The organism is Streptomyces johnsoniae, from assembly GCF_031845565.1.
Lineage (GTDB): Bacteria > Actinomycetota > Actinomycetes > Streptomycetales > Streptomycetaceae > Streptomyces > Streptomyces johnsoniae.
Genome location: NZ_JAVREV010000003.1, coordinates 334820 through 449658, shown reverse-complemented (window position 1 = coordinate 449658; position 114839 = coordinate 334820). Strand labels below are relative to the sequence as shown.

97 protein-coding genes and 1 pseudogene (2 of these 98 running past the window's edge) are annotated in these 114839 nt (G+C 73.4%); 38 read left to right on the top strand and 60 right to left on the bottom strand.

The window, feature by feature from the left end:
* The 12 genes from RM779_RS08125 to modA form a co-directional block, all read right to left on the bottom strand.
* Positions 1-4345 carry the 5' portion of an SDR family NAD(P)-dependent oxidoreductase gene (locus RM779_RS08125; RefSeq protein ID WP_311616985.1) on the bottom strand. The gene continues 5081 nt to the left of window position 1, outside the view, so 4345 of the gene's 9426 nt are visible here — the first part of the coding sequence; its start codon is at positions 4343-4345; its stop codon lies beyond the left edge, outside the window.
* Between the two features lie 314 nt (positions 4346-4659).
* A complete protein-coding gene (locus RM779_RS08120) occupies positions 4660-4854 on the bottom strand; it encodes a ferredoxin (protein ID WP_311616984.1) in 195 nt (64 codons plus the stop codon).
* On the bottom strand, positions 4851-6113 hold the full coding sequence (locus RM779_RS08115; RefSeq protein WP_311616983.1) for a cytochrome P450: 1263 nt from the start codon (positions 6111-6113) through the stop codon (positions 4851-4853). Before RM779_RS08115 ends, RM779_RS08120 begins: the two co-directional genes overlap by 4 nt.
* Positions 6114-6149: 36 nt before the next feature.
* Positions 6150-7709, bottom strand: coding sequence for a long-chain-fatty-acid--CoA ligase (locus tag RM779_RS08110; protein WP_311616982.1), 1560 nt, complete (start codon positions 7707-7709; stop codon positions 6150-6152).
* A complete protein-coding gene (locus RM779_RS08105; protein ID WP_311616981.1) occupies positions 7706-14044 on the bottom strand; it encodes a type I polyketide synthase in 6339 nt (2112 codons plus the stop codon). Before RM779_RS08105 ends, RM779_RS08110 begins: the two co-directional genes overlap by 4 nt.
* Positions 14045-14131: 87 nt before the next feature.
* Positions 14132-14668 carry an FcoT family thioesterase gene (locus RM779_RS08100; RefSeq protein WP_311616980.1) on the bottom strand — a complete coding sequence of 179 codons (537 nt, stop codon included), beginning with the start codon at positions 14666-14668 and terminating at the stop codon, positions 14132-14134.
* 42 nt (positions 14669-14710) lie between these two features.
* A complete protein-coding gene (gene scoE / locus RM779_RS08095; RefSeq protein WP_394813243.1) occupies positions 14711-15601 on the bottom strand; it encodes a (3R)-3-[(carboxymethyl)amino]fatty acid oxygenase/decarboxylase in 891 nt (296 codons plus the stop codon).
* Positions 15602-15927: 326 nt separating this feature from the next.
* Positions 15928-18795 carry a helix-turn-helix transcriptional regulator gene (locus RM779_RS08090; RefSeq protein WP_311616979.1) on the bottom strand — a complete coding sequence of 956 codons (2868 nt, stop codon included), beginning with the start codon at positions 18793-18795 and terminating at the stop codon, positions 15928-15930.
* Between the two features lie 717 nt (positions 18796-19512).
* Complete coding sequence (locus RM779_RS08085; protein WP_311616978.1) at positions 19513-19728, bottom strand: DUF5988 family protein; 216 nt, start codon at positions 19726-19728, stop codon at positions 19513-19515.
* Positions 19729-19913: 185 nt separating this feature from the next.
* On the bottom strand, positions 19914-22937 hold the full coding sequence (locus RM779_RS08080) for a helix-turn-helix transcriptional regulator (protein WP_311616977.1): 3024 nt from the start codon (positions 22935-22937) through the stop codon (positions 19914-19916).
* A 1030-nt stretch (positions 22938-23967) separates the two neighbouring features.
* On the bottom strand, positions 23968-25320 hold the full coding sequence (ccrA, locus tag RM779_RS08075) for a crotonyl-CoA carboxylase/reductase (protein ID WP_311616976.1): 1353 nt from the start codon (positions 25318-25320) through the stop codon (positions 23968-23970).
* Between the two features lie 141 nt (positions 25321-25461).
* Positions 25462-26253, bottom strand: a complete 792-nt coding sequence (modA, locus tag RM779_RS08070; protein WP_311616975.1) for a molybdate ABC transporter substrate-binding protein — start codon at positions 26251-26253, stop codon at positions 25462-25464.
* Between the two features lie 192 nt (positions 26254-26445).
* Here modA and RM779_RS08065 point away from each other — a divergent pair, with 192 nt between their 5' ends.
* The 5 genes from RM779_RS08065 (at position 26446) to RM779_RS08045 (ending at position 29740) form a co-directional block, all read left to right on the top strand.
* On the top strand, positions 26446-26976 hold the full coding sequence (locus tag RM779_RS08065; RefSeq protein WP_311616974.1) for an ArsR/SmtB family transcription factor: 531 nt from the start codon (positions 26446-26448) through the stop codon (positions 26974-26976).
* A gap of 26 nt (positions 26977-27002) precedes the next feature.
* Positions 27003-27824 (top strand): M23 family metallopeptidase, encoded by an 822-nt coding sequence (locus tag RM779_RS08060; RefSeq protein ID WP_311616973.1) that lies wholly within the window; start codon positions 27003-27005, stop codon positions 27822-27824.
* Positions 27825-27921: 97 nt separating this feature from the next.
* Positions 27922-28476: a SigE family RNA polymerase sigma factor gene (locus RM779_RS08055; RefSeq protein WP_311616972.1), complete on the top strand. Its 555-nt coding sequence runs from the start codon at positions 27922-27924 to the stop codon at positions 28474-28476.
* Entirely contained in the window at positions 28469-29062 is a 594-nt protein-coding gene (locus RM779_RS08050; protein WP_311616971.1) for a hypothetical protein, read from the top strand. The genes RM779_RS08055 and RM779_RS08050 overlap by 8 nt, the downstream gene beginning before the upstream one ends.
* Before the next feature lie 102 nt (positions 29063-29164).
* Entirely contained in the window at positions 29165-29740 is a 576-nt protein-coding gene (locus tag RM779_RS08045; RefSeq protein WP_311616970.1) for a hypothetical protein, read from the top strand.
* A 116-nt stretch (positions 29741-29856) separates the two neighbouring features.
* Here the strand turns inward: RM779_RS08045 and RM779_RS08040 are convergent, their stop codons facing one another.
* Genes RM779_RS08040 through RM779_RS08030 form a run of 3 tightly spaced genes read right to left on the bottom strand, consistent with a single transcriptional unit; the run spans position 29857 to position 34597 of the window.
* On the bottom strand, positions 29857-31083 hold the full coding sequence (locus RM779_RS08040) for an NAD(P)/FAD-dependent oxidoreductase (protein WP_311616969.1): 1227 nt from the start codon (positions 31081-31083) through the stop codon (positions 29857-29859).
* On the bottom strand, positions 31080-32477 hold the full coding sequence (locus tag RM779_RS08035; RefSeq protein WP_311616968.1) for an FAD-dependent oxidoreductase: 1398 nt from the start codon (positions 32475-32477) through the stop codon (positions 31080-31082). The genes RM779_RS08040 and RM779_RS08035 overlap by 4 nt, the downstream gene beginning before the upstream one ends.
* Complete coding sequence (locus RM779_RS08030) at positions 32474-34597, bottom strand: molybdopterin oxidoreductase family protein (protein WP_311616967.1); 2124 nt, start codon at positions 34595-34597, stop codon at positions 32474-32476. Before RM779_RS08030 ends, RM779_RS08035 begins: the two co-directional genes overlap by 4 nt.
* 360 nt (positions 34598-34957) lie before the next feature.
* Here RM779_RS08030 and RM779_RS08025 point away from each other — a divergent pair, with 360 nt between their 5' ends.
* A complete protein-coding gene (locus tag RM779_RS08025) occupies positions 34958-36340 on the top strand; it encodes an FAD-dependent oxidoreductase (RefSeq protein ID WP_311616966.1) in 1383 nt (460 codons plus the stop codon).
* 72 nt (positions 36341-36412) lie between these two features.
* On the opposite strand, the gene RM779_RS08020 is transcribed toward RM779_RS08025, so the two are convergent.
* From RM779_RS08020 to RM779_RS07940, 17 genes are all read right to left on the bottom strand, one after another.
* Complete coding sequence (locus RM779_RS08020) at positions 36413-36982, bottom strand: PPOX class F420-dependent oxidoreductase (protein WP_311616965.1); 570 nt, start codon at positions 36980-36982, stop codon at positions 36413-36415.
* Positions 36983-37043: 61 nt separating this feature from the next.
* Entirely contained in the window at positions 37044-37994 is a 951-nt protein-coding gene (locus tag RM779_RS08015; RefSeq protein WP_311616964.1) for a prenyltransferase, read from the bottom strand.
* 13 nt (positions 37995-38007) lie between these two features.
* On the bottom strand, positions 38008-39537 hold the full coding sequence (locus tag RM779_RS08010; protein WP_311616963.1) for a class I adenylate-forming enzyme family protein: 1530 nt from the start codon (positions 39535-39537) through the stop codon (positions 38008-38010).
* Positions 39534-40259 carry a 50S ribosomal protein L11 methyltransferase gene (locus RM779_RS08005; RefSeq protein WP_311616962.1) on the bottom strand — a complete coding sequence of 242 codons (726 nt, stop codon included), beginning with the start codon at positions 40257-40259 and terminating at the stop codon, positions 39534-39536. The genes RM779_RS08010 and RM779_RS08005 overlap by 4 nt, the downstream gene beginning before the upstream one ends.
* The gene (locus RM779_RS08000) at positions 40260-41762 is read right to left on the bottom strand and encodes a flavin-containing monooxygenase (RefSeq protein WP_311616961.1); all 1503 of its coding nucleotides are present in this window, start codon (positions 41760-41762) and stop codon (positions 40260-40262) included. It lies immediately after the preceding gene.
* Between the two features lie 27 nt (positions 41763-41789).
* On the bottom strand, positions 41790-42248 hold the full coding sequence (locus RM779_RS07995; RefSeq protein WP_311616960.1) for an SRPBCC family protein: 459 nt from the start codon (positions 42246-42248) through the stop codon (positions 41790-41792).
* A gap of 55 nt (positions 42249-42303) precedes the next feature.
* The gene (locus RM779_RS07990) at positions 42304-43089 is read right to left on the bottom strand and encodes a maleylpyruvate isomerase family mycothiol-dependent enzyme (protein ID WP_311616959.1); all 786 of its coding nucleotides are present in this window, start codon (positions 43087-43089) and stop codon (positions 42304-42306) included.
* Positions 43086-44159, bottom strand: a complete 1074-nt coding sequence (locus tag RM779_RS07985; RefSeq protein ID WP_311616958.1) for a PEP-utilizing enzyme — start codon at positions 44157-44159, stop codon at positions 43086-43088. Before RM779_RS07985 ends, RM779_RS07990 begins: the two co-directional genes overlap by 4 nt.
* Positions 44156-44782 carry a hypothetical protein gene (locus RM779_RS07980; RefSeq protein ID WP_311616957.1) on the bottom strand — a complete coding sequence of 209 codons (627 nt, stop codon included), beginning with the start codon at positions 44780-44782 and terminating at the stop codon, positions 44156-44158. The genes RM779_RS07985 and RM779_RS07980 overlap by 4 nt, the downstream gene beginning before the upstream one ends.
* 14 nt (positions 44783-44796) lie before the next feature.
* Complete coding sequence (locus tag RM779_RS07975; protein WP_311616956.1) at positions 44797-45072, bottom strand: acyl carrier protein; 276 nt, start codon at positions 45070-45072, stop codon at positions 44797-44799.
* Positions 45059-46567 (bottom strand): PEP-utilizing enzyme, encoded by a 1509-nt coding sequence (locus RM779_RS07970; protein WP_311616955.1) that lies wholly within the window; start codon positions 46565-46567, stop codon positions 45059-45061. Before RM779_RS07970 ends, RM779_RS07975 begins: the two co-directional genes overlap by 14 nt.
* Positions 46564-47550, bottom strand: a complete 987-nt coding sequence (locus tag RM779_RS07965) for an SDR family oxidoreductase (RefSeq protein WP_311616954.1) — start codon at positions 47548-47550, stop codon at positions 46564-46566. Before RM779_RS07965 ends, RM779_RS07970 begins: the two co-directional genes overlap by 4 nt.
* Complete coding sequence (locus tag RM779_RS07960; protein WP_311616953.1) at positions 47547-48665, bottom strand: SDR family oxidoreductase; 1119 nt, start codon at positions 48663-48665, stop codon at positions 47547-47549. The genes RM779_RS07965 and RM779_RS07960 overlap by 4 nt, the downstream gene beginning before the upstream one ends.
* Complete coding sequence (locus tag RM779_RS07955; RefSeq protein WP_311616952.1) at positions 48662-49873, bottom strand: acyl-CoA dehydrogenase family protein; 1212 nt, start codon at positions 49871-49873, stop codon at positions 48662-48664. The genes RM779_RS07960 and RM779_RS07955 overlap by 4 nt, the downstream gene beginning before the upstream one ends.
* 5 nt (positions 49874-49878) lie before the next feature.
* Positions 49879-51525: an AMP-binding protein gene (locus RM779_RS07950; RefSeq protein ID WP_311616951.1), complete on the bottom strand. Its 1647-nt coding sequence runs from the start codon at positions 51523-51525 to the stop codon at positions 49879-49881.
* A 114-nt stretch (positions 51526-51639) separates the two neighbouring features.
* Entirely contained in the window at positions 51640-52170 is a 531-nt protein-coding gene (locus tag RM779_RS07945) for an SRPBCC family protein (RefSeq protein ID WP_311616950.1), read from the bottom strand.
* A gap of 159 nt (positions 52171-52329) precedes the next feature.
* Positions 52330-53310, bottom strand: coding sequence for a ParB/RepB/Spo0J family partition protein (locus RM779_RS07940; RefSeq protein WP_311616949.1), 981 nt, complete (start codon positions 53308-53310; stop codon positions 52330-52332).
* 609 nt (positions 53311-53919) lie between these two features.
* Here RM779_RS07940 and RM779_RS07935 point away from each other — a divergent pair.
* Positions 53920-55908 carry a CocE/NonD family hydrolase gene (locus RM779_RS07935; RefSeq protein WP_311616948.1) on the top strand — a complete coding sequence of 663 codons (1989 nt, stop codon included), beginning with the start codon at positions 53920-53922 and terminating at the stop codon, positions 55906-55908.
* Between the two features lie 119 nt (positions 55909-56027).
* Here RM779_RS07935 and RM779_RS07930 read toward each other — a convergent pair whose 3' ends face one another.
* On the bottom strand, positions 56028-56441 hold the full coding sequence (locus tag RM779_RS07930; RefSeq protein ID WP_311616947.1) for a cold-shock protein: 414 nt from the start codon (positions 56439-56441) through the stop codon (positions 56028-56030).
* Positions 56442-56652: 211 nt separating this feature from the next.
* Between RM779_RS07930 and RM779_RS07925 the strand changes: the two genes are divergently transcribed.
* The gene (locus RM779_RS07925; RefSeq protein WP_311616946.1) at positions 56653-57042 is read left to right on the top strand and encodes a VOC family protein; all 390 of its coding nucleotides are present in this window, start codon (positions 56653-56655) and stop codon (positions 57040-57042) included.
* A 20-nt stretch (positions 57043-57062) separates the two neighbouring features.
* Here the strand turns inward: RM779_RS07925 and RM779_RS07920 are convergent, their stop codons facing one another.
* From RM779_RS07920 to hppD, 5 genes are all read right to left on the bottom strand, one after another.
* Positions 57063-57875 (bottom strand): alpha/beta fold hydrolase, encoded by an 813-nt coding sequence (locus tag RM779_RS07920; protein WP_311616945.1) that lies wholly within the window; start codon positions 57873-57875, stop codon positions 57063-57065.
* 100 nt (positions 57876-57975) lie between these two features.
* Complete coding sequence (locus tag RM779_RS07915; RefSeq protein WP_311616944.1) at positions 57976-58842, bottom strand: EamA family transporter; 867 nt, start codon at positions 58840-58842, stop codon at positions 57976-57978.
* A gap of 12 nt (positions 58843-58854) precedes the next feature.
* Positions 58855-59388 carry a MarR family winged helix-turn-helix transcriptional regulator gene (locus tag RM779_RS07910; RefSeq protein WP_311616943.1) on the bottom strand — a complete coding sequence of 178 codons (534 nt, stop codon included), beginning with the start codon at positions 59386-59388 and terminating at the stop codon, positions 58855-58857.
* A gap of 51 nt (positions 59389-59439) precedes the next feature.
* Positions 59440-60696 carry a fumarylacetoacetase gene (gene fahA / locus RM779_RS07905; protein ID WP_311616942.1) on the bottom strand — a complete coding sequence of 419 codons (1257 nt, stop codon included), beginning with the start codon at positions 60694-60696 and terminating at the stop codon, positions 59440-59442.
* 111 nt (positions 60697-60807) lie between these two features.
* Positions 60808-61935, bottom strand: coding sequence for a 4-hydroxyphenylpyruvate dioxygenase (gene hppD, locus RM779_RS07900; protein ID WP_394813247.1), 1128 nt, complete (start codon positions 61933-61935; stop codon positions 60808-60810).
* A gap of 319 nt (positions 61936-62254) precedes the next feature.
* Here hppD and RM779_RS07895 point away from each other — a divergent pair, with 319 nt between their 5' ends.
* The 3 genes from RM779_RS07895 to RM779_RS07885 all read left to right on the top strand — a co-directional run bounded on the left by RM779_RS07895 (position 62255) and on the right by RM779_RS07885 (position 64552).
* On the top strand, positions 62255-63193 hold the full coding sequence (locus RM779_RS07895; protein WP_311616941.1) for a S1 family peptidase: 939 nt from the start codon (positions 62255-62257) through the stop codon (positions 63191-63193).
* A 124-nt stretch (positions 63194-63317) separates the two neighbouring features.
* Entirely contained in the window at positions 63318-63557 is a 240-nt protein-coding gene (locus RM779_RS07890; RefSeq protein WP_077057938.1) for a hypothetical protein, read from the top strand.
* A gap of 71 nt (positions 63558-63628) precedes the next feature.
* Positions 63629-64552 carry an ADP-ribosylglycohydrolase family protein gene (locus RM779_RS07885; protein WP_311616940.1) on the top strand — a complete coding sequence of 308 codons (924 nt, stop codon included), beginning with the start codon at positions 63629-63631 and terminating at the stop codon, positions 64550-64552.
* On the opposite strand, the gene RM779_RS07880 is transcribed toward RM779_RS07885, so the two are convergent.
* Positions 64539-64919 carry a hypothetical protein gene (locus tag RM779_RS07880; RefSeq protein ID WP_311616939.1) on the bottom strand — a complete coding sequence of 127 codons (381 nt, stop codon included), beginning with the start codon at positions 64917-64919 and terminating at the stop codon, positions 64539-64541. The two genes, RM779_RS07885 and RM779_RS07880, sit on opposite strands and share 14 nt — an antisense overlap.
* 689 nt (positions 64920-65608) lie before the next feature.
* Between RM779_RS07880 and ligD the strand changes: the two genes are divergently transcribed.
* The 6 genes from ligD to RM779_RS07850 all read left to right on the top strand — a co-directional run bounded on the left by ligD (position 65609) and on the right by RM779_RS07850 (position 72728).
* Positions 65609-66616, top strand: a complete 1008-nt coding sequence (gene ligD / locus RM779_RS07875; RefSeq protein WP_311616938.1) for a non-homologous end-joining DNA ligase — start codon at positions 65609-65611, stop codon at positions 66614-66616.
* Positions 66617-66628: 12 nt separating this feature from the next.
* Entirely contained in the window at positions 66629-67258 is a 630-nt protein-coding gene (locus RM779_RS07870; protein WP_311616937.1) for a nucleoside/nucleotide kinase family protein, read from the top strand.
* A 71-nt stretch (positions 67259-67329) separates the two neighbouring features.
* The gene (locus RM779_RS07865; protein ID WP_311616936.1) at positions 67330-69216 is read left to right on the top strand and encodes a methylmalonyl-CoA mutase subunit beta; all 1887 of its coding nucleotides are present in this window, start codon (positions 67330-67332) and stop codon (positions 69214-69216) included.
* The gene (gene scpA, locus RM779_RS07860; protein WP_311616935.1) at positions 69216-71420 is read left to right on the top strand and encodes a methylmalonyl-CoA mutase; all 2205 of its coding nucleotides are present in this window, start codon (positions 69216-69218) and stop codon (positions 71418-71420) included. Before RM779_RS07865 ends, scpA begins: the two co-directional genes overlap by 1 nt.
* Positions 71421-71442: 22 nt before the next feature.
* Positions 71443-72444 (top strand): methylmalonyl Co-A mutase-associated GTPase MeaB, encoded by a 1002-nt coding sequence (gene meaB, locus RM779_RS07855; RefSeq protein WP_311616934.1) that lies wholly within the window; start codon positions 71443-71445, stop codon positions 72442-72444.
* A 53-nt stretch (positions 72445-72497) separates the two neighbouring features.
* Complete coding sequence (locus tag RM779_RS07850; protein ID WP_253194521.1) at positions 72498-72728, top strand: DUF6191 domain-containing protein; 231 nt, start codon at positions 72498-72500, stop codon at positions 72726-72728.
* A gap of 40 nt (positions 72729-72768) precedes the next feature.
* On the opposite strand, the gene RM779_RS07845 is transcribed toward RM779_RS07850, so the two are convergent.
* Both RM779_RS07845 and RM779_RS07840 read right to left on the bottom strand, forming a co-directional pair.
* Positions 72769-73446 (bottom strand): histidine phosphatase family protein, encoded by a 678-nt coding sequence (locus tag RM779_RS07845; protein ID WP_311616933.1) that lies wholly within the window; start codon positions 73444-73446, stop codon positions 72769-72771.
* A gap of 126 nt (positions 73447-73572) precedes the next feature.
* A complete protein-coding gene (locus tag RM779_RS07840; protein ID WP_311616932.1) occupies positions 73573-74205 on the bottom strand; it encodes an FMN-dependent NADH-azoreductase in 633 nt (210 codons plus the stop codon).
* A 140-nt stretch (positions 74206-74345) separates the two neighbouring features.
* On the opposite strand from RM779_RS07840, the gene RM779_RS07835 reads away from it, so the two are divergent.
* Entirely contained in the window at positions 74346-74957 is a 612-nt protein-coding gene (locus tag RM779_RS07835) for a TetR/AcrR family transcriptional regulator (protein ID WP_311616931.1), read from the top strand.
* A 125-nt stretch (positions 74958-75082) separates the two neighbouring features.
* A complete protein-coding gene (locus tag RM779_RS07830; protein ID WP_311616930.1) occupies positions 75083-75616 on the top strand; it encodes a hypothetical protein in 534 nt (177 codons plus the stop codon).
* Between the two features lie 311 nt (positions 75617-75927).
* On the opposite strand, the gene RM779_RS07825 is transcribed toward RM779_RS07830, so the two are convergent.
* Positions 75928-76806: a LysR family transcriptional regulator gene (locus tag RM779_RS07825; RefSeq protein ID WP_311616929.1), complete on the bottom strand. Its 879-nt coding sequence runs from the start codon at positions 76804-76806 to the stop codon at positions 75928-75930.
* 83 nt (positions 76807-76889) lie between these two features.
* On the opposite strand from RM779_RS07825, the gene RM779_RS07820 reads away from it, so the two are divergent.
* The gene (locus tag RM779_RS07820; protein ID WP_311616928.1) at positions 76890-77615 is read left to right on the top strand and encodes an SDR family oxidoreductase; all 726 of its coding nucleotides are present in this window, start codon (positions 76890-76892) and stop codon (positions 77613-77615) included.
* Positions 77616-77785: 170 nt separating this feature from the next.
* Positions 77786-77995, top strand: a pseudogene (locus RM779_RS07815) (TetR family transcriptional regulator); the annotation flags it as partial.
* A 162-nt stretch (positions 77996-78157) separates the two neighbouring features.
* On the opposite strand, the gene RM779_RS07810 reads toward RM779_RS07815, so the two are convergent.
* Both RM779_RS07810 and RM779_RS07805 read right to left on the bottom strand, forming a co-directional pair.
* On the bottom strand, positions 78158-78358 hold the full coding sequence (locus tag RM779_RS07810) for a DUF397 domain-containing protein (RefSeq protein WP_311616927.1): 201 nt from the start codon (positions 78356-78358) through the stop codon (positions 78158-78160).
* Positions 78342-79232: a helix-turn-helix domain-containing protein gene (locus RM779_RS07805; RefSeq protein WP_311616926.1), complete on the bottom strand. Its 891-nt coding sequence runs from the start codon at positions 79230-79232 to the stop codon at positions 78342-78344. Before RM779_RS07805 ends, RM779_RS07810 begins: the two co-directional genes overlap by 17 nt.
* 753 nt (positions 79233-79985) lie before the next feature.
* Between RM779_RS07805 and RM779_RS07800 the strand changes: the two genes are divergently transcribed.
* Complete coding sequence (locus RM779_RS07800) at positions 79986-80252, top strand: hypothetical protein (RefSeq protein ID WP_311616925.1); 267 nt, start codon at positions 79986-79988, stop codon at positions 80250-80252.
* A gap of 11 nt (positions 80253-80263) precedes the next feature.
* Here RM779_RS07800 and RM779_RS07795 read toward each other — a convergent pair whose 3' ends face one another.
* Positions 80264-82270 (bottom strand): glycoside hydrolase family 31 protein, encoded by a 2007-nt coding sequence (locus RM779_RS07795; protein ID WP_311616924.1) that lies wholly within the window; start codon positions 82268-82270, stop codon positions 80264-80266.
* A 406-nt stretch (positions 82271-82676) separates the two neighbouring features.
* Between RM779_RS07795 and RM779_RS07790 the strand changes: the two genes are divergently transcribed.
* Together RM779_RS07790 and RM779_RS07785 are read left to right on the top strand one after the other, a co-directional pair.
* The gene (locus RM779_RS07790) at positions 82677-82937 is read left to right on the top strand and encodes a DUF2795 domain-containing protein (RefSeq protein ID WP_311616923.1); all 261 of its coding nucleotides are present in this window, start codon (positions 82677-82679) and stop codon (positions 82935-82937) included.
* Complete coding sequence (locus RM779_RS07785) at positions 82934-83761, top strand: SDR family oxidoreductase (protein ID WP_311616922.1); 828 nt, start codon at positions 82934-82936, stop codon at positions 83759-83761. Before RM779_RS07790 ends, RM779_RS07785 begins: the two co-directional genes overlap by 4 nt.
* Before the next feature lie 47 nt (positions 83762-83808).
* Here the strand turns inward: RM779_RS07785 and RM779_RS07780 are convergent, their stop codons facing one another.
* From RM779_RS07780 to RM779_RS07745, 8 genes are all read right to left on the bottom strand, one after another.
* A complete protein-coding gene (locus tag RM779_RS07780) occupies positions 83809-85131 on the bottom strand; it encodes an MFS transporter (protein WP_311616921.1) in 1323 nt (440 codons plus the stop codon).
* Between the two features lie 179 nt (positions 85132-85310).
* Positions 85311-86486, bottom strand: coding sequence for a zinc-dependent alcohol dehydrogenase (locus RM779_RS07775; protein WP_311616920.1), 1176 nt, complete (start codon positions 86484-86486; stop codon positions 85311-85313).
* An 89-nt stretch (positions 86487-86575) separates the two neighbouring features.
* Entirely contained in the window at positions 86576-86932 is a 357-nt protein-coding gene (locus tag RM779_RS07770; protein WP_311616919.1) for a hypothetical protein, read from the bottom strand.
* Positions 86929-88680: an aa3-type cytochrome oxidase subunit I gene (gene ctaD / locus RM779_RS07765; RefSeq protein ID WP_311616918.1), complete on the bottom strand. Its 1752-nt coding sequence runs from the start codon at positions 88678-88680 to the stop codon at positions 86929-86931. The genes RM779_RS07770 and ctaD overlap by 4 nt, the downstream gene beginning before the upstream one ends.
* 92 nt (positions 88681-88772) lie before the next feature.
* Complete coding sequence (locus RM779_RS07760) at positions 88773-89231, bottom strand: SRPBCC family protein (protein WP_311616917.1); 459 nt, start codon at positions 89229-89231, stop codon at positions 88773-88775.
* Positions 89222-90724, bottom strand: a complete 1503-nt coding sequence (locus RM779_RS07755; protein WP_394813246.1) for a phytoene desaturase family protein — start codon at positions 90722-90724, stop codon at positions 89222-89224. The genes RM779_RS07760 and RM779_RS07755 overlap by 10 nt, the downstream gene beginning before the upstream one ends.
* Positions 90725-90789: 65 nt before the next feature.
* A complete protein-coding gene (locus RM779_RS07750) occupies positions 90790-91854 on the bottom strand; it encodes an NAD-dependent epimerase/dehydratase family protein (protein ID WP_311616999.1) in 1065 nt (354 codons plus the stop codon).
* On the bottom strand, positions 91851-92234 hold the full coding sequence (locus RM779_RS07745) for a DUF2267 domain-containing protein (protein WP_311616915.1): 384 nt from the start codon (positions 92232-92234) through the stop codon (positions 91851-91853). The genes RM779_RS07750 and RM779_RS07745 overlap by 4 nt, the downstream gene beginning before the upstream one ends.
* Positions 92235-92437: 203 nt before the next feature.
* Here RM779_RS07745 and RM779_RS07740 point away from each other — a divergent pair, with 203 nt between their 5' ends.
* Positions 92438-93289: a SigB/SigF/SigG family RNA polymerase sigma factor gene (locus RM779_RS07740; RefSeq protein WP_311616914.1), complete on the top strand. Its 852-nt coding sequence runs from the start codon at positions 92438-92440 to the stop codon at positions 93287-93289.
* 144 nt (positions 93290-93433) lie between these two features.
* On the opposite strand, the gene RM779_RS07735 is transcribed toward RM779_RS07740, so the two are convergent.
* From RM779_RS07735 to RM779_RS07720, 4 genes are all read right to left on the bottom strand, one after another.
* Positions 93434-94324 (bottom strand): SDR family oxidoreductase, encoded by an 891-nt coding sequence (locus RM779_RS07735; RefSeq protein ID WP_311616913.1) that lies wholly within the window; start codon positions 94322-94324, stop codon positions 93434-93436.
* Between the two features lie 63 nt (positions 94325-94387).
* Positions 94388-96190, bottom strand: a complete 1803-nt coding sequence (locus RM779_RS07730; RefSeq protein ID WP_311616912.1) for a thiamine pyrophosphate-requiring protein — start codon at positions 96188-96190, stop codon at positions 94388-94390.
* Between the two features lie 31 nt (positions 96191-96221).
* Entirely contained in the window at positions 96222-97184 is a 963-nt protein-coding gene (locus RM779_RS07725) for a TIGR03557 family F420-dependent LLM class oxidoreductase (protein WP_311616911.1), read from the bottom strand.
* A gap of 76 nt (positions 97185-97260) precedes the next feature.
* Positions 97261-98340 carry an NAD-dependent epimerase/dehydratase family protein gene (locus tag RM779_RS07720; protein ID WP_311616910.1) on the bottom strand — a complete coding sequence of 360 codons (1080 nt, stop codon included), beginning with the start codon at positions 98338-98340 and terminating at the stop codon, positions 97261-97263.
* Positions 98341-98518: 178 nt separating this feature from the next.
* On the opposite strand from RM779_RS07720, the gene RM779_RS07715 reads away from it, so the two are divergent.
* Genes RM779_RS07715 through RM779_RS07670 form a run of 10 tightly spaced genes read left to right on the top strand, consistent with a single transcriptional unit; the run spans position 98519 to position 109178 of the window.
* The gene (locus RM779_RS07715) at positions 98519-99463 is read left to right on the top strand and encodes an NAD-dependent epimerase/dehydratase family protein (protein WP_311616909.1); all 945 of its coding nucleotides are present in this window, start codon (positions 98519-98521) and stop codon (positions 99461-99463) included.
* A 36-nt stretch (positions 99464-99499) separates the two neighbouring features.
* On the top strand, positions 99500-101155 hold the full coding sequence (locus tag RM779_RS07710; RefSeq protein ID WP_311616908.1) for a carbamoyltransferase family protein: 1656 nt from the start codon (positions 99500-99502) through the stop codon (positions 101153-101155).
* Entirely contained in the window at positions 101152-102258 is a 1107-nt protein-coding gene (locus RM779_RS07705) for a glycosyltransferase family 2 protein (protein ID WP_311616907.1), read from the top strand. Before RM779_RS07710 ends, RM779_RS07705 begins: the two co-directional genes overlap by 4 nt.
* Entirely contained in the window at positions 102251-102889 is a 639-nt protein-coding gene (locus RM779_RS07700) for a D-glycero-alpha-D-manno-heptose-1,7-bisphosphate 7-phosphatase (RefSeq protein ID WP_311616906.1), read from the top strand. The genes RM779_RS07705 and RM779_RS07700 overlap by 8 nt, the downstream gene beginning before the upstream one ends.
* Positions 102886-103962 (top strand): glycosyltransferase family 9 protein, encoded by a 1077-nt coding sequence (locus RM779_RS07695; RefSeq protein ID WP_311616905.1) that lies wholly within the window; start codon positions 102886-102888, stop codon positions 103960-103962. The genes RM779_RS07700 and RM779_RS07695 overlap by 4 nt, the downstream gene beginning before the upstream one ends.
* Positions 103959-104924: a glycosyltransferase gene (locus RM779_RS07690; RefSeq protein WP_311616904.1), complete on the top strand. Its 966-nt coding sequence runs from the start codon at positions 103959-103961 to the stop codon at positions 104922-104924. The genes RM779_RS07695 and RM779_RS07690 overlap by 4 nt, the downstream gene beginning before the upstream one ends.
* Complete coding sequence (locus tag RM779_RS07685; protein ID WP_311616903.1) at positions 104924-106159, top strand: glycosyltransferase; 1236 nt, start codon at positions 104924-104926, stop codon at positions 106157-106159. Before RM779_RS07690 ends, RM779_RS07685 begins: the two co-directional genes overlap by 1 nt.
* A gap of 30 nt (positions 106160-106189) precedes the next feature.
* Positions 106190-106819 carry a D-sedoheptulose-7-phosphate isomerase gene (locus tag RM779_RS07680; protein WP_311616902.1) on the top strand — a complete coding sequence of 210 codons (630 nt, stop codon included), beginning with the start codon at positions 106190-106192 and terminating at the stop codon, positions 106817-106819.
* Complete coding sequence (rfaE2, locus tag RM779_RS07675) at positions 106816-108213, top strand: D-glycero-beta-D-manno-heptose 1-phosphate adenylyltransferase (RefSeq protein ID WP_311616901.1); 1398 nt, start codon at positions 106816-106818, stop codon at positions 108211-108213. Before RM779_RS07680 ends, rfaE2 begins: the two co-directional genes overlap by 4 nt.
* Positions 108210-109178, top strand: coding sequence for a glycosyltransferase family 9 protein (locus RM779_RS07670; RefSeq protein ID WP_394813242.1), 969 nt, complete (start codon positions 108210-108212; stop codon positions 109176-109178). The genes rfaE2 and RM779_RS07670 overlap by 4 nt, the downstream gene beginning before the upstream one ends.
* Here RM779_RS07670 and RM779_RS07665 read toward each other — a convergent pair.
* Positions 109166-110065: a glycosyltransferase family 2 protein gene (locus tag RM779_RS07665; RefSeq protein WP_311616899.1), complete on the bottom strand. Its 900-nt coding sequence runs from the start codon at positions 110063-110065 to the stop codon at positions 109166-109168. The genes RM779_RS07670 and RM779_RS07665 overlap by 13 nt on opposite strands.
* Complete coding sequence (locus RM779_RS07660; RefSeq protein ID WP_311616898.1) at positions 110052-110924, bottom strand: glycosyltransferase family 2 protein; 873 nt, start codon at positions 110922-110924, stop codon at positions 110052-110054. The genes RM779_RS07665 and RM779_RS07660 overlap by 14 nt, the downstream gene beginning before the upstream one ends.
* A gap of 101 nt (positions 110925-111025) precedes the next feature.
* Here RM779_RS07660 and RM779_RS07655 point away from each other — a divergent pair, with 101 nt between their 5' ends.
* The 3 genes from RM779_RS07655 to RM779_RS07645 all read left to right on the top strand — a co-directional run bounded on the left by RM779_RS07655 (position 111026) and on the right by RM779_RS07645 (position 114611).
* Positions 111026-111958 (top strand): polysaccharide pyruvyl transferase family protein, encoded by a 933-nt coding sequence (locus RM779_RS07655; protein WP_311616897.1) that lies wholly within the window; start codon positions 111026-111028, stop codon positions 111956-111958.
* Positions 111959-112007: 49 nt separating this feature from the next.
* Positions 112008-114116: a catalase gene (locus RM779_RS07650; protein WP_311616896.1), complete on the top strand. Its 2109-nt coding sequence runs from the start codon at positions 112008-112010 to the stop codon at positions 114114-114116.
* Between the two features lie 72 nt (positions 114117-114188).
* Positions 114189-114611: a CBS domain-containing protein gene (locus RM779_RS07645; RefSeq protein ID WP_311616895.1), complete on the top strand. Its 423-nt coding sequence runs from the start codon at positions 114189-114191 to the stop codon at positions 114609-114611.
* Positions 114612-114685: 74 nt separating this feature from the next.
* On the opposite strand, the gene RM779_RS07640 is transcribed toward RM779_RS07645, so the two are convergent.
* Positions 114686-114839, bottom strand: partial view of an NAD(P)/FAD-dependent oxidoreductase gene (locus RM779_RS07640; RefSeq protein WP_311616894.1) — the end only. The gene runs 1151 nt beyond the window's last position; only the last 154 of its 1305 coding nucleotides appear in the window; its start codon lies off the right edge, out of view — the gene reads right to left on this strand; the stop codon is at positions 114686-114688.

Below are 114839 nucleotides of genomic sequence, written 5' to 3'. Positions count from 1 at the left end.
CGGCGCGGCGCGGGCGGTCGCGCTCGGGCCAGGGCAGCGGCTCGACCAGCAGGGAGAGACCGCCACTCGACCAATCCACGTGCGGCGACGGCTGGTCCACGTGCAGCGTCCTGGGCAGTGTCCCCTCCCGCATGGCCATGACCATCTTGACCACACCACCGACACCCGCGGCCGCCTGGGCATGCCCGATGTTGGACTTCAGCGACCCCAGGTGGAGCGGGTCGTCGCCGTTCCGGCCCCGCCCATAGGTGGCCAGCAGCGCGGTCGCCTCGATCGGGTCGCCGAGCGTGGTGCCCGTTCCATGTGCCTCCACCGCGTCCACGTCGGCGCCGTCGAGCCCCGCAGCTGCCAGGGCCTGGCGAATGACGTGCTCCTGCGAGGAGCCATTGGGGGCCGTCAGCCCGTTGCTGGCCCCGTCCTGGTTGATCGCCGAGCCGCGCAGCACGGCGAGGACCCGATGTCCCGCGCGCCGTGCCTCGCTAAGGCGCTGCAGCACCAGGACGCCGACGCCCTCCCCCCAGCCGGTGCCGTCGGCGGCGGCGGCGAACGCCTTGCAGCGCCCGTCGGGAGACAGCCCGCGCTGGCGGCTGAACTCCAGAAACATGCCAGGATTCGGCATCACCGTGACACCGCCGGCCAGCGCCATTGAACAGTCGCCCTGCCGCAGAGCCTGGGCGGCCAGATGGATGGCGACGAGGGAGGAGGAGCAGGCTGTGTCGACAGTGATGGCCGGCCCGTTGAAGCCCAGGGTGTAAGAGACGCGGCCGGAGAGGACGCTGGCGGCGTTGCCGGTGAGCAGTTGCCCTTCGAGCCCTTCTGGGGCCTGGTGCAGCGGCGCCCCGTACTCCTGCGCCATGGCGCCGACGAAGACGCCCGTCGGAGTTCCCCGCAGGGCCGGGGGGGCGATGCCGGCGCGTTCGATCGCCTCCCAGGACGTCTCCAGCATCAGCCGCTGTTGCGGGTCCATGGTCTGAGCCTCGCGTGGCGAGATCCCGAAGAAGGGCGCGTCGAATTCGGCAACGCTGTCGAGGAAGCCGCCCTTCCTGGTGTAGGAGGAGCCGTGGTGCTCCGGGTCGGGGTCGTACAGCGCGTCCAGGTCCCAGCCGCGGTCGGTGGGGAAGTCGCCCACGGCGTCCCGGCCTTCGGCCACGAGCTGCCACAGATCTTCCGGGCCGGCGACGCCGCCGGGGAAGCGGCAGGCCATGCCGACGATGGCGATCGGCTCGTCGGCCGCGCCCACGTTCGCCGTCGGCAGGTCGCCGTCGGGGTCGCCCACCAGGTCCGTGCGCAGGCGTTCGGCCAGCTCAGCCGGGGTGGGGTGGGAGAAGAGGACCCCGGAGGGCAGCCGCAGGCCGGTGGCCGAGTTCAGCCGGTCGCGCAGTTCGACGGACATGTGCGAGTCGAAGCCGGCCTCCTTGAACGGGACGGTCCTGTCGACCCGTCCTGAGTCGGCGTGGCCGAGCACGGCGGCAGTGTGTCGGCGGACGAGGTCCGTCAGCAGTTCGCGCTGCTGCCCGGCGTTCCTGCCCGCGAGTCCTGGCACAGAAGCGGCGGCTGAACTCCGGGCGGTGTACTCGTCCGCGGCGTCGGTCTCCGCGGTCGGCTGCCGGAGCGGAGGCGGAGCGTAGGAGCCGGCACCTTCCAGCCAGTGACTCTCTCGCTGGAAAGGGTAGGTGGGCAGTTCGACACGGCGGCGGGCGTACCCTTCGAAGAGTCCGTCCCATGCCACGTGCGCCCCATGGGCCCACGCCTGGGCGAGGGAGGCGAGGAAGCGTTCGGGCACGCCGTCGTCGCGGCGCAGCGTGCCCAGGGCCCGGGCATCGACGCCCGTATCGGCGACCTCGGCGGTCTCCGCCACGCTGCCGACCAGCACGGGGTGCGGGCTGACCTCGACGAACAGGTCGTGTCCCCGCTCGATGAGGATACGGGTGGCGTCGGCGAACTCCACGGTGGAGCGAAGGTTGGTGTACCAATACTCCGCGTCCAGTTCCGGGCCTTGGAGCTCCTTGCCCGTCACCGTCGAGAGAAACGGAACCACGCACGGCCGGGGTCGCACCCCGGCCAGCGCCTGGAGCAGTTCCTCACGCACCGCCTCCACCAGAACCGAGTGCGAAGCGTAGTCCACCGGTATGCGCCGCACCCGCACTTCGCGCGCCGCGCACTCGGCGTCGAGCTCGTCCAGCGCCTCCAGTTCGCCCGACACCACCGTCGAGGACGGGCCGTTCACCGCGCCCACCGACAAGCGCCCCGCCCACCGGGCGGTCAGCTCCTCGGTCGCCTCCCGGGCCAGCGCGATGGATGCCATCCCGCCCCGGCCGGCCAGTCGCCGGTCGAGCACCTGCGAGCGCAGCGCCACCACCCGGGCGCCGTCCTCCAACGACAGCGCACCCGCCACGACGGCGGCTGCGATCTCGCCCTGCGAATGACCCACCACGGCCGACGGCACCACGCCGAACGACTCCCACAGCCGCGCCAGCGACACCATCACGGCCCACAACGCCGGCTGTACGGCGTCCGCCCGGCCCAGCAGCAGCGCGGGAGAGCCCAGCAGCTCGCGCAAGGACCAGTCCACATGCTCCGACAGCACCCGCTCGCACTCCGCCAGTGCCTCCCGGAACACGGGGAACTCCGCCGCCAGCGCCAGCCCCATGCCGACCCACTGCGACCCCTGACCGGGGAACACGAAGACCGGGCCCGCGTCGCCGCCCACGACCCCGGACACAACGCCGCCGGGCAGCTCTCCGGCGGCCAGCCCGGACAGTCCGGCCATCAGCTCCGCCCGCTCGCGCCCCACCACCACGGCGCGGTGCCGGAAGGCTGTGCGCGTGCCGGCCAGCGAAGCGCCCAGTTCTGGCAAGGGCACGCCGCCGTCGGCCAGGAACGCGGCCAGCTGCCCACTCTGCGCCGCAAGGGCCTCGCGCGAGGCACCCGACAGCGGCCAGGCCAGGACGCCCTGGTCCGTCGGCGCGGCGGCCGGCTCCTCGTTCCGTCCGGCGTCCGGTGCGAACTTCGCCAGGACGACGTGACAGTTGGTGCCGCCCAGACCGAACGAGGAAACGCCCGCGAGCGGCTGCTCGTCCTCCCCGGGCCAGGGGCCGCATTCCGTCCGGACCCGCAGATTGAGGGTGTCCAGGGGAATGCCGGGGTTGGGCTCGGCGTAGTTGAGGCTCGGCGGGAGTTCACCGCGGCTGAGGCTGAGAACGACCTTGAGGAGGGCGGCGATGCCGGCCGCGCTTTCCAGGTGGCCGATGTTCGTCTTCACGGAGCCGACGTACAGCGGGTCGCCGACTGGGCGGGCGGCGCCGAGGACGGCCCCGAGGGCCGCCGCCTCGATCGGGTCCCCCACCGGGGTCCCGGTGCCGTGGAGCTCCACGTACCGCACGTGGTCCGGACGGGTGCCGGCACGCTCATGGGCGAGGCGCAGCACCTCCTCCTGCGCCTCGCGGCGGGGGGCTGTCAGGTTGTCGCCGCCGCCATCGTTGTTGACGGCACTGCCGCGGATCACACAATGCACCGGGTCGCCGTCCGCCAGGGCGATGGACAGCGGCTTGAGAACGAGCACGGCGCCGCCCTCGCCACGGACGTAGCCGTCGGCCCTGGAGTCGAAGGTGCGACAGCGCCCGCTGGGGGACATCGCGCCCATGGCGGCCGAGGTGGCGACGGAACCCTCACCGAGGATCAGGTTAACGCCGCCGACGAGGGCCGCGGTGGCCTCGCCACGGCGCAGGCTCTCGCAGGCCAGGTGCACGGCCACCAGGGAGGAGGACTGGCCGGAGTCGACGGTGAGGCTGGGTCCGTTCAGGCCGAGCAGATAGGAGACCCGGTTGGCCAGCATGGTGCGGCGGGTGCCGGCGAAGCTGTGCGGGCCGAGATTGTTGGCGCCGCTGAGGACGGCCAGTTCGGCGTAGTCGTCCCACATCGAGGAGGCGAAAACGGCGGTACGCGTGTCCCTGAGGTCGCCCGGCACGATCCCGGCGTGTTCCAGCGCCTCCCAGGACAACTCCAGCATCAGGCGCTGCTGCGGGTCCATGGCCCGCGCCTCTCGCGGGGAGATGCCGAAGAACGGTGCGTCGAAGGTGTCCACGCGGTCCAGGTAGCCGGCCGGGCCGCTGCCCGTCAGGGCGCCGCCCGGCGCCTCGCGACGGCTGTCCGCGGCTGGGCCGACGGCGTCCCGGCCCTCCCGCAGCAATTGCCAGAACTCGGCCGGGGAAGGGGCTCCCGGCAGACGGCAGGCCAGGCCGACGACTGCGACGGGTTCACCGCCGCGGCTGTCGGGCCCGCCCGGGACGGTCCGCGCATCGGACTGCCTCGACGCCGCAGACGCCTTCGACTTCTGGACCGTCATGTTTCTGAACTCCCGCTGTGACGTGCATTGGTCATGCAGTGAATGCCGCTGGTGCGACGCCGCGGCCGCCTGCCGATTCGGCATCGGGGCGTCCAGGACACGCCCCGCGCCCTCCTCCCGGACGCCACCCGGCCCGTTGAAATGCGGTTCACCGTCGCATCCGGTCCGCGCCGACACGTGAAGACACCGGGTTCCTGTGGTCGGCCGTCACCCCTCCGGTCATTCTGTGGCGGGCCGGTCGGGCCGTGGCTCGGGGGCCTCCCCCGGCCCACACCCCAGTCCTTCCTCAGGTCCGCGGCCGGGCCCGGCGCGACTCAGGCTTCTACGGCGATGACGTCCGCCGGGCAGGCGTGAACCGCGCGGCGCACGTCCTCCTGATGTTCCTCGGGCGGTGCCTCCCGCAGCAGAACGACCACACCGTCGTCCTCCCCGAGGTCGAACACCTCCGGCGCCAGCAGGGCGCACATGCCCGAGGAGACACAGGCGGACCTGTCCAGCCGGACCTTCATCGCGCGGCCTCCCCGGCGGGCAGGATCTCGTCCCAGGTGACCGGCACGCGTTCCGGCCCGATGACGGCCGTGTCCGTCTTGAACGGGATCTCCTCGAAGGGGACGGCGAGGGCCAGGGAGGGCACGCGGCGCAGCAGCGTCTCCAGGGCGAGGGCGAGTTCGATCCGGGCGGTCTGCTGCCCGAAGCACTGGTGGGTGCCGTAGCCGAAGCCGAGGTGTCCGTCGGTACGGCGGTCGAGGTCAAGACGTTCCGGGTTGGGGAACATGGACGGGTCGTGGTCGGCCGCCTGGATCGCCACCAGGACCAGGTCGCCCTTGGCGACCGGCCGGCCGCCGATGGTGGTGTCCTCGGCGGCCTGGCGCGTGATACCGGCGGCCCCGCCGAGCAGCCGGACCATCTCCTCGACGGCGGCGGGCACCAGCTCGGGAGCGGACCGCAGACGTGCGAGCTGGCCCGGGTCGCCGAGCAGGGCGAGCACACCGTGGGCGAGCACGGTGGCGGTGTTGTCGAAGCCCGCGACCAGCATCACGGCGCTCATGGCGACCAGTTCGAAGTCCGTGAACGGCTCGTCACTCGCGTCGCCGCGGGCGATCATGCGGCTGAGCGCGTCGTCACCCGGTTCGGCACGGCGGCGCTGCACGAGGCCGAACAGGTACTGATACAGCGGCTGGAGCGCGGTGGCCAGCTCGGCCTGGCTGGTGGTGCCGGTGAACACGGCCGCCGCGGCCTTGTGGAACAACTCCCGGTCGGCATAGGGGACGCCGACCAGCCCGCCGATGGCGGCGGTGGTGACGGGAATGGCGAAGTCCCAGTAGAGATCGGCGGGCGGCCCGGCGGCGGCGAGCGCGTCGAGGCGTTCGTCGATCACCTTCTGCACCGCGGGGCGGAGGGCGGCCAGCCGCTTCGGGGCGCTCACCTCCGGACCGATGTGACGGCGGAAGCGCTGGTAGTCCGCGCCGTCCATGCGGGTGAACTCGCCCTCCCCGACCGGGCGTCCGGGATCGGCGTGGGCCATGAGGTGAGCCACCTGGCCGGAACGGCTGCTGAACCGTTCGGAGTCTCCGAGGACTTCGCGGACATCGGCGTAGCGCGTGACGAGCCACGCGGTGACGCCGGTGGGACAGGCCACCCGGGTGACGGGCGCTTCGGCGCGGAGCCTGGCGAACTCCGGGGCGGGCCCGAAGGGGCACTCGGCCGGCTTGGGCATGGGGAGGTCGAGCAGGCCGGGTGAGCCCGGGTCGCGCGTGGACTGATCCATGATGTCCTTCTCTTCTTCGGCCGTCCGGGAGGGGCGTTACTCGTCGCGCAGGTGGCGGCGCAGGACTTTGCCCGCGGCGTTGCGGGGCAGCTCGTCGAGGAACTGGTAGTCGGTGGGGGCTTTGTAGTCGGCCAGCCGGTCCTTGAGGAACAGCCGCAGGTCGCGGGCCGTGGGCCGGGTGCCGGGCCGGGAGACGACGCAGGCCCGGACGGCCTCGCCGCGTATCTCGTGGGCGATGCCGACGACGGCGGCGTCGGCCACGTCGGGATGGGCGCGCAGGGCCTCCTCGACCTCGGCCGGGTAGACGTTCTCGCCGCCGACGAGGATGACGTCCTTGATGCGGTCGTGGAGGTAGACGTAGCCGTCCTCGTCGACGTGACCGGCGTCGCCGGTGTGCAGCCAGCCATCGGCGAGGACCTGACGGGTCTGGCCGGGCTGCTTCCAGTAGCCCGTCATCACCGCGGGGGTGTCGATCCACAGCTCCCCCACCTCCCCCGCCGGCAGCGGATTGCCGTCGCGGTCCACGGCCTGGACCGCGACGCCCGGGTAGGGGCGGCCGACGGCCTTCAGGCGCGGGTTGCCCGGCACGTGGTCGGCCGGGGGAAGGCAGACGGCGGACGCGCAGGTCTCGGTGAGGCCGTAGATCTGGGCGAAGGCACAGCCCATCACTTCGAGGCACTGCCGAAGCAGCGGCTCCGGCATCGGGGAACCGCCGTAGACCACCTTGCGCAGACCGGCGAACGCCTCGGGTCCCGCGCCGGGCTCGGCCAGCAGGATCTGGAGCATGGACGGCACCACCAGGGTGGTGGTGATCCCCCTGTCGCGGAACAGCGCCAGGGCGCGGGGGGCGTCGAAGCCCTGCGCGAGGACATTGGTGGCACCGGCCCGGTACCCCTGGAGGAACCACCAGGGACCGCCGATGTGGTGACCGGGCAGCACGTTGAGACTGCGGTCACCGGGCAGCCAGTCGAGCCAGTCCAGGTCGTGCCGGGCCAGCAGGTCGTTGATGGCCCAGAAGGTGCTCTGGGCCAGGACAACGCCCTTGGGCGCGCCGGTGGTGCCGCTGGTGTACATCTGCACCAGGGCGCCGCCGGGCCCGGGAACCGTGGGCACCTCGGAGTCCGGGTGGCCGGTCTGCCAGTCGGCGAGTACCGGCGCGTCCCCGGTGGCCTCGTCGAGGGTGACCACGGTACGCAGCGCCGGCAGGCCGGGGCGGATGCCCTCCACGTCCCGCAGGTGGCCGGGGTCGGCGAAGAGGAGTTCGGCACCGGAGTCGCCGAGCACGTGACCGATCTCGCCCGGCGTCAGGCGGGGGTCGACGGGCACCAGCACCGCGCCGGTCTTCGCGCACGCCAGCAGCAGGTCGTAGTAGTGCTCGCTGTCGCGCCCGAGGTAGGCGATACGCATGCCGGGGACGCCCCCCGCGCCCAGCAGGGCATGGGCCGTCCGGTTGCTGCGCAGGTGGAGCTCGCGGAAGGTCACCGTGCGGCCGGCGCATTCGACGGCGGGCTCGTCGGGCCGGTGGGCGGCGTGGTGGGCCGCGGTGGCCGCGAGGGTGGGCAGGCGACCGGTCGGGGCGGCGGCAACGCTGGTCATCGTTCGTCCTCCTCGGGGGCGGACAGCAGCCCCTCGACGAACTCGGCGAGGGCACTCACGGACGGGTGGTCGAAGGTGGCGGCGGTGGACAGGGGGACGCGGAAGCACAGTTCGAGGGCGTTCTTCAGTTCCACGGCGGCCAGGGAGTCCAGGCCGATCTCGAAGAACCGCGCCTCGGGCGGTACGTCGTCGGCGTCCTCGAAGTGCAGCTGGTCCGCGATGATGCGCTGCACGACACCGACCACGGAATCGCGGCGTTCCGCGCGCGGCTGGGCGAGCAGGGCTTCGAGGTCCACCTCGACGCGGGCGCCGCGCTGGGGGCGGGCGACGCGTTCGTAGAGCGCGTTGGGCTGCGGGCGGGTGCTCGCGCAGCGGTCCCAGTCGACCTCGGCGATGGCGGCCTGGGGGCGTGGCCGCTCCAGCAGCCGGAACAGGGCCCGCATGCCGGAGGTCGCGGCGAAGAAGCGGAACCCCTGGTGTTCGATGTTGGCGATGTGCTGTTCGTCCATGGCGGCGGCCAGACCGATCTCGCCCCAGGCGCCCCAGTTGACGCTGAGACCCGGGAGTCCCGCGGCATGCCTGCGGCACAGCAGGGTGTCGAGAAAGGCGTTGCCGGCGGCGTAGTTGGCCTGGCCCCGGGAGCCGAGCACGGAGGTGACGGAGGAGTAGCCGATGAAGAACCGCAGCGTCGGGAACGACAGACTGGCCTCGTGCAGCAGCCAGCTGCCGTAGACCTTGGCGCCGAAGACGGTGTCGATGCTCTCCCAGGTCTGCGAGGCGACGGGGGCGTCGGCCAGGACGCCCGCGGCGTGCACGATGCCGCCCAGAGGTGCGGTCCTGGCGTGCAGGGCAGCGGCGAAGCGGGCCACGTCGTCGGGGTCGCCGACGTCGCCGGTGAGCACCGCCAGGTCGACCCCGGGGCCGAGGCGGGCGCGGAACGCGGTGAGGTCGGCGTCGTCGGGCCGGGTCCGGCCGGCCACCACGAGGTGGCGCGCCCCCTGACCGACGAGGCGTTCCGCGGCCAGCCGGCCGAGGGCGCCCAGGCCGCCGGTGATCAGGTAGGTCTCGCGCGGGCTGATGCGCGCCGGCGGCGGGGCGGGCCCGTCGTCGGTGCGGAAGAGGAGCGCGGTGGCGGCCGTTCCGGTGCCGCGGCTGACCGCGGCGAACGCCTCCTCGGTCTCGTCGAGGGTGTAGGCGGTGACCGGTACCGCGGAGAGGAGGCCCTCGGCGAGCTGGCCGGCCAGCTCGCCGAGGGTGTCGTGGGCCAGCCGCAGAGCCTGTTCCTCGGACTCCTGGGAGCGGTCGAGGTAGGTCAGGTCGGGGCGGGCGGCGTGAATCTCCTCCCGGCCGAGGGCACTGTCCCGGCCCAGGCCGGCGAAGCGGGCCCCGGGGGCCGCGACCGCGAGGGCGGCTTCGGTGAATTCACGGGTGAAGCTCTCGATGACGAGGTCGGCCCCGTGCCCGCCGGTCGCCTCCCGCACCTGTTCCGCGAAGTCGAGGCCGGGAGCCTCGATCAGGCGGGTGCCCGGCGGCAGGTCCGGCTGTCCGGGCGCGGGGCCGCCGGTGACGGCGAGCACTTCCGCCCCGGCCCGCAGCGCGAGCTGGGCGGCGGCGTGCCCGGTGCCGTCGGGTGTCGCATGCACCAGCACGGTGTCGCCTGGGCGTACCGCGGCCAGGTGCAAGGCGCGGTGCGCGGGCAGGAACGCGCCGGGGAGAGCGGCCGCCTCCGGCAGCGTCAGCCCGTCGGGGACGCGGACCGCGTGGGCGGAGTCAACGGTGATGCGACCGCGGAGGGCACCGGGGTGGACGATCATCACCCGGTCCCCGGGGCGGTACATGGCGCCGGGGCCCGCGGCGGTGACCACGCCGGCGCACTGCTGGCCCAGCGGCACCGCGTCGGGGTCGGCACCGGCCTCCTCCGCGACCCGCCGGGACAGGCCGAGGACGTTGAACACGTCGTAGTGGCTCACACCGGCGGCGTGCACCCGCACCTGGATGGCGGAGCCCTCGGGGTCAGGGTCCGATTCGGGCAGGGGCACGGCGGCGACGCCGCTGAATCTGCCGTGTTCCCGGACGACCAACTCGACGTCCCCGGCCGGGTCGCCGAGGCCGGCGAAGACACGGCGGACGTGCCGCAGGCCCGCGCGGTAGGCGATCTGGAACTCGGTGGCCTCGGCGGCCGGCCATTCCTCCAGCAGCGGGGCATAGGCGGCGGCGGTGCCGCCGGGCGGCAGGTCGACCAGGGTCACGCGCTGGGCGGGGTATTCGGTCCACATCACGTGGCCGAAGCCCCACAGCGTCGCGGCGGCGGGCGCCCGCAGCGGCTCGCCCGGTCCCGGCGGGGGGTCGCCCGGCAGCACCTGGGCGCCCTCGGTGACCAGCCACAGCCGCCGCGCGGAGCCGGACGCCGTCGCCTCCAGCACGTCGCGCAGGGCGAGCAGGCTGCGGAAATTGCGTTCGCACTCGTCGCGCAGGGACTCGTCCGCGGTGCCGGCCTGCTGCCAGAACCAGGCGACGTCGGTCACGGACTCGTTCAGCAGCGGGGCCGCGTCCGCCGGTTCGGCGACCGGGATCACGGTGACCTCCCCCGTCTTCGCCAGGTCGCTGAGCGCGGCGAGGTCGGGGGTGCGGGCGCCGATCGCGAGGACCTGACGGGGTTCCGCGGCTTCCGGGCGGGCGGCCCGTTTGACCCAGCGCACCTCGGAGTACATGCGGTCGCGGTCGGGGGCGGCGCCGGCGACGCGCCGCAGGGTGAGCCCCTGGAGCACGAACACGGTCCGGTCCCCGTCCAGCAGCAGCAGGTCGGCCGTCGGGCCTGACTCCCCCGCCTCGTCCGGGGCGGGCGGGTGAAGGCGCAGGACACTGCGGAGGGTGGTGCCGCGCGGTTTCTTGACGAAACGGCAGCGGGCGAAGCCGACGGGCATGGCGACCCCGTCGTCGGGCCCGGCGAGGCCGGCCATGCTCTGGAACGCGCAGTCAAGAACGGTGGGCGGCAGGTACGAGCCGGGCATGGCCTCGGGGCCGGCCAGTTCACCGAGGGCGAGCAGGCCGGGGTGCGCTTCGCTGACACGCAGGCCGCGGAAGGACGGACCGTAGTCGACGCCGAGGTCGGCGAAGTCGGCGTACAGTTCGTCGGCCGTGCGCCGGGAGAGCGGGGCGGAGGCATCGCGGGCCGCCTTCCGCAGCAGCTCCTCCGCGGCGAGGCCGTTCTCCGTGCCGGGCAGGGCGGGGGCCCGGAGAACGGCGGTGACGTGGGTACGTTCGATGGAGGCCGCGCCGGGCCCGCCGCCGGCGGTGTCTCGGGCGTCGTCGGCGTCGTCGGCGTCGTGCACCAGGCTGGTGATCCTGATGTCGGCGGCGCCGTCGGGCCGAGGCGTCAGCTCGGTGCGCAAAGTGACGGCGGAGTCGTCCTCGGGCAGGAACAGCGCCTCGTGGATGCCGACGTCGGCCAGTTCCAGGCTTGTCTCGCCGTGGACCGCGTCCTGGAGGGCGAGCAGCATCTCGACATAGCCGGCGCCGGGGAAGACGACCTTGCCCATGACCTTGTGGTCGGTGAGGTAGCCCGGCCGGGTGGCGCTGACCGCGGACGAGAACGTCCGCGTGCCGCGTGTCCGTTCCTCCTCCGTGGTGGTCTCCCTGCCGAGCAGGGGGTGGGCGTCCGCAGCCGTACCCGATCCCGCCCCCTTGCCGCCCCCGGCCGGGGTCGGCAGCCAGTGCCTTCGCCGGTCGAACGCGTAGGTGGGCAGGTCCACGCGGTGGCCCTCCCGGCCCGCGTGGTGGCCGGCCCAGTCCACGGGCACGCCCGTGGTGTAGAGGGCGGCCAGGGTCTGGCGGGCGACGGTGCCGTCGGCGTCGTCGGGGTGCAGGCTGTTCAGCCACAGATGGTCGGCGTCGCCGTCGAGGCACTGCTTGCCCATGCCGGTGAGGTCGCCCGCGGGGCCGGCCTCCAGGAAGGCGTGCCGCCCCCGGTCGGCGATGGCACGCATGCCGTCGGCGAAGCGGACGGCACCCCGCAGGTGGCGGCCCCAGTAGGCGGGAGTGGCCAGTTCCGCGGGGTCGGCCACCGCGCCGGTGAGGTTGGAGACGATCGCGAACTGCGGCTCGTGGAAGGTGAGCGAGGCGACGACCTCGGTCAGGGCTTCCGCGGCCTCGGCCATCAGCGGGGAGTGGGAAGCGCAGGACACCGCGATGCGCCGGGTGCGTATCTCCCGCTCCGCCAGCTCGGCCTCCACCTGGGCGAGGGAGTCGGTGGCGCCCGAGAGCACGAGCTGCCTGGTGCCGTTGACGGCCGCCAGGGAGACGTCGTCGAACCTGTCCAGGAACGGGCCTACCTGGGCGGTCGTGGCCTCGACCGCGGACATCGCGCCGGGCGGTGAGGCGTGCATGAGACGACCGCGGGCCGCCATCAGGGTGGTGGCGTCGTCGAGCGTGAACAGGCCGGCGATGGTACAGGCGGCGATCTCCCCGATGCTGTGACCGGCGAGGACGGAGGGCCGTACGCCCCAGGACAGCCAGGTCATGCCGACCGCGTACTCCAGCGCGAACAGCGCGGGTTGCATGTAGTCGATGCGGTGGATGAGTTCCGCGTCGTCGGTGTCGCCGAGCAGCATGTCCCGCACCGAGCGGCCGAGGTGGGGGGCCAGGAGCCGGTCGCAGTCGTCCAGGTACCGGCGGAACTCGGGGAATTGGCGGTACCAGGGGCGTCCCATGCCGACGTACTGGGAGCCGCCGCCGGAGAAGAGGAACGCCACCTTCGGGGCCGTCGCGCTGCCGCGGCCGGCCCGGGTGGCGCGCGTGAGGCCGCGGTCGAGCAGCCGGGCGATGTCGTCATTGGTGCGGGCCGTGCCCGCTAGGCGCAGCGCGAAGTCGGCGCGCGCGGTGTTGGCGGTGTAGCACAGGTCGGCGGTGCTCGTCCCGGGCCGCTCGCGCAGCAGTTGCTGGTAGCGGCGGATCTGCCCGCGCAGCGCGGGTGCGCTCTTGGCGGAGAGCGTGAAGACGTGCGCGGTGTCCTCATGCGGCGGGGCCGGGGCGGCGGGCGCCTCGGGGGCCTGCTCCAGGACCACGGTGGCAAGAGTGCCGGTGAGGCCGAAGGAGTTGACCAGGGCCCGGCGGGTCCCGCCCGGCCAGGGGCGGCACGTGGTGGGCACGGTGACGGGGCTGGTCTCCCAGGGGATGTGACGGGAGGGGGTGTTGAAGTTCAGATGGGGGTAGATGCGGGCTTCCCGCAGCTGGAGGGCGGTCTTGATGACGCCGCCGATGCCCGCGGCCGACTCCATGTGCCCGATGTTCGTCTTGAGCGAGCCGACGGGAACGGGATTGTCGGGGGTGCGGGAGACGCGGAAGACATTGCTGATCGCGCCGATCTCGATGGGGTCGCCGAGCGGCGTCCCGGTGCCGTGCGCCTCGATGTAGGAGATGTCGTCCGGTTCGAGGCCGGCGCTGGCCAGGGCCGCGCGCAGCAGCCCCTCCTGCGCCGTGCCGTTGGGCACCATCAGGGAACTGGACTCGCCGTCCTGGCCGATCGCCGAGCCACGGACGAGGGCGTAGACGCGGTCCCCCGCGGCCACCGCGTCGGAGAGCCGTTTGAGGGCGATGACCGCGGCGCCCTCGGCGCGGCAGTAACCGTTCGCCGCGTCGTCGAACGTTTTGCACTGGCCGTCGGGAGACAGCATCTTGCCCTGACTGGCCAGGATGTAGGGGCGCGGGCTGACGATGGTGTTGACGCCGCCGCACAGCGCGAGATCGGTCTCGCCCGCGCGCAGCCCCTGGGCCGCGAGGTGCAGCGCGACAAGCGAGGCGGAGCAGGCCGTGTCGACGGTGATGCAGGGGCCGCGCCACCCGAGGAAGTAGGACAGCCGGCCGGACACGGCGCTGAGTGCCGCCCCGGTGGGCATGTAGCTGTTGAGCTCCTCGGGCGAGTAGTCGGCCATCTCCCCCGCGTAATCCATGTTGCTGACGGCGATGTACACCCCGCCGCCGCCATGCCGCAGCGGGCCGGGATCGATGCCCGCGTCCTCCAGCGCCTCCCAGGCGACCTCCAGCGTGAGCCGCTGCTGGGGATCGATGTAATCGGCTTCCTTGGGCGAGATGTTGAAGAACTTGGCGTCGAACTGGTCGAGATCGTCGAGGAAGCCGCCCTGTGCGCTGCGGATGGTGCCCTGCGCGTCGGGATCGTTCGAGTGCAGCGCTTCGGCGTCCCAGCGGTCGGTGGGCAGGGGGCGCACGCCGGACTGTCCGGTGCGCAGGAACTCGGCGAAGCCGTCCGGTGTGTCGTTGCCACCTGGCAGTCGCAGGCCGATGCCCACGATGGCGATGGGTTCCTGGGGGTTGGACATGTGGGTGACTCCTCCTCGGCCTGTGTCGCGCGGGGTGTGCCACTGCGCAGGCCGCTCGTCCCGCGGCACGGGAAGTACCGGCCCGGATCAGGCGGCCTCGGGCGCGGTGTTGTTTCTCAGGGCCAACCGGACCTTGCCGTGGCAGGCCAGGATGTCGGCTTCGCCGTATCTGCACTCGGTGTCGAGAATGATCAGCTGGCCGTTGCCGCCCTCGCGGTTCACGGCCCTGACGATGTCGAGTTCACCCCAGAAACGCCGCCCGCGCATGGCGTGGCGGAAAGAACTGGAGAAGTCGACGATGAACATGTCGGGGAGCTGGCGGGCCCAGAAATCCTCCATCGTCCAGGAGTCGAACGCGCGCAGCACGCGCTCCTTGAGGGATTTGATCATGATGAAGTAAATCATCTGGTTGAAACAGATGTTGAACTCCACCGCGTTGAAGTGCCCCGTATCGGCGATGTAGCAGGACTCGGGTATGTGGAAGTCTCCGCGCAGCCGTATTCGACCGCCCTTGTCCTGCGGGTCCCCTTCGGCCGTGACCGAGGTATTCTGCAAGTAACGGCAATTCGGCTTGTATACGGCGAGCACGCGATCCAACAGAACCTTGTCGTGTCCGAATTCCACAGCGGGACCTTCCTGAGTGGGCGTCGGGCTCCAGGAGCGCGGTCAGGCGTTGCCGATCCCCGGGTAGAACGGGTGCTCGTCGTGCACGGTGACCCGGTGCGAGACGGTCGGCTCGTAGCTGACGGTGTGCAGGGCGCGGTGTACCAGCGCGCGGTTGTCCCAGATCAGCAGATCGCCCTTTTCGAAGGTCTGCAAGTGTATGTTCTCGTGCTCGAACGTGGTGTCCGCCTGTCCGCAGGCGGCGAAGAGGTCGTCGAGAAGTCCTTCGCGGGCCGGGCTGCCGTCGGCGTTCTCGATGCGGTAGGTGACGGCCTCGCTGATGTACAGCACCGTCTCGCCGGTGACCGGATGGGGGAAGACGGTGGGGTGGGAGACGGCCGGCGTCTCGCGTTCGATCTCGGCCATGACCTCGGAGATGGGCCGGTAGACGTCGGTCGGCCGGATCTTGAAGTACCGCCGGACACTGTTCAGGGAGCGGGTGCCGGCGACTTCCTTCTTGAGGCCGTCCGGCAGGTTCTCGTACGCCTTGGCCATGTCGATGAAGAAGGTGCCGCGGTTCTTCTGCGGCACCACCTGCGGGTAGATGAGAGTCAGGCCGAACGGGCGCGGCATGAACGAATAGTCGTGGTGCCAGAATTTACCCGTCTGCGGCACACCGACCTGGCCTTCGTCGGTCTTGACGTTGGAGGAGACGAAGATCTCCTTGTGCTCGGGGTGGTGGTACATGGGCTGGTAGTAGGTCTCCACCTCGCCCAGCCGCCGGCCGAACTCGACGAAGTCGGCGGACGACAGGTGCTGGGCCTTCAGCACCACGATGCGGTGGGTGTACACGAGCTGCTTCAGCTCCGTCAGGTCCGCCGCCGGCGCATTCAGCGGGTCGAGATCCTCAACGGCCGCGCCCATCTTGCCTTCTTGTACGGAGATGGTCTTCATCGTCCGAATCACTCCCGCAGTCGGAGTCGATAGGATGGGAGTCCGGTGCACGCGGTCGCCCGTCGACACACGGCTCATACCGGGGCGGTGTCCCGCCGTCCCCTCAAAAGGTGACTCTCACACCGAACCGCAGCAATGGCTCTGGGGAAAGACCCCAGGCGCGGATACGGCCAAGCCCCAGAACTGACGCTCGCAGGACAAGTCCGGGGGGCGCCGCACTTGCGGTAGGCCGCCGCGGCCTTCGGCGTCCGGATCACCGCCCGGCCGGAAATGCACGTCACCGCCCTTTCCGCCCCGCACGCCCGTGCCAGCCCGCAGGCGGGCCGTCAACGAGTGGCCAGCTGGCCGGCGAGTGCCCCGGCCAACTCGCCGCGGGAGGCGATGCCGAGCTTCCGGTAGGCCCGGTTCAGATGCCACTCGACGGTCTTGATGGTGACGAACAACGCGTGCGCGATGTCCCGGTTGCTCTTTCCCTTGGCCGCGAGCGCGGCGACACGGCGTTCCTGCTCCGTGAGGCCGTCCACCCCGGTGGTCCTGGTGATCCTGACGCGTACGCCCATGGCGGCGAGTTCGGCCCTGGCCGTCTTGGCCAGGCCCCAGGCGCCGCAGCTCTGCGCCTGCTCCATCCCCCGGGTCAACTCGGCCCTTGCCTGCTCCAGGCGGCCGTCGTCGCGCAGAGCGGCGCCCAGGTCGATCGACGCCGCGGCCCGGTCGAGACCTGCCCCGGTGCTCTGGAGGGCCTCGACGGCCTCGTGGAAGTAACCGACAGCCTCCGGGCCGGCGGAGACGAGCCCGCGTACGCGGAGCGCGCACGCGACGAGCCGTGGGGCGCCGAAGGCACGCGCCCGCGTCAGGCGCATGTCGGCGAGTGCCCGCGCCTGCTCGACGCGTCCCGCCCTGGCCAGGGCGAGTGCCGACTCGTTCGCGAGGGCGAGCGCCGGGGTATGCAGGTCCTGCTCCTCCAGGAGCCTGCCTCCCTCGCCCAGGACGCCGACCGCGGCCTCGGTCTTACCCTGCGCCGCGTACAGCCGTCCCTTGGCCAGGGCGAGAGGCAGCTGGAAGAGCAGGGAGCGTGCGCCCTCGTCCCCGTCGCACTTGTCGAGCAGCAGCCGGGCCTCGCCCAGATCCTGCCGGACGATCATGACTTCGGCCAGGGCCGCGGCGGCCAGAACCGCCGGGCCCCCGGCGCCCGCGCCCCCGAGCCGGTCGAGGGCCCGCCGGGCATCGCTCTCGGCGTCGGCGAGCCGACCGGCCGCCGCCCGGACCCAGGCCCGCAGGCAGTACCCCGTCTCGGCGGCCAGCATGGCGCCCTGCTTCAGCGCGCCGTCCACCAGGATGGTGAGCAGGCGGTCGGCGTCGCCCAGGCGGTCGCACTGAACCAGGACGAACGCGGTCAGGCACCAGGAGTGCGCCGCGGCGTCGTGGACGGGCAGGGTGCTGCCGCCGGCGAAGCTCTCCTTGAGTATCTCCTCCACCGGGCCCATCACCGCATCGGCAGGCTCCCCGCGGCGGAGTGCCTCGGCGGCGCGCTCCGCGCTGAGGAGGTGGCCGAGACTGGGGTGCACGGACGGTGCCGCCTCCAGACGCCTGAGCTGACGGCGGGCGATGGGACGGAGGTCGGGGATCTGCTCCGCGGCGGAGAGCAGCGCCGCGTCGAGCAGCGCCGCATGCTCCTCGTCCTGGCCGTGGCCGGCTTCCGCCCGCAACGTCTGGAGCAGGGCGACGGCCTCCTCGTTCCGGGCGAAAGCCGTGAGTGCGGCAACCAGATCGAGCCCCACCCTGCCACGGACAGCGGCCTCGTCGATCAGCTCCACGGCCTGGGACAGGTGGTCCAAACCCTTCGGTTCGAGACAGCGGAGCTCGGCCCTGCCAAGGTCGACGAGTACGCGGGGCAGGACATCCGGGGCCGGGGGCTCCACGAGAGCGCGGGTCAGGTAGGTCACCGCGCTCGCGTCCCGCTGCTCGGCAACGGCCTTCCGAGCGGCCTCCCGCAGCACGCGAACGGTTTCGGGGTCACCGGCGGCCGGAGCGCGCAGGAAATGAGCGGCGATATCGTCCACCGGCGCGTCGATGGCGATGAGTGCCCTGGCCGCACGCACGTGCGCCATGTTGCGAGCGCTCGCGCTGAGATTGAGGTACACGGCGGCACGGACGATCGTGTGGACGAAGCGCGGTGGTATGTCGGGACGCAGCAGACCCGCGTCGGCGAGCGCCCCCTGTGCCTCGGGCACTTCCCGCTGGTCGAGGCCGGCGACCTCGATGGCGGGCTTGAGGCCGGCCTCGTTGCCCAGCACGGCCATGGCCTCGATCAGGCGGGTGGCGTTCGGTTGCAACCGGTCCAGCTGGCGCAGCACCAGACGCACGACTTTCGGCGGTGCCAGCTCGGCGATATCGGCAGGGGAGAAGTCCGGTCGCTCCCGTTCGGCGGCCGCCAGTTCGCCGGTCAGTTCGGAGAGCAGGAAGGGAAAGCCGCCGGTGGCCGCGTGGCAGGCATGGGCGTAACGGGCCGCCGCCGTGCCGCCGAGTGCCGACGCCAGGTAGTCGCGGACACCCGCTTCGGTGAGCGCCTGGGGCCTGAGGAGCTGCGCCATCGGACTGACCGTGATCGCGCGCGTGATCTCGCTCCGTGGGTCGCTGGTGGCCGGATCGGTCGTGATGGCCAGCAGGATGGGGCAGTGGTCGATGCGCGCAGCGAGGTAGTGCAGAAAGCGGAGTGAGGGCCAGTCGACGGCTTCGATGTCATCGATCAGGAGCGCCAGTGGCGTCACTTCGGCGATATGGACGCACATCCAGTAGAGGCCGTAGAGGTAGGAGTAGCAGTCGTCGGTTCCGTCGTTCTCTTCGAACGTCTGCGCCGCGCCGTACTCGAAGAGAGGAGCGGCGAGCTTGGCGGGCCCGCTCAGCACACGGCTCCGTTCCTGCCGGCCGACCGAAGAGAGCCAGTTCTCGAAGAGCTGACGCAGGACGCCGTAGGAAAATTTGCTTTCGAACTCCACACTGCGGGCCTGGAGAACGGTGAACTCCGCACTGCGCGCCCGGTCGCGCAGGGCTGCGAGCAGGGCGGTCTTACCGAGGCCCGCAGCACCTTCAACAATCAATAATTGGCCACTGCCGCTCCGGCAGCCCTCAATGGCCGCGTCAATTGCTGCCAGTTCCCGGTCACGCTCAAGCAGCAAAGCGCTTGACACTCGCATGGCGATTCCCCCGATTTCAGCACATTCACTTCCCCATCGCCCGAGGGCCGCTCATGTTCGGGTCGGCCCCCTGGGGGAATCCAACCCTGACGCCTGTGGCACAATGCCGACCCTCGGCTACCTCACACGGTCAGTTCGTCTCCTTTCCTCTCGCTCGCGCGCGGATTCCGCACCCACGCGCTGGTGCGCCGGCCTGGTCAGGGCCAACTCACCTTATGGAATCGAACAGTAACCGCCACGCGCACGGAACGCACCCACGGCGGCCGACGGGCGGCACGCACTCGGAAGCGGACACCGGGCGAATGGCAGTAGAACAGTCCGTTCGACGACGCATCTGAAGGCCAACGGCATCACACGTCCGGGTGTTCGACGGCCAGAGCGCCACCGGACATCATCCTGGCAGCGACGGGCGTCGTGTCACGCTCGGCTTCGTTCACCTGCACAACCCATTCACTCGCCGGGCCGGACGATTTCACCTAGCCCACACTGGAGTTGACGGCAACCCCGGGCCGCCCCTGGCCGCTCGCGGCTGCACGTCCGATTCTTGGGGCGAGAAGCAGCGGACGACCCAGCGTCCACCCCTGGCCCCTACCCCAGACTTAGGGGGAGTCATCACCTGGCACCCGGGGCGCCATCCCCGATGGCCCCACATATCACGCCAATACGGAACGGGGCCTGCCCGGGGGCATCCGCACCGGCCCTTGACGCCGCCCTGTCTCACTCGGCCACGTAGGTGCGTCGGCTCCACTCGAAAACCGTCAGCATGACGCCCTCGTGCTCGACCGTCTCCCGGGTGGGCACGAAGTGCTCATACGCGTTCCCGAGCGACACCTTGACGGGCTGCTCGACGTCTCCGACGTAACAGGTGCGCTTCTGATCCGGCACCTCGGCCGGGCCGCCGCGCAGAAGGACATTGGGCTCCAGCTGCAACATAGGACTCACACTCCGTCTCTTGCCGAAGCGAAGGGGCGACTGCCGACTGCTCGCGCTTCGTGTGGTGAGAATGACTCCGGTGGGCAGACGTGTGCGGCACGCGGACCGGCACAGGCCGCTTCCCCCGCCCGGCCCCTGAGGAGTGGCGGGCGGTCGCGGGCACTACATCCGCAGACCCGGTCCGATCAGCGCCGCTGCGCTCCGCCGGCACGGTCATTCTGCGCCGCCCGGGTCGCGGACCGCTCGGGGTACCCCCCGGCCACTCCCCCAGTCATCGCGGGAAGCCGGGAGCCGGTCCCGGTGAATTCGAGGTCTTCGGCCGTGATCCTGCCCAGCTCGTTCCTGGAGGCGATGCCCAGTTTCCGGTAGACCTGGCTGAGGTGCCATTCGACCGTCTTGACGGTGACGAAGAGGATGCGGGCGATCTCGTGATTCCGTTTGCCCTCGGCGGCAAGGGCGGACACGCGCTGTTCCCTGGGCGTGAGAGAAGGCGTGCCCGCCCGGGGGGTGCTGCGCACCCGCACGCCCATCGCAGCCAGTTCGCGCCGTATCCGCGTGCTGAGCACGGTGGTGCCCGCCGCCTCCGTGATCTCCTGAGCGGCCCACAGCCGACGTCTTGCCCGGGTCGGCTGCCCGGCCGCGGACAGGACCGCGCCGAGTTGTACGAGGGAGGCGCACCGGCTGACGGCGGCAGGTGAGCCGTCGAGCAGCCGAACGGACTCCTCCAGGGCGGCGACGGCCTCGTCGCCCTGCACGGTGCCGGCATAGGCGCTCAGCGCCTCGGCCACCACGTGGGGTACTCCGAACTTCCGGGCGGCGGCGAGGTGGTCGAGCGCGAGACGGTGCGCCTCCTCCTTCTGCCCGAGCGCGTGCAAACGTCGCACGATGCCGGGCGCCGGGCTGAAGGCGGAGGCGCCGCTGCCGGTCTCCCTGAGCAGTTCGAGCGTGCGCCGGCAGTCCTGTACGTCGTCCCCACCGGCCCCCCGGGCGCTGTGCAGGTGTCCGCGGGCGATCATCAGAGGGAGGGATCTGAACCCTCCCGGCCGCGACTCCTCCCAGCCTCCGTGCTTGGCGAACTCGTGTTCCGCCGCGTCCGCCTGATTGCGCAGCAGGAGCAGTTCCGTGAGTGCGAGAACGGCGAACGGCCGGCCGAGGTTCCGCTCATCGCTGGCCCCGGACCGCTCCAGGGTGGCGGTCGCGTCGTTCTCCGCCTCGGACAGAAGCCCGCGGCCCAGGTTGACGCAGGAACGCAGGGCCCGGAGATCGTCCGAGTCGGCGTCGGACGGCTCGGCCTGCTGGATGGCGTTGTCGAGCAGCTTCCCGGCCTCGGGCAATCTTCCGCAGGCGAAGAGGCAGAAGGCCAGGAACCAGGGCACGCGGGCGCCGACGCCGCCTTCGCGAACGGAGATGTCGTGGCTGAGCGCCTGCTCGACCAGGCCGATGACCTTATCGCCCGGCTCGCCGCCGAGGAGCGCCCGGGTCGCGCGCAGCGCAAGATACTGAGCCGTGGTCGGGAGACCTTCAGCGCCGCCGATGCTGGCCGTGACGCCGAGTTCCCTGCTGATCTCCGCGGTGATCTCCTCGGTGCCGGGCGCGCAGTACCCGAGCCAGCCGTGTTCCGCGTGCAGGCGTCGGGCGAGGGAGGGGTGGCTGGTGCGCACCTCGCCGTAGGCATCGCGGTACACCTCTGCCGCTTCTTCGCAGCGGGCGTCGGAGGCGAGCGCGGCGCCGAGGTGGAGTGCGATGGACGCACGCTCGAAGGAATCCGTGCTCAGCTCCAGAGCCTGCCGCAGGTGACGGGCCGCATGCGGATGCCCGGTCCGGTGCTCCGCTTCGCCCCGCACCGCGAGCAGCGCGGGCAGCATGCTCGCCGGTACGTCCTCCCGGGCGGCGCGGCGCGCCAGGGACAGGGCGTGCACGGGATCGCCCTTGACGAGGGCGGTGCGGCCCGCGGCGACGAGTACGTCCGCCGCGCGGCCGTCCGTTGCGGGCGGAAGGTGCAGCAGGTGCTCGGCGATCCGCTCCGGCGGCGCGTCCTCCTCGAAGAGGCTCTGGGCCGCCGCGTCATGGGCACGGTAGCGGAACGAGTGGGGCATGTGACGGTAGATGGCGTTGCGCACGATCGGGGCGGTGAAGCGCAGGGGGACTTCCTGGGCGATGACGCCGGCCTCCCGCAGCGCGTCCACCGCGTCGGCGGCGTCGGCAGGCTCGACCCCCGCGACCTCCGCGAGCTGGGCGACACTGCCGGCACTGCCGAGAACGGCGAGGGCGTGCACGCAGGACATCGAGGCGCGCACCGGGCGGCGGGGCGAGTGCTGGGACCAGCGCTGGACCACACGGGCCACGGTGCGCGGGCCGATGCCTGCGATGTGGGCGGGGCCCGGAGCCCGTCCGGCCCGGCGGGCACCGGCGAGTTCGCTCACAAGTTCGCGCAGGAAGAAGGGGTTTCCCGCGGTCGCGGCGCAGGCGGCGCGCACCGTCTCGTGGCTGAGCTGACCTGGCAGGGCAGTCGCGAGATGGGCCCGCACCCCGTCCTCGCTCAAGGGCCGCAGCGTGAAGGCGCGCAGGACCGCCGGGGCGAGGAACGCCTGAACCGTTCCCGGCGCCGCGCCATGTTCACCACCGTCGGTCGCGGGAAGGGAGGTGGTCGCACAGCAGAGGATGGGGCGATCGAGCAGGTGCCGTCCGAAGTATCTGAGGAAGCGCAGGGAAGCGGAGTCCGCCAGGTGCACATCGTCGAGCAGGAGCACCAGCGGACGCTCGTCGGCGAGATTGGTCAGCAGGTGAAGCAGCGCGCGATGTACATGCTCCTCCTGCCGAGCGTCGGACCCGCCGGGGGGAAGCCCCTCGTGGTGGTCCAGGAGCGGCACCGCCATGGCCGCGTGCCCGGACAGCATCACCTCGCGCTCGGCGGGGCCGGCCATGGCCAGCCAGTGCTCCAGCACCTGCCGCACCATACCGTGGGGATGACCGGACTCGAACTCGGTACCTCGTGCCTGGAGAACGGTGGAACCGGCGCCGAGTGCCCCCTTCCTGAGCGCCCTCAGCAGCGAACTCTTGCCCGAACCGAGCCCTCCTTCGACGAGGACGAAAGCCCCGTCGCCTTCGTGACAGGAAGCAAGCATTGCTTCGAGGGAACGCAGCTCTTCAGCGCGTTCGAGCAACGAAGAACTGTCGAGGAGGACGGTCGGTCTGGTTCGCGTGAGCATGTAGATGCCCTTCCCCTCAGAACTGACTGCGAATTACACCCCCAGGTGACTCCCATTCCGCACGATGGTGCGCTGGAAGGCGAGTTGCCGGGGGAATTCGAGGCACCGAACAGGCGGTACGAGGAGAAAAGGCCCGACAACGTATCGGACACCAGGGACCTCACTCCCTGATCACCCCGTTAACAGCAAGTACATTACCCCGAAATAAGTGCGCCACCTGCCGTTGGGATGACAACGGCGCGGGATGGCGGGTCAGGGCCACGATAGCTCAACCTGCATCGGCAGGGAAGCTCGTTCAACTGTCCCCCACGCGGCCGGATCACCCACACCATCGGGAGGCACTGCGGGCGCCGCGAGGGCACAGCGGCCCGGCTTTTCCCTTATCGGATTTCACCGGGGGGACGCCGTGCGGGCGGTGGTCCGCCTCGGCGCGACTGCCCCGATGGGGCATCCCGGCCCGGCCCGGCCCGGCGGAGCCCTGCGCGGGCAGGAGGCCGCACTCGCGCGTGCATACGCCTCCTGTGCCCCGCCAGACCAGTCAGGGTAACACTTTTGAAACAATGTGGAATTCACTCCCCGGCCAATGCGTCCGATGGCGTCACGCACGGCGGTCCATGACTCCGCGTACGTCTCGGCGCCGTCCACAGTGCTTCATTAACGCGTCAACTTCCGGCTCACCGCACCACGTGGGCTATGTCACACAGCCGCCCGGTACGGCGCCTTGTGTATCTCCGGCCCGTTTCCCCGCCCTGGCGCGCACGGCTCCCCTCTGGCCGGGCGGCCCGGCACGACGGGCAAAGGTGCGTTTCACCGGTGTGTGCCGCAGGCTACGACTGGGAAGCACGCAGGGCGTTCGACGCGACCGGGAAAAACTTCTGTGCACATATCCACTGCCGCCGACAGAGCTTGTCACGATTTTCTTACCGAGGGCAGAGAATTCCGGCGCGGTGGCAGTGGCCGCTCCGGTTCCCGGGCAGGTGCGGAACGTATCCGCATGACCGGACCCGCGTAGCAGCCACGGGATCACCGGTCAGGCGGGTTGCGGGCCCGGGGTAAGGCCGCGCAGCGGGTTCAGCCGGTCCTCGCCGATCCTGGCGCGCGTGGCGGCATCGGTCACGCCGAGCCCCGTTTCCGGGGCCATGCAGAGCACGGCGACCTTGCCGACGTGCCGGTTCGTCTGCACCTGGCGGGTGGCCTCGGCGGCCTCGGCCAGCGGGTACACCGCGGACATGGTCGGCACGACGCGGCCCGACTCGATCAGCCGTGAACACTCCACCTGCTCCTGGAGGTTGGCGGCGTGGCTGCCGATCACGCGCTTCAGCTTCATCCACAGGTAGCGGTTGTCGTACACGTGGTGGTAGCCGGTGCTCGACCCGCAGGTCACCACGACGCCGCCGCGGCTGACGACGAAGACCGAGATGCCGAACGTCGCCCGCCCCACGTGCTCGAAGACGATGTCCGCGTCGCGGCCGACGCGTTCGCGAATGAGACGGCCGAGCCGCTTGCCCGCGGCGATGACCTCGTCCGGGTCGCCGGACGGATCGTCCGCGAGGCCGAACTCCTCGCGGCTGATGACGACATCGCAGCCGAGGCGGCGCACCACCTCCGCCTTGCGCTCCGAGCCGACGATCCCGACCGGGATGCCGCCGCCGTTCTTCACGAACTGGACGGCGTAGCCGCCGAGACCGCCGGCCGCGCCCCAGATCAGCACGACGTCGCCCTGCTTGAGCCGGGCGCCCCGCTCGCCCACCAGCATCCGGTAGGCGGTGCCCGCGCACAGCGGGTTGCAGGCGGCTTCCTCCCACGTCAGGTGCGGGGGCTTGGGGATGAGCTGGCTGGCGCGGACCACCGTGTACTCGGCGAGGCCGCCGAAGTTCGTTTCGAAACCCCACGCGCGCTGCTCCGCGCCGAGCATGCCGTCGGCGTGCGTCGCCGGCTCCTGGTCGTCGACGTGCACCGGGCTGATGGTCACGTGGTCGCCGGCCCGCCAGCGGCGCACGCCCGAGCCGACCCGGACGATCACCCCGGCCCCGTCGGAGCCGACGACCTGGTACGGCAGGTCGTGGCGGCGGGCCCAACCACCGGTTTTCGCGTACTGCTTGAGGAAGCGGAACGTCGGTATCGGCTCGAACATCGCCGACCACACGGTGTTGTAGTTGATCGCGCTGGCCATGACCGCGACCACGACCTCGTCCGGCGCCGGCTCCGGCATCGGCACCCGGCCGACCCGCAGCGACTTGCGCACGTCCTTGTCCTCGACACCGCGGAACGTGTCGACGTCCTCCACGCGCAGGTGCGCCGCGGTGAAGTCGCCCGGGAGAGCGGCGCGCTCGATCTCCTCGGCCGGCGCGCCGTTCAGCAGTGCCTCGGTCAGCTGGCTCATCGTCACCACTCTCTTCTCCGCGCCGTTCCTGGGCCGGCGCGGGCGGGATGTGCCGGCGGCGGACGCCGGTGTGACGGCACTATAAAAGGTGCGGAGCCCCGTCGACGGCGGTACGCGCGGCCCGGTCGAGGGCCGCACGGGTCAGGGCGCCAGGAATCCGGCGTCCGCCAGGATGCCCCGGGCCTCCGCCGCGCCGAGCCAGTCGACGAAGTCGGCCGCGGCCCCGGGCTGTTCACTGCCGGCCAGGGGGGCGGCCGGATAGGCGGCGACCGCGTTCCGCCCCGCCGGTACGGGCACGGTGCGCACGGCTGCCCCGGCCGCGGCGGCATCGGTGACGTAGACCAGTCCCGCGTCGGCCTCGCCGAGCCGCACCTTGCTGAGGACCGCCCGGACGTTCGGCTCCTGGGAGTCGGGAGCGGCATCGACGCCCGCCGCGTCGAGGACCTGCCGGCCGTACCGGCCGGCGGGCACCTCGGGCGCGGCCAGCACCAGGCGCAGTCCGGGGTCGGCGAGGTCGGCGAGCCCTTCGACGCCGCCCGGATCGTCCGGCGGGGTGACGATGGTCAGCGCGTTGCGCGCGATGACGGTGCTCTCGCCGGTGTGGTCCGCGACGGACTCCATGGTCGCGGTGTCCGCCGTCACCAGGACGTCGGCCGGGATGCCCTGCTCGACCTGGGCGGCCAGCTCCTGGGAGCCGGCGAAGGAGAACTCGACGTCGATATCCGGGTGTTCCTCCTCGTACGCCGACCCCGCGGCCTCGAAGACATCGGTGAGCGAGGCCGCGGCGAGGACTCGAAGCGAAGCGCTCCCCCCGCCGTCGTCCGCGCCGCCGGCCGAGCAGGCCGCCACGGGGACGAGCAGCGCCGCGCAGGCCGACGCGGCGGCGAGGCGCGCCGGGCGGCGGGACCGGATGGGGTGACGGCTTCGGGGCATCTGTCTCGCGTCCTGTCACGGTCGGGACCCGGGCGGAACGGCGCGGCTGATCCGCACGTGCGGGTCGTTCTCCATGATGCTATGGCATCTGCGTGTGCTTGCACCCAGATACCTCGCATCTGCCGCTCACCCCCGCCGGGTACCCGCAGCCGAGTTTTCACTATTACGTAATTACGTTTATGCTACGCCGATATGGAGCTGGAAGAGCGCGTCGCCGAGTTGGAGCGCCGGGTCGCCGCACTGGAGACCGAGGGTGCCGCCGAGGCCACCCGGGGGCGCGAGGAGCCGGTGGCAGCCGATTTCTGGGCCCTCGAAGGGCTCAAGGCCCGACTGGCCGGGACGGGCGCCGAGGCCGCCGAGACCGCCGACGGCGCGGTGCTGTTCACCGGAGCCGTGCGCGTCCCCGCGGGCGGTCGGTACGAGTGGCAGTACGGACTGCCCACCGGGGACGTGCTCGACGCGGACTGGACGCAGGCCGCCGAACGGTTCGCCGCCCTGGGGCACCCGGTGCGGATGCGCCTGCTCAGGGAGATCCTCGGCGGCCGGGACACGGTCGCGGAGCTGGCCCGCCTGGACGGACTCGGCACCACCGGGCAGATCTATCACCACCTCAGGCAGCTGACGGCCGCGGGCTGGCTGCACGCCGCGGCCCGCGGACGGTACGAGGTGCCGCCGGTACGGGTCGTCCCCCTGCTCGTCGCCCTCACCGCCACCCGCTCGTGACCGCCACCGAAGGAAAGGACACTCCCGTGCGCCGAACGGCCAGAGTCGTCGCCGTGCTGTACCGCGCCTGCTGGGCCGCGTTCTTCGGGCAGCTCGTCGTCTCGTTCTTCGTCGACTTCACCATGCTGTGGGGATGGCTGCTCATCGCCGCGGCCATCGCGCTGGCCCTGGTGGCGGGCCGCCTGGCGCGCCCGGTGGGGGCGCCGCCGCCCGCCGTCGAGGTCGAGCCGCCGGTCGAGGGCCGCTGGTCGGCGCTCAACAGCCCGGCCGACAAGGTGCCGAGCCACGGCACCCACGGCTACGGGCAGACGTTCGCCATCGACATCGTGGCGGACCCGGAGGACCGGCCGCGGCCCTCGTTCGGCTGGACGCCGCTCCTGCGGCGCAACCGCGACTTCCCCGCGTTCGGCCGCCCCGTGTTCGCCGCGGCCGACGCGCGCGTCGTGCACGCCGCGGACCGCCGGCGCGACCACCTCAGCCGCTCGTCCTGGCCCGCGCTCCTCTACCTCTTCGGCGAGGCCCTGGTCCGGGAGACGGGCGGGCCGGGCCACATCGTCGGCAACCACGTCGTACTCGACCTCGGTGACGGCGTGTTCGCCCTGTACGCCCACCTCGAACGCGGCTCCCTCACGGTGCGCGCGGGCGACCGGGTCCGCGCGGGGCAGCAGCTTGCGCGCTGCGGGAACTCGGGCAACTCCTCGGAGCCGCACGTCCACTTCCAGCTGATGGACGGGCCCGACCTGCGCACCGCGCGAGGCGTCCCGTTCAGCTGGCGGAACGTGGGAGTGCCAGGGAACGGCGAGCACTTCACCGTGACGGCCGCCGCCCGGGACCGACGCGGCCCGTGACGCGGGCGACGGCGTCGGGGCCCGGGGGGCGCGCGAGTCGCCGACTCCTTGTGCTGCGAGGGAGCCGAGTGGCACCGTGCAGCGGAACAGGAGAGGCATGCGAGCATCAGAAGAACAGCGCGGCGGCCGGGCCGCGGACGAGCAGGCGTTCGACGCCTTCTACACCGCGAGCGTCGGCCGGCTCATCGGGCAGCTTTACGCGATGACAGGCGACTTCGCCGAGGCGCAGGATGTGGTCCAGGAAGCCTTCGTCCGGGCCTGGGAACGCCGCGACGAGCTGGACCTGAACGCCGCTCCCGAGGCGTGGGTGCGCACGGTGGCCTGGCGGCTGGCGGTCAGCCGGTGGCGGCGGGTGCGCACCGCGCTCGCCTTCGCCCGGCGGCAGGGCCCGCCGGCGACGGTACCGCCACCGGAACCGCACCACGTACTGCTGGTGCAGGCGCTGCGGCAGATCCCCGAGGCTCAACGCCGGGCCGTGGTGCTCCACCATCTCTGTGACCTGACGGTCGAACAGGTGGCCGCCGAGGCCGACAGTCCGGTCGGCACGGTCAAGGCGCAGCTGAGCCGGGGGCGGGCAGCGCTGGCCCGGCTGCTGGCCGATACCGAGCTGGACCCGCGGACTGCCCGCGTGACGGAGGTGCGTCATGGCTGACGGAACTGAGCCGGAGGGTTACCTCGCCGGCCTCGCAGACCTCGCCGAGGCGGGTCGGCGGCACGCGGAACCGCTTGCCGCGGAGCGGATCAGGGCGCGCGGTGAGCGGCGCCTGCGCCGCAGGCGGGCCGCTCTGGCGTCCGGCGGCGCGCTGCTGGCCGCGAGTCTGGCCCTGGGGGGACTGTCACTGACCCGCGCCGCCCAGGGGCCAGAGCCGCCCGCCGTTCCCCCGACGCCGACCGCTTCGCCGTTCCTGCCGCCGACGCCCGCTCCGGGTGAGGAGTACGCCAGCGAGCTGGGCTATGTGTACGGGGCGGTGCTGAGGGGGGACACGGTGCAGGTCTCCGTCGAGCGGCTCCGTGCCGAGCGGGGGACCGTGGCACCCGTCGGTCCGGTGCACACGCTGACCCTGCCGCGGGGGACGCTCGTCGAAACCCGGCAGCTGGCCGACGGGAACCCCGCGGACGTACGGCTGGACCGGCTGGTGAGCCGGCTGGCCGACGGGCCGCGGTGGATGTTCGTCATCGACTACGACAGTGAGGGCCGGGTGCACTCGCTGCGGGAGGCGTACTGGCTCTCCGAGTGAGTCCCCACGGCGAAAAAACGGGATCGGATGCAACCCCGGGGGTGGGGTGGCGCGTAGAGCCCATGTATCCGGAACACACCTGATCCTGGGGGACCTTTGACCATGTACCTCGCACGCCGCCGGGCCGCCGTACGCTGCCTCACCGCGCTCGCCCTCAGCCTTGCGGCCCTGACCGGGTGCAGCGGCGAGGGCGACGAGCAGGCGGCCGACACCGCACCCGTGACGTCGGCGACGCCTTCCGCCCCGGCCGACGAGACGGTCCCGACCACCGCGCCGGACGGCGGCGCGGAGCCGGACGACACCTCGGAGCCGGACGATGCGGCCCGCTGGGCAGGGGCCAAGCAGTTCGTGCAGATCGAGGACGCCTGGACGAGCGACGGACGGACGTACCTGTCGGTGCGGCCCGCCCAGAAGGAGGCCCACGTCACCGACCACTCCGAGGCATGGGTGGTCGTCCCGGGCGAGGGGCCCTACACCGAGGTGCCCGTGGCCGAGGACGCCCAGATGCTGCTGGCGGTCCCGCTCGGCGACGAATCCCGGGCCTCGTCGTACTCCCAGGCCGAGTTCGTCAGCCGGCTGACGGCCCAGCCGTCCTCGGCCCGCTCGCGCGTCGGGTACGACCTGAGTTTCGACGGCGAGGGGCGGGTGACCAGGCTGGAGTCGCTGTACACGTCCTGAATGCTCAGGTCCTGTCCTGTCGATCTTGTCGGATCAGCTCGCGGCTCGTACGTCGGGGCACCTCCCTGGGGGCAGGGCCTGAGGCCGGGGCCTCGTCCGCAGACCGGCTGTGCGCCCTACGGGCCGCCGCCCGCCAGCAGCTCCTCGGGGGCGGCGGTCAGCTCGCGGCCGACGGCCGAGCGCAGCACGGGGAACGCGCCCGCGTCGCCCGCGAGGACACCGCCGAGCAGCACCCGCGCGTCCTGGCTCAGCACCAGCTTGGCGTAGGTGTCCGCCGCGTGGTCGGTGTACGCCAGCTCCAGCGCGCCAGGGGTGCGGGCGTGCGCGTCCCCGAAGCTCGCGACGTCCACGCCGAGCAGCTTCAGCCGCGCGGCCGTGTCCGCGCCGGGGAACGGCTCCGAGCCGGTGCCGAGCAGCTGCGCCGCCACCGTCTCCGCCATGCGGTGGGCGGGCGCGGCCAGCCCGTGGCAGTGGCCCTCAAGGGCCGCGCACTCCCCCACCGCCCAGATGAACGGGTCGGCGGTGCGGCAGTGCCGGTCCACAAGGAAGCCGCCCCGCGGACCGCGCGCGAGCCCGGCAGGCCCCGCCAGGTCGTCGCGGGGGCGGATGCCCGCGGAGAAGATCACCAGATCGGCGTCGACGACCGTGCCGTCGGCGAGGTGAACGGCCCGCACGCGCCCGTCGGGACCGGCCGCCACGGAGCGCAGCGCGACGCCGCAGTGCGCGTGCAGGCCGCGCCTGGCGACCAGCCGCGCCAGGACCCGGCCGCCGACCTCGTCCATCTGGAGCGGCATCAGCCGTTCGGCCAGCTCCACGACGTGCGGGCGGAGCCCGAGCAGCCGCAGCGCGTTCGCGGCCTCAAGGCCGAGCAGCCCGCCGCCGATGACCGCGCCGGGGCGGCCCGCCACCGCCTCCGCGCGAATCCGTTCGAGGTCGTCCACGGTGCGGTAGACGTGGCAGCCGGGCAGGTCGTGTCCCGGGACTGGCGGCACGAACGGCCGCGAACCGGTGGCCAGCACCAGGGCGTCGTACCGGACTTGGGTGCCGTCCGCGCAGGTCACGGTGCGCGCGGCCCGGTCGAGTGCGGTGACGCGGGTGGCCGTCCGCAGGTCGACCAGCGGGTCGGCCAGGAAGCCGGGCCGGACGAGGGCCAGCCGTTCCGCGCCCGCGCCGGGCCGCGTGGTCTCCAGCCAGGCCGACAGGGCGGTTCTGTTGTAGGCCGGGCGCGGCTCCTCGCCCAGCACCACGACGCGCCAGGCGCCCGCCGGGTCCCCCGCGCGGACCTGTTCGGCGAGGCGGTGGCCGGCCATGCCGTGGCCGACGACGACGAGCGTGCGGGTCATCCGGCGCCGCCCGCCCCGGCCGGAGTGGCGGCTGCCAGCAGGCGGCGCACCGGTTCCAGGCACGTTCCGCAGCCGGTGGTCGCCCGCGTGGCGCGGGCGAGCGCCGCGGTGTCGCGGGCGCCGGCCGCGACGGCGTCCAGGAGCGTGCGGCCGGTGACGTTGTTGCAGGCGCAGACCACCGCGTCCGCCGACGCCGCGGGCGCCGGGCGCGCCGCGGGGCGGGCGCCGAGCAGCAGGGCGAGCCGGTCGGACGGCACCGGCGAACCGGAGTCGTGCAGCTGGCCGACGGCGGCGATGGCCCGGGGCAGGCCGAGCAGGACGGCGGAGGCGATGCGGTCCCCGCGCAGGTGCAGCCGGGCGTACCTGCGCCCGGCGGGGTCGGAGAAGGTGACGGTGTGCCCGCCGTCCGCGGCCCCGCCCGGCTCCGGCGGGGGCGTGACGCACAGCAGGTCGACCTCCGCGGACCGCAGGCGCACGGCCCTGCCGCGGGGCGCGTGGCGGGCGTCGTGCCCGGTGAGCACTCGGGCCAGCACGTCGGCCTGCTCCCAGCCGGCGGACAGGACCCCGGGCACCTGCCCGGCGTGTTCCGCGCAGTCGCCGATCGCGTGTATCCGCGGGTCGTTCGTGGTCAGCCGGTCGTCGACCACGACGCCGGTGCGCACGGCGAGCCCGCACCCGCGGGCCGGTCCTGTCCCGGGCGCGACGCCGGCGCACAGCAGCAGCGCGTCCGCCGGCAGCGGCGGCCCCTCGCGCAGCAGCAGCTTGCCCGGCACGTACTCGGCGGCGCCGGCGCCCAGGTGCAGCGTCACGCCCAGGTCGGTCATGCGGTCGGCGAGCATGCGGCCGGCGGCCGGGTCCAGCAGGTGCCCCGCCAGGTGTGCGTGCGGGTGGACGAGGGCGACGGCATGGCCCGCGCCGCGCAGGGCGAGGGCCGTCTCGACGCCGAGCACGCCCCCGCCGAGCACGACGACGCGCCCGGACGGCAGTGCCGCCGTATCGGCGAGGGTGCGCACCGTCCGTACGCCGCGGGCGAGTTGGCCGTCCGGGGCGCGCAGGCCCGGCACCGCGGGGACCACGGGCGCGGCCCCGGTGGCCAGCACGAGCGTGTCGTAGGCGTGTTCCGCGCCGTCCGAGGCACGCACGACGCGCCGTCGCCGGTCGATGCCGGTGGCGGTGACCCCGGGCAGGACGCGGGTGCCCGCCGGGTGCGGCGGCAGCAGCAGGGCTTCGGGCGGCAGGCCGCCCGCGAGCACCGAGGGGAGCAGCACCCGCTGGTAGGCGGGGTGCGGCTCGGCGCCGAGCACGGTCACCCGCCCGCGGTGGCCGTGGTGGTGCAGCCGCTCCGTCAGGCGGTGGGCGGCCGGGCCGTTGCCGACGACGAGGACGCGGGTCACGGCGCGTCCCCCGCGACTCCGTCCTGGACGGGCTCGACGCGGACGGAGCTGACCTTGAACTCGGGCATCCCGCTGCGCGGGTCCAGGGCGGTGCCGGTGATGAGGTTGGCCCGTCCGGCGCCGGGAAAGTGGAACGGCAGGAACACGGTGTCCGTCCGCATGCTGCCCACCAGGCGCACGCGGGCCAGCATGCTGCCGCGCGGCGAGCTGACGCGGGCGAGCGCGCCCTCACCGAGGCCGGCGCGGGCGGCCGTGTCGGGGTGCATCTCGGCGAACGCCTCCGGGGCCGCCTCGTGCAGCTCCGGGACGCGGCGGGTCTGGGCGCCCGATTGGTAGTGCGCCAGCACCCGCCCGGTCGTCGCGTACAACGGGTAGGCGCCGCCCGGGGTTTCCGCGGACTCGCGGTGCTCCACCTCGGCGAAGCGGGCCCGGCCGTCGGGGTGCGCGAACCGGTCGAGGAACAGCCTCGGCGTGCCCGGGTGCGGGCGGCCGGGGCGGCCCTGGTCCGCCTCGTCGGGGCAGGGCCAGTACAGGGCCTCGCCGGCCTCGAGCCGCTCGTAGGTGATGCCGGAGTAGTCGGCCGGGCCGCCGCGGGAGGCGCGCCGCAGCTCGTCGAAGACGCGGCGGGGCTCGGTGGGGTACCGGTGGCCGGGCTCGCCCAGGCGGACGGCGAGTTCGTGCAGCACGTGCAGGTCGCTGCGGGCCCCGCGGGGCGGCGGCCGCAGCCGGCGGCGGCGCAGGACGCGGCCCTCCAGGCTGGTCATGGTGCCCTCCTCCTCGGCCCACTGGGTGGTGGGCAGCACGACGTCGGCGAGGCGGGCGGTCTCCGAGGGCACGAAGTCGGCGACGACCAGCAGGTCGAGCGCGGACAGCCGCGCGGTGACGTGGCCCGCGTGCGGCGCGGAGACCACCGGGTTGGACCCGAAGACCAGCAGGGCCCTGGGGCCTTCCGGCCGGCCGAGCGCGTCGAGCAGTTCGTAGGCGCCGCGGCCGGGGCCCGGCAGGGCGTCGGGGGGCACGCCCCACACCCCGGCGACGTGCCGCCGCGCCGCGGGGTCGGTGATCAGGCGGTAGCCGGGGAGCTGGTCGGCCTTCTGCCCGTGCTCCCGGCCGCCCTGCCCGTTGCCCTGCCCGGTGAGGCAGCCGTAGCCGCCGGCCGCGCTGCCCGGCAGGCCCAGGGCCAGGGCGAGGTTGATGAACGCCGCGACGGTGTCGGCCCCTTTGCTGTGCTGTTCCGCGCCGCGGCCGGTCAGCACGTAGGCGCTCCGCGCGCCGCCGAGTAGGCGTATCGCGGCCCGCTGGTCGGCGGCGGGCACGCCGGTGACGCGCTCGACGCGCTCCGGCCACCAGGCCATGGCGCGGCGCCGGGCGGCGTCGAAGCCGGTGGTACGCCGCCCGATGTGGTCCTCGTCGCAGTGCCCTTCGGTGACGGCCAGGTGCAACAGGCCGAGGGCGAGCGCCAGGTCGGTGCCGGGGGCGGGCTGGAGGTGCAGGGCGGCGCGGCGCGCGGTCGCGGTGCGGCGGGGGTCGATGACCACGAGGGCGGGGCGTTCCAGGTGCCGCATCAGGGGCGGCATCGTCTCGGCGGGGTTCGCGCCGGCCAGCAGGACCACGTCGGCGGCGGCGAGGTCGGTCACGGGGAACGGCAGCCCGCGGTCGGTGCCGAACGCGGCGAGTCCCGCGGCGGCGGCCGAGGACATGCAGAACCTGCCGTTGTAGTCGATCTGGCTGGTGCCGAGCGCGAGACGGGCGAACTTGCCGAGCAGGTACGCCTTTTCGTTGGTCAGCCCGCCGCCGCCGAAGATGGCCGCGGCGTCGGCGCCGTGGGCGGCGCGGATGGCGCGCAGCCGGGTGGCGACGGTGTCGAGCGCGGTGTCCCAGTCCGCGGGGGCGAGCGCGCCGCCGGGGCCGCGCACCAGCGGGGTGCGCAGCCGGTCCCGCGTGCCGAGCAGCGCGGGCGCGGTCCAGCCCTTCTGGCACAGGCCCCCGGCGTTGACGGGGAAGGCGGAGGGACGGACGGCGACGGCGCCGTTCCGGTCCGTGAGCCGGGTGCCGCACTGGAGGGCGCAGTAGGGGCAGTGGGTCGCCACGGTCCTGACGGCCGGGTCTTCGTCAGCCATGGGTGTACTCCTGACGCACGTACGCACGTTGAGCAGGACCGGGTCGCGCCGAGCGCTCCGCGAGGGGACCGACGGTCAGTCATCCTACGGGCCCGCGGCGGCGCGGCGGCGGCCGGCGGCGGGCACGTCCCGGCCCGTTCCGCGATGTTCGCTTTCGCACAGCATCGGGACGGCGGGCGGGGCGGCGCCACCCCCCGCGCTTCCGGCCGTCCGACGGCTGACGCGGCCCCTGCCCCGCGGGCCGCCCGTGCGGGAGCAAAGGAATTCGGATATCCCGCGCGCAGAAAGGAGTTGCCGTCCGGCCGCATCCGCGTGCGGCGACCCTATTCTGGACGGAGCGGAATTCATCGGGAGGTCTTCGTGTTCGAGTCAGCTGCCCGTGTGTTCGCCCGGATCAGTACGGACGAGCCGATCACGAAAACCGAGGTCCTCATGGGCCGGGCCGTCGTGCTCGGCGGGAGCATGGCCGGACTGCTGGCGGCCCGCGTGCTGTCGGACCACGCGGAGAGCGTACTCATCATCGAGCGTGACGAGTTGCCCGCCGCCGCGGCCCCGCGTTCCGGCACACCGCACGACGGCCAATTGCACACGCTGATGCACGGCGGGCGGATGCAATTGGAGCGCTTTTTTCCGGGATTCGCCGAGCAGGCACAGGCGGAGGGCGCCATCCTCTCCTCGCCGTTCAACATCAGGGCGTACGCCGACGGGACGCCGAAGGTGAGCGACGGGCAGATGGGGCTGATATCGAGCAGCAGACCGTTCCTCGAGTCCCAGGTACGCCGCCGCACCCTGGCGCTGCCGAACGTCAAGGTGCTCAACGGCCGGGCCCGCGGCCTGGTGTTCCGGGGGAACGCGGTCACCGGCGTGCGGTGCGCGGCGGGTACGGACGAGTGGACCGAGGACGCCGACTTCGTGGTGGACGCCACGGGACGGGCCAGCAAGCTCGGCGAGTGGCTGGAGTCTGGCGGCTGGGAGCGTCCCCCGATGCAGCGCATGGCCATCGGTGTCGACTACGCCACCGGCTACTTCAGCCGCCCGGAGGACGATCCGGAGCTGGCCGCGGCCATCGCCTACCGCACGCCGAGCGCGACGCCGCCCCGGGTGGCCACCGGCGCGATCAACGCCATCGAGGGCAATCGCTGGCTCGTGACGCTCGCCTCCTACGGGAAGCAGCCGCCGATCAAGGAGCTGGACGAGTTCCGCGAGCTGGCCGCCAGGGACCTGCCGCCCGTCTTCGAGCAGGCCGTGCGGAACGAGCCGGCTTCCGGCATCGTCACCTACCACCAGGCGGAGAGCCGACGGCGCGGCTACCACGTGCTGAAGCGTTTCCCGGCCCGCCTGATCAGCGTCGGCGACGCGGTCGCCTCGTTCAACCCGATCTACGGGCAGGGCATGTCCTCGGCGGCGCTGCACGCCTCCGCCCTGTCGGAGTACCTGCGCGGGAAGCCCGATCTGAACGCGCCGGCCCGCGCGTTCCTCCACATGCAGCGGGTCGTCGTGGACGCGGCCTGGCAGATCTCCACCTCCGCCGACCTGGCGCGGCACGACATCGACGGGCCCTACCCGCGCGGCCACGCGTTGTCGAAGTGGCTGGTCGGGCAGATCGTCGACGCCTCGATGACCGACCAGCCAACCGCGGTGCGCTTCAACTCGGTGACGTACATGCGCAGTCACCCCCGTTCGCTGGTGACGCCCGGCACGCTGCTACGGGCGATGCGGGTGAACCGCAGGGCGGCCGCCTGAGCCGTCACGGCCGAATGCCCCCTCTCCCGCGGTGGGAGAGGGGGCATTCGGCCGTGCGGGCGGCCGAGCCGCTCACTGCTTGGGCTGTTCGGCGGGCTCCTCCGCGGCCTTCTCCTCCGCCGCCTGCCCTGCCGCCTCGGCGTCCCGGCCGGCCTCGCGTTCGAGCGCGGCGGTCGGGGTGATCTCGATGTAGGCGGCGTCCTCGTAGACGGTGGCGACGGTGCGGTCGTACACCTTCCGGCCGGCGCCGTAGGCATCGATAATGATCTTGGCGGCGGCCTCCTTCTCCTCGTCGGGCAGGATGCGGGCCGTGCAGTGGATGACCGGCCCCTTGGGCTTGCCCCTGATCGTCGAGGGCGCGAACAGCACGTTCGGGTTGTTGCGTATGCGCCGCACCTTCCACGAGTCGCAGCCGGTGCGCAGGTAGGCCCGCCCGTCCTTGAGACCGAACCACATGGCCGAGGGCACCCCCTCGCCGTTGCGCTTGTAGGTGACGAGCAAGGCGAACTTGCCCCGCATTCCCCCGAGGTGATCGGGGGCGTTCGGCGAAGCCTTGACCTTCCAGGTCACCGGGTGGCGCCACGAGTCGTACATGCGGAGAACTCGCTGTTCCCACCATTGCTTGCTGAAGATCCGCAGCATCGGCTGCTCCCTCGTGTTCCAGTGCCCCGGTGTGTACGGGGCATAAACGGCCGCAATCCGGTCAGGCGAGCAGGAAGGCCACGGCCAGGCCCACGCAGCCCAGGTCCACTCCGCTCAGCCCGATGAAACGAGCTTTTCGCCAGTCCTCCTTGCCGACACCGTAGTAGAGCTGAACGGCGTGCAGCACGACCACGGGAACGGTCGCGAGACCCAGCGCCGTATCGAATCGCGTCGTCGTGAACAGCAGGGTCAGCAGGGTGACACTGCCGAGGAAAAGCAGCACGAGAACGCCCTTGAACACGGCAGGCGGCAGGAAAACGGCCAGGGTCTGACGGGACACTTCCGCGTCGCCGCGCCGGTCGGACGCATTCCCGTAGTTCACGATCAGCAGGAACCACAGACCCACCAGGGCGCTGGTGTACCAGATTTCCGCGTTGAGCGATCCGGCCACCAGCCAGTACGGCAGCAGGGCGATGCATCCGATGATGAAGAGAATCGTGGTCTCAAGGCCGAAAGGCCGGTAACTCAGCTTCATTCCGACGGAATACTGGACCGAGCAGACCTGGGCCACCAACATGACGGCCACGGCGGCGAACGGCGACCCGCCGTCCAGGGTGAGGACCGCGACGAGTCCGGACGACACCGCGACAGCAAACATCACAATGGCGAACCTGACGGCCTCGGCCTCCGACAGTACGCCGGTCAGCAGCGGCTTCCGCGACATCGTTCTCGCGGGCCGCCCCGCGTAGTTGCGGGCGTCGCTGCCGTCGCGGTACCCGCCGAGGTCGTCGGCCGCGCCGCCCGCCCACTGCGTCGTCAGCACCATGACGAGCAGCAGGGCGAGTGCGGCGGCCGTGTCGCGCCCGACGTGGCCGTCCAGGCGCAGGAGCAGCAGGGCGAGGACCCAGCCGTAGGCGTGGTGGTAGACGCGGGCCTTGCCGAGCTGGAGGTAGGCAAGGACCTTTCCACCGCCGGGGGCCGTGGTGGTGCCGGGTGCGGCAGTTGCGGTCATGCGGCTGGCTCCCTCAGGGGGCGGTGGAAAGAGTCCGGTCGGTGATCGACCGCTTCAGCTGGTCCCGCTTGATCTTTCCTGTGATGGTCCGCGGGAACTCGCTGTCGGGGATGATGAGCGGGTCGGCCATCTTCGCCAGCGGGCGGGACGCCTTCTCCCAGTCGCGCTTCCTGAACTCGGTGCCGGGGCGCACGGACAGCACGGGCTGGAGCTGCCCGTCCACCTCGAGCACCACCATCTCCAGGAACTCGGGGAACTTCTCCAGCAGCACGTCCTCGATGCCGATGCCGCTGAGGGCGCCGGACACCTTGTCGACCTGCCGGTCGATCAGCGTGATGTTCCCGAACCGGGACTTCGCGCCCCAGTCGCCGGTGTCCCACCAGTCGTCCTTCGCGACGCCGTCGGCCGTCAGGTCGGGCCGGTTGATGTAGCCGGAGAACACGCCAGGTGTGCGCACCACGATGCGCCCGGGCGTCCCGGCGGGCACCGCCTTGCCCGACTCGTCCGAGATCCGCACCTTGCAGAACGGGAAGCGCGGCCCCGCGTGATGTCCCCGCAGCAGCTTCGAACGCCGCAGCCGGCGCAGCTTCGGCGACGTCTTCAGATGGCTGCGGATGGCGACCGGGCCCGTCTCGTTCTGCCCGTAGACCTCCACGCACACGGCGAACTTCCGGTCGGAGCCCTTCAGCAGCGCGCGGACGGTGTCCGGGTGGATGACGTCGAACCCGGCGCCGAAGAAGCGCACCGACGTGAACGCGCCGCCCGGCGAGAGGTGCTGCCAGGCGCGGAACGTGTTGGGGTGCGTCTCCAGGTACGTCGGGCGGTGCCGCTTCAGCATGCGCTCGACGTTCTCCGGGGAGTGGTCGTCCAGCAGCAGCAGCGGCGCCTTGCGCATGAGGGCGGCGTAGATACCGACGACGGTCCTGCCGTGCACCGGCGAGATGGCGAACGCGATGTGCCCGCGCAGCCGGGAGACGAAGTGGATGACCGCCTGCACCTTGGAGTTGAACTCGATGCTGCGGCTGGAGCACTCGGCGAGCTTGGGCACGCCGGTGGTGCCGGAGGTGTGCACGACGACGTAGGCGTCCTCGGAGGCGACCTCCTTGCCGCGGGAGAACCGTTCGTGCCCGGACAGTTCGGCCGCGATCTCCCGCCAGTCGAGCTGGTCGAGGTCGGGGAAGGCGTCCGCGCTCTCCGCCAGGCGGTCGTCGCTGGTGAGGATGGCCGTGACGTCGGGCACGTCCTTCACCATGGCGGCGACGGTGGGCCCGTCGAGCGTCGGACTGATGAGGATGGGCACGGCGTCGAGCGCGGTCATGGCCGCGTAGGCGACGATGGTGTCGGTCGCCGACTCCAGCCGGACGATGCACCGCTTCCCCGGCCCGAGGCCACGCGCGCGCAGCGCGGTCGCCGTGCGGGCGGCGGCGTCGGCGATGTCCGCCGGCGGGATCTTCTCGTCCCGTGCGGCGACGATGATCGGCTCGTGGTCGACGATCCACGGTGCGGCGTCACGGGGGAGCGCCAGCAGCTTGTCGAATATCAAGGGTGGCCTCTTCTCGACTCGATGGGGTGCGGGGCGGTGTCCTGGAGCGGGACGACTTCGAGCAGGTCGTAGGACACCGGGCCCTCGGGTTCTCGCACGACGGCGGATCTGACGCCGGTGAGGCGCTGGCCCTCCTTTTCTGCCAGCGCCTCCAGATCGGCGCGGGCGGCCCTGCTGCTGAGTGCGATCAGCACCCGGCCGCCGGGCGCCACATGGTTTCTCGCCTCGGCGAAGTACCGCCGGTGCGCGTCGTATCCGGGGTCGACGTACGCCAGTTCGTGAATGTGCTTGATTTCCAGGTCCTGCGGCACCCAGACGTTGTTGGAATGCCAGTAGATGACGTCGAAAAGCGGTGCCGCCGTGAGGGACGCGAAAAGGTCGCTCTGCACGCAGGTCATCGCGTCGGCGACACCGAAACGTTCGGCGTTGAGCGCGGTGTTCGTGACGGCTGCCGGGTTCAGATCGGTGGCCCAGACGGTGCGGCATCCGGCGCGGCCCGCGTTGACCGCGATGAGCCCGGTGCCGGAGCCGATTTCGAGGAAGGAACCGCCGACGGGAAATTCGAGCAGATCCAGCTGGGCCAGGCTGGAGTTGTGGTGCGCGGGCGAGAACACCCCCTTGAGGATCGTCCAGGTTTCACCGCGGATGTCGACGTCCGTCTGCTCGTGGCCGTTGGCACGGCTGGCTTCGCTTCGCCTCAGCGCCTGCGTGTAGTCATACATTTACTTCTCCGCGGAAGTGGTCGCATAGTTCTCGATGTCGAAGCGGGCCAGCTCACTCCGCAGCCGCCGGATCGACCAGGGCCAGGTGACGAAGTTGTTTCCCTCGTCATCCAGGTAGAAGCTGCGGCATCCGCCGTTGTTGTGGACGCTCGACGTGAGGCTGCGCTGCACCGCGTCGTTGAACGCGCGAAAGGGTTCACGCCGGATCTCCAGCGCGTCGATACCGCGGGCCTCGGCGGCCTTGATGGCCTCGGTGACGTAGTCGAGCTGGGCTTCCGCGAGCGCGAGCAGCGAGTGGTAGGTCACGATGTTCGGGCCGAGCAGAAGGTAGGCGTTGGGGCAGCCGGGAACAGTCGTCGCCCGGTACGCCTCCGGTCGCGCCGCGTCCCACGTCTCGGACAGCGGGCGGCCGTCGCGGCCCCTGATCCTGGCGGCGACCGGCGGGAGGCGCAGTTCGAAGCCGGAGCCGAAGACGATGACGTCGGCCTCCGTGCGGTCGCCGCCGGCCGAGACCAGCCTGCTGCCCTCCACCGCCGCGAGGGCGTGCGGGATCAGCCGCACGTTGGCGCGGGTCAGGGCGGGCAGGTAGGTGCTGGACAGCAGCAGGCGCTTGCAGCCGACGGTGAAGCCGGGCGTGAGCCGGGCGCGCAGCACCGGGTCGCGGACCTGACGCCGCAGGACCAGGCGGCCGACCGGGTTCAGCAGGCGCGCGGTGCCCGCGCGGCGCATCAGCAGCGCGAGGACGGCCAGCGCGGCGCCGCAGACGCCGCCGAACAGGCGCCGGGCGGCCGGGACCCGGCGGAACAGCCGCCGGACGGCGGCGGGTACCGGGAAGTCGGGCCGCGGCAGGACCCAGGAGGCGGTGCGCTGGAAGACGTCGAGGTGCCCCACGACCGGCTGGATCTCCGGAACGATCTGGACGGCGGAGCAGCCGGTGCCGACGACGGCGACGCGTTTCCCGGTGAGGTCGACGCCGTGGTTCCAGCGGGCCGAGTGGAACACCTCGCCGGGGAAGCCTTCCAGGCCGGGAACGGCGGGGATGCGGGGCTCGTGCAGCAGGCCGGTGGCGAAGACGACGTGCCGCGCGGCGAACCGGCCGCGGTTCGTGCGCAGCAGCCAGCGGCGGCGCTCCTGGGACCAGGCGGCCTCCGTCAGCTCGGTGCGCAGGCGCAGGGCGTCGCCGAGGCCGGACGCCGCCACGGTGTCCTCGATGTAGGCGAGCAGTTCGGCCTGGCCGGCGAAAAGCCGGCTCCAGCCGGGGTTGGGGCGGAAGGAGAACGCGTAGACGGGCGAGGGAATGTCCACCGCGCACCCCGGATAGGTGTTCTCCCGCCAGGTGCCGCCGACACGGTCGGCCTTCTCCAGCACGAGAACGTCCGTGATGCCCGCACGGCGCAGTTTGACCGCGGCGGCTATTCCGGAGAGGCCGGCCCCGATCACGACGACATGCGCCTGCCGCTCGCCGGCTTCGGCGGTGCGCGGGGCGCTCGTCGAGACCGTCATGGGTCCCCCTTCGTCATCGGTCCTTCGTCAACGCCGGTCTTTTTCCAGGGTTTCCTGGGTCAGCCGGAGCTCGCGCTCGACCGATCGCGGAAGGGTGCGCCGCAGCACGGGCTCCAGAACGGGACGCAGCACGGGGTTGAAGGTGAAGGAAATCATGCGGGTTGCCCTGATGCCACCTTCGACCGCCTCGCAGGAAAAGCTCGCCTCGAAGTGCGCCATACGGTGGTTGAGCTTGTTGAGCGGCTTCGGCGCGAGCCGGATGTCGATGCGTTCTCCCGGCGTGAGCCGCATCTGGGCGACCGCTTTGGGCTGCGGCAGCGGAAGACCCGGCATGCGGGGCTGGAACTTGAACTCGGTGAGCGTTTCCTCCCTGTTCGCCCACGCGATCGAGCCGATCTTGTCGTCGACGTCGATGTACCGCTCGACGTCCATGACGAAATTGAGAAACAAGTCGGGCGTGCACGCGATGACGCGTTCCTTTTCCACCCTCACCATGCTGACAGATTACCGCCTTTCACCGATCAGGGCCGATCAGGGCCGATCACAGATAAGCCCTTGCGTGCAGGAGGGCGAGTTCCGCGAGTTCTCCTTCCGGCCGGAGTTCCGGGGGCGGCCCGCCACGCGTGCGCCGGGTCGCGACGCGGCACCACGCGAGCAGCGGCCCGCGCAGCACGTCGGTCGCGTCCGCGTCGCCGAACGCGTGCCGGGTGCCGTCCGCGGCGGCGAGGTCGAGCCGCAGCGACCGGCCCGCGGGCCAGCGGACCCGGCCGCGGGCGAGCGCCCAGCGCAGCGTGGCCAGGCCGAGCGCGGCGACGTGATGCAGCCGCGCGGTCTCGGCCACGGGCAGGCCGAGCGCGTCGCGGACGTCGAGGCCGTGGGCCCAGTGCTCCATCAGCCGCGCGGTGGCGAACGTGCGGGCCGGCATGCCGAATCCCCAGGCGACGCGGTCCTCTGCGGCCAGGCCGGCCAGCAGTCCCCTGGTCCGGCCGGCGGCCGGGTGCCACCAGCCGGCCAGCTCGGCGGGCGTCATGCCGTCGCCGCGGCGGCAGCCGGCCGCCGTGAAGTCCTCGGCGCTCGCGTGCGGCGACACGGCCTCGGCGAACGCGCGGGGACCGCCCGTCAGGGTGTCCGCCGCGACCTCCTCGGTGTCCGCGAGGTGCGCGACCTGGTCGCGGACCGACCAGCCCGCCGCGGCGGAGGGCCGTGCCCAGTCCGCCGCGCCGAGCGAGGCGAGCAGATCGGCGAAGTCCCGCTGCTCCGCGGCGAGACCGGCCAGCTCCGCCGTCCCGCGCATCGCCGCCGCGGCCGCGTTCCCCGTTCCGGTCATGGCATCGACACCGTGCCCGCGCTGCCGTCGACGACGAGCGTGCCGCCCGAGGCGAGCCTGGCGAGCGCGTCGGCGCCCACGCCGGTGACGCAGGGCACGCCGAGTTCCCTGGCGACGATGGCGGCGTGGCACAGCATGCCGCCCTCGGCGGTGACCAGGGCCGCGGCCTCGGCCATCAGCGGTACCCAGTCCGGGTCGGTCTGCTCGGTCAGCAGCACCGTGCCCGGTTCCCACTGCGGATCGTCGACCTCCCGCACCCACAGGGCCCGGCCGGTGGCGCGGCCGGACGAGGCGGGGGTGCCGTGCACGGTCCGCCCCTCCTCGCCCGGCCCCTGCGCGCGGTGCGGCACGGCGTCCACCAGCTCACTGGTCATCGGACGGAACTGGAGCCACACCAGTCCGGTGTCGAGCACGGCGAACTCCAGGTCGGCGGGCACGCCCAGGGTCTGCTGCACCGCCAGGCACGCCGCGCCGACCGGCCGGCCCCCGGCCGCCAGCTCGCCCAGGCCCCAGCCGCCGACGCGGCCGGCCGCCGTCCACTCCTCCCAGGAGGGCGTGACGGCACCGGACACCAGGGCGTCGCCACTGCCGGCGGCCCACTCCAGGCGGCCCTTGCCCAGGCCGCGCCCCAGCCACAGCCCGCTGCGCAGCGGGGTGCGGAACGGTTGCAGCAGCACGGCCATCCCGACCCCGGGGCCGCCGCCGGCGCGGGTCCGTTCCCGGTAGGCGGCGACCCTGCCGCTGTCCGCGGAGGCGCGGACGGCGGCGATGGCGTCGGCCAGACCGTCGACGGGCACGTCGAGTTCGCTCCGGAACAGGCCGGCGTAGGACAGGGCCGCACCGTCCTCGACGGTGGCGGAACTGCGCACGGCCCAGCGGGGCGCGACGGCGGCCAGCGCCTCCAGCTCGGCCGCGTCCGGGTCCGCGCCGACGGGCACCACCCAGGTGTCGGGAACCGTCAGCCCGGCCCGCAGCAGCGCGGCGAGCCCGACGGCCTTGCCGCCGAGCGCCGCGCGCCGGTCCGTGTCCACCGCGCCGGTCAGGCGCAGCAGCCCTCCGCCGGTGCTCACCGCGCCGTCCCCGCCCGTTCCTCGTCCTCGCGCTGGATCTTCATGGAGACCAGCAGGTCGCGGTGCAGCTCCATCCAGACATCGTGGTACGAGTCGCACATGACGCCGGTGAACGCCTTCTGCTCACCGTTGCGCAGCCGGGCCAGCGCGTCGGCGAGCGCGTCCCCGTAGCGCTGGAAGCGGGAACGGACCTCCGCGAGGCGGTCGATGATGGCGACGGCCTCCTCGTGCTGGGCCTCCAGCTCCTTCAGCAGCGCCTCGTCGTAGGCGGCGTCGGTGTGGTCGTTGGGCACGCCGTCGCGCACCTGCCAGCGCGTACAGGTGTCCTTGAAGCGGCCGTTGAGCGGCACGAAGTGCTCGTAGCCGGGCCGCAGCAGGTCGCGGTCGTGGGCGGGCACGTCCTCGTCCATCAGCTCGCCGTGGCGGGCGCGCCCCTTGGGGGTGACGCGCCACAGGCCGCGGCGTTCCATGTGCGTGGCGAGCCCTTCGGTGCGCAGCGCCTCCAGCTCCCGCAGGACCTCGTCGGTGCCGCGGCCGGTGATCTCGGCGAGGGGCGCGGACTGCGCCATGCCCTTGACGACCAGGGCGTGCAGTACGTCGAAGGAAACGGTGTCGGGCAGCACGGGATCTCCCGGGGTCACGAGGTCTTGGCGGAGCGCAGCTCGTCGAGGAGCCCGACGAGGTCGCCGACGGTCTGGAGCTTGGCGGCCCTGGGGTTGTCGACGAGGGAGACGCCGAAGCGTTCCTCCAGCGCCAGCAGGATCTCCAGGGTGGCGAGCGAGTCGACCTCCAGGTCCTGGATGATGCGGTCCGTGGGACGGAGGTCGCGGTTGACGCGCTTGACCTGTGCGTAGACCTCCTCCAGGGCGGTGAGGGTCTCGGTGGGGGCGCTGGTGCTCTCAGGACTGGTCAAGGATGTTCACCTCTCCGGTACTGCCGTTGATGGACACGGCGGTGCCCGCAGGCAGCGACGCCGCGCCGGGGTATCCCACGACGCACGGGATTCCGTACTCGCGGGCGAGGATCGCGATGTGCGACAGGTCGCTGCCGCGCTCGCTGAGCACGCCTTCCGCAAAGGGCAGCAGCGGAGCGATGTCCGCGTCGGCCGAGGAGCAGACGATGATGACGGGCTCGTCCGGCAGTTCGCCGTCGGGCGTCATGGCGACGCCGACGCCGATGCCGGGGGCGACGCCCCGGTGCGTCTGGGGGGACTCGCTCAGCCAGGGGCGGATCGTTCCGTCGCCGTCGCTGAGGTCCAGGTGCTCGGGCATCGGGGTGCCGAGCGCGACGCGGCAGGCCGCGATGCGCGGCAGGGCGCGGGCGGCCAGGCCCGGGTCCGTGGCCAGGTCGGTGAACTCGCGGATCGTCAGGTACGGCCAGTGGCCGGGGTCGACGCCGAGTGAGCCGGCCAGTTCGGGGAGCAGGCGCCGGTAGATGTGCAGGGTCCGCATGGCGAGGGACTTGGAGTGCTCCCGCCCGGCCATCACCTCGCCGACGGCGACGGCGAGCGAACGGACGGTGCGGCTGCGCCAGGGGGACAGCATCCCGGCCAGGGCCTCGGACGGCTCGATCGGCGCGACGGCCGCCTGCGTACCGGAGTTGGCGGCCAGCTTGTGCCGCACGGCGTAGTCCTGCCAGGGGTCGCTCGAATCCGCGACCTCGTAGAAGGAGGAGTCCAGGAAGTCACCGGGGCCGAAGGGGTCCATGGTGGCCGCCGCGGTGTGCAGCCGGTCCCAGACCAGCTCCCGCGGGCGGGTCAGCCAGTGCGCGATCTCGTCGCCGTGGCGGGCGAGCCGGCCGTAGACGCGCTGCTGGAGCGCGCGGATGGGCACGCACCCCGAGGTGGTGAGGATGTGGACGGCCCACGCCTCCTCCAGCACGGGCTTGGCGTCGCGCAGCACGCTGAAGAGGGCGATCGGGCTGTTCGCGGTCGTCGCGGCGCGCAGCGCCCACTCCAGTTCCGCGACGCGCTCCTCCAGGGCCCGCAGGCGGGGCCCGATATCGCGCAGTTCGCGCAGCAGCCTGGTGGCGGCCGACAGCCGGCGCGTGCGCCCGGAGCGCAGCGCGGTGATCTCCGCCGGGGAGTCGATGCCCTCGAAGTAGGCGTCGGTGACGTCGTTCGCGCTCAGTCCGGGGATGCCGCGCGAGAGGTGGCAGTACGCCGCGAGATTGTGGTAGGGGCGGCAGCCGAAGTAGCCGACGAAGACGTAGTGCGAGCCCTCGGTCCAGGCGGGGCGGCCCCACAGGCGCTGTGCGAGCTTGCGCGTGCCGCGTTCCATGGGGTCGCCCACCAGCGACCACGACATCGGGGACAGCCGCTGCGGGGCGACCTCGCCGAAGTTGCCCGCCGAGTAGATGCGGAAGTACGGGTGGAGGTCGGTGTCCACCGACGCGGTCTTCTCCGTCATACCCCGATCTCCCTTTCCGCGCGGCCGAGCAGGGCACGTCCGGTCGCCGCCAGGTAGTCGGCTTCCGGCACGGGCCACGGCCCGGGAATGTCGTCGAGCACGCCCGGGTCCAGGTCGAACCAGGGCTCGGCGTAGTCGGCCAGTTCCCGCGGGGTGCCGACGCGTTCGCCGATGAAGCGCGTGAACCGGCCAAGCGGCTTGGCCTCGACGATCTTGGGAACGACGCCCCAGGGCCGGCACACCTCGGTGAACACCTCGCCGAGGGTGGGCCTGGCCGGGTCGAACCAGGTCCAGGTGCCGCGGCCGATCGGTGCGGAGAGCGCCTTCCACACGAGGTCCGCCGCGGAGGTGACGTCGGTGACCCAGCAGGGGAAGTCGCCACGGCTCGCGAGGTGCACCGGGTAGCCGGCGAGCAGGTGCGGGAACACCTTGGGCAGGCCGTGCTCGGTGTCCGGCCGGCCGCCGCGCGGGTCGGGCCCGAGCACGGGACCGAACCTGACGATGCCGATGGGCAGGTCCTGCTGCGTGTCGCGGACGTGCCGCTCGGCGCAGTACTTGCCGTACTCGTACCAGTTGCGGAAGCGCTGGCCGGTGTACAGCTCGCGGTTGGTGACGCGGCCCTGGGCGCGGCCGAGCGCGAGCAGGGAGGACACGTGCACGGCCTGCCTGAGTGCGGGCAGGCCGCGCAGGAACGTCAGCACGGACCGCATGCCCGAGCTGTGCGTCTCCAGCGCCTCGCCTGGCCCGGAGGTCCAGGACACGGAGCCGAAGCACAGCACGACGTGCGTGGTCTCCTCGCGCACCCGGGCCAGTTCCCGCGCGGGCAGGCCGAGGCGCGGCATGCGGATGTCCCCGCGGACCGCCTCGCCCGCGATGGCCCGCCCGCTGCGGGAGAGCACCCGGACCTGTGCGCCGGAGGCGGCGCACGCCTGCGCCACGGCGGCGCCCAGGTAGCCGGAGCCACCCAGTATCAACACGTTCATACGAGGAACCTCGACAATCCGCTGTCGGCGGGCGCCACGGGACGCTGCGGCGCCGGGAGGTCGAACAGCAGGCGGGCGAGCAGCTCGGTGGAGGGGGCGGGCAGCGGCCCGTCCAGCAGCTCCGCCAGGCGCCCGCGCTCCATCACGCGGTCGAGCCCGATGTAGCGCAGTCCGATGATGCTGTTGCGCCACGCCTGGCTCAGGGGGAGGAAACGTTCTGCGTTGGCCGAGACCCACAGCACCTGTTCGGCGGTGGCGGGCATCGGCCGTACCCACTTGCCGAACGACAGCGGCGACAGGGCGCGCGCCACCTCAAGCAGTCCCCGGATCGTCGGGGCCCGTTCGCCCGCGGCGACGTGGGTGACCACGGGCTCGGTCCGCGGGCCGCCGCGCAGCATGCCGGTGACGGCGTCCAGCAGGGCACCGGCCGCCATGTCGCGCGGCAGCACGTCGACCTTCGCGCCGCGCATGGCGGGCAGCAGCCTGCCCGGCAGGTCGTCCCAGCGCTCGGCCAGCAGGTACAGGGAGTTGCGCTTGAGGGTGGCCCCGGTACGGGAGTCGCCCAGCAGCGCGGCGACCCGGCTGATCAGCACGTCCGGGTCGCCCGCCCGGTGCTGCTTGGCCAGTTCGCGCTCGGCCAGCCACTTGCTCTGCTCGTAGGCGGTGCGGTGGCGGTCGGCGGCCAGCTGCTCCTCGGCGATGCGGCCGATGACGCCGCCCGCCACGAAGATGGAGGAGGCGTAGGTGTAGAGGACGCGGCGGCCCGACCTGCGCTGGAGTTCGCGCGCGACGTCGAGGCCGTTGCGGGCACCGAGCACGTTGACGGCGTACAGATCGCGCCCGCTGCCCGCCCAGTTGGTGTTGCCGGCGAGGTTGACGACGGCGTCGACGGACTCCGCGAGCTCGTCCAGGTCACGTTCGGACAGGCCCCAGGCGGGTTCGCGGACATCGCCCGTGACCCGGGCGGCGGCGAGGGCGGGGAACGCCCGGTCGAAGGGCATCAGCCCGGGCCGGTCGGGGCGCACCACCGGAACGATCCCGACTCCGCGTTCGGCGGCGGTCTCGGCGACGGCCGTGCCCAGTTGCCCGGTGATGCCGGTCAGCAGCAGCTTCATCCCAGCTCGACATTCTCGTCATAGGCGGCGAAGTCGGGGACCAGCCCGCTGGCCACCAGCTCCCACATCATTTCGTCGGAGCCACCGCCGAGACGGGCCAGCCGCGAGTCGCGCCACATGCGTGACAGCGGCGTCTCGTCGTCGAGGTAGCCAGGGCCGCCGAACATGTGCATGCACTCGCTCATGACTTCTTCGACGAACCGCGCGGCGGTGGTCTTCATCGCGGCGATCTCCCGCGTGCCGCAGGCCCCCGGGACCGCGACGCCCTGGGCGGCGGCGTACACCGAGTAGCGCAGCACCACCAGCCGGGAGGTCAGCTCGGCCAGGCGCAGCCGCAGCGCCTGGTGCTCCATCAGCGGCTTGCCGAACTGCTTGCGGCGGTGCAGGTGCGCGGTGGTCAGCCCGATGGCGCGGGCGGCGCCGCCGACCGTCTGCCCTGCGATGGAGAGCCGCTCGTGGTTGAGGCCCCAGATGGCGGCGAGGAGCCCCGCGCCAGGACGGCCGACCAGTGCCTCGCCGGGGACCTTGGCGTCGACCACCATCCAGGTCGTGTCGAGCGCCGCGGTGCCCGCCTTGCTGAGCTTCTTCTTCGGGGTGAGCCCCGACCGCGGCACGGCGACCAGGCCGAGGCGGCCCGCGACCGGCCCCTCGCCCTCGTCGATGCGGCACAGCAGGAGCGCGAAGTCGCAGACGAGCCCGAGGGACAGGTACTTCTTCTCGCCGGTGACGTGCCAGCCGCCGCCCGGCACCTTGCGGGCAACGGTGCGCACGCCGTTCAGATCGGAGCCGCCGGTGGGCTCCGAGGCCCCGAGGCAGCCGACGAGGCGCCCGTCGAGCGCGCCTTCCAGGTACTCGCGCAGCAGCGGGCCTTCGGCGTAGCGGGTGAGGATGGAGAGCACCGTCTCGCAGTGCAGGCTGAGACCGACGGACAGGCTCGCCCAGCCGAGACGCCCGCTCTCCTCGGCGATGACGACGCCGAGGCCGGGGTCGCCGTGCGGCGCGGTCTCCCAGCGTCTGCGGAACAGCCCGCTGCCGCCTAGCTCGGCCAGCGCGGCGCGCGGGAAGCGGCCCTCGGTCTCCGCGGCCCTCGCCAGCGGTTCGAAGGTCTGCGTCAGCAGGCCCGCGACCTCCTTGCGGGCCTCCTCCACACGCGCGCCGAACGGCCCGTCCGCGAACAGCCCTGGGGCCGGGGATTGGGGTGCGGCCACGAAACTCACGAGTCCTTACGCTCCTTCAGTTCGCCGGCGGCATAGGACAGCCACAGGGCCCTCCGGCGCGGCTTGCGGCTCGATGTGAGGGGGATGGCCCCCCGCTTGACGTACATGACCCGGGCGCTCGCCGCGTCGCCGGTGAACGACTTGATGACGGACAGCGCCTCGTCGAGGCGTTCGCCCAGGGGGCGTTCGGTGACGACGAGCACGGTGGGCGTGCCCGCGGTGACACCGGCGACGACGGTGGCGTGGTTGCGTGAGATGGCGCCCGAGGCGACCAGCTCAAGTTCGATGTCCTCGACGAACACGGTCTGCCCGTTGATCTTCACGCTGTCGCCGAGGCGGCCGACGACGTACAGCTCGCCGTCCAGGAGGAAGCCGGCGTCGCCGGTGTGCAGCTTCCCGTCGCCGAGCTTGGCCCGGTCCTCCGGGGTGGCGTCGACGTAGCCCTCTGCCACGGAGGGGCCCTCGACGTAGATCTCGCCCAGCACGCCCTCCGGCTGCGGCGCGCCCTCCTCGTCGAGGATGTCGACCCGCACACCGTCCATGGGACGGCCGCAGCTGACCTGCCACAGCCACGGCTCGGAAACGGGCTCGGCCCCCAGCTCCACCACGCTGCCGACGTCGAGCTTCTCCCCCAGACGCCGTTCGAGGCCGCTGGCGCGCACCAGCCGGGGCACCTGCTGGCGGCCGACGCCGGTCACGGCGAGGGTGCCCTCGGCCAGACCGTAGGCGGGCATCAGCGCGTGGATGTCGAAGCCGTGGGGCTGCAACAGGGCGACGAAGCGGGCCAGCACCGCCGGATCGATGCGCTCGGCGCCACTGACGACGGCGCGCAGGGCGGCGAAGTCCAGCCCGTCCAGGTGCTCGGGCCGGGTGCGGGCGAGGACCCGCTCGAATCCGAAGTTGGGCATGCACATGCTGGTGTACGGGTGGCGGCCGTACTCGGCCAGCCAGCCGGTGGAGTCCCGGATGAACTGCTCGGGCCGCATCAGGGCGTGCTCGACCTGAACGGTCAGTCCGCCGAGCAGCCCGCCCACCAGGCCCATGTCGTGGTACAGCGGCAGCCAGGTGACGGCGCCGTGGCCCTGGGGGTTCATCCAGCTCTGGATCATGCGGAGGTTGGCGGCCATGTTGGCCACGGATATCCGCAGGCCGCGGGGCGCGCCGCGGGAGCCCGAGGTGAACTGGAGGACGGCCAGCTCGCCGTTCGCGCGCGGCGCCGCGTCCTCCCGGTCGGCGTGCACCGGCGCCACGACGCGCGTGGCGGTGCCGAGTTCGGCGACGCTCTCGCGCACGACGTCCTGGTACCTGGGGTCGGCGACGGCGAGCTTCGGGCGGATGCGGGCGGCGATGGCCCGCAGTTGGTTCTGGTAGCCCTCCCCCGCCCGCAGTGCCTGCGGCAGCGGCAGCACCGACGGCGTGGCGCCGATCGCGAGCAGGCCGAAGAACTGGGACACGAAGTCGGGCCCGGCCGGGAGCACGAGCGGCACCACGTCCCCCGGGCGCACGCCCTCGTCGGCGAGCGCGGCACCGGCGCGCAGCGTCCGCGCCGCCAACTCCCGGTAGGTGAGCCGCTGCCAGGCGCCGTCGTCCTGGCGGAACCGCACACCCCGTTGCTCCGACGGATCGTCGAGCCAGCCGATCACACGTTCATGGTCGACCGCATTCCCCTGCGACAATTGAGCTTTCCCTTCACGCGATCGGCTAGGTACGGGAGGCCGCGCGGTGTTGTCCGCGGCCTCCCGGTGCGTATCCGTCCATCAGGAGGTGGATTCCAGCACGGCCTTGATCCGGGCGATCGACCGGCGCATGTCCCCTTCGAGCTTGCCGGACCAGTCCGAGAGAAACTGCTGTTTCTCGTCGCCGCTCAGCTTGGCCAGGATTTCACGCATGCCTTCCGTGAGGTCACTCATACGGAACGCGTGGGTCAGCACGCTCCCCCCGGCCGCCGCCTCGATCAGGAACGACCATACACTTTCCTGCGCACGCCCGGAACTGTCGCGCATCGCCCAGCTGAATACGCGGGGCGCTTCCGATGCGACGACCTCACATTGAGTGGCCCATTCTCCGCGCACCACGGGGGCCCAGGAAACCACGTCGGCCGCCCGGTGGTTGCGCGCCGTGAATACCGATCCGAGGGCCGCGGGCGTGCCCTCCGTCCACTCACCGCCCAGGCATTCCGGACTCCATTCGCCGCTCCTCGTCAGGTCGCTGACGTAGGCGAACACGGTGTCCGGGGCGGCCGGCACCCGCGTGCCGACGGAAATGTCGAAGACTGTTTCTGAGGTCATAGAGGATCACCAATCAAGCGGCGCGGATGGGAAATGAGTGAACACCCCGTCCGGAATCCGGCACGACGGAGCACACGCACGGGGGCAAACACCTTCCGTCCCGAGGACGCCGCCCACCGAGAAAGCACAACAACGCTCCGGCCTTCAGGCGCCGTACCGTCAACCTGGTTTCTGTCTGCCGCGCCTCTGGTCGAGTTCCACGGCGAAGTCCTCCCATGCCCTGCTGCATTCACGGGCGGCCGAGGCAATGATCTCCACGCAGTGCGGCGGCACATTGTCGCTGATGCGGTGCCATTCCTGCGGCCCCACGGTGCAGGCGTCGAGCAGCCGCAGCAGGGTGCGGCCCGATTCGGAGAAGCGCAGCGAAGGGTCCTTGCGCAGATTGCGAATGCGCACCGAGAGTTCCGGCCCCTCGTCCTCCACCTCGGCACGTGCCTGCGGCCGCAGAGGCGTTGCCGCGGGCGCCACCGCGACACGGCGGCCCGCCGGGACGGGCGCCTCGCCGCGCTGGATGCGGGCGCGCACGTCCCGCACCGTCGCCGGACAGACGCCCGCCTCCCTGGCGATCTCCCGCAGCGGGGTATCCGGCCGGTCGGCCAGCATCCGGCCGGCCTGGATGCGCCCGGCGGAGGCGTCCACGGGACGCATCCGGCCGTCACGGCCCCGCCGGGTGGCCGACTGGGGAATTTCCCCACTCGACCGGCGCCGGATCGAACCGATGGTCTTGTGGGACAGTCCGGTGACCGAGGCGATCGCCCGGTCCGACCAGTCGGCGTGGGAGGCGATGATACGTTTGGCAGCGGCCGTCCTGTCGGCACGGGTCAGCGGCAGTCCGTGCGTGACGTTCACCTCCACGGCGAGGCGGAACGCCTCGTCGTCGTCGCAGTCGAGCAGCACCGCCTCGATGCTGTCCTCGCCCCTGAGCGCGGCCGCGTGCACCCGGTGCGTGCCGTCGATGACGCGCATGGTGCGGCGGTTGACGAGGATCGGCGGCAGCTCGGCGGCCGACTCGGCCAGGAGACGGATGTGTTCCGCGTCGGTGCCCGAACGCCGGGGCGAATCAGACGTCGTCAGTTCGCTCAGCGGCACCCTTTCCGCGGACCCGGCTCCGGTGGCCCCGGCCGTCGACGAACCTCTCATGTGCGTTTCCACCCCTGGCGCTCTAGTGCTTCACTGCTCCAGCGCTTCACTGCTCCGTCGGTGGTGCGGGAGGTTTCGCGTCCGACGGCTGCCGACCCGGAGTCGAAGCGTGCGGACCCCACGCTATGAAGTGCCCCCGAGCGCGGGAAACCCCTCAAGGACCCCTAGGGCACTCACCGTGACCGGGTCCCGGCCGGACGAGAACGGTCACACAGCGGAGTCCGGGCAGGTGGGGGTCGCGCCCCCGGGGCCAGCAGGTGGCCGGGGCGGCCCGGGAACGGCGTCCGGCGGCACGTCGGCGGCGGGCACCGCGGCCGAGCACCAGTGGTCTATTCCTGTGGCCCCGGCACGAACCGCAGCGCTCCGGTCGGCCCAGCCAACTTCACTACAGTCGTGGCATGTTGACGGAGAAGCCACGGACTCACGCGATCCGATGCGCGCGTCCTCGCCCGCACGGGCCCGTCACGCTCTCCCCGCCCGTCCCCGCGCTCCGCACCCGGCCCGCCGCTCCGTTCGCGGCCGGAGGTCTCTCGCGGACGGAGGTTACTAGCGGGCGCCTGTCTCGGGCTCGGCAAGAATCTTCCCGGTAGCAGAAAGGGTTTGAAGGACATGACGGATGCCGTACTCCGCCCGCGTCGCACCCCGACGAGGACTACCAGGTTCACCAGAGCCATCGGCGTGCTGACGGCGATGACGACCGTGACGGCGATGGTCACGACGACCGCCGCCGCCACCGAGCGGAGCGCCGGGGAGCCGCCGGCCCGGATCGGGCAGGCCCGGCCGGCCACATACGGCCAGGTGACCGTCCCGGACGTGGCGGTCACGGCGAGCGACGGAACGGCGCTGGTCGGCGACGTGCTCTACCCGGCGGACCCCGGGACGGGGGAGCGCGCCCCCGGAACGTTCCCGGTTCTCCTCGCCCAGAATCCCTACACCTGCGAAACGACGGACGGGAATCTGACGGGTCCGGGACACCAGTACACGCCCCCGGGCTACTACGTCGAGCGCGGATACGTCTACGCCTCGATCTGCGTGCGCGGCACCGGCCGCTCCGGCGGCACCTTCGACATGTTCGGCCCCCGCGAGCGGCAGGACGGAGTCGAACTCGTGGAGTGGGCGGCCGGCGAACTCGACGGCTCCAACGGCACGGTCGGCCTCACCGGTTGCTCGTACCTGGGCAGCAACCAGCTGCTCACCGCCTCAGCGCTGCCCCCGGACTCCGGCGTGAAGGCGATGATGCCCGCCTGCGCGGGAGCCGAGACCTACCGCGAGAACCTGTTCGCCGGAGGCATGCCGAACCAGACGCTGAACGTCTTCCAGCGGATGGAGGCCGTCATGGGGCCGCGCGCCGGCGAGTTCGGCGCCGCGTTCGTCGACAGCATCACCAGCGGCGGCGAGCGCGCCTACACGAGCCCGTGGACGGATTACCGCTCCCCGGGCGAGTGGGCGTCCGCGATCGTGGCGGCGGACATTCCCGCCCTGCTGTGGAGCGGATACCGGGACACGGCGGTACAGGGCTCGCTCGAAATGTACGCCTACCTACAGAACGCCCACGCCAACCGTCCCGTCCACGCGCCGATGAGTCCCCGGCAGCCGGTCACCGGCCGCTACCAGGTCGTCGTCGGCCCCTGGGGCCACGGTGAGGGCATCGACCAGGCCATCGCCGTCCAGTGGTTCGACACCTGGCTGAAGGGCGCGGACACCGGGCTGGACCGCACACCCACCCCCATCCATCTCCACCAGTCGGGAAGCGACGCCTGGATCAACACCTCGCACTACCCGCTCGCGACCGCGACCACGCCCTACTACCTGAACGGCGGCGGCCGGCTGACCCGGCGCCCGCCGCTCACGGGCGGGTCGGGCACCCTCGCCTACACTCAGCCCGGCTCCCCCGGCGGGGCCCTGACCTACACGACAGAACCGTTCCCGCGGGGAGCCACCCTGGCCGGTCCGATGAGCGCGACGCTGTACGCCCGCTCGGACAGCACCAACCTCCATCTCATCGCCCGCCTTGAGGACGTGGCGCCGGACGGCACCGTCACCGAGCTGACCTCGGGCAACCTGGTGGCGAGCATGCGCGCCCTGGACGAGGAACGTTCCTGGTCCGACATCAGGGGCGCGCACGTCCGCCCGTACGGCAGCTTCGCCCGGGACGACTACCTGGTGCCACACGCGACGTACGAACTGGCCTTCGGGCTCTCCCCGCGCGTCGCCCAGCTCGCCCCGGGGCACTCCCTCCGGGTGACCCTCACCACCCGGACCCCGGACGAGACCTGTGCGCTTCCCCTGGGCGTCGACCCGTGCTTCGCAACCGCGCCCCAGCAGGAAACCCTGCCCGGCACCTACCGGGTACGCCACTCCCCCCTGGAGCTCTCCCGGGTCGACCTGCCGCTGCTGCCGCACGACTGCCTCACCCCCAGCGGGGGGAACGGCGATCGGCCGGCCGGCTTTGACGGACCGCGGCGGGGCTTGCTCACCCCCTGCACCGAACGACCGCACGGGCCGGTGCTCCAGGACGCCTTGGGGGCGTCCTGGTGGGCGCCGGCCGTGAACGCGCGTGGCCCCAGGGTGACCCCCAGGGGGCGTGCGGGCCGCTGAGACCGTGCGGCTCCGCCCCGCCGCCCGGTTGGCGGCGGGGCGGAAAAAGTCAGGACCCCGCTCGGGCGGCGGGCGGCGCCCGCCGCCCGAGCGGGGTCAGGCGATGACGAACGGTGTCGTCAGGAGTCGACCCAGCCGTGCGAGTGCGCCACCTGGATCAGCCGCTGCCTGATCTGGAGCACCTGCTCCGCCGTGGCGGTCGGCGCGGCGTGCAGCAGCGCCTCGGTGATCTCCTCGACGAACTCACGGACCGAGAGCACGTCGCACAGCTCGTCGTTGGGCGAGGCGCCCGAGGAGCTTCTGAGCGGCGTGGACATCGGCCGTTCCGCACCCTCCTGGAGCTGGACGTGGCTGGCCTTCAGGCCGCGGTCCCCCTCCTCCACCTCGAATTCCACCACCATGCCGGGCCCCAGCAGGCGCTTGTCGAACTCGAGATCGTTGACGTGGATGAACACGTCCTCGCCACCCGTGTCGGGTGCGACGAACCCATAGCCCTTGAGCTCGTCGAACCGTACGACCTTTCCCGTAACCATCAACACATCCAATCCCAGCCACACATGCACGTACTCCCACCGGGACCCGTTCCCGGTGAGCGGCGACCGCGGGGCCGCCGTGCTGCTTCCGGGCGGTGGGCCCAAGCCCTCCGATCCCGGTCGTTGCAAGATACCCACCGCCGCGGCCTCCGGGGAACAGGGGGTCGCCCGCCCGTGCGCCGCGCCCGCGACCCGCGTTACGTTCGGGGGCATGACCACGGAACGCCCCCGCCCGCGCCTCGGTCCGCCGACTCCCGTCCTCGACGCCCCCGACGCCCGCGAACTGGCCGGTTTCTACCGGAGGTTGCTTGGCTGGGAGGTGACGCAGGACGAGCCGGACTGGGTGCAACTCGCCGCCCCGCGGGGCGGGGCGCGGCTGTCCTTCCAGACCGAGCCGGTCTACGAGCGGCCCGCCTGGCCCGCCGTCCGCGGGCGGCAGCAGATGATGCTGCACCTCGACATCGAGGTCGACGACCTCGACGCGGCGGTGGAGTTCGCGACCGGCGCGGGCGCGGCGCTCGCCGGGTTCCAGCCGCAGGAGGACGTGCGGGTGCTGCTCGACCCCGCGGGACACCCGTTCTGCTTCTGGGTGCGGGACTGACACCGCGGCGCGCGGGGCCTTCAGGCCCCTTCGGCCGCCAGCCAGGTGCGCAGCAGCGTCAGGAACTCCGCCGGCTGCTCAAGCGACGGCAGGTGGGCGGCGTCGGGCCAGTCGACGCGGCGGGCCCCTGGGATGTCCGCGGCCACCCGCCGGGCCGCGTCGTGAATGGCCAGGAGGTCGAGCGCGCCGAGGAGGACGAGGACGGGAACGCGGATCTCGGCGAGCCGGTCGAGGGCGGGCGGCTCGGGCTCCGCCTCCGCCACGTCGTCCCAGTCGGCCGTCACCTCGAACGCGCGCCGCTGCATGCGGTGCACCTGGTCGCGGACCTCGGGCGCGACCGCGTCGGCCTCCCGGTGCGGGCCGACGGCCCACCAGGCCACGTTCGCCTCGGCGGCGGCGTCCAGGTCGCCCCGGTCGAGCGCGGCGTCCTCCGCCTCGATGAACGCGCGCAGGTCAGGTGTGACACCGGGGATGAGCGAGCCGCCCGGCGCGGCGAGCAGCAGGGAGCGCACCCGCTCCGGCCCTGCGAGGGCGGCCTCGACGGCAACGCCGGCGCCGAAGGAGGCACCGACGAGGTGGCAGTCGGCGATGCCCAGCTCGGCCAGGGTATCGAGCACGTCGTCCGCCGGGGAGAGCGCACCCCGCGGCCGGGTCACGGAGGCGCCGAAGCCGCGGAGGTCGAGCCTGACGACGTCGCGCTCCGCGGTGAGCGCGGGCCAGAGGGGCTCCCACATCCTGCGGTCCGCGACGCCCGCGTGCAGCAGCACGACGGGCGGCTCGCCGCGGGGACCCGCCCGGTCGTAGGCGATGTCTGCGGAGGTGTACGTCGTCACTGCCTGGGGCTCCTCACGGCTGCCGGATCGCGGACCGAGGCAATCACAGGGCGGCCCCCGGCCTCAACCGTAATTCCGGCCCGCCCGGCCTTCGGAGGCGTCAGCCGAGCGCCAGCAGGGTGATGGCGGCCGCGGCTCCGGTGAGGCCGGTGGCCTGGAGGACGGTGACGCGTTCGTGCAGGGCCGTCAGCCCGAGCAGCACCGGGACCGCCGGGTAGAGGGACGACAGCACGATCGCCACGACGGCGAGTTGCTGCTGAACGGCCAGGGAGTACAGGACCAGGGCACCGGCCGCGGTCACCCCGGTGGCGGCCGCGCCCGCGGCGAGCGGCCACGTCAGCGGCGCCCAGGAGCGGCGGGCACGGCCGGCGAGGGCGAGCGGGGCGACGACCACCACGGCGGCGGCCCGGCCCGCGGCGACCGGCCAGACACCGGCTTCCGGCGCGGCCTGGGCGAGGGCCAGGTACTGCACGGCGATGCCGACTCCGGCGAGCAGGGCGTCGGTGGTCGCCGCCGGGTCGTGCGGGGCGGCGCCGCCCGTTCCTCTGCCGCCGCCCCTGCCGTTGCGCGAGACCAGCCAGAGGGCGGGCACCGTCACGGCGATGCCGCCCCAGGCGGGCAGGGAGGGCCGGTCGCCGAGGAGGGCCACGCCGGTGAGGACGGGCAGGGCGACGCCGCTCACGGCGCTGACGGGCACGACCACGCTCATCGCGCCGCGGCCGAGTCCCCGGAAGAGGAACGCCATGGCCAGGCCGGTGCCGACGCCGGACAGCGCGCCCCAGGCGAGGTCGGTGGCGGTGGGCGACCGGTCCGGCCACAGCGGTGCGGCGGCGAGGGTCGCCAGGAGCCCGCCGGCCTGCCCGAGGAGGGCGACGACCGCGAAGTGGGCGCGGCGGGCCAGCAGCCCGCCGCCGAAGTCGGCGATGCCGTAGGCCAGCGCGGAGCCGAGCGCGAGGAGCGGTCCCATCGGCCGGTCCCGTCAGCCGCTCCCGGCGTCCGGCGCGGCGCGGGCGGCCCGGCCGACGGGGCAGGCGGCGCCGTGCGTACAGGCGCCGCGGTCGCACATGCGGCACATCAGGTCCGCGTCGCCGACGCGGTCGTGCAGCCGGGTCAGCAGTTTGCCAAGCAGCCGGGTCAGCTCGGCCCGTTCTGCCGGTTCGAGGACGGCGACCAGGTCGGTCAGAAGCTCGGCGCGGGCGTCGAGCAGGGCGCGGGCGGCGCGGGTGCCTTCGGCGGTGAGCGTGACGGGCACCGAGCGCCCGGCGCCCTTGCGGCGCCGCACCAGCCCGTCGGCCGCCAGGGAGTCGATGAGCCGGGCGGCGGCCGACTGGGTCAGGCCGATGTGGCGGCCGAGGCCTGTGCTGCCGAGGCCGGGGAACGTCGAAAGGACCACGAGGGCCGCCGCACCGCTGGGGCTGATGCCCGCGGCGCGGGCGGCGCCGGCCAGCGCCGTGTCCGCGACCGTGAGCGCGGTTGCCCCGAGGAGGTTTGCCGTGCGCCGCGATTCATGCATGACTCATGCATAACACGGACGCACGGCGGACGCACGGCGGGGGCGCGTCGGTCAGGAGGGCGAGGACACCGCCGGGGCGATGCGCCCGCGCACCTCGCCGAGCCCGATCCGGGTGCCGCCGGGCCCGGGGGCGTCGGCGGTGATGACCACCTCGTCCCCGTCCTCAAGGAACCCCCGGGTGCTGCCGTCCGGCAGGGTCAGCGGGCTGCCGCCGTTGGCCGTCAGCTCGATGAGGGAGCCGCGTTCCCCCGGCCCCGGACCGCTGACGGTGCCGGAGGCCAGCAGATCGCCGGTGCGCAGCGACGCGCCGTTGACGGTGAGGTGGGCGAGCTGCTGGGCGGCGGTCCAGTACATCGCGGCGAACGGCGGCGCGGAGACGGGGTGGCCGTTGAGCGTCACGCGGAGGGTGAGGTCGAGGCCCCAGGGCTCGGCGGCCGGGTCCGCGGTGTCGTCCAGGTACGGCAGGGGCCGCGGGTCGCGCGGCGGTGGCGCGGTGCGGGCGTGGCCGAGGGCGGCGAGCGGCACGACCCACGGCGAGACGGAGGTGGCGAAGGATTTGCCGAGGAACGGGCCCAGCGGCACGTACTCCCACGCCTGGATGTCGCGGGCGGACCAGTCGTTGACGAGGCAGACGCCGAACAGGTGGCGGCCCGCGTCGGCGAGCGGCACCGGGCGGCCGGGCGTGGACGGGGTGCCGACGACGAAGCCGACCTCGGCCTCGATGTCGAGCCGGGCGGAGGCGGCGAGGACGACGTTCCCCTCGGGGGTGCGGCGCTGGCCGGTGGGGCGGACGACGGGCGTGCCGGAGGGCACCACGGTGCCCGCGCGGCCGTGGTAACCGATCGGGAGATGCTTCCAGTTGGGGGTGAGCGGGTCGCCGTCGGGGCGGAACATGCGGCCGAGCGCGGTGGCGTGGTGCTCGCTGGCGTAGAAGTCGACGTAGTCGGCGACGGTGAACGGCAGGTGCAGGTCCACGGAGCCCGCGGGCCGGAGCAGCGGCTCGACGGCCGTGCGGTGGCGCTCGTCGCCGAGCCAGTCCGTGACGGCCGCACGGACGCGGGCCCAGGTATCGGGGCCCGCCGCGAGCAGCGGGTCGAGGGTGCCGGCGGCGAACAGCGCCGCATCGCCGGGCAGCAGCGCCCCGGCGGCGGCCGTGAGGTCGAGGACCTGGTCGCCGATGGCGACGCCGACGCGGCGGGCGGGTGCGTCCTGGGTGGTGAAGCTGCCGTAGGGCAGGGTGTGGATGCCGAAGGGGTGGGCCGGGTCGAGGCCGAGCCAGGTGGTGCCGTGGCGGGCGGCGGCGGTCATGGGCGGCCTTCCGGTCGGGGGCGGGAACGGGTGCGCCACCGCGCCGGCGGTGCCGCTCGCGCGGAGCGGCACCGCGGGCGCGGTCGGTCGGGCGAACAGTCGAGCAACCGGTCAGAAGTTGCCGCGCTTGGCCTGTTCGCGTTCGATGGCTTCGAACAGCGCCTTGAAGTTGCCCTTGCCGAAGCCGAGCGAACCGTGGCGCTCGATGAACTCGAAGAAGACCGTGGGCCGGTCGCCCACCGGCTTGGTGAAGATCTGGAGCAGGTAGCCGTCCTCGTCACGGTCCACGAGGATGCCGCGGCTGCGCAGCTCCTCGATGGGCACCCGGACCTCGCCGATGCGGGCGCGCAGTTCGGGGTCGGAGTAGTACGAGTCGGGGGTGCTGAGGAACTCGACGCCCCTGGCGCGCAGCACGTCGACGGTGGTGAGGATGTCGCCGGTGGCCAGCGCCAGGTGCTGGGCGCCCGGCCCCTGGTAGAAGTCGAGGAACTCGTCGATCTGCGACCGCTTCTTCCCCGCGGCCGGCTCGTTGAGGGGGAACTTGACGCGGTGGTTGCCGCTGGCGACCACCTTGCTCATGAGGGCGGAGTACTCGGTGGCGATGTCCTCGCCGACGAACTCGGCCATGTTGGTGAAGCCCATGACCCGGTTGTAGAAGCCCACCCACTCGTCCATACGGCCGAGTTCGACGTTGCCGACGACGTGGTCCAGGGCCTGGAACACGCGCTTCGGCTCGCCGTCCGGCCTCAGGTAACCGGAGGTGCGGGCGACGTAGCCGGGCAGGTAGGGGCCTTCGTAGCGGGAGCGGTCGACCAGGCTGTGGCGGGTGTCGCCGTAGGCGGCGATGGCCGCGACGCGGACGGTGCCGTGCTCGTCGGAGACGTCGTGCGGCTCCTCCAGCACCGTGGCCCCCTGGGCGCGGGCGTGGGTGATGCACCGGTCGACGTCCGGCACTTCGAGCGCGATGTCGACGATGCCGTCGCCGTGGCGGCGGTGGTGGTCGAGCAGCGGGCCGTCCGGATCGGTGCCGCCCTTGAGGACGAAGCGCACCGCGCCGGAGCGCAGGACGTAGGCGTGGTGGTCGCGGTTGCCGGTTTCCGGGCCCGAGTAGGCGACCAGCTCCATGCCGAAGACCACCTGGTAGAACAGCGCGGCCTGGGTGGCGTTGCCGACCGACCAGACCACCGCGTCCCAGCCGGAGACGGGGAACGGGTCGGCTGCGGCGTCGTACTCCACCAGACCGAGGAGCCGGTGGAGCTGTGCGGGATCGAGGTCGGCCAGCCGTTCCTGGCTGGTGAGGGTGAGATCGGTGTCCACGATCGGCTTCCTCGCTTCCGTGCGACATCGGTGCTGTACAACAAGGACACCTGATCACGAATGCCCTGCGCAAGCAGACCACTCGGCACTGGACCGACTGTCCAGATTGCCGCGCCTCATGGGAGGATCACTGGACATTGTGCGCAGGGAATTCGCTGGGGCTGCTCCGCCGGGTGGCCGAAAGGCGGGCTTGGCAAGGCGGCGGGCACCGGAGAGACTCCGTTCTCACCTTGTCAGGCTCATGTCCACCCAGGAGGACCCCGTGCCCCTGTCCCCCACCACCACTCCTCGCAGACGCCCGGCCCGCCGGGGCCGCCTCGGCGCCGCCGCGGCGGGCCTGCTCGCCCTCGCCGCCGTCCTGCTGCCCGGCGCGGCCCACGCCGCCCCGCCGCCCCCCTTCGCGGCCGACCGGCTCGCGCTCGCCGCCGACGCGGTGCGCGCGGCCGACGTCCGCGGCACCGCGTGGGCCGCCGACCCGGCGGCGGGCACCGTGCGCGTCGCGGCCGACGAGACCGTGACCGCCGAGGACCTGGCCGGTATCCGGCGGGCCGCGGGCCCGCTCGCCGCCGCGCTGGACATCGAACGCGTCCCCGGCCGGCTCGAACCGCGACTCCAGGGCGGCGAACCCGTCTACGCCACCGGCGGCTGGCGCTGCACCGCCGGATTCAACGCGAGGTCGGGCGGTACCGACTTCTTCGTGACCGCCGGTCACTGCACCGACGGTTACCCGGACTGGTACGCCGACCCCGCACTCACCGTCCTCATCGGCTCCACGGCGGGCAGCAGCTTCCCCGGCAGCGACTACGGCCTGGTCCAGTACACCAACCCCGACGTCCCGCGGCCCGGCACCGTCAACTGCAACGGCCAGTCCATCGACATCACGAGCGCGACCGGCGGCACCGTCGGCGGCCCGGTGCACATGGCGGCCCCCAGCGGCTGCCGGTCCGGAAGCATCACCGGGCTCAACTACACGGTCAATTACGGCAACGGTGTGATCATCAGCGGTCTGGGCCGCATCAACATCTGCGCGGAACCGGGCGACAGCGGCGCGCCCGTCTTCACCGGTTCGCTGGCCATCGGCGTGATCTCGGGCGGCAGCGGCAACTGTGCCACCGGCGGCACCACCTACTACCAGCCCATCGGCGAGGTCCTCAACGCCTACGGACTGGTCCTCACCTGACGCCCGGCCACGCGGCGTTCATCCGCTGTTGGCCCGCAGGGCCGGCCGCTGGACTACCGGCGCCGGGCGGCCCGGCATACGATCCCACCGCTGCCGGGACAGGCCGGGACAGGGGGGTCGAGGAATGAACGCACGCGCAGGACTCGGAGCGGCCGTGGCGGCGGGGGCGGTACTGGTCCTGACGGCCTGTTCCCAGTCCGACCGCACCGAGATCGCCACCTTCACCGACGAACACGGCCGGGCCTGCACGGCGGCCGTGGTGATCGACTCGGAGGACGGCGACCGCGAGGTGCAGAGCCTGGACTGCGACTACCCGCCGGAGGGCACGGGCCCGGGCCGTTCCGGCTACACCGAGCTGCCCTGAGCGGGGTCCCGCGGGCGGCCTTCGCGCAAACCGGTGGCCGCTGTCCGCCGGTGCGGGCAGCATGGGGCGGCATGAGGAACAGCCGGGCGGCGGCCCGGGACAGCCTGCACGGACTCGCCCTGGGCGACGCCTTCGGAGAGCGGTGGTTCCCGCTGCGGCGCGGCCCTGACCAGGCACGCGCCGCCATCCGCGCGCGCCGCACGCCGCAGGAGCCGGCGTGGCCCTGGACCGACGACACCGCCATGGCGCTCGGCATCTTCCGGGCGCTGCGGGCCGACGGCGAGATCAGACCCGACCGGCTGGCGCGGGTCTTCGCCGACGGCTACCTGGCGGAGCCGGCACGGGGGTACGGCTACGGCATGCACGAGCTGCTGCCCCGGCTGGCCGACGACCCCACGGCCTGGCGTACCGAGACCACGCGGCTCTTCGGCGGCGAGGGCAGCCTGGGCAACGGCGCCGCGATGCGCGCGGCGCCGCTGGGGGCGTGGTTCCGCGCGGACGAGGAACGGGCCGCCGCGCAGGCCGGGCTGGCCGCACGGGTGACGCACGGTCATCCCGAGGGCGTGGCGGGCGCGGTGGCCGTGGCCGTGGCGGCGGCCCGCGCCGCCGCGGGCGGGGCCGCGCCCGGGGCGGCGGCGTTCCTGCGGGCGGTCGCCGGGCGCACGCCGCCGGGGGCGGTGCGCGAGGGGCTCGAACGGGCCGCGGAGCTGCCGGCGGACGTCTCGCCGCAGGAGGCGGCCGACGTGCTCGGCAACGGACGGCGTGCCACGGCCGCCGACACCGTGCCGTTCGCGCTGTGGTCGGCCGCACGGCACCCTGGCAACCTGACGGACGCGCTGTGGTGCACGGCGGAGGGGCTCGGCGACGTGGACACCACGTGCGCGATCACCGGCGGCGTGGTCGCGGCCCGCACGGGGCTCGACGGGGTGCCCGCGGCGTGGCTCGCGCGCCGCGAGCCACTGCCCGCGTGGGTGGATGCCGTCAGCCCGGACTGAGGCCCGTGGCCAGCGGCGACACGGAGGTCACGGGCGAGACGCCCGCCAGCCGGCAGACCGCGATGTAGAGCAGCAGCGGATGGGTGTAGGGGCCCGCGTCCTCGGGCCAGTGGATCAGCTGCGGCACCGGCCGGACCGCTATCGGGGAGGAGTCCCTGACCGCGGGCCCCGGCAGGCAGGCGCCCGCCCAGTAGCGGGCGGTGGGCGGCCAGTCGAGCCCGACCTGGGACTCGGAGGGGACGACCCACCACCAGCGCCGGCCGGCGGCGAAGACCGCCCCGGCGCGCGGCAGGCTGGTCATGATGCGGCGGCCGTGGTCCTCCGAGACGCCGACGGCGTCCCCGGCCAGGCCGTCCGGCGTGGTCACCGGGAGGTGGAGTGGGGCGGAGCGGGCGGCGGGCACCGCCGCGCCGCCGCGACAGGCATGGGCACGTGGTCGGTGGTCCATGGGCGCGCCCGCGCTAACGGCGCCGGGACGCGAATGACCGGGCCACGCAGCCGGTGCCGGGCGGCACCGCCAGGCCCCACAGCGTGCTGATGGCCCGTGCACGCCGACCCGCATGAACGGAGACCGCAGGCGCCGCTCCCCTCCTGCTGTCGGCGGGAACATGACACCAGGTCAGACCCCGCCGCTCCGGCCGCGCGCACGCGCGCGCGGCACCGGCGGCTCTCCTCCGCCCCGGCGGCCGGACGATCGCGCCGGGATGCCCGCGCCGGGGCGGTCGCGCCGCGGCGAGCGAGCCGGGCACCGCGGGCGCCGCGGCGCCCCCCGGACGTCGCGGCTGGACAGTCCCCCGGTAAGGCGCGGTGGCGGAAAGAGCCATGCTGTCGCCTTTCGTCTGCCGATGTCCCGCGCGTCCCGGTTTGCCCAGGTGAGGCGCGTCCACTTCACTATGGCACTGCCAAGTTCAGGTCGCAATAGGTAACTTGAAAATTGCAGATCGCCAGATGCGGAGTGGTGATGTGCGCCGGCACACAACGCGGGGACACGCGCCCACATCTGCCGTTCCGGTTACCGTTCGTGGCGATCACGCGCACACCGCGTGTACTTGGCACATGACCGACATCCCCGGCGCCGTGCCGCCGATACTGGCCGTCGACGGCGAACTTCCCACCGGCGCCTGGGCCTACGAGTACAAGTGGGACGGCTACCGCTGCTGCCTGCGTGCCGCGCCCGACGGCACCACGCGCCTCACGAGCCGTAACGGCAACGACCTCACGGCCACCTATCCCGAGCTGGCCGGCGTCCCGCCCGCCGCGTTCGGCGGGCTGGCCACCGTCCTCGACGGCGAGATCGTGGCCCTCGACGCGGCCGGGCGGCCCGACTTCGGCCTGCTCCAGCGCCGCCACCAACGCCGCCCCGGCACCGGCCGCCCGGCCGCACCCGCCGTCACCTACTTCGCGTTCGACCTCCTGCTGCGCGGCCCGGACACCCACCTGCGGGCGCCCTACGCGGAACGCCGCGCCGCACTGAGCCGGTTCGCCGCCGCCGCGGAGCCCGCCGCCGGCGGCCGGCTGGCCGTTCCGCCGCACTACACCGGACCGGGCATCGGTCCGCGGGACCTCCTCGGCATCGCCGAACAGCACGGTCTGGAAGGGCTGCTGGCCAAGCGGCTCGACTCCCCCTACCAACCGGGCCGACGCTCACGGCTGTGGATCAAACGGCCGCTGGTGTCCACGCAGGAGGCCGTGCTCGGCGGCTGGCAGCCGGGCGGCGGCCGCCGCTCCGGCACCGTCGGCTCCCTGCTGCTCGGCGCCCACGACGCCAAGGGCCACCTGCGCTACATCGGCCACGTCGGCAGCGGCTTCACCGCGGCCACGCTCGCCGACCTCCTGCGCCTGCTCACTCCGCTGGCGCGCGCCACCAGCCCGTTCGACGGGCCCGTGCCCCGTGAGCACGCCCGCACCGCCCGCTGGACCGAGCCGCGCCTCGTAGGAGAGGTCGCGTTCCGCGCCTGGACCCGGGACCTCAGGCTCCGCCAGCCCTCCTGGCGCGGCCTGCGCCCCGACCGCTCCCCGGAGAGCGTCACCCTGCCGGGACCGCCGCCGGGGAACGACCGCTGAGGAGCGCCGCCCATGGATCTCGACGCGCTCGCCGCGGACGCCCGCGGCCTGCGGCGGGCCGGACGGCGCGCCGTGCTCGGTCTCGCAGGCCCGCCGGGGGCGGGCAAATCCACGCTGGCCCGCGCCCTGGTCGCGGCGCTCGGCGAGGAGGCCGCCTACGTTCCCCTGGACGGTTTCCACCTCTCCAACGCGCAGCTCGACCGTCTCCGGCTGCGGTCGCGCAAGGGCTCGGAGCCCAGCTTCGACGTCTGGGGCTACGCCGCCCTGCTGCGGCGGCTGACCGCGGGCGAGGGCGGGGACCCGGCCCGTGAGGTGTACGTGCCCGACTTCGACCGCGGACTCGACGAGCCGGTGGCCGCCAGACACCGCGTCCCGCCGGGCGCCTGGCTGATCGTCACCGAGGGCAACTACCTGGCCTGCGACCTCCCCGGCTGGCGCGAGGCACGCGCCCTGATGGACGACGTCTGGTACGTGGACGCCGCCGACGCGGTCCGCGACGCCCGGCTGATGAGCCGCCACACGGGCCATGGCCGCACCACCGCCGCGGCGCGCGCCTGGGTGGACGCCAACGATGTGCCGAACGCCGCACTCGTACGTGCCTCGCGGGAGCGCTGCGGGCGCGTGATCCCCGCCGACGGCTGACCGGGCAGTGGCTTCCCGGTGCCGAAGCTGGGGTGGATAGCGGTTTCACCGCCACCCCCGGTTCTGGAAGCATGACGGTCATGAGTGATGAGGAACTCCCTCTGGCCGCAGAGTTCCCCGCGGTGACGCGAGAACAGTGGCAGGAACTGGTGGCCGGCGTGCTGCGCAAGGCCGGGCGGGGCGACCTCGCGGGCCCGGACGCCGAGGCAAGACTGGCGACCCGGCTCGGCGACGGCCTGGTGACCCGCCCGCTGTACACGGCGGAGGACAGCCGGGCCGAGGGCGGATACCCCGGCTTCCCCCCGTTCGTGCGCGGCGGCAGGCCCCAGGGCACCGCGGTCACCGGCTGGGACGTGCGGCAGCGGCACAACGATCCGGACCCGGCGCGGACCAACGAGGCGGCGCTCGCGGACCTGGAGAACGGCGCCACATCGCTGTGGCTGACCGTCGGAGCCGCGGGACTGCCCGTGAACGGCCTGGAGAAGGCCCTGTCCGGCGTCTACCTGGATCTGGCGCCCGTCGTGCTCGACGCGGGCGCGGAGACGGGGGCCGCGGCCCGTGAGCTGCTGCGCCTGTTCGACGAACGGGGCGTGGCGCCCGGCGACGCGCTCGGCCACCTCGGCGCCGATCCGCTGGCCCTGGTCGCGCGCACCGGCCGCGACGACGGGCTGGCGGACCACCTCGCGCAGGCCGCCGAGCTGGCGGTGCGGTGCCACCGGGAGTACCCGCGGCTGACCGCGGTCGGCGTCGACGCGCTGCCCTACCACGAGGCCGGTGGCTCGGCGGCCGAGGAGCTGGGCTGCTCCCTGGCCACGGGCGTGGCCTACCTGCACGGGCTGACCGAGGCCGGTCTCGACGTGGACGCGGCCTGCGGGCAGCTGGAGTTCCGGTACGCGGCCACCGCCGACCAGTTCCTCACCATCGCGAAGCTGCGGGCCGCGCGCCGGCTGTGGGCCCGGGTTGCCGAGGTGTGCGGTGCCTCGCCCGAGGCGCGGGCGCAGCGGCAGCACGCGGTGACGTCGCCGGTGATGATGACGCGGCGCGACCCGTGGGTGAACATGCTGCGCACCACCGTGGCCTGCCTGGCGGCGGGCGCGGGCGGGGCGGACGCGGTGACGGTGCTGCCGTTCGATCACGATCTCGGGCTGCCCGACGCCTTCTCCCGGCGCATCGCGCGCAACACCTCGTCGGTGCTGATGGCGGAGTCGCACCTGGCGCGCGTCATCGACCCGGCGGGCGGCTCCTGGTACGCGGAGGAGCTGACGCGGGAGCTGGCCGAGGCCGGCTGGGCGTTCTTCCAGGAGCTGATGGGCGCGGGCGGGCAGGCCGGGGCGCTGGCGTCCGGGATGGTCGCGGAGCGTCTCGCGGCCACCTGGCGGGAGCGGTCGCGGCAGCTGGCCGTGCGCCGTGAGCCGGTGACCGGGGTGAGCGAGTTCCCGACGCTGGTGGAGCGGCCGGTGGAGCGGATTCCGGCGCCCGCGCCGCCGGCCGGCGGGCTGCCGCGGGTGCGCAGGGACGAGGCGTTCGAGGCGCTGCGGGCGCGCAGCGACGCGCATCTGGCGGCGACGGGGGCCCGGCCGCGGGTGCTGCTCGCGGCGCTCGGTTCCGCCGCGGCGCACACGGCGCGCGTGACGTTCGCGGCGAACCTGTTCCAGGCGGCCGGGATCGAGCCGGTGCACGAGCCGGAGTCGGTCGACGCCGGAACGGCCGGGGCGGCACTGCGGGCGGTCGGCACCGAGGTGGCGTGCCTGTGCGGCAGCGACGCGCTGTACGCGGAGCAGGCGGCCGGGGCGGCCGCGGCGCTGAAGGACGCCGGGGCGCGCCGGGTCTTCCTGGCGGGCCGTCCCGGTGAGCTGCGGGACGCCTTCGAGCAGGCGGGTGTCGACGACTTCGTGTTCGTGGGCTGTGACGCGGTCGCCGTCCTGTCCTCCGTTCTTGACCTCATGGGAGTGGCGTGATGGAGATTCCCGACTTCACGGAGATCGGCCTCGGGCCGGCCGCCGGCGGCGGGACCGCGGACGCGTGGCGGCAGCGGGTCAAGGAGGGGGCCGGGCACAGCGCCGAGGACCTGGTGTGGGAGACCCCCGAGGGGATCGCCGTCAAGCCGCTGTACACGGCGGACGACCTGGCCGGGCTCGACTTCCTGGAGACCTACCCAGGGGTGGCGCCCTATCTGCGGGGCCCCTACCCGACGATGTACGTCAACCAGCCCTGGACGGTCAGGCAGTACGCCGGCTTCTCCACGGCGGAGGAGTCCAACGCGTTCTACCGGCGGAACCTGGCGGCCGGTCAGAAGGGCCTGTCCGTGGCGTTCGACCTGCCGACGCACCGCGGGTACGACAGCGACCACCCGCGGGTGACGGGCGATGTCGGGATGGCCGGGGTGGCGATCGACTCGATCTACGACATGCGGCAGCTGTTCGACGGGATTCCGCTGGACCGGATGAGCGTGTCGATGACGATGAACGGCGCGGTGCTGCCGGTGCTCGCGCTGTACATCGTGGCGGCCGAGGAACAGGGGGTGACGCCGGACAAACTCGCGGGGACCATTCAGAACGACATTCTGAAGGAGTTCATGGTCCGGAACACCTACATCTATCCGCCGCAGCCCTCGATGCGGATCATCTCCGACATCTTCGCGTTCACCTCGCAGCGGATGCCGCGGTACAACTCGATCTCCATCTCCGGGTACCACATCCAGGAGGCCGGGGCCACGGCCGACCTTGAGCTGGCGTACACGCTGGCGGACGGCGTGGAGTACCTGCGGGCCGGGCTCGACGCGGGGCTCGACGTGGACGCGTTCGCGCCGCGGCTGTCGTTCTTCTGGGCGATCGGCATGAACTACTTCATGGAGATCGCCAAACTGCGGGCGGCCCGGCTGCTGTGGGCGAAACTCGTGCGGCGCTTCGAGCCGAAGAACGCGAAGTCGATGTCGCTGCGGACGCATTCGCAGACTTCCGGCTGGTCGCTGACGGCGCAGGACGTCTTCAACAACGTGACCCGCACCTGCGTGGAGGCCATGGCGGCCGCGCAGGGGCAGACCCAGTCGCTGCACACCAACGCGCTGGACGAGGCGCTGGCGCTGCCGACGGACTTCTCCGCGCGCATCGCGCGGAACACGCAGATCCTGCTCCAGCAGGAGTCCGGGACGTGCCGTGTGATCGACCCGTGGGGCGGCAGCGCGTACGTGGAGCGGCTGACGCACGACCTGGCGCGGCGGGCCTGGCAGCACATCGAGGAGGTCGAGGCGGCCGGCGGGATGGCGAAGGCGATCGACGCGGGCATTCCGAAGCTGCGCGTCGAGGAGGCGGCGGCCAGGACGCAGGCGCGCATCGACTCGGGGCGGCAGCCGGTCATCGGCGTCAACCTGTACCGGGTGGACGCGGACGAGCAGATCGAGGTGCGGGCCGTGGACAACTCCGCGGTGCGGACCCAGCAGGTGGAGAAGCTGCGGCGGCTGCGGGAGGAACGGGACGAGGCGGCCTGCCGGGCGGCGCTCGACGCGCTGACGGCGGCCGCGGGCGACGACGGGCGGGGCGCGGGCCTGGACGGGAACCTGCTGACGCTCGCGGTCGGTGCGGCCAGGGCGAAGGCGACGGTGGGCGAGATCTCGGACGCCCTGGAGAAGGTGTTCGGGCGGCACTCGGCGCAGATCCGTACCATTTCCGGTGTGTACCGGCAGGAGGCGCAGGGGTCGCCCGGGGTGGCCCGCACCCGGGGTCTGGTGGCGCGGTTCGAGGAGGCCGAGGGCAGGCGCCCGCGGATTCTGGTGGCCAAAATGGGCCAGGACGGCCACGACCGCGGGCAGAAGGTGATCGCCTCCGCGTTCGCCGACCTGGGCTTCGACGTGGACGTCGGCCCGCTGTTCCAGACGCCGGCGGAGGTGGCGCGGCAGGCGGTCGAGGCGGACGTGCACATCGTCGGGGTGTCCTCGCTCGCGGCCGGGCACCTGACGCTGGTGCCCGCGCTGCGCAGGGAGCTGGCGCAGGAGGGCCGGGAGGACATCACGATCGTGGTCGGCGGGGTGATCCCGCCGGGGGACGTGACGGCGCTGCACGAGGCGGGCGCGGCGGCGGTGTTCCCGCCGGGCACGGTGATCCCGGACGCGGCGTTCGACCTGCTGACGACGGTGGCCGCCGGGCTCGGCCACGACGACTTGTAGACGACCCGTAGAAACGAAGGACATGCCGCGCACCATTGACATCGAGGCGTACGCCGAGGGCGTCCTCGCCGGTTCCAGGTCGCATGTGGCCCGGGCGATCACGCTGGTGGAGTCGACGCGGGCCGACCACCAGGAGCTGGCCCAGCGGCTGCTCCTCGACCTGCTGCCACACGCCGGGCGGGCCAGGCGCGTGGGGATCAGCGGGGTGCCGGGAGTCGGCAAGTCGACGTTCATCGACGCGTTCGGCAGCATGCTGACGGGCCTCGGGCACAAGGTGGCGGTACTCGCGGTCGACCCGTCCTCCACGCGGACGGGCGGGTCGATCCTGGGCGACAAAACACGGATGGAGCGGCTGTCGGTGGACCCGGCGGCGTTCGTGCGGCCCTCGCCGAGCGCGGGCACGCTGGGCGGCGTGGCGAAGGCGACGCGGGAGAGCATCGTCGTGATGGAGGCCGCCGGCTACGACGTGGTGCTGGTGGAGACCGTCGGGGTCGGCCAGTCGGAGACGACGGTGGCCCGCATGGTGGACTCCTTCCTGCTGCTGACGCTGGCCCGCACGGGCGACCAGCTCCAGGGCATCAAGAAGGGCGTGCTTGAGCTGGCGGACGTCATCGCGGTGAACAAGGCGGACGGGCCGCACGAGCGCGAGGCGCGCACGGCGGCCAGGGAGCTGTCCGGCGCGCTGCGGATGCTGCATCCGCCCGAGGAGGGGTGGACGCCGCCGGTGCTGACGTGCAGCGCGCTGGAGCAGGCGGGCCTGGAGACGGTGTGGGAACGCCTGGAGCGGCACCGCGGGGTGCTCGACGCCGACGGGCGGCTGGCGGCGAAGCGGCGCGACCAGCAGGTGGACTGGGTGTGGTCGATGGTGCGGGAGCACCTGATGACCGGATTGCAGCGGCACCCCGCGGTGCGCGGCCTCGCGCCGCTGGTGGAGGAGCAGGTCCGCGGGGGCACGCTGACGGCGACGCTGGCGGCCGAGCGACTCGTCGCGGCTTTCCGCGAGCCGTACGGTGACGCGCGGTGAACGCGTATGCTGGGGGGCGGAGTTGCCGTGCCCGTTCCGACGAGGGGAGCCTCGTGCTCACGGTCAATATGCTTGAGGAACTGTTCGCTCCCGGCAGCCATCACACCCACGAGGAGCGGAGCCGGCTGGCGCTGACGCTCGTCGAGGCGGGCGGCCTCGCCCCCGACCGGGGGCCGATCGACCTCGACTCGGGCGAGGCGGTGATCAGCCTGTCCGCTGGCCCCGCACGCGTGCGGCAGAACGACCCCGAGGACCCCGACGACCCGGACGGCCCCGGCCGCTGAGCACCCGGCCGCAACGACCGACCGAGCCGTCGGCCGCCGCTCAGCCGTCGGCGTCCGCGACGTCCTCGACGGACTCCCCCGCCGGGCCGCTCGCGTGCGGAGTGCTGTCCTCGGGTCCGACGGACCGGTCTTCCCAGCGGATGACGCGCCAGCCTTCGCCCGGGGCGCCGGAGAGGATGACGACACCGGTGTTCCGCAGCTCGTGGGTGGACGCGAAGGCGGCGTCGATGTTCTCCGCCCTGGCCGCCGCCCACATGCGGATCGCGGCGCCGTGGCTGACCATGGCCACGGTCTTGGCTCCGGTGCCCGCGGCCTCCTCGACCACGGCGTCGAAACGCCGCAGCGCCTCCACGCCGTTCTCCCCGCCCGGCATGCGACGCCCGGTGTCCCCCGCCGACCAGGCGAAGGCCGTGGTCAGGTAGGTCTCGATCGCCTGCTGGTCCCCCCGCATCTCCAGATCACCGGCGGACAGCTCCCGTATGCCCTGCCGCACACCGACTTCAAGCCCCGTCCGGGCGGCCAGCGGTGCCGCGGTGAGCTGGGCGCGGAGGAGCGTGGACGCGTAGAGCGCGTCGATCGTCTCCGCCGACAGCGCTTCCGGGAGGGCAGCCGCCTGCTCCTGTCCCAGCGGGGTCAGCGCGGGGCCGGGTTCGGCCGTGTCCAGCAGGTGCTTGAGGTTGGAGGGGGTCTGGCCATGTCGAACGAGCAGCAGTCGCATAGACGGTTCTGTCTCCGGTGAGGCGGGTGGCAGTGGTCTGTCCACTGTGCCATTCCGGAGCCTCGCCCCCTCCACGGGTCCTCCAGGTCCTCCAGATCCTCCAGGTCCCCCACCGGGTGGGGACCGTCAGTTCCCGGCGAGCGCCCGGCCCGCCTGACGGGCGGCGTCGCGCGCCTGCGCGTGGTACTGCGCGGCGAGGTCCCGCAGGTTCTCCATGGCGGGGGTGGTGGCGGCGAGGGTCAGCTCCCGCTTGACGACGGTGAGGTCGGCCTGCCAGATGTCGGCGAGGATGCGTTCCAGGTAGGGGGTGGAATGGTCCCAGCCCTCGCGCGGGGCACCGGGACCGTAGCCGCCGCCGAGGGTGGTGACCAGCACGGTGGGCGTGCCCTTCAGCAGGGGGGCGGTGGGGCCGCCCCCGGCGATGACGAGGTCCACCCAGGTCTTGAAGTGCTGGGAGACGCCGAAGTTGTACAGCGGTACGGCCAGGATCGCCGCGTCGGCGTTCTGGAGTTCGTCGGCCAGGGTCGCGGCCAGGGCGAGGGCCTCGCGCTGGGCCGGGGTGCGGTCCGCCTCGGCGGCGAAGCCGGCGGTGGTGGCGAGGGCCCAGGCGTCCGCGGGAAGGGAGTCGGTGCCGAGGTGGCGGCGGGTCACCGCGGCGTCGGGGCGCGCGGCGGTCCACTCGGCCTCGGCTATGTCGGCGATCTCGGCGCTGGCGGAGGCGCCGGGCAGGATGCTGGCGTCCAGGCGGAACAGGTTCATGGGTTGATTCCTCGCAGGTGGATGGTCCACGGGTGTGGTCTCGACGGGGAGACGGCGGCGGGCCGGAGGCCGGGGCCGCCTCTCCATTCAAGCTAAACGGACTCTACCCCGCTTCTTCTTCCCCAGGGTAGGTTGAACGTGTGGAACCGTCTGTAGTGCCCTTCGGAAAGCCGCGTGGTGAGCGTGCCGACGCGGTGCGTAACCGCGAGCGGCTGCTGGAGACGGCCCGCGAGATGATCGCGGAGCGGGGCGTGGCAAAGGTGACGATGGACGGCCTGGCCGAGCGCGCCGGGCTGGGCAAGGGCACGGTGTTCCGCCACTTCGGCAGCCGGGCCGGGATCTTCCGGGCGCTGCTGGACGCGGACGAACGGCGGTTCCAGGAGCAGGTGCTCTCCGGCCCCCCGCCGCTGGGGCCCGGCGCCGATCCGGTGGCGCGCCTCGTCGCCTACGGCCGCGCCCGTATCGCCTTCCTCCTCGACCACCACGCCGTGGCCCGGGCGTCCCTCGACCGCGGCCGGCCTGCCCCGGCCGGCGACCCGTCGGTCTCCCAGCTCCACATCCGCATACTGCTCAGCCAGGCCCAGGTGCGGATGCCCAGCCTGAACGGCCTCGCGGTCCAGCTCACCGCCGCTCTCGAAGGCCCGCTGCTGCTGTACCTGTCCATGTCGGAAACGAGCGCGCCCCCGGCACCGGACGTCGACCACTTCCTCGGCGACAGCTGGCAAGCCCTGATCGAACGCATTGCCCGCTGACCGTCCGCCCTGTCAAGGTGTGCGACGACGGTCGAAAGGCTGGGTACGGACGCAGGGCTTGGCCATGATCGGACCGTTCGGTTCCGGCGCCGAGGCAGGTGCCGGTCAACTCTCAGGAGGACAGGGTGAGAACAGCCTTATCGCGTCGTTCACCACAGCGGTGGTCGGGCTACCGCCTGCTGCGCTGGCTCGGCATCCCGGTGGCCCTGGTGGCCACCATGCTGCTGACGGCGCCGGCCGCCCACGCGGAGGTCCGGGAGCAGCGCACGATCAACTTCCAGGACGACGGGGCCTACGCGATCGTCCACTACGGGGAAGATGACCAGGGCCACTACCTCCAGTTCTATCTGCACGACACCCTGGACGACGGGCTGTGTGCCGTGGCCCGCGCCGATTTCAGGGTCGATCAGGGGCTCACCGGTCACCACCACATCGACCCGGGGCAGGTCACGCTGTGCGAGGACGGCGAGCGGGCCTGGTCCGAGCGCTGGTACCCGGAGCCGAACAACGACGGGCAAGAACCGGGGCTCGACACGTGGGAGATCACCGGAATCCGGTGGGCCGACGCGTGCCGGGAGGAGCTTGACGGCACGAGAGTCTGCCGGTGGGGAGACGGCGTACCGGACGTCAGCGTCCACAACATTCCCCTGCTTCCCTAGGCCGACTCGGCCGCGGTGCCACGACCACGAGGAACAGCCCGTTCCGTGGGCGGTCCGCTCCTGACGGGGTCGGGCGAAGCGGATGGCATGGCGGATGGCTTGATCGGCCGGTTCACCGGCCGGGACCCGCGACAAGGGGCCCGGCCGGTCCGGCACCGCCGGCACGGACGCGGCAACCGAGCAGCACTCCCTGCCGCTCGGGGCGGTGAACCGTCCCGTGTCGGGGAACGGCCGTGGGCGTGCGGTGGTTCGCCACGGGCGAGAAGCGCGGGTCGGCACGAGCTGTGCCGGGCCCGCGGTGGCGCGGGCCCTCAGCCCGCTGGCGCGGGCTGTGCGGTGCCGCGGAGCCCGGCCGCCGCGCGGACGAGTGAGGTAATCGCCGGCGAGTGGCTGTCCGGCCGCCAGGCGACGACCGTGGTGACGTCCGGCGCGTCGACGACGGGCACCGCGACGTGATCGGGCCACTGCCAGGCGCGGCTGGAGGCCGGAATGACGAGCAGCGTCCTGCCGAGCGCCACGAGCTGAGCGAGCTGTGACTGGGTGTGCACCTCGGGTCCCGGCCCGTCCGGGTAGGACCCGTCGAGCCGGGGCCACCGCGCGATGGGCAGGTCCGGCACGTCGCGGACGTCGGCCAGCGTGAGCTGCTCGCGCGACGCGAGCGGATGCCCCGCGGGCAGAAGCGCGATCTGGCCTTCGACGCGAAGGTCCTCGGTGTCGAACCCGGCGAGGTCGTCGAACGGCCGGTGCATGAGTGCCACGTCGGCGCGCCCGCCGCGCAACAGCCCCGCCTGCTCGCCGACCTCGCACAGGAGGACTTCGACCGGTGGCGCACCGGGTTCGCTCGCGAGCGTATCGAGGAGCCGTTGCAGCAGCTCGTGGGACGCCCCGGCCTTCGTCACGAGCACCAGTGGCCGCTTCGGCTCTCCGGCACGCCGCGTTCTGCGCGCAGCGGCCGCGACCGCGTCGAGGGCCGCCCGCGCCTCACGGAGCAGCACCCGGCCGGCGTCGGTGAGCGCCACTCCACGGCGGTCGCGGTCGAGGAGCCGGACGCCGAGCCGCCGCTCCAGCAGGCGGATCGCACGGGAGAGCGGCGGCTGCGCCATCCCGAGCCGAACGGCGGCACGTCCGAAGTGCAGTTCTTCGGCGACGGCCACGAAGTACCGGAGCTCGCGGGTCTCGAGATCGTCCACGGGCGGAGCCTACCGGCTGATACCCGGCAAGTATCACGGGGTACCGAATCCGTCTTGGACGGCGAGTGCGCAACTCGCCGAGCATGGATCGCGTGAACGACACAAAGACCGCGCTGGTCACCGGCGCGAACAAGGGAATCGGCTTCGCCATCGCCCAGGGTCTCGGGGCCATCGGCTTCACGGTCGCGGTGGGGGCCCGCGACGACGCCAGGCGCGAGGCGGCCGTCGAGCGGCTGCGCGCCGCGGGCGTCGACGCGTTCGGGGTCGCCCTCGACGTCACCTCCGACGTCAGCGTCGCCGCGGCGGCGGCGACCATCGAACGGACGGCGGAACGACTCGACGTGCTCGTCAACAACGCGGGCATTTCCGGCCGGACGGACGGTGACGCGCAGGACCCGACGACGCTCGACCTCGACGTCGTCCGCACCGTCCTGGAAACGAACGTGTTCGGGGTCGTCCGGGTGACGAACGCGATGCTGCCGCTGCTCAGCCGCGCAGGCTCGCCGCGCATCGTCAACATGTCGAGCAACATGGGCTCGCTGACGCTGCGGACCGGCCCGGTCATGGCCGCGTACGCACCGTCGAAGTCGATGCTCAACAGCGTCACGGCGCAGTACGCCCGCCGACTCGCCGATAGCAAGGTCATCGTGAACGCCGCCTGCCCCGGCTACGTCGCGACCGACTTCACCGGCTTCAACGCGCCACGGACACCCGAGCAGGGCGCCGCGATCGCGATCCGGCTCGCCACCCTTCCTGACGACGGACCGCGAGGCGGCTTCTTCGACGACGAGGGCACCGTCCCCTGGTGACCCGGACGGACGGGAACGCGAGGGCTGACTTCCTCGGTAACGCGAAGCGCATCTCGAAGACGCTCGGGAGCCGCTCGCTCCTCCAGCAGCTCGGGACCTGGTCACCGTGTGCGGGGCCTGTCACCTCCGATACCGCTGGGCCACTGCCGCGAAGGCGGCTTTGGGTTCCCACGGCCCACGTTCTCGCGGCGAGCGTCGCCGCGGCGGTTCGCATCGCGTTGGAAGGCTGGCTCCGGCCGGCCGGGAACGCAGAGGCCGCCAAGAGTTCCGGCGCCGGAGGACTGGTCGTACCCTCCGGCTCACTGCCGGACCGACTCCGCTCGGCGCTGACCCCGCTCGCACCCGCGTTCGACGCCGCCGAGCGACGCACCCAGCCGTGAAGTCAATCCACAAACAGCAGATCCGGAGCATGCCGACGCATCCGGCCGTCGCCACCCACGTCAGCCGATGCAACGGAGATGACGCGTGTCAGGTCGCGGTCTACGAACGCAATGCCCCCGCAGCGGTCGTGCCGCATGCGGGGGCATGACGTTTGTGGTGTGTCACACGCGGCCGTGGTCCTTGACCGTGGCGACGAACGCCGACCAGGCCCCCGCCGGAAGGACCAGTGCGGCACCATTCCGCACCTTGCTGTCCCGCACCGGCACGAAGCCCGGAAGGCCGTTCGCCACTTCGACACAATCGCCGGTCCCGTTGCTGTAGCTCGACTTGCGCCAGGCCATGTTGTCAATCGTGCTGTTCATAGCTCCCTGCTACGTCTGCCATGAGGCGCCGCGACGCCTGCTCATCCAGTGAGGCCCGCCAGATTTCTGCGAACGCATCGTCGTACTTCTGCACCTCCGTGGGTTTGTCCAGGTACAGGCTCCCTGTGTAGCCATCCGAGTAGACGGTCGGGGGCTCCGTCTCGGCGCCGTCGCCGTTGAGCGGGAATCGCAGGACGTTGAACGGGCCCGTGACGAGGCCCGGGTGCGCGGCGGCGGTGAACGGGACGACCCGGATCTCCAGATTGGGCAGTTCGGAGACGTAGATCAGGTGGGCGAGTTGCCGGGACATGGCCCCGTGGCCGCCGACGGGGCGCCGCAGGACCGACTCACCCAGCGCGATGTGGAGCGATGGCGGGTAGGTGACCCGGTTCAGCAGCACTTGGCGCTCCAGGCGCAGCTCCACGCGGCGGTCGAGATCGTCGTCGTCCACGTCGCGGACGTGAGTACGGATGATCTCCCGGGCGTACTCCTCGGTCTGGAGAAGACCGGGGACAACATCACCGTGATACAGGTCGATCCTCGCTGCCGCCTCTTCGAGACCGATGTACACATCGAAGTGCTCGGGAATCACGTCGCCGTAGGCATGCCACCAGCCGCGCGCCTTGGTCTCCTTGGCGAGCCCCATCAGCGCCTCGGTCATCTCGGGCGAGGCCCCGTAGATCATGCACATGGCCTGGGCATCAAGACTGCGGAGACTGGTCTGCCCGGTCTCGATGCGCCAGAGCTTCGGCTCGGACCACTCCAGCCGCCGCGCCGCCGCCCGTACGGTGAGCCGCGCCTTCATGCGCAGCTCCCGTAGGTGGCGCCCGAGTTGGCGCCTCGGCACGGTCGAGCCGGTCGGACGTGTTGTCACGGGCCCCTCCTTCTCCCTGTCGTTCATTCTGAAGGACTTTCATCGCCCGGTCTGTAGTGGTTCCGCTCCCCGTTCTGGGGGGCGAGTCACCAGTTCGAAAGGTTCTGACCGGAACAACGATTTGTAGTCTTGCACTTTCTGCCGCAGCGGCAACAGAGTGAAGTCACGTCATCACGCGACGCGTTGCCTGGCGCCCCGGGCTTCCCACGCGTCTGTGCGTCACAGGAACGACTGAATGGCAGGTGACCCCGTGAGCACTCCTCCGCGCCCTTCCATCCCGACGGAGGCCCCCGATTCAGGAGACCGCCCGACGACGGCGGAACTTCTCGCCCAAGCCGATGAACTCGCCCAGCGGGTACGCGAGCACCTCGGACAGCAAGAGCCCGGAACGGTCAAATGATCAGCCAACTCCGCCGCGTCCGGGCGTGGTTATCAACGTGTCGGTGAGGGCCACACGGCCCGCCCGCCGACCCGCCGACCATGGCGCTGCCCCGGATGCTCGCGGCACTTCCCCCGGCCGTACATGTACGGCGTAGTGGACGCCTACCTGGTCCTGTCCGAGGTCCGTAGCGCACCGACCGCGAAGCCCTTGTCCCGCTCGGTGGCACCGGCTCCCATGCGCTCCGTCACAGGAGGCCGAAAGCCAGAACCTCGGTGGCCGCGGCAGCCGGCCGCGACACCACCGCACCCCGCACGAAAACGTGTCCCAGGATGCACCGCCGTCCCCCGTACAGACACCGGAGTGCCACTGCCATGACGCCTCAGCCCGTGCGCCGCATAGCCACCCCGCCCACCGCCCGAATCCTGGTCTCCGTCGAGGTCGACGTGCACACCGTCCGGCGTGGCGACCAACTCATGGTCGGCGGACAGCCGTTCACCATCAGGGACATGACCGCGCTGGGTCCGGACCGCAAGCGCCTGACGTTCACCACCGGGGAGATCCTGACGATGAACGCCACCACCATCCTGTGGGCCGCCCGCCACATCGATCCCCGCCTGCGCAGGGGGACGCCACGGTGACCGCCTCCGGCTCAGTCCCGCAGGACCGCGGCGATGCCGCGTTCGGTGCGGACGAACGCCGGGAACTGGTCGGGGGTGCAGTGCACTTCGTGCCAGCCGGGGCCGGTCAGTGGTGGGCAGCCGAGCAGTGGTGTCCACTCCCCCGGCGGCGCCCACAGCAGGCGGCGGCCGCCCGGTTCGAGGATCGGTGCCACGAGCACGTCCGGCCCGAGGAGGTACTGGAGGTCGGCGTCGCGGGCGGCCCGGTCGCCTGGGTGTGCCAGCGGCATCGGCCGCATCAGGGGCAGTTCGGCGGCGGCGGACTCGGCGAGGTAGGGCCGCAGCCGGTGCCGCAGCCGGCAGGCGGCGATGACGGCGGAGCGCACCGGCTCCGGGTAGACCGTGGGCTCGCGGCGGCCGACGCCGTGGAAGCGGGTGATCGGCGAGAACACGGCCCACTGCGCCCACCGGCCGTACAGTTCCGGCTCGACGTCGGTGGGCGTCCCGTAGGGCGCCATGGTGGCGCGCTGGGCGATGGCCGCCCGGTAGGACGCGGGCGTCCAGTAGCCGCCGGCGTCGTGGGTGACCAGGGAGGCGCCGCTCAGGGACATGGACAGCAGGGCCCGCAGGGTGGAGACCAGGCCGCTCCAGGTGGACGGCAGGTCGCCCGCCCAGTGCGCGGGGTCGCGCTGGGAGCCGGCGGTGCCGGAGCGGGCGATGGCGACGAAGTCGCCGGGGCGGGTCGCAAGGCCCGTCTCGCGGACCGCGTCCTGGTAGATCAGGCCGTAGCTGTTACGGCGTTCGGTGCCGGTGGTGCCGTCGGCGAACACGGCGGCGTCGGGGATCTCCTCGCCGAAGTCGGCCAGGACCGCGGCGTTGCCCTCGTCCTTCAGGGTGTGGGCCAGGCGGTCCGACCACCAGGCCCTGGCCCGGGCGTTGGTGAAGTCGACGACGAGCACGTTCTCGTTGTCGGCGGCGGAGACGGGCCGGCCGGCGGCGTCGCGGACCAGGTAGCCGAGGTCGCCCAGCCGGTCGGCCAGCGGGGAGCCGCGGGTGACGTACGGGTTGATCCACAGGCTGGTGCGCACCCCGCGGTCCCGCAGCGGGGCGGTCCAGCCCTTGGGGAAGCGGCTGCGGTCGGGCCCGGTGCTCCAGGAGGCGTCGTGCAGGACGGACTCCTCCAGCCACTCGTCGACGTGGATGACGTCGACGGGGCAGTCGGCCGCGCGGAGTTCGTCGACGGTGCGGACGACTTCCTCGGCGGTGAAGTAGGACGAACGGCTCATCCACACCCCGTAGGCCCATTCGGGCAGGGCGCGGGGGCGGCCGGTGAGGGCCAGGTAGCGGCGCAGGATGCCGGGGGCGTCGCCGGTGATGAGGAACAGGTCGAGCGTGTCGCCGCCGATCTCGACGCTCGCGGCCTCGGAGTGGGTGGCGCCCAGGTCGGCCTCGACGGTGCCGCCGGTGTGGGCGTACAGGCCCCAGCCCGCGTCGGACCACAGCAGCGGGATGTTGAGGTAGGCGGCGGCGCGGCCGGCGGCGCGGCTCTCCTCGGTGTTGCGCAGTTGGCGGTGCCGGCCGCGGAGGTTGATGCCCTGGTAGCTCTCGCCGCCGCCGTAGACGGCGGCGTCGGGCGCCAGGTGGATCGTTTCCACCCAGCAGCCGGCGGGGTGCTCGGCGGTCGGCGGGCGGTAGCCCGCGCGGAACGGCACGGTGTCCGCCTCGGGGTCGGCGAACCTCCGGTAGGCGCCGCAGGTGAGGCCCTGTCCGCCGTCCCACAGCGCCTCGACGCCAGGACCGCTGATCCGGGTGCCCTCGGGCACGCGGGTCAGCTCGGCGGGGGTGTCGGGCAATCCGGCGAGCAGGGGCGTGCCGTACTCGGGGGCACCGCTGGTGCCCGCTTCGCGCAGCCGCAGCACGCCCTCGACGGGAACGGTGCACGACAGGGTCAGCGTGCGGCCCGAGGCGAGCGTGACACGCAGGTGCCGTCCGTCGGGCGCGGGTTCGGCCGCCACGTACGGGTCGGTCTCCGCCGTCATGGCCACCTCCGTCGCTCGGCGGACGCCGCGCGCGCCGGCCGCGCGGGGGCCCGCGCCGAGTACCCGGCCCCCGGCCTGCGGAAACGCTGCGCGGCCTGGGCGACGGGGGCCTGCGGCTGCTGCGAGGGCTGCGGGTGGAGACGCGGGGCGAAGGGGCGGGGTGGGGGCTCCGGCGCGGACGCGGGAAGAGACGCGAGACCCCGGGGGTCGCGGCGGCACCGGCCGTTCCCGGGGCAGCCCTGCGCCCCGGTGGCGCGGGGGCGGCCGGTCGCGCCGCTGGACGACGCGCCGCCCGCGATGCGGGCCGCGGTGACGCACCTCGCGGCCGTGACCGGCGGCAGGGGGCGCCGCTCGGCTTCGTCGCGCGAAGGAGGACGTCCGGCCGAGCTGGGCGGTCCCGGTGCGAATGGCTTCCGAAGGCGTCGGGTACACGGCCCTGGTCAGCGATGAGGAACGATTCGAGAATCCGGAGGACGCCATGGGCAAGACCAATCCCATCGAGGTCCAGAAAGCCCTGAAGGACACCAGCTACCCGGCCGGGAAGCCGGAGCTCGTCGAGCGGGCCAGGGCGAACGGCGCGGACAAGGGGCTGGTCAAGAAGATCGCCGACATGCCCGGAGACCGCTTCGACGGCCCGAACGACGTCGAGAAAGCGATCTTCGAGTGACCGGGTCACAGCCCGGCAGCACCGCCCCCGTCGCCCTGGTGACGGGGGCGGAGTCCGGAATCGGCCGGGCGACCGCGATCCGGCTGGCGCAGGAGGGCATGGACGTCGGCATCACCTGGTACCGCAGCGAGGCCGACGCCGAGGAGACGGCGCGGGAGGTGCGGGCCGCCGGCCGCCGGGCGGAGACGGCACGGATGGACCTGGCGGACCTGCCCGCCGCCGCGGACGTGGTGGACGCGCTGGCGGAACGGCTGGGGCGGCTCGACGTGCTGGTCAACAACGCGGGAACGGGCAGCCCCGCGACGCCGTTCACCGATCTCGACCTGCCGACGGTGCGGCACGTGCTGGACGTCGACCTGGTCGGCCCGCTGCTGTGCGGGCAGCGCGCGGCGCGGCGGATGATCGCGCAGGGCGGCGGGGGGCGCATCGTGAACGTGACCAGCGTGCACGAGCACCAGCCGCGGGTGGGGGCGGCGCCGTACTGCGCGGCGAAGGGGGGCCTGGGGCTGCTCACGCAGGTGATGGCGCTCGAACTGGCCGAGCACGGCATCCGCGTCAACGCCGTCGCGCCCGGCGAGATCGCCACGCCGATGACCGGGCAGGCGGGCGTCGACGTGACGACGCGGGAGCGGCCCGGGGTGCCGCTGGGGCGGCCGGGCGATCCGCGGGAGGTCGCCGAGGTCATCGCGTTCCTCGCCGGGGACGGGTCCGGGTACGTGACCGGCGTGTCCTGGCCGGTGGACGGCGGGATGCTGCGGATGGGCCCGATGGCCGGGTCCCATATGCGCGAACACACCTGGCGCCGCCCCGGCACCGGCGCCTGAGGCGCGGGCGGCCGGGGCGGCGCGGGCGGCCGGGGCGGCGGCGCGGCTCAGGCCACGGCGGCCAGCTCCGCCGGGCGCGGGGCGGGCGCGGGCTCCGAGTCGGGCGCCGTCTCGGCGGCGGGCCGCGGGGCGCGGCGCGTCGCGAGCGCGAGGCCCGCGGTGGCGGCGATGGCGATGACGAGACCGCCGGCGACGAGGGCGGCGCGCGCGCCGGCCAGCTCCATGAGCACGCCGATCACGGGCGGGCCGATCAGGCCCCAGCCGGTGCTCAGACTGCGCCACACGCCCAGGACGCGCCCGCGCATGTGCGGCGGCGGGTCGGTCTGGAGAACGGTCGTGCCCGCGGTGTCGGACACGGATTCGACGACGGCCATGGGGATGACGAGCAGGATCAGCAGGGCCAGCGTCGGGGTGAACCCGGTGGCGATCTGGAGCACGGCGCCCGCGCCCGCCATCGCCGCGACCAGGCGGACGGAGGGCCGCTGGAGCAGCCCCGCGAGCAGGGCGCCCGCGATACCGCCGATGGCCAGGGCGGTGGAGACGGTGCCGAACGCGCCGGGTCCCGCGGCCAGCGGGCCGGTCACCAGAACGGCCAGCGTCAGGGCGTAGTTGCGGCCGAAGATCGCGCTCAGCCCTGTGATGGCCGCGAGCGCGACGAGCCGCGGACGGCCGAAGAAGAACCGCAGGCCCTCGCGCGGGTCGGCGCTCGGGCGCGCGGCCTCGGCGGGCGCCACCTGGGCGTCCGGGTCGGTCGAGCGGTCGATCAGCCGCAGGAACGGGATGACCGCGGCCACGAAGACGAACGACAGACCGTTGGCGACGAACGCGGCGGCCGTGCCGAACAGCACCACGGCACCGCCGGCGAGCGCCGTTCCGGCGAGGCGGCCGACGCTGTGCACGGCCGAGCCGAGGGCGATCGCGGAGGGCACGTCCCTGGTGCGCACCAGGTCGTTGCCGAGCAGAGCGCAGGCCGGGTTGTCGACGGTGGCGATCACGCCGGTGACGGCGGAGAGGATCAGCAGCAGCGGCACGTTCAGCGCGCCGAACGCGACGAGAGCGGCCGTGGTGAAGGCGACGGCGCCAAGGGCCGCCTGGCTGACCGCGGCGGTCAGCTTGCGCGGCCAGGCGTCGACGGCCGCGCCGCCGAGCAGGCCGAGCAGCAGACCGGGACCGGCCTGGACGGCCAGGGACACGCCGGTCATGGCGGCGGAGCCGGTGACCTGGAGGACGAGCAGGTTCTGGACGGTGAGCTGCATCCAGGTGCCCGCGTTGGACACCAGGTTGGCCGCCGACCACCAGCGCATGCTGGGGTAGCGCAGGCAGCGCCACGGGCTGCGGCGGGTGGCGGGGGCAGGCGCGAGTGCAGACATGGGAAAAAAAGGGGGGTGGGGGGCGGGGAAGACCCCGGACGGTGCCGGGGACGCCGCCCACCATGGCAAATGCGGCCGGAGCCGGGGAAGACCAAGATCACCCCGGCGCGGTCGCCGGTGCCGTCACTCCTTGGGGCGCCTGGCCCGTACGCGCTGCGTGCGCTTGCTCACACCCGCGCTCACACCCGCAGGACGACCTTGCCGGTTTCCTTGCGCTGGAACATCGCGTAGGCGTCGGACGCCTGGTCGAGCCGCAGGTGGTGGGTGGCGAAGTCGTCCGCGCCCAGCGGGTCGTCCCCGGCGAGGAGCGGCAGGATGTCGGGCACCCAGTGCCGGACGTTGGCCTGGCCCATGCGCAGCTGGATCTGCTTGTCGAAGAGGGTGAGCATCGGCATCGGGTCGGCCATGCCGCCGTAGACGCCGCTGAGGGAGATGGTGCCGCCGCGGCGGACGAGGTCGATGGCCAGGTGGAGCGCGGACAGCCGGTCCACACCCGCCTTGCCCGCGATCTTCTCCGCGGCCCGGCCGGGCAGCAGCCCGCCCAGGTTCTGCGCCAGCTTGCCCGCGGTGCCGCCGTGGGCCTCCATGCCGACCGCGTCGATGACGGAGTCCGCGCCCCTGCCGTCGGTGAGGTCGCGCACGGCCTCGACGACGTCTTCCTTGCCGGTGACGTCGAGGGTGGTCACGCCGCGTGCGCGGGCCCTCGCCATCCGTTCGGGCACGAGGTCGATACCGATGACCTGCCGGACGCCCCGCAGGAGGGCGATGCGGCAGCACATGTCGCCGATCGGGCCGAGGCCGAGCACGGCCAGCGTGCCGTTCTCGGGGACGTCCGCGTAGGCCACGGCCTGGTACGCCGTGGGCAGCACGTCGGACAGGAACAGGTACCGGTCGTCGGGCACGTCGGGCGGCACGATGACCGGGCCGTAGTGGGCCTGCGGCACCCGCAGGTACTCGGCCTGGCCGCCGGGCACGGAGCCGTACAGCTTGGTGTAGCCGAACAGCGGGGCGCCCGTGCCCTGCTCCCGCACCTGCGTCGTCTCGCACTGCGTCTGGAGCCCGCGCGCGCACATGAAGCAGGAGCCGCAGGCGATCTGGAACGGGACGACGACCCGGTCGCCCGGGCGCAGGTCGGTGATGGCGGAGCCGACCTCGGTCACGACGCCCATCGGCTCGTGGCCGAGAATGTCCCCCGGCGTCATGAACGGGGTCAGCACCTCGTAGAGGTGCAGGTCGGACCCGCACAGGCCGGTGGACGTCACCCGGATCACCGCGTCCGTCGGCTCCTCGATGCGGGGTTCTGGCACCTCGTCCACCCGCACGTCGCGCTTGCCGTGCCACACCACTGCCTTCATGGCGCCTGCCTCCGGTTCCCGTCGTCCGGCCTAAGAACGCCGGGCGAGTACCCCGCCCGGCCGGTGTCAGTCGGGCGGGCGCGGGGTGATCAGCCGCGGGTGGTGAGCAGCAGGGAGCCGGCCGCCAGGCTCACGGCGGCCAGCACGGCGCAGGCCGCCGCGCACAGCACGCGCCTGCGCAGGCACCGGTAGCGGTCGGTGTACTCCGCCTGGAGGCCGCGGCACCGGTCGGCGACGGCGACCAGGACGCGGCGGGAGAGGGCGATGCGTTCCTCCGCGTACCGGTCGGCCAGCTCGGCGCGCTGCTCCTCGCTGAGGCCGGTCAGCCGCGCGGCGAACAACTCGGCCTCGGCGCGGGCGCCCGCAAGCTCGGCCTGCCACAGCAGGTAGCCCTCCAGTTGCGCGATGCCCGCGGCGGCCTCGCGTTCGCTGCCGCCCGTGCTCATCTGCCGGACTCCCGCGGGCCGGAGCCGGGGTCGGGGCCGGGGGCGTGCGTTCCGGACTCGGCGATGTCCCGGCGGCCGGTCTGGCGGGACTGGTCGACGACGGCCACGTCGGGGTGGTGCAGGTCGAAGGCGGGCGCTTCGGAGCGGACGCGGGGCAGGGTGGTGAAGTTGTGGCGCGGCGGCGGGCAGGAGGTGGCCCACTCCAGGGAACGGCCGTAGCCCCACGGGTCGTCCTCCTCGACCTTCGGCGCGTGCCGGGCGGTGTGCCAGATGTTGTAGAGGAAGGGCAGGGTGGACAGGCCGAGCAGGAAGGCGCCGATGCTGGAGATCATGTTGAGGGCCGTGAAGCCGTCGGCGGCCAGGTAGTCGGCGTAGCGGCGGGGCATGCCCTCGGCGCCGAGCCAGTGGTGGACGAGGAACGTGCCGTGGAAGCCGACGAACAGCGTCCAGAAGTGGATCTTGCCGAGCCGTTCGTCGAGGCAGGTGCCGGTGAATTTGGGCCACCAGAAGTAGAACCCGGCGAACATCGCGAAGACGACGGTGCCGAACACCACGTAGTGGAAGTGCGCGACAACGAAGTAGCTGTCCGTGACGTGGAAGTCCATCGGCGGGGAGGCCAGCAGGACGCCGGTCAGGCCGCCGAAGAGGAAGGTGACGAGGAAGCCGATGGACCACAGCATGGGCGTCTCGAAGGACAGCGAGCCGCGCCACATGGTGCCGATCCAGTTGAAGAACTTGACGCCGGTGGGCACGGCGATGAGGAAGGACAGCAGCGAGAAGAACGGCAGCAGCACGGCGCCGGTGGCGAACATGTGGTGGGCCCACACGGTCATCGAAAGACCGGTGATGGCGATGGTGGCGCCGACGAGCCCGATGTAGCCGAAGATCGGCTTGCGGCTGAAGACGGGGATGACCTCGGTGATGATGCCGAAGAACGGCAGCGCGACGATGTAGACCTCGGGGTGGCCGAAGAACCAGAACAGGTGCTGCCACAACAACGCGCCGCCGTTGGCGGAGTCGAAGATGTGCGCGCCGAAGACGCGGTCGGCGGCGAGCCCGAAGAGGGCGGCGGCCAGCACGGGGAACGCCATGAGCACCAGCACGCTGGTGAGGAGGATGTTCCACGTGAAGATCGGCATGCGGAACATCGTCATGCCCGGTGCGCGCATGCAGATGATGGTGGTGATGAAGTTGACCGCGCCGAAGATGGTGCCGAAGCCGGACAGAGCCAGGCCCATGACCCACATGTTGGGGCCGACGCCCGGGGAGCGGATCTCGTTGCTGAGCGGGCTGTAGGCGAACCAGCCGAAACTGGCCGGGCCCTGCGGGGTCAGGAAGGAAGCGAGCACCAGCAGCCCGCCGAACAGGTACAGCCAGTAGGCGAGCCCGTTGAGCCGGGGGAACGCCACGTCGGGGGCGCCGATCTGGAGCGGCATGATCCAGTTGGCGAACCCGGCGAACAGCGGGGTGGCGAACAGCAGCATCATGATCGTGCCGTGCAGCGTGAACGCCTGGTTGTACTGCTCGTGGGACAGCATCTGGATTCCGGGGCGGGCGAGTTCGGCCCGCATGGCCATGGCGAGTACGCCTCCGACCAGGAAGAACAGGAAGGAGGTGACGAGGTAGAGCGAGCCGATCTGCTTGTGGTCGGTCGTGGTCAGCCACGACACCACGACCCGGCCGGGAGTCTTGGGCTTCTTCGGCGCGGGGCCGCGTGCGTCGGCCCGCGCCTCGGTGACGGTCGCCATGAACGGGTCCTTTCCCTGAAGGTCGCGGCCCGTTTTATCGGTGTGCGGGCGACCCCAGCCGGTTTGACTCGTTCGTGGGCGTGTGCGGACGTTCAGCGACCGCCGGGCGGCGGGGCGGAGTCCGCCTCGACAACCTGCGCCAGCCTGCGGACCATCCGGCGGTTGCGGATCTGGAGCAGGGCCTCGGACAGCATGTTGTGCAGCCGGCCGCCCGGGCCGGTCAGCGGGTGCTCGTCGATGGTCACCAGGGTGTTCTCCTCGCCCCACGGGCGCAGGTCGATGCCGATGCGGGCGGTGCCCACCAGGCGGCTGGCCGCCTCCAGTTCGAGCACGCCGACGGGTTCGCAGGCGCGCACGACGGTGCGCCCGTGGAGCGTGGCGGGGCCGACCTTGACGGTGTAGCGGAGGGCCGCCCCGACCTCGGGCCAGGTGCCTTCCACGGGCTGCGAGCCGGCGGTGCCGACCACCCACTCGGCATACCTGGTGCCGTCGGCGAGCACGGCCCACACCGCGGACGGGGGGCGTCGGATCAGTACGGGCCTCACGGCCATGTGCGGCTCCTCACACGCGGGTTCCATCGGGCTCGGTGCAGGGCGGCGCGGGCCGCGTTCGCCCCGCAGGCCCCGTGCACGCCGCCGCCGGGATGTGCGGAGGACGAGGCCAGGTACAGGCCGGCCACCGGCGTGCCGGGGCGGCCGGTGCCGGGGACCGGGCGGAAGACCAGTTGCTGGTGCGGGGCGGCGGTGCCGCCGCCGAGCGCCCCCCGGTACAGGCTGGGGTTCAGGGCTTCGAGACCGGCCGGGGGCAGTATCCGCCGGGCGGCGATGGTGTCCCGGAAGCCGGGCGCGAATCGTTCGACGGCCGCCTCCAGCCGGTCGGCCAGGGCCTCCGGCGGCGCCGCCCCCGCGGCGCCGCGCGGCAGGTGGGTGTAGGCCCAGGCCGATTCCGTGCCGGCCGGGGAGCGGCCGGGGTCCGCCGTGGTCATCTGGCCGAAGACGGCGCAGGGGTGGCGGGGGACGGTTCCGCAGGCCAGGTCGGCGGCGTAGCGGGTCAGGTGGTCCCGGCTGTCGGCGAGGTGCACGGTGCCCGCCGCCGCGGCGGCCTGCGCGGTCCACGGCACGGGCCGGGTCAGGGCCCAGTCGACCTTGAACGTGGGGTGGTCCCACTGGAAGCGCCGCAGGTCCGCGCGCAGCCGGCGCGGCAGGTCGGCCCAGTCGACGAGGCCGCCGTACAGCGCGGGCGCGGGCACGTCGGCCAGGACGGCGCGGCGGGCGGGCACCGGCTCGCCGTCCGCGGTGCGCACGCCGAGGCAGCGCCCGTCGCGCACCAGGACGCGGTCGACGGGGGTGTTGCAGCGCACCTCGCCGCCGCGGTCGGCCAGGCGGCGGACCAGGGCGTCGGTGAGGCGCCCGGCGCCGCCGGCCGGAACGGGCCAGCCGTACCGCTGGCCGAGCATGGTCAGCAGCCAGCCGAACGCGCCGCTGCCCGCGGACTCGGGCGAGAGATCGGCGTGCAGCGCGCTGCCGGTCAGGAGCAGCGGCCCGCCGGGCCCGGCGAACTCCTCGTCGCCGAGCCGCCGCGCGGGCAGGGTCAGCATGCGCAGCAGGCGCAGTCCGTCGGCGGCGGGCAGCAGGCGGCGCAGGACGGCCGCGCCGCGGCGCAGCGGCGGGAACGGGCCGAGGAGCGCGTCGAGGAGGTCGGGGGCGAGCCGGTCCCAGCGCGCCACCAGGCGCAGCCAGGCGTCGCCGTCGCCCGGCGCGAACGCCTCAAGCGCGGCGGCCGTGTGCTCAGGATCGTGGTGCAGGACGGCGCAGCGGCCGTCGGGCAGCGGGTGGGCGAGGACGGCGGGGGCGTGGCGCCAGGTCAGGCCCCAGCGTTCGAGGCCGAGCCGCCGCAGGGCCGGGGAGGCGACGGCCAGCGGGTAGAAGGAGCTGAAGAGGTCATTGACGTGGTCCGGGTGGACGCCGCGGTCGCTGCGGACGGCGCCGCCCGGTGCCGCGGTGGCTTCGAGCACCAGCACGTGCCAGCCGGCGTCGGCCAGCATGTTGGCGGCGACGAGGCCGTTGGGACCCGCGCCGATCACGACGGCGTCCGGCGCGCCGCGCGGGGTCACTGCGACTCCCCAGGTCCCCTGGCCGCCTCCCGCAGGCGGCCGCCGCCGGGCAGGCGGCGGCGCAGCGGCGGGGTGTCGCCGCCGCCGCTGCCGCGCAGCCCGGAGAGGAAGCGGGCGGTGGCGTCGGCCGCGGAGTGCCGCGGGTCCCAGCCGAGTTCGCGGCGGGCCCGCCCGGTGTCCATCAGCGGGAAGGTGAGGACGGCGTCCAGCATGGCCGCCGACGTGGGCACCAGGCGCAGGTGCCAGGCCGCGTCCACGGCGGCCCGCAGCGGCCGGTAGGGCACGGGCAGCAGGCGCGCACCGGTGAGGCGGGCGAGCAGGCGCGGGTCGACGGGGGGTTCCGCGGCGATGTTGAACGGGCCGCGGACCTGCTGGAGCGCGGCGCGGCAGAAGGCGTCCGCGGCGTCGTCGGAGTGCAGCGCCTGGAAGGTGAGCCCGGCCAGGCCGGGGAGCACGCGCAGCGGGCGCGGGGGCCGCCGGGCGGGGAGGAACGGGCCGGCGAACAGCCGCCGTTGCTGCGGCGCGCTGTCCGCGGCGACGACGATGCCGGGCCGCAGCCGTACGACGCGCACGCCGGGGTTCTCGTACTCGAAGACGTCCAGGAGCCGTTCGGTGTACGCCTTCTCCCGGCAGTAGGGCGCGGTCGGCCAGCCGTCGGTGGGCCAGGACTCGTCCACGCGGCGGTCCTTGGGCCCGGGGGCGTAGGCCACCACGGAGGAGGCATGGATCAGCGCGGGCACGCCGGCGCGGGCCACGGCCGCGAACACCCGGTCGCTGCCGAGGACGTTGGTGCGCCAGGTGACCTCGGGGCGGTGGGCGGGCTGGAAGAGGCACGCGAGGTGGATGACGGCGTCGGCACCGGCGAAGAGCCGGTCGAGACCTGGCTCCTCGGTGATGTCGGCGCCGATCCAGGTCACACCGTCCGGGGACGTCTCCGGACGGCGGCGGGCGATGCCCACGACGGACCCGACGCGCGGGTCCGCGGCGAGGCGCCGCACGACACCCGTACCGATATTGCCGGTTGCCCCGGTGACGACGATGCGGGCGGATGCGGTGTTCAGGTCAGCTCCGCATATCCGAAGAGATCGGCGTAGCCGGAGGGCAGCTGACTGAGCAGTTTGTTCATCGCGCCGCCCGCGACGCGTTCCGAGAGAACGGAGAAAACGACGCGGGTATCGGTCTCCGCCGTCTCCACATCCTCGTCCGCATGGTCCGCGACGTTGCTGATGAATTCCTCGACCCCCCAGCTGCGTCCGGTGTCGTCCGCGCTGTGGAGGATTTCCGCCAGCGGCATGGGCAGCTGGTCCGCGAGGTGCTCGGCGGAAGGCCCGGGAAGGCGCCGGCCGAGGGTGGTCAGGACCGATTCGACGATGCGTTCCGCCTCGTCGGCGGGGTACTCCCCGCGCTCGCGCACGGTCGAGAGAAAGGCGCTGTAGGACACGGTGCGGCCCTTTCCTGTCGATTGCGTTTCCGTCTTTTCCAGGTCGTGCCCTCCGCGTAACCAGCGGGGCGCGCGGGAAACCTCGGCGGCCCCCGGCGTTCGAGATGTGCGCGCGGGCAAATGCGGGCAGACTTGTCGGGAACGGCCTCTTCCCGTGGCGAGCAGCGCGAATCGCACGCCCACCCTCACCTGGGAGAGCAGGAATGAATACACCCGCAAACCCCCGCAAGAAGCGACATCCGCACGACGACGCGCCGGACACGAGCAGTCAATTCCAGCGCATTGCCGAGCTGCCTCCGTGTCCGGAGCGCGAGGCATTGCGCCGGGACGTGATATGTGCGTGGATTCCGATGGCGGACCGGCTGGCGCGGACGTTCCGCGACCGTGGCGAGGCGCTGGAGGACCTGGAGCAGGTCGCGGCGCTCGGCCTGGTGAAGGCGGTCCACCGGTTCGATCCGAGCCGCGGGCGGCCCTTCGAGAGCTACGCCGTGCCGACGATCGTCGGTGAGGTGAAGCGCCACTTCCGGGACCACATGTGGGGGCTGCACGTGCCGCGGCGCACGCAGGAGCTGCGGAACCGGGTGCGGGCCTCGGCCCGGCAGCTGAGTTTCCGGCTCGACGAGCGGGGGCCGAGCGTGGAGCAGATCGCGGAACACAGCGGCCTGACCGAGGACGAGGTCAGGACCGGCATGGAGGCGCTGGAGAGCTTCAGCACCCTGTCGTTGAATGCTGAACTTCCAGGCGCGGACGGCGACTACTCGCTGCTCGACACGCTGGGCTCGCACGAGCCCGGGTTCGACCGCGTGGTGGACCGCGAGTCGGTCAAGAGCCCCTTGCAGGCGCTGCCGGAGCGCGAGCGGCACATTCTGTACCTGCGCTTCTTCCACGGCATGACGCAGAGCCGCATCGCGCGGCACCTGGGGATCTCGCAGATGCACGTCTCGCGGCTGCTGAGCCGGGCCTGCGAACGCATCCGCACCGAGGTGGACGGCCACGACGGCACGGTGGAGCCCGCGGCCGCTCCCGCGCCCGCCGCCGGCGGAACGGTGGCCTGAGATGCGTCTCGGCCCGCTGCGGCGCCCGCTGCTCGCCCTGTGGATCGGGCGGAAGGTCTGGCGCGCCGTACAGCGGCACCGGCGCCGCGGAGCCCGCCGCCCCTGAGGCGAGGCGGCGGGCCCGCGGCCTTCGTCGGCGCGCCGTCAGGGCAGGGCGCTGCCGCCGGTGGCGTTCAGGATCTCCGCGGTGACGAAGCCCGCGTCCTGCGAGGCGAGGAAGACGTAGGCCCGCGCCATCTCGCCCGGCTGGGCCGGGCGGCCCAGTCCTGACTGCGCGCCGAACTCGCTGGTGTCGGGCATCGTGGCGGGGATCAGCGGCGTCCACACCGGTCCGGGGGCGACGGCGTTGACCCGGATGCCCTCGGGCGCGAGCTGTGCGGCCAGGCCCTGGGTGAAGGTGACGATGGCGCCCTTGGTCATGGCGTAGTCCAGGAGCTTCGGGCTCGGCCGGTACGCCTGAACGGAGGTGGTGTTGATGATGCTGCCGCCCGCCGGTATGTGCGGGAGCATCATCCGGCACAGCCAGAACATGCCGTACAGATTGGTGTGCACGATCCGGTCGAACTGCTCCGTGGTGATCTTCTCGATGCCATCCGGCTGGGCCATCTGGTAGGCGGCGTTGTTGACCAGCACGTCGACGCGGCCGAACTCGGCGACGGCCCGGTCCGTCAGCCGGCGGCACTCCTCCTCCACCCGGATGTCGCACGGCAGCGCGACCGCGCGGCGGCCCGCCTCGGTGACGAGACGGCACGTCTCCTCCGCCTCGTCCGCCTCCTCGGGCAGATGCGTGAACAGCACGTCGGCACCCTCCCGGGCGAAGGCCAGGGCCACCGCGCGGCCGATGCCGGAGTCCCCGCCGGTGATGACCGTGCGGCGGTCCGCGAGCCGGTCGCAGCCGCGGTACGTGCGCTCGCCGTGGTCCGGCCGCGGCGACATCTCCCCGGTGTCGCCCGGGGGCTCCTGCGACTGGTCGGCGAACTCCGGCGCGGGGTGGCGCTCGGTGGGGTCCTGCGGTTCGGGCTCTCGTGCCGTCATCTGACGCTCCTTTCCGCGGCCGCCGCCGCGCGGCCGGATCGCGCGCGGCACGGTGCTTCCCGTTCAGTCCTTGCTCTGGTCACCGCCGGTGAGGTACTGCTGGAGCTTGGCCTTGAGCCCCTTCTTGACCACGTCGGCGCGGTCCGGGTCGCCCTTCAGCAGCGCCTTGGCGGTCGCTTCGATCTGCTCCCACGTCGCCGCCGGCGGGATCGGCGGCACCGCCGGATCGGTGAGGAACTCCACGACCGCGGGCCCCGGCGCGGCCAGCGCCTCGCGCCAGCCCGCCTCGACGTCCTCCGGCTTCTCCACCCGCACCCCGGTCAGGCCGAGGGAGCGGGCGAAGGCCGCGGCGGACACGTCGGGCAGCTCCTGCGAGGGCAGGAACTGCGGGGCGCCGGACATCGCCCGCATCTCCCAGGTCACCTGGTTGAGGTCCCGGTTGTTCCACACGCCGACCACCAGGTGCGGATTCTCCCAGGTGTGCCGGTACTTGGCCGCGGTGATCAGCTCGCTCATGCCGTTCATCTGCATCGCCCCGTCGCCGACGAGGGCCACGGCGGGCCGGTCGGGGTGGGCGAACTTCGCGCCGATCGCGTACGGCACGGCACAGCCCATGCTGGCCAGCGTGCCGGACAGGGAGCCGCGCATCGTCCCGCGCATGGTGATGTGGCGCGCGTACCAGTTGGTCACGGACGCGGAGTCGACGGCGAGGATCGCGTCGTCGGGCAGCAGCGGGTCGAGGGCGTGCGCGACGTACTGGGGGTTGATGGGGTCGGCGTCGACCAGCTCCGCCTGCCGGGCCAGCGCCTCGTGCCAGCGCTCGGCCCGCTCGGCCAGCTCGCGGTGCCGCTGCGCCGCGCCTTCCTTCCGGTGCAGCAGCGGCAGCAGCTTGCGCAGCGTCGCCGTGGCGTCGCCCACGAGGTTGACCTCGTACGGGTAGCGCATGCCGATCAGCCCTGGGTCGATGTCGATCTGCACGCCCCTGGCCTGGCCGAACTCGGGGAGGAACTGGCTGTAGGGGAAGCTGGAGCCGATGGTGAGGAGCGTGTCGCACTCGCGCATCAACTCGTAGGAGGGGCGGGTGCCGAGCAGGCCGATGGTGCCCGTCACCCAGGGCAGCGTGTCGGGCAGGACATCTTTGCCCAGCAGCGCCTTCGCGACGCCGGCGCCGAGGAGTTCGGCCAGGTCCTCGATCTCCGCGCGGGCCTTGGCGGCGCCCTGCCCGACGAGGACGGCGACCTTCTCGCCCGCGTTGACGACCTCGGCGGCGCGCGCGAGCGCGTCGTCGGTCGGGGTGACCGTCCAGGCGCTGTCGTCGCGGCTGGAGGGCACCATCAGAGACGCATGCTCCGGCTCGTGGTGGTCCAGGGTCTGCACGTCGGCGGGCAGCACGACGACGGCCGGGGCGCGGCGGCCGTAGGCGGTGCGGAAGGCGCGGTCCAGCACGTTCGGCAGCTGCTCGGGGACGTTCACCGTCTCCAGGAAGGCCGCGACGTCCTTGAACAGCGCGTGCAGGTCGACCTCCTGCTGGTAGGCGCCGCCCATGGCGGTGCGGCTGGTCTGGCCGACGACGGCGACCACGGGGACGTGGTCGAGGGCCGCGTCGTACAGGCCGTTGAGCAGGTGGATGGCGCCGGGTCCCGAGGTGGCGGTGCACACCCCGGCCCGGCCGCTGAACTTCGCGTAGCCCACGGCCTGGAACGCGGCCATCTCCTCGTGCCTTGCCTGGACGAAGCGGGGTTCGTTGTCGGCGCGGCCCCAGGCCGCGAGGAGTCCGTTGATGCCGTCGCCGGGGTAGCCGAACACGACGTCGACGTCCCAGGCGCGCAGCCGGGAGAGGACGAAGTCGGCGACTGTCTGGCTCATCATTGACCTTTCAGCCTTGAGCGCCCGGCTCTCAGCGGGGCAGCTGCGGGAGGACCTTGGTGCGGTAGAAGTCGAAGAAGCCGTCCATGTCGGGCCCGATCTGGCTCAGGTAGACGTGGTCGAAGCCGGCTTCCGCGCAGGCCGTCAGGGCGCGGATGTGTTCCTCCGGGTCGTCGCCGAGCGGCACCTGCCCGCCGTCGCGCACGTGGTCGGCGGTCACCAGCCGGGTGGCCTGCTCGAAGTGGCGCGGCTCGGGCAGTTGGGCGGCGAGTTCGCCGGGCAGGAAGAGGTTGGGCCAGCGTTCGAGCACCGTGGCGGCGGCGCGTTCGCGGTCGGTGTCGTAGCAGACCTTGATGCCGCAGGCCGTCGGCTTCGCCCCGCCGCCGCCCTCCCGGAACCAGCGCAGGAGCCCCGCCTCCGGACCCATGGTGACGAAGCCGTCCCCGATGCGGGCGGCCAGGTCGGTCGCGGCCGGGCCGTAGCCGGAGATGTCGACGGGGACGGGCTCCTCGGGCAGGGTGTACAGCCGGGCGTTCTCGACCGTGTAGTGCCGGCCGCGGTGGCTGACGCGTTCGCCGGTCAGCAGCCGCCGGATGATCTCCACGGCCTCCGCCAGCATTTCCAGACGCACCTCGGCGCGCGGCCAAGCGGTGCCCAGGATGTGCTCGTTGAGGGCCTCGCCGCTGCCGAGGCCGAGCCGGAACCTGCCCTCGTGCTGTACCGCGCTCGTGGCGGCGGCCTGGGCGATGACGGCCGGGTGGATACGGACCGTCGGGCAGGTCACGGCCGTCTCGACCGGGAGCGTCGTGGCCTGTGCGAGCGCGCCGATGACACTCCAGACGAACGGGCTCTGGCCCTGGGCATCGATCCACGGGTGGTAGTGGTCGGAGATCCACAGCCCGCTGAATCCGGCGCGTTCCGCCTGCCCGGCCTGCTCCACCAGAGCCCGCGGTCCGTGGTCCTCGCTGGCCAGAAAGTAGCCGAACGACGTCATGACTGCCCCTCTCCCTGTCCGTTCCGGCGTGGCGCCACGGGTAACCGCGCGGTGCCCGGCGGAAACCCGGCGCGGGTCAGGGGCGCTTGCCGACGCCGGTGGCCAGCTCGTCGAACCGGCCGTGCGGCAGCCTCGGTTCGAGCGGCGGGGTGGGCAGCCCGGTGGCGTGCCGCATGCCCGCGAGCAGATCGCGCAGGGCGTCCTGCGCGGTGTGCCGCGGCTCCCAGCCCAACTCGGCACCGGCGCGCGCGCAGTCCATCAGCGGCAGCCGCATGAACGCGTCGAACAGCGGCGGCGGCGCCGGGGCGAGGCGCGCGCCCCAGGCGGCGGCGACGGCGGCGCGCAGCAGCGGCCGGGGCACGCGCACCGGCCTGGCGTCGAAGAGGTCACCGAGCAGCCCGGCGTCGACGACCGGTCCGGCCGCAAGGTTGAACGCGCCGCGCACCGGGCGGTGGACGGCCAGCCGGTACGCCTCCGCGGCGTCGGCCGCGTGCAGCACCTGGAAACGCAGGCCCGGCACGTCGGGAACGACCGGGCTGAGGTGGGGGCGGACCATCGGGCCGAAGAGGAACGGGCCCGCGAACAGGCGGCGTTGGGCCGAGGCGGCGGCGCGGGCGAAGATGAATCCCGGCCGCATCCGCACCACGCGGATACCGGGCTGTTCGTGCGCGAAGGTGTCGAGCAGGCGTTCCACGTACGCCTTTTCGCGGCTGTAGGACGCGGTCGGCCAGCCGTGGGTGGGCCAGCTCTCGGTGACCGCCCGGTCCTTCGGGCCCGGGGCGTAGGCGGCGACCGATGAGGCGTACACCAGGGCGGGCACGCGGGCGGCCGCGGCGGCGTGCAGCACGTGGCCCGTGCCGAGCACGTTGGTGCGCCAGGTCATGAGCGGGTCGCGGGCGGGCTGGATCAGCCAGGCCAGGTGCACCACCGCGTCGGCGTCGCGGAAGTGGGCGGTGAGCGCCGCGCGGGCGGTGCCCGCGTCGCGCAGGTCGACCGCGGCCCAGGTGGTCTTCTCGACCTCCCAGGCGGGGAGGCGGTGGGCCAGGCCGAGGACGCTGGAGACGTCCGGGTCGGCGGCGAGCGCACGCACCAACGCGCTCCCGACATTGCCCGTCGCCCCCACGACCACGACGCGCTTGCCGTCGGCGGAAGTCATCGGCACCAGTCCTTGTCAGCCGGCTCGGCCGGGTCAGCCGGGTCAGCCGGGTCAGCCGTTGAAGCCTCGTTCGCGCCGGGTACCCCGGTACGGGCGGTGGCACACCGCCCCGTTTCCACCCGTTTGCCGGTTTTGGCGAGGGGGTACTTGGGTGCGGTCGTTGACGAAAGGAGATGACATGCGCTTCCGACACGCGGTCGTCACCGGCGGAGCCGGCTTCCTCGGCTCGCATCTGTGCACCGCGCTGCTGGCCGAGGGCACGGCAGTCACCTGCATCGACGACCTGTGCACGGCCGACGAGGAGAACATCGCGCACCTGCGCGGGCAGCCGGCGTTCACGTTCACGCGCGCCGACGTCCGCGAGGCGTTCGACGTGGCGAGGCCCGCCGACCTCGTGCTGCACCTGGCGTCGCCCGCCTCGCCCGCCGACTACCTGAAACTGCCGCTGCACACGCTGGAGACCGGCAGCCTCGGCACGCGCAACGCCCTCGCGCTGGCCCGCAGGCACGGCGCGCGCCTGGTCCTCACCTCGACCTCCGAGGTGTACGGCGATCCGCAGCAGCACCCGCAGAGCGAGGACTACTGGGGGCACGTCAACCCCGTCGGCCCGCGCAGCGTGTACGACGAGGCCAAACGTTTCGCGGAGGCGCTGACCACGGCGGAGGCCGGGGTGCACGGCACGGACACCGGGATCGTGCGGCTGTTCAACACCTACGGGCCGCGGATGCGCGGCTACGACGGGCGCGCCGTGCCGACGTTCATCCGGCAGGCGCTGGCCGGGGAGCCGCTGACGGTGACCGGCGACGGGCAGCAGACCCGTTCCCTCACCTACGTCGACGACACCGTGCGCGGGGTGCTGGCCATGGCCGGGTCCGATCTGCGCGGCCCCGTCAACATCGGCAACCCGCAGGAGATCACCATGCTGGAGCTGGCACGCCTCGTGATCCGGCTGACCGGGTCGGGATCGCGGGTGCGCATGGTGGAGCGGCCGACCGACGACCCGACCGTGCGCTGCCCCGACATCACCCTGGCCCGCGGGAAGCTCCAGTGGGAGCCGCGGACCCCGGCCGAGGAGGGCCTGGCCCGCACCATCGCCTGGTACCGCGCGCCGGTGGCGGCCTGAGCACACCCACGTCACCCGCACACTCCCGGAGGGCCCATGCGCGTACTCGGAATCAACGCCCTGTTCCACGACCCGGCGGCGGCCCTCGTCATCGATGGACAGACCGTGGCCGCGGCCGAGGAGGAACGCTTCTCCCGCCGCAAGCACGGCAAACGGCCCGTCCCGTTCGCCGCCTGGGAGCTGCCGGAGAAGGCGGCGGCCTGGTGCCTGGGGCAGGCCGGACTGCGCCCCGAGGACCTGGACGCCGTCACCTACTCGTTCGACCCGGCGCTGGCGCGCCCCGCCGAGACGATGGGGCTGCACGACCCGTGGGACCACCTGCGGGTGACGTACGCCCGCGAGGCGCCCTCCTTCCTCACCGAGGCGCTGCCGGGACTCGACCGGGAACGCGTGCGGTTCGTTCCGCACCACATGGCGCACGCCGCGTCCGCCGCCTTCGCCGCGCCCGCCGCGGAGAACTCCTCGGTGCTGGTCCTCGACGGGCGCGGCGAGTTCGCCTCGCACCTGGCGGCGCGGCGCACCGGCCAGGCGCTGGAGCCGCTGGCCGCGCAGGAACTCCCGCACTCCCTCGGCCTGGTGTACGAGGAGCTGACGGAGCATCTGGGCTTCCTGCGGTCGAGCGACGAGTACAAGGTGATGGCGCTCGCCTCGTACGGCACCCCCCGCTTCCTGCCCGAGCTGCGCGCTTACGTGCACCCCACCGGGGACGGCGGGTTCCGGGCGGCGGACGTGCCGTGGGCCGAGTTCGCCCCGCGGCGCCGCGCCGACCGGGCCTGGACGCAGGAGCACGCGGACCTGGCGGCCAGCGCGCAGTCCTGCCTGGAGGAGACGCTGCTCGACCTGGTCCGCTGGCTGCACGGGCAGACCAATGACGACGTGCTGACGATGGCCGGCGGCGTCGCGCTCAACTGCGTGGCCAACTCGCGGATCGCCCGCGAGGGGCCGTTCGGCCGCGTGTGGGTGCAGCCCGCCGCGGGCGACGCGGGCACCGCGCTGGGCGGCGCGCTGCTCCACGCGTCCCTCGCCGGCACCGCGCCGGTGCAGCCGCCGCCCGGCGCCGACCTGGGGCGCGGCTGGTCGGACGCCGAGATCGAGGCGTGGCTGAAGACGGCCGCGGTGCCCTTCGAACGGCCGCAGGACGTGGCGGGCTCGGTCGCGGAGGCGCTGGCGGAGAACGCGGTGGTGGCCTGGTTCCAGGGCCGCGCCGAGTTCGGGCCCAGGGCACTGGGCCACCGCTCGCTGCTGGCGCACCCCGGCAAGTCGGGCAACCTGGAGCGGCTGAACGACATCAAGGGCCGTGAACAGTTCCGGCCCGTCGCGCCGATGGTGCTCGCCGAGCGCGCGGCGGAGGTGTTCGAGGGCCCGCTGCCCAGCCCGTTCATGCTGTTCGTGCACGAGGTGCGGCCCGGCTGGCGCGACCGCATCCCGGCCGTGGTGCACGTGGACGGCACCGCGCGCATCCAGACCGTGGACGCGGCGGCGGAGCCGCTGGTCGCGCGGATGCTTCGGCTCTTCGAGGAGCGCACCGGACTGCCCGTGGTCGTCAACACCAGCCTGAACACGGCGGGCCGGCCGATGGTCGACGACCCCAGGGACGCCCTGGAATGCTTCGGCTCCTCGCCGGTCGACGTGCTGGCGATCGGGCCGTTCCTGGTGCGCCGCCGCGCGCTGTTCGACGGCGGCGCCAGGTGACGGCCGCGGGCGGCCCCGACGCCCGGGCCCAGGGCCCCGGCGCGGACACCGCCTACGCGGTGGTGATCCCCACCCTCGGGCGGCCGAGCCTCGGCCGGGTGCTGGCCGCGCTCGCGGCCGACCGCGGGCCGCGTCCCGCGCGTGTCCTGCTGGTGGACGACCGGCCCGCGCACGACCCGACGCCGCTGCCGGTGGCGGTGCCCGCCGTGCTGCGGGACCTGGTGGAGATCGTGCCGGGCCGGGGCGCGGGTCCTGCCGCCGCCCGCAACGCCGGCTGGCGGCGCGCGCCCGAGCCGTGGATCGCGTTCCTCGACGACGACGTGGTGCCGGGCGCCGGCTGGGCCGACGCACTGACGGCCGATCTGGCGGCGGCGGAGGCCGACATCGCGGGTGTGCAGGCGCGGATCGAGGTGCCGCTGCCGCAGGACCGGCGGCCCACCGACTGGGAACGCGGCACGGCGGGCCTCGCCACGGCCCGCTGGATCACCGCCGACATGGCCTACCGGCGCGAGGCGCTCGAAGCGGTCGGCGGCTTCGACGAACGTTTCCCCCGCGCGTTCCGGGAGGACGCCGACCTGGCGCTGCGGCTGCTGGCCGCCGGGTGGGTGCTGGCCCTGGGCGAACGCAGGACGCGCCACCCGGTCCGCCCCGCAGGACGCTGGGTGTCGGTGCGCACCCAGGCGGGGAACGCCGACGACGTGCTGATGCGGCGCCTGCACGGCCCCGGCTGGTGGGCGCGCGCGCAGGCGCCGCGCGGCCGGCTGCCGCGCCACCTCGCCGTGACGGCCGCCGCCGCGGCCGCGCTCTGCGCGGCGGCGGCCGGGCGGCGACGCGGCGCGGCGCTCTGCGCGGCGCTGTGGCTGGTCGGCACGGCCGAGTTCGCGGCGGCGCGGGTACGCCCTGGGCCGCGCACGGGCAGCGAGGTGCGGCGCATGCTGGTGACCAGCGCGGCGATCCCGCCCGCGGCCGTGGCGTACTGGCTGGCCGGGGAGCTGCGGCACCGCTCCGTGGCGCCGCTGCCCCCGGGCTCGGCCGGTCGGCGCGGCGCGGACCACCCGCTGTTTGATTCGGGCAATTCGGGCAACTCAGTCGTTCATGACTAAGGCCACGACGTCGACGCTCCCCGAACCACGGGCGGGCGGCCCCTGGCTGCTGCCACCCGCGGCGCCGGGCGCCCGGCCCGTGCGGCGGGCGGGTCCCGGGCCGGACGCGGTGCTGTTCGACCGCGACGGCACGCTGATCGAGGACGTGCCCTACAACGCCGACCCGGCCCTCGTCCGCCCGCTCCCCCGCGCCCGCGCGGCGCTCGACCTGCTGCGCGCCCACGGCATCGGCGCCGGGGTGGTCAGCAACCAGTCGGGCGCCGCACGCGGCTGCTTCGATCGCGCGGGCGTCGAGGCGGTGCGGCGGCGCACGGAGGAGTTGCTCGGCCCGTTCGCGGTGTGGGCCGTCTGCCCGCACGCCCCCGGCCAGGGCTGCCGCTGCCGCAAGCCGGAGCCCGGTCTGGTGCACGCCGCGTGCGCCAGGCTCGGCGTCGCGCCGCACCGCGTCGCGGTCATCGGCGACATCGGCAGCGATATGGCCGCGGCGCGCGCCGCCGGGGCCCGCGGGGTACTGGTGCCCACCGCGGCCACCCGGCGGGCGGAGATCGCCGCGGCGCGGGAACGGGCCGCCGACCTGCTCGGTGCCGTGCGGCTGCTGCTCGGCGGCCGTCCGGCGGGAGGTGCGGCATGAACGACGGCATGAACGACGGCATCAACGACGCACCCCGCACCCTGGTCGTGCGCCTGGACAGCGCGGGCGACGTGCTGCTGGCCGGGCCCGCCGTCCGGGCGGTCGCCGCGGGCTCCTCGGCGACCGCCCTGCTGTGCGGCCCCGGCGGGGAGGCCGCGGGCCGGCTGCTGCCCGGCGTCGACGACGTGATCGTCTTCGACGCCCCGTGGGTCAGCCTCCAGCCGCCGCCCCTGGAACGGCCGGGCGTCGACGCGCTGATCGGCCGGCTCGCCGCCGGCCGCTTCGACCGCGCCCTGGTCCTCGCCTCGCACCACCAGAGCCCGCTGCCCGCGGCGCTGCTGCTGAAGCTGGCCGGGGTGCCGTGGGTCGGCGCGGACAGCGAGCACTACCCCGGTTCGCTGCTCCAGCTGCGGCACCGGCGCGCGCCGTACCGGCACGAGGCCGCCGCCGCGCTCGAACTCGCGCAGGCGGCCGGCTTCTCCCTGCCCGAGGGCGACTGCGGCGCCCTGCGCGTCGGCGCGCACCCGGACACCGCCCATCTCACCGGCGGCGATCCCTACGTGGTGGTCCACCCGGGCGCGGCCGTCCCGGCCCGCGCCTGGTCGCCGCAGCGCGCCGCGCGGGCGGTGGCGGCGCTCGCCGGGGCCGGGCACCGCGTCGTGGTCACCGGCAGCCGCGGCGAGGAGGCACTGACCCGGCGGGTCGCCGGCCCGCACGCCCTCGACCTCGGCGGCAGGACCGCGCTGCCGGAGCTGGCCGGGGTGCTGGCGGGCGCCCGCGTCGTCGTCGCGGGCAACACCGGGCCCGCGCACCTGGCGGCGGCCGTGCGCACCCCCGTGGTCAGCCTCTTCTCCCCGGTCGTCAGCGCGGACCGCTGGCTGCCCTACCGGGTGCCGCACCTGCTGCTCGGGCGGCAGAACAGCCCGTGCGCCAACACGCGCGCGCGGCTGTGCCCGGTCGCCGGGCACCCCTGTCTGGACTCCATCACCGACGAGGAAGTGATCGGCGCGGTGGCCGCGCTGACGGTGGGCGGCCCACGCCCGGAGGGCGCCGGACGGAAGGCGGCGGCATGAACATCCTGATCTGGCACGTGCACGGCGCCTGGACGACCGCGTTCGTCCAGGGCTCCCACTCCTACCTGGTCCCCGTCCTGCCCGACCGGGGCCCTGACGGTCTCGGCCGGGCGCGCACCTACCAGTGGCCCGAGTCGGTGCGTGAGGTGCCGCCGGAGCAGCTGGCGCGGGAGCCGGTCGACCTGGTGGTCCTCCAGCGCCCGCACGAGGCCGAGCTGGCGGAACGCTGGCTCGGCGGGCGCCGCCCAGGACGCGACGTGCCCGCGGTGTACGTGGAGCACAACGCGCCGACCGGGAACGTGCCCGACAGCCGGCACCCGTTCGCCGACCGGGACGACCTGCTACTGGTGCACGTCACCCACTTCAACCGGCTGTTCTGGGACTGCGGCGGCACCGCCACCACGGTCGTCGAGCACGGCGTGGTGGACCCGGGGCACCGCTGGCGGGGCGACCTGGCCCGGGCCGCGGTCGTCGTCAACGAGCCGCTGCGGCGCGGCCGCGTCACCGGCACCGACCTGCTGCCCGGGCTCGCCGAGGCCGCGCCGCTCGACGTGTTCGGCATGCGCACCGGCGACCTGGCGGAGCGTCTCGGCATTCCCTGGGAACGGTGCCGCAGCTACGACCTGCCGCAGGCCAGGCTGCACGACGAGATGGCCCGCCGCCGCGTCTATCTGCACCCGGTGCGGTGGACCTCCCTGGGGCTCTCTCTCATCGAGGCCATGCACCTGGGCATGCCCATCGTCGCCCTGGCCACCACGGAGGCCGCCGAGGCGGTGCCGGAGGAGGCCGGGGTCCTCTCCACCAGGCCCGAGGTCCTGGCCCGCGCCACGGCCCGCTTCCTGGCGGACCAGGACGCGGCGGCCGAGGCCGGGCGGGCGGCGCGGCACGCCGCGCTGGAGCGTTACGGACTCAAACGTTTCCTCGACGACTGGGACCTGCTGATGGAGGAGGTGATCCGCTGATGAGGCGACCCTTGCGCGCGGGGCTGACCATCGCCCTCGTCTCCGAGCACGCCAGCCCGCTCGCCGCCCTCGGCGGCGAGGACGCCGGCGGCCAGAACGTGCACGTCGCGCAGCTGGCCGGGGAACTCGCGGACCGCGGGCACGCGGTGACGGTCTACACCCGCCGCGACTCCGCCTCGCTCCCCGCGACCGTGCGGCTGCGGCCGGGCGTCGCGGTGCGGCACGTGCCGGCCGGGCCCGCCGAGCCGGTGCCGAAGGACCGGCTGCTGCCGTTCATGGCGCGGTTCGGGGCCGTCCTGGAACGGGAGTGGGCGCGGAACCCGCCCGACGTGGTGCACTCCCACTTCTGGATGTCGGGGGTCGCCACGCTCCAGGCCGCCCGGCCGCTCGGCATCCCCTTCGTGCACACCTTCCACGCCCTCGGCGCGGTCAAGCGGCGCCACCAGGGGCCCGCGGACACCAGCCCCGCCGACCGGGTCACCTGGGAGCGGTACGTCGGCCTCAGCTGCGACCGCACGGTGGCGACCTGCCGGGACGAGGTCGAGGAGCTGATGGCCCTCGGCCTGCCGCCCGAGCGGGTCGGCATCGTGCCCTGCGGCGTCGACCCCGCCCTGTTCACACCGGACGGGCCGGCCGCGCCCCGCGGCCCGCTCCCCCACCGGCTGCTCCAGCTGGGCCGCCTCGTGCCGCGCAAGGGCGCCGAGGTGTCCCTGGCCGCGCTGGCGGCGCTGCCGGACGCCGAACTCGTCATCGCCGGCGGGCCGCGGGCCGGCTGCCTCGACGCCGACCCCGATGTGCGGCGCCTGCGCGAGGCCGCCCGTTCGCTGGGCGTCGCCGACCGGGTGCGCTTCGCCGGCGGCCTGGCCCGCACCGACGTGCCGCCGCTGCTGCGCAGCGCGGACCTGGTGCTCTGCCCGGCGGACTACGAGCCGTTCGGCATCGTGCCGCTCGAAGCCATGGCCTGCGGCGTTCCCGTGGTGGCGAGCGCCGTCGGCGGCCAGCGCGACACCGTCGCCGACCCGGGCACCGGGCGCCTGGTGCCGCCGGGCGACCCGGTGGCCCTGGCCGAGGCGGCGGGCTCGCTGCTCGCCTCCCCCGCCGAACGCGCCGCCTGCGGCGCGGCCGGGCGGCGGCGGGTCCTGACCCGGTTCCGCTGGGCCGCGGTGGCCGCCGCCACCGAAGAGGTCTACCGAGAAGTCAGCAGCCGCCACCCCGCCCCCGTCAGCGGCGCCTGACCGCGCCCGACACAGGGAGGAACCCGTCCCATGCAAGAATCGCGCACCGCGCACGAGCACTGCCTGTCCCTCCAGGACGCGCTGCACCGCTTCCGCGCCGAAGGACTCGGCGAGGCCGTCGCCTGGGGCCGGAACCTGGCGGACATCCTGCCCGCGGGCGGGCGGCTGCTGTGCGCGGGGAACGGCGGCAGCGCCGCCCAGGCCCAGCACCTGACGGCCGAGCTGGTCGGCCGCTACGACCAGGAGCGCCGGCCCTTCTCCGCGATCTCCCTGCACGCCGAGACGTCCAGCGTCACGGCCATCGGGAACGACTACGGCTTCGACGAGATCTTCGCCCGCCAGGTCGCCGCCCACGGGCGGGCCGGGGACGTGCTGATGCTGATGTCGACCTCGGGCAGCAGCGACAACCTGCTGGGCGCGGCCACCGCGGGCCGCGCGGCCGGGCTGCGGGTGTGGGCGATGACGGGTCCCGCGCCCAATCCGCTGGCCGCGCAGGCCGACGCGGTCCTGAGCATCGACACGGAGAGTACGGCCACCGTGCAGGAGGCGCACCTGGTCGCGCTGCACGTGGTGTGCGAGAGCTTCGACGAGGCGCTGCCTGGCCCGGGGCCCGTCACCGCGCCCCAGCCCGCCGTGCTCACCCGACGGGACGCGTCATGACGGGGCACCAGCCGATCGTGGTGGTCGGCGACCTGCTGCTGGACGAGGACGTGGCCGGGGACGCCACCCGGCTCGCGCCGGACGCGCCGGTGCCGGTCGTCGAGGTCGCGGGCGAACGCCGCCGGCCCGGCGGCGCGGGGCTCGCCGCGGCCCTCGCCGCGCGCGACGGCCGCGAGGTGGTGCTGGTGACGGCGCTCGGCACCGACCCGGCCAGCGAGGCGGTGCGCGGGATGCTGCCGCCCGGGGTCCGGCTCGCGGAACTGCCGCTGGACGGCTGCCTGCCCGTGAAGTCGCGGGTGCTGGCCGACGGGCAACCGCTGGTGCGCGTCGACCGCGGCGGCGGCGTTCCCGGGTCGCCGGGCCCTGCCGTGCACCGGGCGCTGCGGGAGGCGCGGGCCGTGCTGGTGGCCGACTACGGGCAGGGCACGGTCGCGGTGCTGCGGCAGGCGCTCGCCGACGCCGCCCGGCGCGTGCCGGTGGTGTGGGACCCGCACCCGCGCGGGCGCCCCCCGGTGGGCGGGGCACGTCTGGTCACGCCGAACGAGCGGGAGGCGCGCTGGTTCTGCGGCGAGCGGGAACGGGAGGGCGACGACTCCCTGCGCGCGCACAGCCGCCGCGGGGCGCTGCTGGCCGAGCGCTGGGAGGCGCTGTCCGTCGCCGTCACGCTCGGCTGCCGCGGCGCGGTGCTGGCCAGGGCGCACTGCGACGATCCGCTGTACGTGCCGGTCGCGGCCGGTCTCGACGGCGACCCGTGCGGCGCGGGCGACTGCTTCGCCGCGACGGCCGCGACCGTGCTGGCCGACGGGGGCCTGCCGCCCGAGGCCGTCGGCCAGGCCACGGAGGCCGCCTCGGCGTTCATCGCGGCGGGCGGCCCGGCCTCGCTCGCCCCGCGGGCGGCGCTGAGCGCCGCCAGGCCGCCCGCCCCGGTGGCCGAGTCGGGCGACGTGCAGGGCCTGATCGCGTCGGTGCGGGCCGAGGGCGGGACGGTGGTGGCCGCGGGCGGCTGCTTCGACCTGCTGCACGCCGGACACGTGCAGTTCCTGGAGAACGCGCGGCGCACCGGCGACTGCCTGATCGTATGCGTGAACTCGGACGCCTCGGTGCGGCGGCTGAAGGGCCCGGGCCGCCCGTTCAACCCGGCGGCCGACCGGACGCGCGTGCTGGCCGGGCTCGGCTGCGTGGACGCGGTCGTCGTGTTCGACGAGGACACCCCCGAGGCGCTGCTGCGGCGGCTGCGGCCCGATGTGTGGGTGAAGGGCGGCGACTACAGCGTGCGCGACCTGCCGGAGGCCGCGGCGCTGCGCGAGTGGGGCGCCCAGACGCTGGTGCTGCCGTACCTGGACGGGCGGTCCACGACGGAGCTGGCGCGCCGCGCCGCCTGTGCCTCGCCATGACCGGGGCCGTGCCCAGGCTGGTGGTGCTGCGCGCCCTGGGCCTGGGCGACCTGCTGACGGCGGTGCCCGCGCTGCGCGGGCTGCGCCGCGCGTTCCCCGGGCACCGGCTGCTGCTCGCCGCGCCCGCCTGGCTCGCGGAGGCCGCCGCCGCCACCGGCGCGGTCGACCGTCTGGTGCCCGCGACCGCGCCGGGCCGGGGGGTGCCCGGCCACATCCCGTGGGCCGGGCCGTGCCCCGACCACGCCGTCGACCTGCACGGCAGCGGCGAGGAGAGCCTGCGCGCGCTGCGCGCGCTGCGCCCTGGCCGGCTCTACGGCTACGCGCACCCGCAGGGCCCGGCGTGGCGGGCGGGTGAGCATGAACGGGTCCGCTGGTGCCGGCTGCTGTCCTGGTACGGGGTGCCCGCCGACCCGGCGGACGTGCGGCTGCCGGTGCCGCAACTGCCCTCGCCCGCGCCGGGCGCGGTGGTGCTGCACCCGGGCGCGGACGCGCCCGCGCGCCGCTGGCCCGCGGAGCGCTTCGCGGCGCTCGGCCGCGAACTGCGGGCCGCCGGGCACCGGGTGGTGGTGACCTCGGGTCCCGGCGAGGGCGACCTGGCGCGGCGGGTGGCCGCCCCGGGAGGGCTCGAGCGCGCCGACGCGCCGCCCTTCGGCAAGCTGGCCGCGCTGCTGGCGCAGGCGCGCGCCGTGGTGGTCGGCGATACCGGCGTGGCCCATCTGGCGACGGCGCTCGGCACGCCCTCGGTCGTGCTGTTCGGCCCGGTCTCCCCGCGCCTGTGGGGCCCGCCGCGCACGCCGCGGCACCGCGTGCTGTGGCATCCGGACCGACCGGGCGACCTGCGCCCGGGAGACCCGCACGGCCAGGACCCCGACCGCCGTCTGCTGCGCATCTCCGTCGCGGAGGCCGTGGCGGCGGTGGCGGCGCTGCCGCCCGGGGGACGGCCCGGAGGCCGTCAGCCCACGTAGCGGCGGGCGTTCGAGGCGCGCTGGGCGGCTTCCAGCGTGCGCAGCCTGCGGTCGACCTCGGGCGGGAGGGGGCGGCGTTCCCGCAGGACCCAGGGCAGGCCGGCCGCGGCGCGCAGCAGGGCCGCCGCCGTGGTGCGGTCGTGCGGCACGGTGCGCAGCAGATGCGCGGTGCGGCGCAGCGCGGGGCGGGCGGGCCGGCGCAGCCAGGTGAACCACAGGGTGTTGCGGATGCCGTCGGCGCGGCGGCGGGTGGGGTCGCGCACGGCGGAGGGCGCGTGGTGGATCGTCAGGCTCTCGTCGAACATCAGCCACCAGCCGTCGGCCATCAGGTCCGCGGCGAGCAGTTCCTCCTCGCCGCCGAGCCACAGCCTGGGGTGGAAGCCGCCCGCCGCGCGGAAGGCGTCGGTGCGCAGCACGGTCGCGGCGGCGAGGAACGAGCCGAGGGCGGGCCCGGGCAGCCAGCCGGGGCGCGGCAGCGGCGAGGTGCGCAGCTCCTCGACGATCGCGTCCTCGGTGCCTTCGGGCTCGACGACGATGCGCGCGGTGACCGCGGCGACTTCCCGGTGGGCGTCCAGCAGGTCGGCGGCACGGGTCAGCGAGCCGGGTTCCCACCAGGTGTCGTCGTCGCAGAAGGCGATGTAGGGGGAGGTGACGTGCCGGACGGCCAGGTTGCGGCCGATCGCGCCGAGGTTGGCCCCCGGGGTCAGGACCAGGGTGGCGGGGTGGTGGCGGGCCACGGCCTGTGCCGTGCCGTCGGTGCTGCCGTTGTCGGTGACCAGGACGGGCGGCTGCTCGGGGAGGGCCGCCAGCCGGTCGAGGGTGTGCAGCAGTTCGCTGCGGCGGTCGCGGGTGATGATCACGACGGAGGTGCGGTCATCGGGCGGCATGGGACAGCTCCAGGCGGCGGACGTGGGCCTCCACGTCGTCGGGCAGCGGCCGGCGGCCGCGCACGGCGGCGGGCAGCCGGGGCAGCAGTTGGGCGAACGCGTGGCGGGCGGCGCCTTCGCGCGGGGCGTCGCGGGCGAGGCGCCAGGTCTGGCGCAGGGCCACCGGCAGTGGGCGGCGCAGCCAGGCGGTCAGCACCTCGTTGCGCCGCACGAGGGTGCCGCGGCTGGGCCGCGGGCCGGTGGCGGGCTGGTGCACGGCCGTGATCTGCGGGGCATAGCACACGTGCCAGCCGGCGGCGGTGAGGTCGTAGGCGAGGAGGGTCTCCTCCGCGCCGAAGAACAAGAGCGGGTGATAGCCGCCGGCCGAGAGGAACGCGGAGCGGCGGACGACGGCGGCGCAGCCGAGGAAGCCGAGGACCGGGGGCCCGGGCAGTCCGTCGCGGGCGGGGGCGGGCGAGTCGGCGAGCACGTGGTTGAGCGGGTCGGGCGTGCGGGCCTCGCCGACGAGGGTGCGGGCGGCGAGCAGGCCGAGGCGCGGGTGGGCCTCCATCAGTCCGGCCGCGGCGGCCAGTGATCCAGGGGCCCACCAGGAGTCGTCGTCGCTGAAGGCGATGTAGCGGGCGGAGAGGGCCTGGACGCCGTCGTTGCGGGCCAGCGCGCCGCGGTTGGCGGGCAGGCCGAGGACGCGCACCTCGGGGAAGCGGTCGGCGAGCCGCGCGCGGGTGCCGTCGTCGGACGCGTTGTCGACGACCAGGATCGGCGGGCGCTCCGGCAGGGCGGTGAGCCGGTCCAGGGTGGCGAGGAGTCGGGTGGCGCGGTTCCTGGTGGCGATGACCACCCCGACGGTGGCGGCAGACACGCGGTCCCGAGTGCCCGCATCAGCCGACGGCAAACAGGGATGAAGAGGGCATACGGGGCGGCCGGCCGTTTCGGGGCGGTCGCCCAGGGCACTCGGCGTGAATGCACAGTGACGGCGGACGAACGTTGCTTACCGGGTGGTTCAGCTTCGTCGACGGCGAGGCGACGGCGGGTGACGTGCTGGCGCTCGACCGGGTGCGGCAGGTCCTCGACGAGGGCGGCGAACCGTACGACGTGGCGTGGAGCCCGCGGTTCGAGCCGGGCGGCCTGTCCCTGGAACGGGCCCGGCCGGTGGACTACACGCGGCTGGTCTTCGTCTGCGGCCCTGTGCACGGGCCGCTGCCCGCGGGGCTGCACGAGCGGTTCGCGCACTGCCACCGGATCGCGGTCGGCGTCTCGGTGATCGACCGGGACGATCCCGCGGTGGCCGGCTTCCACCGGGTGCTCGCGCGGGACGGGGCGGACGGTGAGCCGCTGCGGGACCTGTCGCTGCGGGCGCCGCGCGGGACGCCGGTGCCGGTGGTGGGGGTGCTGCTGACGCAGGGGCAGCGGGAGTACGGCGACCGCAGGATGCACGGCGCGGTGGCGGAGACGGTGACGCGGTGGCTGGCGGGCGCGCGGTGCGCGCCGGTGGTGCTGGAGAGCAGGCTGGACCGCGGCGACGGCCTGCTGTGCGGCACCTCGGACCAGTTCCTCTCGGTGGTGGGGCGGCTCGACGCGCTGGTGACCGACCGGCTGCACGGGCTGGTGCTGGGCCTGCGCACGGGCGTCCCGCCGATCGCGGTGGACCCGGTGGCGGGCGGCGCGAAGGTGACGGCGCAGGCGAGGGCGTGCCGGTGGCCCGCGCTCGTGCCGGCCGACCTGCTGGACGAGCGGCGGCTCGACGTGTGGCTGACGTGGTGCCTGAACCGCGGCGGCACGGTCGCGCGGCGCCGCAAGGTGGAGCTCGGCACGTCGCCCGACCCGGCGGACGGGCTGCTCGACGCGCTGCGCACCGGCGGGCCCGAGGATGTTTGCAATGCGGTAAACGGGTAACCGGTGAGGCACTCTCGCACCCCGAGCGGTTGAAACCGGAGGGAGCCCCATGTCCACGGACGAGGCGCGCGCCAAACAGGAACAACTCGATCCGCTGCGGGACCGTCCGGAGGACGGGCCGCTGACGACGAACTTCGGTTCGCGCGTCGACGACACGGACAATTCCCTCTCGGCGGGCGAGCGCGGCCCCACGCTGATGGAGGACTTCCACTTCCGCGAGAAGGTCACGCACTTCGATCACGAACGGATACCGGAGCGGGTGGTGCACGCGCGGGGGGCGGGCGCCTACGGCTACTTCCGCCCGTACGCGTCGCTCGCCGAGTACACGAAGGCGGACTTCCTCCAGAGCGAGGACCGGGAGACACCGGTGTTCGTGCGCTTCTCCACGGTGGCGGGATCGCGCGGCTCGGCCGACACGGTGCGCGACGTCCGCGGGTTCGCCACCAAGTTCTATACGCGCGAGGGCAATTACGATCTGGTCGGGAACAATTTCCCGGTGTTCTTCATCCAGGACGCCATCAAGTTCCCCGACTTCGTGCACGCCGTGAAGCCGGAGCCGGACAACGAGATTCCGCAGGCGCAGTCGGCGCACGACACGTTCTGGGACTTCGTGTCGCTCCAGCCGGAATCGATGCACATGGTCATGTGGCTGATGTCCGACCGGTCGATTCCCCGCAGTTACCGCATGATGCAGGGATTCGGCGTTCACACGTTCCGCTTCGTTAACGCGGAGGGCCGCGGGACGTTCGTGAAGTTCCACTGGCGGCCGGTGCTCGGCACCCACTCGCTGGTGTGGGAGGAGGCCCAGACGATCGCGGGCAAGGACCCGGACTACAACAGGCGCGACCTGTGGGACGCCATCGAGCGGGGCGACTACCCCGAGTTCGAGCTAGCGGTGCAACTGGTGCCGGAGGACGACGAGTTCCGCTTCGACTTCGACCTGCTGGACCCGACGAAGATCATCCCCGAGGAGACGGTGCCGCTGCGCCCCATCGGGAAGATGGTGCTGGACAGGAACCCGGACAACTTCTTCGCCGAGACCGAGCAGGTCGCCTTCCACACCGCGCACGTGGTGCCGGGCATCGACTTCACCAACGACCCGCTGCTCCAGGGCCGCAACTTCTCCTACCTGGACACGCAGCTGATCCGGCTCGGCGGCCCCAACTTCGAGCAGCTGCCGGTGAACCGGCCGGTGGCGCAGGTGCGCAACAACCAGCGCGACGGCTACGGGCAGCACCGCATCCACCCGGGCAAATCGTCGTACGCGCCGAACTCGGTCTCCGGCGGCTGCCCGGTGCTCGCGTCCCCGGACGCCGGTGCTTACGTGCACCACCAGGAGCGGGTGGACGGCGTGAAGATCCGCAAGCGCAGCGAGAGCTTCTCCGAGCACTACAGCCAGGCCACGCTGTTCTGGAACAGCATGGCGGACTGGGAGAAGGAGCACATCGTCGCCGCGTACCGTTTCGAGCTGGGCAAGACGACGCACCGCGAGATCCGCGAGCGCACCGTCGAGCAGCTGAACCACATCGATCACACCCTGGCCACCGCCGTGGCCGAGGGGATCGGCGTGCGGCCGCCCGCCGAGCCGGCCGGCCGCAATCACGGCAGGACCTCACCGGCCCTGAGCCTGGCCAACAGCCCGACGGACTCCATCGCCACCCGCCGCATCGCGATCCTGGTCGCGGACGGCGTGGCGAAGGAGCAGGTCTCGGCGCTGCGCGGCGCGCTGTCCGAGGCGGGCGCCGTGCCCGAGGTCCTGGCGCCGCACGACGGCGAGGTGCGCGCGGCGGAGGGCGGCACGGTCGGAGTGGACCGGGCCATGAACACGATGGCCTCGGTGCTGTACGACGCGGTGTGCGTGCCGGGCGGCGCGGACAGCGCGGGCACGCTCGGCGAGGACGGCCTGGCCAGGCATTACGTCGCCGAGGCGTTCAAGCACGGCAAGGGCGTGGCGGCGCTCGGCGAGGGCGTCGGGCTGCTCCGCGGTCTCGGCCTGCCCGGCATCCGGCTGTCCGGCGAGGGCGACGGCGTGGTGGACGACCACGGCGTGGTGAGCAGCGCGGACGGCGCCGCGGTGACGGATGTGGCCGCGGCGTTCGCGGATGTGATCGCCTGCCACCGGCACTGGGACCGGGACAGCGACAGGATCGTGGCCTAGCGCCCTCGCTCGGGAAGACGGAAGGGACATGGGCAGCGGAACGCGGAGAAGCGCGCGGGGAGGCGGTCGGCCATGATCCGGCGGGTGCGGGACGTCATGACGCCGGCGGTCGCCGCCGTACGGCCGGACGCCTCGCTGGTGGAGGCGGCGCAGCTGATGCGCGCGCAGGCCGTCGGCGACGTGCTGGTGGCGCAGGACGGGGTCCTGCTCGGGGTGCTCACCGACCGCGACATCACGCTGCGCGCCGTGGCGGAGGGCCTGGACCCGGTCACCGTCTTCTGCCAGTCGGTCTGCACCCCGGACCCGGTGTGCGTGGAGCCCGACGACGACCTGGCGAAGGCCGCCCGCCTGATGCGGGAGCACGCGGTGCGGCGGCTGCCGGTGGTCGAGGGGCTCGGCATGGTCGGGGTCGTCAGCATCGGCGACGTCGCGCGGGCGACGGACCCGGACTCGGCACTCGCCGACATCAGCAGGGCACCACCGGGCGGCGGCTGACCGCAGCCCCGCACCACGGCGCCCGCCCGGAGGGAAACCTCCGGGCGGGCGCCGTGGTGCGGGCGGGCCTTGAGTCAGCTTCTGGGCGTGCGGGCCAGCTCGGGCGAGGCCGTGTCCAGCGGTACGGAGCCGGAGCGGACCATGCCGAGCTGCACGGCCTGGCGCGGCAGCGCGGCTTCGAGCAGCCAGTCGGCGGCGACCCTGATCCGGTTGCCCGGCATCGCCAGC

What these genes read in the sequence shown, in the direction of transcription:
- RM779_RS08120 (WP_311616984.1), bottom strand. Translation starts at nt 4,854, where the DNA reads ATGAAGGTCCGGCTGGACAGGTCCGCCTGTGTCTCCTCGGGCATGTGC.
- RM779_RS08115 (WP_311616983.1), bottom strand. Translation starts at nt 6,113, where the DNA reads ATGGATCAGTCCACGCGCGACCCGGGCTCACCCGGCCTGCTCGACCTC.
- RM779_RS08110 (WP_311616982.1), bottom strand. Translation starts at nt 7,709, where the DNA reads ATGACCAGCGTTGCCGCCGCCCCGACCGGTCGCCTGCCCACCCTCGCG.
- RM779_RS08105 (WP_311616981.1), bottom strand. Translation starts at nt 14,044, where the DNA reads ATGTCCAACCCCCAGGAACCCATCGCCATCGTGGGCATCGGCCTGCGA.
- scoE (WP_394813243.1), bottom strand. Translation starts at nt 15,601, where the DNA reads ATGAAGACCATCTCCGTACAAGAAGGCAAGATGGGCGCGGCCGTTGAG.
- RM779_RS08090 (WP_311616979.1), bottom strand. Translation starts at nt 18,795, where the DNA reads ATGCGAGTGTCAAGCGCTTTGCTGCTTGAGCGTGACCGGGAACTGGCA.
- RM779_RS08085 (WP_311616978.1), bottom strand. Translation starts at nt 19,728, where the DNA reads ATGTTGCAGCTGGAGCCCAATGTCCTTCTGCGCGGCGGCCCGGCCGAG.
- RM779_RS08080 (WP_311616977.1), bottom strand. Translation starts at nt 22,937, where the DNA reads ATGCTCACGCGAACCAGACCGACCGTCCTCCTCGACAGTTCTTCGTTG.
- ccrA (WP_311616976.1), bottom strand. Translation starts at nt 25,320, where the DNA reads ATGAGCCAGCTGACCGAGGCACTGCTGAACGGCGCGCCGGCCGAGGAG.
- modA (WP_311616975.1), bottom strand. Translation starts at nt 26,253, where the DNA reads ATGCCCCGAAGCCGTCACCCCATCCGGTCCCGCCGCCCGGCGCGCCTC.
- RM779_RS08065 (WP_311616974.1), top strand. Translation starts at nt 26,446, where the DNA reads ATGGAGCTGGAAGAGCGCGTCGCCGAGTTGGAGCGCCGGGTCGCCGCA.
- RM779_RS08055 (WP_311616972.1), top strand. Translation starts at nt 27,922, where the DNA reads ATGCGAGCATCAGAAGAACAGCGCGGCGGCCGGGCCGCGGACGAGCAG.
- RM779_RS08050 (WP_311616971.1), top strand. Translation starts at nt 28,469, where the DNA reads ATGGCTGACGGAACTGAGCCGGAGGGTTACCTCGCCGGCCTCGCAGAC.
- RM779_RS08045 (WP_311616970.1), top strand. Translation starts at nt 29,165, where the DNA reads ATGTACCTCGCACGCCGCCGGGCCGCCGTACGCTGCCTCACCGCGCTC.
- RM779_RS08040 (WP_311616969.1), bottom strand. Translation starts at nt 31,083, where the DNA reads ATGACCCGCACGCTCGTCGTCGTCGGCCACGGCATGGCCGGCCACCGC.
- RM779_RS08030 (WP_311616967.1), bottom strand. Translation starts at nt 34,597, where the DNA reads ATGGCTGACGAAGACCCGGCCGTCAGGACCGTGGCGACCCACTGCCCC.
- RM779_RS08020 (WP_311616965.1), bottom strand. Translation starts at nt 36,982, where the DNA reads ATGCTGCGGATCTTCAGCAAGCAATGGTGGGAACAGCGAGTTCTCCGC.
- RM779_RS08015 (WP_311616964.1), bottom strand. Translation starts at nt 37,994, where the DNA reads ATGACCGCAACTGCCGCACCCGGCACCACCACGGCCCCCGGCGGTGGA.
- RM779_RS08005 (WP_311616962.1), bottom strand. Translation starts at nt 40,259, where the DNA reads ATGTATGACTACACGCAGGCGCTGAGGCGAAGCGAAGCCAGCCGTGCC.
- RM779_RS08000 (WP_311616961.1), bottom strand. Translation starts at nt 41,762, where the DNA reads ATGACGGTCTCGACGAGCGCCCCGCGCACCGCCGAAGCCGGCGAGCGG.
- RM779_RS07990 (WP_311616959.1), bottom strand. Translation starts at nt 43,089, where the DNA reads ATGACCGGAACGGGGAACGCGGCCGCGGCGGCGATGCGCGGGACGGCG.
- RM779_RS07970 (WP_311616955.1), bottom strand. Translation starts at nt 46,567, where the DNA reads ATGACGGAGAAGACCGCGTCGGTGGACACCGACCTCCACCCGTACTTC.
- RM779_RS07965 (WP_311616954.1), bottom strand. Translation starts at nt 47,550, where the DNA reads ATGAACGTGTTGATACTGGGTGGCTCCGGCTACCTGGGCGCCGCCGTG.
- RM779_RS07960 (WP_311616953.1), bottom strand. Translation starts at nt 48,665, where the DNA reads ATGAAGCTGCTGCTGACCGGCATCACCGGGCAACTGGGCACGGCCGTC.
- RM779_RS07945 (WP_311616950.1), bottom strand. Translation starts at nt 52,170, where the DNA reads ATGACCTCAGAAACAGTCTTCGACATTTCCGTCGGCACGCGGGTGCCG.
- RM779_RS07940 (WP_311616949.1), bottom strand. Translation starts at nt 53,310, where the DNA reads ATGAGAGGTTCGTCGACGGCCGGGGCCACCGGAGCCGGGTCCGCGGAA.
- RM779_RS07935 (WP_311616948.1), top strand. Translation starts at nt 53,920, where the DNA reads ATGACGGATGCCGTACTCCGCCCGCGTCGCACCCCGACGAGGACTACC.
- RM779_RS07930 (WP_311616947.1), bottom strand. Translation starts at nt 56,441, where the DNA reads ATGGTTACGGGAAAGGTCGTACGGTTCGACGAGCTCAAGGGCTATGGG.
- RM779_RS07925 (WP_311616946.1), top strand. Translation starts at nt 56,653, where the DNA reads ATGACCACGGAACGCCCCCGCCCGCGCCTCGGTCCGCCGACTCCCGTC.
- RM779_RS07915 (WP_311616944.1), bottom strand. Translation starts at nt 58,842, where the DNA reads ATGGGACCGCTCCTCGCGCTCGGCTCCGCGCTGGCCTACGGCATCGCC.
- RM779_RS07910 (WP_311616943.1), bottom strand. Translation starts at nt 59,388, where the DNA reads ATGCATGAATCGCGGCGCACGGCAAACCTCCTCGGGGCAACCGCGCTC.
- fahA (WP_311616942.1), bottom strand. Translation starts at nt 60,696, where the DNA reads ATGACCGCCGCCGCCCGCCACGGCACCACCTGGCTCGGCCTCGACCCG.
- RM779_RS07895 (WP_311616941.1), top strand. Translation starts at nt 62,255, where the DNA reads ATGTCCACCCAGGAGGACCCCGTGCCCCTGTCCCCCACCACCACTCCT.
- RM779_RS07890 (WP_077057938.1), top strand. Translation starts at nt 63,318, where the DNA reads ATGAACGCACGCGCAGGACTCGGAGCGGCCGTGGCGGCGGGGGCGGTA.
- RM779_RS07885 (WP_311616940.1), top strand. Translation starts at nt 63,629, where the DNA reads ATGAGGAACAGCCGGGCGGCGGCCCGGGACAGCCTGCACGGACTCGCC.
- ligD (WP_311616938.1), top strand. Translation starts at nt 65,609, where the DNA reads ATGACCGACATCCCCGGCGCCGTGCCGCCGATACTGGCCGTCGACGGC.
- RM779_RS07870 (WP_311616937.1), top strand. Translation starts at nt 66,629, where the DNA reads ATGGATCTCGACGCGCTCGCCGCGGACGCCCGCGGCCTGCGGCGGGCC.
- RM779_RS07865 (WP_311616936.1), top strand. Translation starts at nt 67,330, where the DNA reads ATGACGGTCATGAGTGATGAGGAACTCCCTCTGGCCGCAGAGTTCCCC.
- scpA (WP_311616935.1), top strand. Translation starts at nt 69,216, where the DNA reads ATGGAGATTCCCGACTTCACGGAGATCGGCCTCGGGCCGGCCGCCGGC.
- meaB (WP_311616934.1), top strand. Translation starts at nt 71,443, where the DNA reads ATGCCGCGCACCATTGACATCGAGGCGTACGCCGAGGGCGTCCTCGCC.
- RM779_RS07845 (WP_311616933.1), bottom strand. Translation starts at nt 73,446, where the DNA reads ATGCGACTGCTGCTCGTTCGACATGGCCAGACCCCCTCCAACCTCAAG.
- RM779_RS07840 (WP_311616932.1), bottom strand. Translation starts at nt 74,205, where the DNA reads ATGAACCTGTTCCGCCTGGACGCCAGCATCCTGCCCGGCGCCTCCGCC.
- RM779_RS07820 (WP_311616928.1), top strand. Translation starts at nt 76,890, where the DNA reads ATGGATCGCGTGAACGACACAAAGACCGCGCTGGTCACCGGCGCGAAC.
- RM779_RS07810 (WP_311616927.1), bottom strand. Translation starts at nt 78,358, where the DNA reads ATGAACAGCACGATTGACAACATGGCCTGGCGCAAGTCGAGCTACAGC.
- RM779_RS07800 (WP_311616925.1), top strand. Translation starts at nt 79,986, where the DNA reads ATGACGCCTCAGCCCGTGCGCCGCATAGCCACCCCGCCCACCGCCCGA.
- RM779_RS07795 (WP_311616924.1), bottom strand. Translation starts at nt 82,270, where the DNA reads ATGACGGCGGAGACCGACCCGTACGTGGCGGCCGAACCCGCGCCCGAC.
- RM779_RS07790 (WP_311616923.1), top strand. Translation starts at nt 82,677, where the DNA reads ATGGCTTCCGAAGGCGTCGGGTACACGGCCCTGGTCAGCGATGAGGAA.
- RM779_RS07780 (WP_311616921.1), bottom strand. Translation starts at nt 85,131, where the DNA reads ATGTCTGCACTCGCGCCTGCCCCCGCCACCCGCCGCAGCCCGTGGCGC.
- RM779_RS07775 (WP_311616920.1), bottom strand. Translation starts at nt 86,486, where the DNA reads ATGAAGGCAGTGGTGTGGCACGGCAAGCGCGACGTGCGGGTGGACGAG.
- RM779_RS07770 (WP_311616919.1), bottom strand. Translation starts at nt 86,932, where the DNA reads ATGAGCACGGGCGGCAGCGAACGCGAGGCCGCCGCGGGCATCGCGCAA.
- ctaD (WP_311616918.1), bottom strand. Translation starts at nt 88,680, where the DNA reads ATGGCGACCGTCACCGAGGCGCGGGCCGACGCACGCGGCCCCGCGCCG.
- RM779_RS07760 (WP_311616917.1), bottom strand. Translation starts at nt 89,231, where the DNA reads ATGGCCGTGAGGCCCGTACTGATCCGACGCCCCCCGTCCGCGGTGTGG.
- RM779_RS07755 (WP_394813246.1), bottom strand. Translation starts at nt 90,724, where the DNA reads ATGCTGGCCGACGCCGGCTGGCACGTGCTGGTGCTCGAAGCCACCGCG.
- RM779_RS07740 (WP_311616914.1), top strand. Translation starts at nt 92,438, where the DNA reads ATGAATACACCCGCAAACCCCCGCAAGAAGCGACATCCGCACGACGAC.
- RM779_RS07735 (WP_311616913.1), bottom strand. Translation starts at nt 94,324, where the DNA reads ATGACGGCACGAGAGCCCGAACCGCAGGACCCCACCGAGCGCCACCCC.
- RM779_RS07730 (WP_311616912.1), bottom strand. Translation starts at nt 96,190, where the DNA reads ATGAGCCAGACAGTCGCCGACTTCGTCCTCTCCCGGCTGCGCGCCTGG.
- RM779_RS07725 (WP_311616911.1), bottom strand. Translation starts at nt 97,184, where the DNA reads ATGACGTCGTTCGGCTACTTTCTGGCCAGCGAGGACCACGGACCGCGG.
- RM779_RS07720 (WP_311616910.1), bottom strand. Translation starts at nt 98,340, where the DNA reads ATGACTTCCGCCGACGGCAAGCGCGTCGTGGTCGTGGGGGCGACGGGC.
- RM779_RS07715 (WP_311616909.1), top strand. Translation starts at nt 98,519, where the DNA reads ATGCGCTTCCGACACGCGGTCGTCACCGGCGGAGCCGGCTTCCTCGGC.
- RM779_RS07710 (WP_311616908.1), top strand. Translation starts at nt 99,500, where the DNA reads ATGCGCGTACTCGGAATCAACGCCCTGTTCCACGACCCGGCGGCGGCC.
- RM779_RS07700 (WP_311616906.1), top strand. Translation starts at nt 102,251, where the DNA reads ATGACTAAGGCCACGACGTCGACGCTCCCCGAACCACGGGCGGGCGGC.
- RM779_RS07695 (WP_311616905.1), top strand. Translation starts at nt 102,886, where the DNA reads ATGAACGACGGCATGAACGACGGCATCAACGACGCACCCCGCACCCTG.
- RM779_RS07690 (WP_311616904.1), top strand. Translation starts at nt 103,959, where the DNA reads ATGAACATCCTGATCTGGCACGTGCACGGCGCCTGGACGACCGCGTTC.
- RM779_RS07685 (WP_311616903.1), top strand. Translation starts at nt 104,924, where the DNA reads ATGAGGCGACCCTTGCGCGCGGGGCTGACCATCGCCCTCGTCTCCGAG.
- RM779_RS07680 (WP_311616902.1), top strand. Translation starts at nt 106,190, where the DNA reads ATGCAAGAATCGCGCACCGCGCACGAGCACTGCCTGTCCCTCCAGGAC.
- rfaE2 (WP_311616901.1), top strand. Translation starts at nt 106,816, where the DNA reads ATGACGGGGCACCAGCCGATCGTGGTGGTCGGCGACCTGCTGCTGGAC.
- RM779_RS07670 (WP_394813242.1), top strand. Translation starts at nt 108,210, where the DNA reads ATGACCGGGGCCGTGCCCAGGCTGGTGGTGCTGCGCGCCCTGGGCCTG.
- RM779_RS07665 (WP_311616899.1), bottom strand. Translation starts at nt 110,065, where the DNA reads ATGCCGCCCGATGACCGCACCTCCGTCGTGATCATCACCCGCGACCGC.
- RM779_RS07655 (WP_311616897.1), top strand. Translation starts at nt 111,026, where the DNA reads ATGCACAGTGACGGCGGACGAACGTTGCTTACCGGGTGGTTCAGCTTC.
- RM779_RS07650 (WP_311616896.1), top strand. Translation starts at nt 112,008, where the DNA reads ATGTCCACGGACGAGGCGCGCGCCAAACAGGAACAACTCGATCCGCTG.
- RM779_RS07645 (WP_311616895.1), top strand. Translation starts at nt 114,189, where the DNA reads ATGATCCGGCGGGTGCGGGACGTCATGACGCCGGCGGTCGCCGCCGTA.